General features: G+C 36.4%; 102 protein-coding genes, 1 tRNA gene and 6 pseudogenes (1 of these 109 running past the window's edge). 76 read left to right on the top strand and 33 right to left on the bottom strand.

From position 1 onward, the window contains the following. A protein-coding gene (locus tag ASG31_RS18065) for a hypothetical protein (RefSeq protein WP_056036186.1) crosses the window boundary here: on the top strand, nt 1-87 show its 3' portion. The gene continues 537 nt to the left of window position 1, outside the view; the window shows 87 of its 624 coding nt (coding positions 538-624); its start codon lies beyond the left edge, outside the window; its stop codon occupies nt 85-87. A gap of 28 nt (nt 88-115) precedes the next feature. Here the strand turns inward: ASG31_RS18065 and ASG31_RS18060 are convergent, their stop codons facing one another. Continuing rightward, complete coding sequence (locus ASG31_RS18060) at nt 116-1,285, bottom strand: MFS transporter (RefSeq protein WP_056036184.1); 1,170 nt, start codon at nt 1,283-1,285, stop codon at nt 116-118. 102 nt (nt 1,286-1,387) lie between these two features. After that, nucleotides 1,388-1,969 carry a TetR/AcrR family transcriptional regulator gene (locus ASG31_RS18055; protein WP_056036181.1) on the bottom strand — a complete coding sequence of 194 codons (582 nt, stop codon included), beginning with the start codon at nt 1,967-1,969 and terminating at the stop codon, nt 1,388-1,390. 215 nt (nt 1,970-2,184) lie between these two features. Here ASG31_RS18055 and ASG31_RS18050 point away from each other — a divergent pair, with 215 nt between their 5' ends. The 15 genes from ASG31_RS18050 to ASG31_RS17980 all read left to right on the top strand — a co-directional run bounded on the left by ASG31_RS18050 (nt 2,185) and on the right by ASG31_RS17980 (nt 14,878). Further along, a complete protein-coding gene (locus ASG31_RS18050; protein ID WP_056036178.1) occupies nt 2,185-2,490 on the top strand; it encodes a DUF4134 domain-containing protein in 306 nt (101 codons plus the stop codon). A gap of 10 nt (nt 2,491-2,500) precedes the next feature. Beyond that, complete coding sequence (locus ASG31_RS18045) at nt 2,501-2,833, top strand: DUF4133 domain-containing protein (protein WP_056036224.1); 333 nt, start codon at nt 2,501-2,503, stop codon at nt 2,831-2,833. Then, nucleotides 2,830-5,337, top strand: coding sequence for a TraG family conjugative transposon ATPase (locus ASG31_RS18040; RefSeq protein WP_056036175.1), 2,508 nt, complete (start codon nt 2,830-2,832; stop codon nt 5,335-5,337). The genes ASG31_RS18045 and ASG31_RS18040 overlap by 4 nt, the downstream gene beginning before the upstream one ends. Before the next feature lie 25 nt (nt 5,338-5,362). After that, nucleotides 5,363-5,995 (top strand): DUF4141 domain-containing protein, encoded by a 633-nt coding sequence (locus tag ASG31_RS18035; RefSeq protein WP_056036172.1) that lies wholly within the window; start codon nt 5,363-5,365, stop codon nt 5,993-5,995. A gap of 1 nt (nt 5,996) precedes the next feature. Beyond that, nucleotides 5,997-6,989, top strand: coding sequence for a conjugative transposon protein TraJ (gene traJ, locus ASG31_RS18030; protein WP_056036169.1), 993 nt, complete (start codon nt 5,997-5,999; stop codon nt 6,987-6,989). 12 nt (nt 6,990-7,001) lie between these two features. Next, nucleotides 7,002-7,625 carry a conjugative transposon protein TraK gene (traK, locus tag ASG31_RS18025; protein WP_056036166.1) on the top strand — a complete coding sequence of 208 codons (624 nt, stop codon included), beginning with the start codon at nt 7,002-7,004 and terminating at the stop codon, nt 7,623-7,625. 11 nt (nt 7,626-7,636) lie between these two features. Next, nucleotides 7,637-7,906 carry a hypothetical protein gene (locus tag ASG31_RS18020; protein ID WP_056036164.1) on the top strand — a complete coding sequence of 90 codons (270 nt, stop codon included), beginning with the start codon at nt 7,637-7,639 and terminating at the stop codon, nt 7,904-7,906. Between the two features lie 4 nt (nt 7,907-7,910). Continuing rightward, nucleotides 7,911-9,203, top strand: coding sequence for a conjugative transposon protein TraM (traM, locus tag ASG31_RS18015; RefSeq protein ID WP_056036162.1), 1,293 nt, complete (start codon nt 7,911-7,913; stop codon nt 9,201-9,203). Between the two features lie 19 nt (nt 9,204-9,222). Next, entirely contained in the window at nt 9,223-10,125 is a 903-nt protein-coding gene (traN, locus tag ASG31_RS18010) for a conjugative transposon protein TraN (RefSeq protein ID WP_056036159.1), read from the top strand. A 37-nt stretch (nt 10,126-10,162) separates the two neighbouring features. Further along, a complete protein-coding gene (locus ASG31_RS18005) occupies nt 10,163-10,684 on the top strand; it encodes a conjugal transfer protein TraO (RefSeq protein WP_231433804.1) in 522 nt (173 codons plus the stop codon). Between the two features lie 12 nt (nt 10,685-10,696). Further along, entirely contained in the window at nt 10,697-11,143 is a 447-nt protein-coding gene (locus ASG31_RS18000; protein WP_056036153.1) for a TraQ conjugal transfer family protein, read from the top strand. 146 nt (nt 11,144-11,289) lie between these two features. Continuing rightward, nucleotides 11,290-12,279: a DNA adenine methylase gene (locus ASG31_RS17995; protein ID WP_056036150.1), complete on the top strand. Its 990-nt coding sequence runs from the start codon at nt 11,290-11,292 to the stop codon at nt 12,277-12,279. Between the two features lie 237 nt (nt 12,280-12,516). Continuing rightward, nucleotides 12,517-13,380, top strand: coding sequence for an AraC family transcriptional regulator (locus tag ASG31_RS17990; protein ID WP_056036147.1), 864 nt, complete (start codon nt 12,517-12,519; stop codon nt 13,378-13,380). A 121-nt stretch (nt 13,381-13,501) separates the two neighbouring features. Next, nucleotides 13,502-14,362: a nuclear transport factor 2 family protein gene (locus ASG31_RS17985; RefSeq protein WP_082504634.1), complete on the top strand. Its 861-nt coding sequence runs from the start codon at nt 13,502-13,504 to the stop codon at nt 14,360-14,362. 132 nt (nt 14,363-14,494) lie between these two features. Next, the gene (locus ASG31_RS17980) at nt 14,495-14,878 is read left to right on the top strand and encodes a nuclear transport factor 2 family protein (RefSeq protein WP_056036145.1); all 384 of its coding nucleotides are present in this window, start codon (nt 14,495-14,497) and stop codon (nt 14,876-14,878) included. A gap of 129 nt (nt 14,879-15,007) precedes the next feature. On the opposite strand, the gene ASG31_RS18620 is transcribed toward ASG31_RS17980, so the two are convergent. The 3 genes from ASG31_RS18620 to ASG31_RS17965 form a co-directional block, all read right to left on the bottom strand. After that, on the bottom strand, nt 15,008-15,334 hold the full coding sequence (locus ASG31_RS18620) for a hypothetical protein (RefSeq protein ID WP_056036142.1): 327 nt from the start codon (nt 15,332-15,334) through the stop codon (nt 15,008-15,010). A 134-nt stretch (nt 15,335-15,468) separates the two neighbouring features. Further along, entirely contained in the window at nt 15,469-16,542 is a 1,074-nt protein-coding gene (locus ASG31_RS17970) for a DUF932 domain-containing protein (RefSeq protein WP_056036138.1), read from the bottom strand. A 42-nt stretch (nt 16,543-16,584) separates the two neighbouring features. Further along, nucleotides 16,585-16,989: a single-stranded DNA-binding protein gene (locus ASG31_RS17965; protein ID WP_056036220.1), complete on the bottom strand. Its 405-nt coding sequence runs from the start codon at nt 16,987-16,989 to the stop codon at nt 16,585-16,587. A gap of 378 nt (nt 16,990-17,367) precedes the next feature. Here ASG31_RS17965 and ASG31_RS17960 point away from each other — a divergent pair, with 378 nt between their 5' ends. Then, on the top strand, nt 17,368-19,521 hold the full coding sequence (locus tag ASG31_RS17960; RefSeq protein ID WP_056036135.1) for a P-loop NTPase fold protein: 2,154 nt from the start codon (nt 17,368-17,370) through the stop codon (nt 19,519-19,521). A 93-nt stretch (nt 19,522-19,614) separates the two neighbouring features. Here the strand turns inward: ASG31_RS17960 and ASG31_RS17955 are convergent, their stop codons facing one another. Beyond that, complete coding sequence (locus ASG31_RS17955) at nt 19,615-22,167, bottom strand: DEAD/DEAH box helicase (protein ID WP_056036132.1); 2,553 nt, start codon at nt 22,165-22,167, stop codon at nt 19,615-19,617. Next, nucleotides 22,164-23,057, bottom strand: a complete 894-nt coding sequence (locus ASG31_RS17950) for a DUF1837 domain-containing protein (RefSeq protein ID WP_056036129.1) — start codon at nt 23,055-23,057, stop codon at nt 22,164-22,166. Before ASG31_RS17950 ends, ASG31_RS17955 begins: the two co-directional genes overlap by 4 nt. A 530-nt stretch (nt 23,058-23,587) precedes the next feature. Here ASG31_RS17950 and ASG31_RS17945 point away from each other — a divergent pair. Together ASG31_RS17945 and ASG31_RS17940 are read left to right on the top strand one after the other, a co-directional pair. Continuing rightward, nucleotides 23,588-24,652 carry a YhcG family protein gene (locus ASG31_RS17945; RefSeq protein WP_056036126.1) on the top strand — a complete coding sequence of 355 codons (1,065 nt, stop codon included), beginning with the start codon at nt 23,588-23,590 and terminating at the stop codon, nt 24,650-24,652. A gap of 21 nt (nt 24,653-24,673) precedes the next feature. Further along, on the top strand, nt 24,674-28,405 hold the full coding sequence (locus tag ASG31_RS17940; protein ID WP_056036124.1) for a class I SAM-dependent DNA methyltransferase: 3,732 nt from the start codon (nt 24,674-24,676) through the stop codon (nt 28,403-28,405). Here ASG31_RS17940 and ASG31_RS17935 read toward each other — a convergent pair. After that, the gene (locus ASG31_RS17935) at nt 28,389-29,273 is read right to left on the bottom strand and encodes a TaqI-like C-terminal specificity domain-containing protein (RefSeq protein WP_082504629.1); all 885 of its coding nucleotides are present in this window, start codon (nt 29,271-29,273) and stop codon (nt 28,389-28,391) included. The genes ASG31_RS17940 and ASG31_RS17935 overlap by 17 nt on opposite strands. An 88-nt stretch (nt 29,274-29,361) precedes the next feature. Here ASG31_RS17935 and ASG31_RS17930 point away from each other — a divergent pair, with 88 nt between their 5' ends. The 3 genes from ASG31_RS17930 (at nt 29,362) to ASG31_RS18285 (ending at nt 32,277) form a co-directional block, all read left to right on the top strand. Beyond that, nucleotides 29,362-29,958: a master DNA invertase Mpi family serine-type recombinase gene (locus tag ASG31_RS17930; RefSeq protein WP_056036117.1), complete on the top strand. Its 597-nt coding sequence runs from the start codon at nt 29,362-29,364 to the stop codon at nt 29,956-29,958. Between the two features lie 567 nt (nt 29,959-30,525). Next, entirely contained in the window at nt 30,526-30,687 is a 162-nt protein-coding gene (locus ASG31_RS18435; RefSeq protein WP_117585868.1) for a DUF2624 family protein, read from the top strand. Nucleotides 30,688-30,705: 18 nt separating this feature from the next. Then, the gene (locus ASG31_RS18285) at nt 30,706-32,277 is read left to right on the top strand and encodes a recombinase family protein (protein ID WP_082504633.1); all 1,572 of its coding nucleotides are present in this window, start codon (nt 30,706-30,708) and stop codon (nt 32,275-32,277) included. Here ASG31_RS18285 and ASG31_RS17925 read toward each other — a convergent pair. Continuing rightward, nucleotides 32,231-32,310: transfer RNA gene (locus ASG31_RS17925), tRNA-Leu, on the bottom strand. The two genes, ASG31_RS18285 and ASG31_RS17925, sit on opposite strands and share 47 nt — an antisense overlap. Before the next feature lie 77 nt (nt 32,311-32,387). Next, entirely contained in the window at nt 32,388-33,149 is a 762-nt protein-coding gene (locus ASG31_RS17920; RefSeq protein WP_056036114.1) for an MBL fold metallo-hydrolase, read from the bottom strand. A gap of 54 nt (nt 33,150-33,203) precedes the next feature. On the opposite strand from ASG31_RS17920, the gene ASG31_RS17915 reads away from it, so the two are divergent. After that, the gene (locus ASG31_RS17915; RefSeq protein ID WP_056036112.1) at nt 33,204-34,631 is read left to right on the top strand and encodes a hypothetical protein; all 1,428 of its coding nucleotides are present in this window, start codon (nt 33,204-33,206) and stop codon (nt 34,629-34,631) included. Nucleotides 34,632-34,644: 13 nt separating this feature from the next. Further along, nucleotides 34,645-35,094 (top strand): GAF domain-containing protein, encoded by a 450-nt coding sequence (locus ASG31_RS17910; RefSeq protein ID WP_056036109.1) that lies wholly within the window; start codon nt 34,645-34,647, stop codon nt 35,092-35,094. 274 nt (nt 35,095-35,368) lie between these two features. Here ASG31_RS17910 and ASG31_RS17905 read toward each other — a convergent pair whose 3' ends face one another. From ASG31_RS17905 to ASG31_RS17885, 5 genes are all read right to left on the bottom strand, one after another. Further along, a complete protein-coding gene (locus ASG31_RS17905; protein ID WP_056036106.1) occupies nt 35,369-36,094 on the bottom strand; it encodes an ABC transporter substrate-binding protein in 726 nt (241 codons plus the stop codon). Nucleotides 36,095-36,148: 54 nt separating this feature from the next. Then, nucleotides 36,149-37,339: an acyltransferase family protein gene (locus ASG31_RS17900; protein WP_056036103.1), complete on the bottom strand. Its 1,191-nt coding sequence runs from the start codon at nt 37,337-37,339 to the stop codon at nt 36,149-36,151. 358 nt (nt 37,340-37,697) lie between these two features. Next, nucleotides 37,698-38,873, bottom strand: a complete 1,176-nt coding sequence (locus tag ASG31_RS17895; protein ID WP_056036101.1) for an acyltransferase family protein — start codon at nt 38,871-38,873, stop codon at nt 37,698-37,700. A gap of 85 nt (nt 38,874-38,958) precedes the next feature. Next, entirely contained in the window at nt 38,959-40,281 is a 1,323-nt protein-coding gene (gene mgtE / locus ASG31_RS17890; protein ID WP_056036098.1) for a magnesium transporter, read from the bottom strand. Nucleotides 40,282-40,365: 84 nt separating this feature from the next. Beyond that, nucleotides 40,366-40,911, bottom strand: a complete 546-nt coding sequence (locus ASG31_RS17885) for a hypothetical protein (protein ID WP_056036095.1) — start codon at nt 40,909-40,911, stop codon at nt 40,366-40,368. Between the two features lie 166 nt (nt 40,912-41,077). On the opposite strand from ASG31_RS17885, the gene rpsO reads away from it, so the two are divergent. The 3 genes from rpsO to ASG31_RS17870 all read left to right on the top strand — a co-directional run bounded on the left by rpsO (nt 41,078) and on the right by ASG31_RS17870 (nt 45,089). Continuing rightward, on the top strand, nt 41,078-41,347 hold the full coding sequence (rpsO, locus tag ASG31_RS17880) for a 30S ribosomal protein S15 (RefSeq protein ID WP_056036093.1): 270 nt from the start codon (nt 41,078-41,080) through the stop codon (nt 41,345-41,347). Between the two features lie 138 nt (nt 41,348-41,485). Beyond that, complete coding sequence (locus tag ASG31_RS17875; RefSeq protein WP_056036091.1) at nt 41,486-42,658, top strand: acyloxyacyl hydrolase; 1,173 nt, start codon at nt 41,486-41,488, stop codon at nt 42,656-42,658. Nucleotides 42,659-42,815: 157 nt separating this feature from the next. Next, the gene (locus ASG31_RS17870) at nt 42,816-45,089 is read left to right on the top strand and encodes a polyribonucleotide nucleotidyltransferase (protein WP_056036089.1); all 2,274 of its coding nucleotides are present in this window, start codon (nt 42,816-42,818) and stop codon (nt 45,087-45,089) included. Between the two features lie 108 nt (nt 45,090-45,197). Here the strand turns inward: ASG31_RS17870 and ASG31_RS17865 are convergent, their stop codons facing one another. Further along, nucleotides 45,198-45,605, bottom strand: a complete 408-nt coding sequence (locus ASG31_RS17865; protein ID WP_056036087.1) for a 5-fold beta-flower protein — start codon at nt 45,603-45,605, stop codon at nt 45,198-45,200. A 459-nt stretch (nt 45,606-46,064) separates the two neighbouring features. Here ASG31_RS17865 and ASG31_RS17860 point away from each other — a divergent pair, with 459 nt between their 5' ends. Then, on the top strand, nt 46,065-46,499 hold the full coding sequence (locus tag ASG31_RS17860) for a cold-shock protein (RefSeq protein WP_056036085.1): 435 nt from the start codon (nt 46,065-46,067) through the stop codon (nt 46,497-46,499). 211 nt (nt 46,500-46,710) lie between these two features. Here ASG31_RS17860 and ASG31_RS17855 read toward each other — a convergent pair whose 3' ends face one another. The 5 genes from ASG31_RS17855 to ASG31_RS17835 all read right to left on the bottom strand — a co-directional run bounded on the left by ASG31_RS17855 (nt 46,711) and on the right by ASG31_RS17835 (nt 51,242). After that, complete coding sequence (locus ASG31_RS17855) at nt 46,711-47,088, bottom strand: hypothetical protein (RefSeq protein ID WP_056036082.1); 378 nt, start codon at nt 47,086-47,088, stop codon at nt 46,711-46,713. An 89-nt stretch (nt 47,089-47,177) separates the two neighbouring features. Continuing rightward, nucleotides 47,178-48,326, bottom strand: a complete 1,149-nt coding sequence (locus tag ASG31_RS17850) for a DNA polymerase beta superfamily protein (protein ID WP_056036080.1) — start codon at nt 48,324-48,326, stop codon at nt 47,178-47,180. Between the two features lie 9 nt (nt 48,327-48,335). Next, entirely contained in the window at nt 48,336-48,974 is a 639-nt protein-coding gene (locus ASG31_RS17845) for a hypothetical protein (RefSeq protein WP_056036078.1), read from the bottom strand. 5 nt (nt 48,975-48,979) lie between these two features. Continuing rightward, nucleotides 48,980-49,729, bottom strand: coding sequence for a DNA polymerase beta superfamily protein (locus ASG31_RS17840; protein ID WP_056036075.1), 750 nt, complete (start codon nt 49,727-49,729; stop codon nt 48,980-48,982). A gap of 130 nt (nt 49,730-49,859) precedes the next feature. After that, entirely contained in the window at nt 49,860-51,242 is a 1,383-nt protein-coding gene (locus ASG31_RS17835) for an RtcB family protein (protein WP_056036072.1), read from the bottom strand. 577 nt (nt 51,243-51,819) lie between these two features. Between ASG31_RS17835 and ASG31_RS17830 the strand changes: the two genes are divergently transcribed. The 4 genes from ASG31_RS17830 (at nt 51,820) to ASG31_RS17815 (ending at nt 54,106) form a co-directional block, all read left to right on the top strand. Then, on the top strand, nt 51,820-52,152 hold the full coding sequence (locus ASG31_RS17830; RefSeq protein ID WP_056036070.1) for a HopJ type III effector protein: 333 nt from the start codon (nt 51,820-51,822) through the stop codon (nt 52,150-52,152). A gap of 1 nt (nt 52,153) precedes the next feature. Further along, the gene (locus ASG31_RS17825; protein ID WP_056036067.1) at nt 52,154-52,459 is read left to right on the top strand and encodes a hypothetical protein; all 306 of its coding nucleotides are present in this window, start codon (nt 52,154-52,156) and stop codon (nt 52,457-52,459) included. Between the two features lie 42 nt (nt 52,460-52,501). Continuing rightward, nucleotides 52,502-52,834 carry a hypothetical protein gene (locus tag ASG31_RS17820; RefSeq protein ID WP_056036063.1) on the top strand — a complete coding sequence of 111 codons (333 nt, stop codon included), beginning with the start codon at nt 52,502-52,504 and terminating at the stop codon, nt 52,832-52,834. A gap of 252 nt (nt 52,835-53,086) precedes the next feature. Then, a complete protein-coding gene (locus tag ASG31_RS17815; RefSeq protein WP_056036060.1) occupies nt 53,087-54,106 on the top strand; it encodes a helix-turn-helix transcriptional regulator in 1,020 nt (339 codons plus the stop codon). A gap of 3 nt (nt 54,107-54,109) precedes the next feature. Here ASG31_RS17815 and ASG31_RS17810 read toward each other — a convergent pair whose 3' ends face one another. From ASG31_RS17810 to ASG31_RS17800, 3 genes are all read right to left on the bottom strand, one after another. Beyond that, on the bottom strand, nt 54,110-55,252 hold the full coding sequence (locus tag ASG31_RS17810) for a DEAD/DEAH box helicase (protein WP_056036057.1): 1,143 nt from the start codon (nt 55,250-55,252) through the stop codon (nt 54,110-54,112). 297 nt (nt 55,253-55,549) lie between these two features. After that, entirely contained in the window at nt 55,550-56,740 is a 1,191-nt protein-coding gene (locus ASG31_RS17805) for a DUF1501 domain-containing protein (RefSeq protein WP_056036054.1), read from the bottom strand. Between the two features lie 85 nt (nt 56,741-56,825). Continuing rightward, entirely contained in the window at nt 56,826-58,202 is a 1,377-nt protein-coding gene (locus ASG31_RS17800; protein ID WP_056036051.1) for a DUF1800 family protein, read from the bottom strand. A 242-nt stretch (nt 58,203-58,444) separates the two neighbouring features. Here ASG31_RS17800 and ASG31_RS17795 point away from each other — a divergent pair, with 242 nt between their 5' ends. The 7 genes from ASG31_RS17795 to ASG31_RS17765 all read left to right on the top strand — a co-directional run bounded on the left by ASG31_RS17795 (nt 58,445) and on the right by ASG31_RS17765 (nt 65,461). After that, nucleotides 58,445-59,008: a hypothetical protein gene (locus tag ASG31_RS17795; RefSeq protein WP_056036048.1), complete on the top strand. Its 564-nt coding sequence runs from the start codon at nt 58,445-58,447 to the stop codon at nt 59,006-59,008. 113 nt (nt 59,009-59,121) lie between these two features. Continuing rightward, nucleotides 59,122-60,171, top strand: a complete 1,050-nt coding sequence (locus tag ASG31_RS17790) for a glucokinase (protein ID WP_056036045.1) — start codon at nt 59,122-59,124, stop codon at nt 60,169-60,171. A 143-nt stretch (nt 60,172-60,314) separates the two neighbouring features. Further along, nucleotides 60,315-60,881 (top strand): YceI family protein, encoded by a 567-nt coding sequence (locus ASG31_RS17785; RefSeq protein ID WP_056036042.1) that lies wholly within the window; start codon nt 60,315-60,317, stop codon nt 60,879-60,881. 79 nt (nt 60,882-60,960) lie between these two features. Continuing rightward, nucleotides 60,961-61,572 carry a YceI family protein gene (locus tag ASG31_RS17780; protein ID WP_056036039.1) on the top strand — a complete coding sequence of 204 codons (612 nt, stop codon included), beginning with the start codon at nt 60,961-60,963 and terminating at the stop codon, nt 61,570-61,572. 141 nt (nt 61,573-61,713) lie between these two features. Continuing rightward, entirely contained in the window at nt 61,714-62,355 is a 642-nt protein-coding gene (locus ASG31_RS17775; RefSeq protein ID WP_056036036.1) for an alpha/beta hydrolase, read from the top strand. A 94-nt stretch (nt 62,356-62,449) separates the two neighbouring features. After that, nucleotides 62,450-63,796, top strand: coding sequence for an ammonium transporter (locus tag ASG31_RS17770; RefSeq protein WP_056036033.1), 1,347 nt, complete (start codon nt 62,450-62,452; stop codon nt 63,794-63,796). A 246-nt stretch (nt 63,797-64,042) separates the two neighbouring features. Beyond that, nucleotides 64,043-65,461 carry an L-serine ammonia-lyase gene (locus ASG31_RS17765; protein WP_056036031.1) on the top strand — a complete coding sequence of 473 codons (1,419 nt, stop codon included), beginning with the start codon at nt 64,043-64,045 and terminating at the stop codon, nt 65,459-65,461. A 104-nt stretch (nt 65,462-65,565) separates the two neighbouring features. Here the strand turns inward: ASG31_RS17765 and ASG31_RS17760 are convergent, their stop codons facing one another. After that, nucleotides 65,566-66,411, bottom strand: coding sequence for a prephenate dehydrogenase (locus tag ASG31_RS17760; protein WP_056036027.1), 846 nt, complete (start codon nt 66,409-66,411; stop codon nt 65,566-65,568). Between the two features lie 357 nt (nt 66,412-66,768). Here ASG31_RS17760 and ASG31_RS17755 point away from each other — a divergent pair, with 357 nt between their 5' ends. The 11 genes from ASG31_RS17755 (at nt 66,769) to ASG31_RS17705 (ending at nt 78,891) form a co-directional block, all read left to right on the top strand. Then, nucleotides 66,769-67,329 carry a sugar transferase gene (locus ASG31_RS17755; protein ID WP_056036218.1) on the top strand — a complete coding sequence of 187 codons (561 nt, stop codon included), beginning with the start codon at nt 66,769-66,771 and terminating at the stop codon, nt 67,327-67,329. Then, nucleotides 67,326-68,576, top strand: a complete 1,251-nt coding sequence (locus tag ASG31_RS17750; protein WP_056036025.1) for an O-antigen translocase — start codon at nt 67,326-67,328, stop codon at nt 68,574-68,576. Before ASG31_RS17755 ends, ASG31_RS17750 begins: the two co-directional genes overlap by 4 nt. Nucleotides 68,577-68,805: 229 nt before the next feature. Then, a complete protein-coding gene (locus tag ASG31_RS17745; protein ID WP_056036023.1) occupies nt 68,806-71,181 on the top strand; it encodes a GumC family protein in 2,376 nt (791 codons plus the stop codon). Then, the gene (locus tag ASG31_RS17740) at nt 71,181-72,293 is read left to right on the top strand and encodes an EpsG family protein (RefSeq protein WP_056036020.1); all 1,113 of its coding nucleotides are present in this window, start codon (nt 71,181-71,183) and stop codon (nt 72,291-72,293) included. Before ASG31_RS17745 ends, ASG31_RS17740 begins: the two co-directional genes overlap by 1 nt. After that, nucleotides 72,293-73,117, top strand: coding sequence for a glycosyltransferase family 2 protein (locus tag ASG31_RS17735; RefSeq protein WP_056036018.1), 825 nt, complete (start codon nt 72,293-72,295; stop codon nt 73,115-73,117). Before ASG31_RS17740 ends, ASG31_RS17735 begins: the two co-directional genes overlap by 1 nt. Next, nucleotides 73,107-74,228, top strand: a complete 1,122-nt coding sequence (locus ASG31_RS17730; RefSeq protein WP_056036015.1) for a right-handed parallel beta-helix repeat-containing protein — start codon at nt 73,107-73,109, stop codon at nt 74,226-74,228. The genes ASG31_RS17735 and ASG31_RS17730 overlap by 11 nt, the downstream gene beginning before the upstream one ends. After that, a complete protein-coding gene (locus ASG31_RS17725) occupies nt 74,225-75,286 on the top strand; it encodes a glycosyltransferase (RefSeq protein ID WP_056036012.1) in 1,062 nt (353 codons plus the stop codon). The genes ASG31_RS17730 and ASG31_RS17725 overlap by 4 nt, the downstream gene beginning before the upstream one ends. Continuing rightward, nucleotides 75,283-76,227 (top strand): sugar transferase, encoded by a 945-nt coding sequence (locus ASG31_RS17720; protein ID WP_056036009.1) that lies wholly within the window; start codon nt 75,283-75,285, stop codon nt 76,225-76,227. Before ASG31_RS17725 ends, ASG31_RS17720 begins: the two co-directional genes overlap by 4 nt. Before the next feature lie 9 nt (nt 76,228-76,236). Beyond that, the gene (gene rfbC, locus ASG31_RS17715) at nt 76,237-76,782 is read left to right on the top strand and encodes a dTDP-4-dehydrorhamnose 3,5-epimerase (protein ID WP_056036005.1); all 546 of its coding nucleotides are present in this window, start codon (nt 76,237-76,239) and stop codon (nt 76,780-76,782) included. Nucleotides 76,783-76,888: 106 nt separating this feature from the next. Next, entirely contained in the window at nt 76,889-78,190 is a 1,302-nt protein-coding gene (rimO, locus tag ASG31_RS17710) for a 30S ribosomal protein S12 methylthiotransferase RimO (protein WP_056036001.1), read from the top strand. Between the two features lie 320 nt (nt 78,191-78,510). Then, nucleotides 78,511-78,891, top strand: a complete 381-nt coding sequence (locus ASG31_RS17705; RefSeq protein ID WP_056035998.1) for a septal ring lytic transglycosylase RlpA family protein — start codon at nt 78,511-78,513, stop codon at nt 78,889-78,891. A 79-nt stretch (nt 78,892-78,970) separates the two neighbouring features. Here ASG31_RS17705 and ASG31_RS17700 read toward each other — a convergent pair whose 3' ends face one another. The 3 genes from ASG31_RS17700 to ASG31_RS17690 all read right to left on the bottom strand — a co-directional run bounded on the left by ASG31_RS17700 (nt 78,971) and on the right by ASG31_RS17690 (nt 83,280). After that, nucleotides 78,971-79,735 carry an exodeoxyribonuclease III gene (locus ASG31_RS17700; RefSeq protein ID WP_056035994.1) on the bottom strand — a complete coding sequence of 255 codons (765 nt, stop codon included), beginning with the start codon at nt 79,733-79,735 and terminating at the stop codon, nt 78,971-78,973. A gap of 203 nt (nt 79,736-79,938) precedes the next feature. Further along, nucleotides 79,939-81,483 (bottom strand): bifunctional response regulator/alkaline phosphatase family protein, encoded by a 1,545-nt coding sequence (locus ASG31_RS17695; protein ID WP_056035991.1) that lies wholly within the window; start codon nt 81,481-81,483, stop codon nt 79,939-79,941. Between the two features lie 147 nt (nt 81,484-81,630). Next, complete coding sequence (locus ASG31_RS17690) at nt 81,631-83,280, bottom strand: S41 family peptidase (RefSeq protein WP_056035989.1); 1,650 nt, start codon at nt 83,278-83,280, stop codon at nt 81,631-81,633. A 122-nt stretch (nt 83,281-83,402) separates the two neighbouring features. Between ASG31_RS17690 and ASG31_RS17685 the strand changes: the two genes are divergently transcribed. The 9 genes from ASG31_RS17685 (at nt 83,403) to ASG31_RS17645 (ending at nt 91,799) form a co-directional block, all read left to right on the top strand. After that, entirely contained in the window at nt 83,403-84,620 is a 1,218-nt protein-coding gene (locus ASG31_RS17685; protein ID WP_056035986.1) for an HD domain-containing protein, read from the top strand. Nucleotides 84,621-84,704: 84 nt separating this feature from the next. Further along, nucleotides 84,705-85,736 (top strand): UDP-3-O-(3-hydroxymyristoyl)glucosamine N-acyltransferase, encoded by a 1,032-nt coding sequence (gene lpxD / locus ASG31_RS17680; RefSeq protein ID WP_056035983.1) that lies wholly within the window; start codon nt 84,705-84,707, stop codon nt 85,734-85,736. Then, nucleotides 85,729-87,126 (top strand): bifunctional UDP-3-O-[3-hydroxymyristoyl] N-acetylglucosamine deacetylase/3-hydroxyacyl-ACP dehydratase, encoded by a 1,398-nt coding sequence (locus tag ASG31_RS17675; protein ID WP_056035979.1) that lies wholly within the window; start codon nt 85,729-85,731, stop codon nt 87,124-87,126. Before lpxD ends, ASG31_RS17675 begins: the two co-directional genes overlap by 8 nt. Continuing rightward, nucleotides 87,127-87,915 (top strand): acyl-ACP--UDP-N-acetylglucosamine O-acyltransferase, encoded by a 789-nt coding sequence (lpxA, locus tag ASG31_RS17670; RefSeq protein ID WP_056035976.1) that lies wholly within the window; start codon nt 87,127-87,129, stop codon nt 87,913-87,915. Between the two features lie 16 nt (nt 87,916-87,931). Then, nucleotides 87,932-88,279, top strand: coding sequence for a hypothetical protein (locus tag ASG31_RS17665; RefSeq protein WP_056035973.1), 348 nt, complete (start codon nt 87,932-87,934; stop codon nt 88,277-88,279). A gap of 22 nt (nt 88,280-88,301) precedes the next feature. Next, on the top strand, nt 88,302-88,868 hold the full coding sequence (gene efp, locus ASG31_RS17660) for an elongation factor P (RefSeq protein ID WP_056035970.1): 567 nt from the start codon (nt 88,302-88,304) through the stop codon (nt 88,866-88,868). 316 nt (nt 88,869-89,184) lie between these two features. Further along, nucleotides 89,185-90,087 carry an LpxD N-terminal domain-containing protein gene (locus ASG31_RS17655; protein ID WP_056035968.1) on the top strand — a complete coding sequence of 301 codons (903 nt, stop codon included), beginning with the start codon at nt 89,185-89,187 and terminating at the stop codon, nt 90,085-90,087. Between the two features lie 91 nt (nt 90,088-90,178). Next, a complete protein-coding gene (sucD, locus tag ASG31_RS17650; protein ID WP_056035965.1) occupies nt 90,179-91,051 on the top strand; it encodes a succinate--CoA ligase subunit alpha in 873 nt (290 codons plus the stop codon). 103 nt (nt 91,052-91,154) lie between these two features. Then, entirely contained in the window at nt 91,155-91,799 is a 645-nt protein-coding gene (locus ASG31_RS17645) for a porin family protein (protein WP_056035963.1), read from the top strand. 107 nt (nt 91,800-91,906) lie between these two features. On the opposite strand, the pseudogene fic reads toward ASG31_RS17645, so the two are convergent. The 4 genes and pseudogenes from fic to ASG31_RS17625 form a co-directional block, all read right to left on the bottom strand. After that, nucleotides 91,907-92,431, bottom strand: a pseudogene (gene fic / locus ASG31_RS19215) (protein adenylyltransferase Fic). A gap of 28 nt (nt 92,432-92,459) precedes the next feature. After that, nucleotides 92,460-93,770 carry an ABC transporter permease gene (locus tag ASG31_RS17635; protein WP_056035959.1) on the bottom strand — a complete coding sequence of 437 codons (1,311 nt, stop codon included), beginning with the start codon at nt 93,768-93,770 and terminating at the stop codon, nt 92,460-92,462. 85 nt (nt 93,771-93,855) lie between these two features. Beyond that, on the bottom strand, nt 93,856-94,767 hold the full coding sequence (locus tag ASG31_RS17630) for an ABC transporter ATP-binding protein (protein ID WP_056035955.1): 912 nt from the start codon (nt 94,765-94,767) through the stop codon (nt 93,856-93,858). A gap of 102 nt (nt 94,768-94,869) precedes the next feature. After that, on the bottom strand, nt 94,870-95,220 hold the full coding sequence (locus ASG31_RS17625) for a T9SS type A sorting domain-containing protein (protein ID WP_056035954.1): 351 nt from the start codon (nt 95,218-95,220) through the stop codon (nt 94,870-94,872). Nucleotides 95,221-95,338: 118 nt separating this feature from the next. Here ASG31_RS17625 and hemB point away from each other — a divergent pair, with 118 nt between their 5' ends. Then, nucleotides 95,339-96,328: a porphobilinogen synthase gene (hemB, locus tag ASG31_RS17620; RefSeq protein WP_056035951.1), complete on the top strand. Its 990-nt coding sequence runs from the start codon at nt 95,339-95,341 to the stop codon at nt 96,326-96,328. Nucleotides 96,329-96,419: 91 nt separating this feature from the next. On the opposite strand, the gene ASG31_RS17615 is transcribed toward hemB, so the two are convergent. After that, the gene (locus ASG31_RS17615) at nt 96,420-97,148 is read right to left on the bottom strand and encodes a hypothetical protein (RefSeq protein WP_056035948.1); all 729 of its coding nucleotides are present in this window, start codon (nt 97,146-97,148) and stop codon (nt 96,420-96,422) included. 160 nt (nt 97,149-97,308) lie between these two features. Between ASG31_RS17615 and ASG31_RS17610 the strand changes: the two genes are divergently transcribed. The 16 genes and pseudogenes from ASG31_RS17610 (at nt 97,309) to ASG31_RS17530 (ending at nt 114,923) form a co-directional block, all read left to right on the top strand. Beyond that, nucleotides 97,309-99,801 carry an ATP-dependent Clp protease ATP-binding subunit gene (locus ASG31_RS17610; RefSeq protein WP_056035946.1) on the top strand — a complete coding sequence of 831 codons (2,493 nt, stop codon included), beginning with the start codon at nt 97,309-97,311 and terminating at the stop codon, nt 99,799-99,801. 23 nt (nt 99,802-99,824) lie between these two features. Continuing rightward, nucleotides 99,825-100,694 carry a lytic transglycosylase domain-containing protein gene (locus tag ASG31_RS17605; protein ID WP_056035943.1) on the top strand — a complete coding sequence of 290 codons (870 nt, stop codon included), beginning with the start codon at nt 99,825-99,827 and terminating at the stop codon, nt 100,692-100,694. 141 nt (nt 100,695-100,835) lie between these two features. Then, nucleotides 100,836-101,240 (top strand): type VI secretion system tube protein TssD, encoded by a 405-nt coding sequence (gene tssD / locus ASG31_RS17600; RefSeq protein ID WP_056035940.1) that lies wholly within the window; start codon nt 100,836-100,838, stop codon nt 101,238-101,240. Between the two features lie 365 nt (nt 101,241-101,605). Further along, complete coding sequence (gene tssD / locus ASG31_RS17595; protein ID WP_056035938.1) at nt 101,606-102,010, top strand: type VI secretion system tube protein TssD; 405 nt, start codon at nt 101,606-101,608, stop codon at nt 102,008-102,010. A 182-nt stretch (nt 102,011-102,192) separates the two neighbouring features. Continuing rightward, a pseudogene (locus tag ASG31_RS19210) lies at nt 102,193-104,091 on the top strand (phage baseplate assembly protein V); the annotation flags it as partial. A 121-nt stretch (nt 104,092-104,212) separates the two neighbouring features. Beyond that, nucleotides 104,213-104,433 (top strand): annotated as a pseudogene (locus tag ASG31_RS19205) (bacteriophage T4 gp5 trimerisation domain-containing protein); the annotation flags it as partial. A 237-nt stretch (nt 104,434-104,670) separates the two neighbouring features. Continuing rightward, nucleotides 104,671-107,313 (top strand): hypothetical protein, encoded by a 2,643-nt coding sequence (locus ASG31_RS17575; protein WP_056035928.1) that lies wholly within the window; start codon nt 104,671-104,673, stop codon nt 107,311-107,313. 10 nt (nt 107,314-107,323) lie between these two features. Continuing rightward, on the top strand, nt 107,324-107,896 hold the full coding sequence (locus ASG31_RS17570; RefSeq protein ID WP_131725581.1) for a hypothetical protein: 573 nt from the start codon (nt 107,324-107,326) through the stop codon (nt 107,894-107,896). A gap of 413 nt (nt 107,897-108,309) precedes the next feature. Beyond that, a pseudogene (locus ASG31_RS18995) lies at nt 108,310-108,726 on the top strand (phage baseplate assembly protein V); the annotation flags it as partial. Between the two features lie 40 nt (nt 108,727-108,766). Beyond that, nucleotides 108,767-109,162: pseudogene (locus tag ASG31_RS19200) on the top strand (bacteriophage T4 gp5 trimerisation domain-containing protein); the annotation flags it as partial. A gap of 266 nt (nt 109,163-109,428) precedes the next feature. Continuing rightward, nucleotides 109,429-111,867 (top strand): HET-C-related protein, encoded by a 2,439-nt coding sequence (locus tag ASG31_RS17550; RefSeq protein WP_056035913.1) that lies wholly within the window; start codon nt 109,429-109,431, stop codon nt 111,865-111,867. Beyond that, nucleotides 111,864-112,568, top strand: a complete 705-nt coding sequence (locus tag ASG31_RS17545) for a hypothetical protein (RefSeq protein ID WP_131725579.1) — start codon at nt 111,864-111,866, stop codon at nt 112,566-112,568. The genes ASG31_RS17550 and ASG31_RS17545 overlap by 4 nt, the downstream gene beginning before the upstream one ends. 181 nt (nt 112,569-112,749) lie before the next feature. Beyond that, nucleotides 112,750-113,199, top strand: coding sequence for a hypothetical protein (locus ASG31_RS17540; RefSeq protein ID WP_056035907.1), 450 nt, complete (start codon nt 112,750-112,752; stop codon nt 113,197-113,199). 375 nt (nt 113,200-113,574) lie between these two features. Continuing rightward, entirely contained in the window at nt 113,575-114,078 is a 504-nt protein-coding gene (locus ASG31_RS17535; RefSeq protein ID WP_056035904.1) for a hypothetical protein, read from the top strand. Nucleotides 114,079-114,243: 165 nt separating this feature from the next. After that, nucleotides 114,244-114,588 (top strand): annotated as a pseudogene (locus tag ASG31_RS18815) (hypothetical protein); the annotation flags it as partial. A 2-nt stretch (nt 114,589-114,590) separates the two neighbouring features. After that, nucleotides 114,591-114,923, top strand: a complete 333-nt coding sequence (locus ASG31_RS17530) for a hypothetical protein (RefSeq protein WP_056035901.1) — start codon at nt 114,591-114,593, stop codon at nt 114,921-114,923. Nucleotides 114,924-115,343: the final 420 nt, after the last annotated feature.

The raw sequence follows: 115,343 nt of genomic DNA, 5'->3' as shown, positions 1-115,343 counted from the left end.
AGCCAAAGTATTTCGAATGAAGATGAGGACATTTCTTCTAAGCGTAACGATGATGCAGAAGGTTTCGATATTGGGGAGTTTGTTTAGACAAATTCCCCTTTTTATAATTAAGAACCTATTTATCTTTTAGATGGTTTTTATCAAGATAAGCACGCCAGACTATGACCAAAATTGCCAGAGCACCAAATACAGTTCCTACCCATGGTGTTATTGATATACCATTTTGGAAAATAAAAAAACCACCTACGGATGTTCCTAGTGAAACGCCTAAGTTTCCAAATGAGGTCTGTAGGCTATTGGCGAATTCTTTGGCGTCCGGTGCAGCTGAGATCATATAGCCAACACCTATCAGAAAGCAGGGACCATACATAATTCCCCAAATACCGGTAACTATCGCAACATCCAAAAATGAGGTGCCTGTATAATGAAATGCAAAAGGTATCAAGAAAACACCAGCAATAAAAAATAGGGTCGTCCAAAACATATTCTTTCCCAATAATTTACCAGCCACATAATTGGAAACTACGCCCATGGCTCCGAACAGTAACAGCAAAAGGCTTATTTCTTTTTCACTCATATGCTTCACTGATCCGAGGTAATCAGCAAAATAACTATAGGAGCAGAACCATCCCGTTATCAAGAATAGGTTCAAAAGCGTACCTGAGATAAATCTAGGCCGAGTTAAAATGGATAACTGACTTCTAAAAGAAGCAGGTTTTTGGTTGGGCAAAGACGGAAGAAACTTAAGAATGATCAATATTGTCAGCAATATGATGAATCCTTGGAGCATATAGGTTACCTGCCAGGAATATATGCTGGCAAGAAAAGTTCCTAAAGGTATCAGCGTTACCTGTGCAAGAGCAATACCTCCTATAATGATAGCCGTCAGATGCATCTGATCTTTTTGTGAGGTTCCCTTTACAGCTGCGGCTATAGCCATCGAGAAGAATGCCGGATGTAGGAGCGTAGGCAGTATTCTAAGTATCATCAAGATCCAGAACGATGGACTGAAAATGGAAAAGAAATTTGAGATCAAGAATAATCCCATCGCCCAAAGCATGATTTTTTTCTTATCAAATCTAGAAGCAAACAATACCGTAAATGGTCCTGTAATAGCTATCAATAAAGCGAAGGCACTGAGGAGGTATCCGGCTGTGGCAATATTGATGCTGTAATATTCTGCGATCTGTGGTAAGATGCCGATCACACCAAATTCTGTGCTGATAATTCCAACAACACCTAAGCATCCAATGTATGCTATTCTTTTATTTAAGTTTGTTATCATAATAAACTGAACGGTTTAAAATAGGGTAAAAAAATATATGTTTAATTATTTAGACTTAGCTAAACTTAGTTAATCCATTAATAAAAATAGTTGTGAATTTCTCTATCGACTGATCAATTGAATCAAGAGGCCGATCATTGCATTAACTTGTGCTTTATTATTATAAAGTACAAAATTTTTGAGTAAGGTGGTCGATGAGCTTGCAAAAAATGATGCCGTAGTTTTTATATCCAATTCATCTTTGACCAGTTTTTGCTGTACTCCCCGGAGCAGTAATGTCAGATAAACGACTTCAATTTTCTTCTCGTTTTCAACCAGCATTTTATTGATTTCCTTATCAACCAAGGCAATTTCAAAGATCATTTTAACAGCCAGACACACTTTATTATCGTTCATGCTCTGTTGTACTGACAGGTTCAATATTTTGACTAGGTCTTCCAACGCATTATTACCGCTGTTATCAAGAAAAGCTTGGTATTCTGTCAGCTTGGATCTTTGATATTTGTCAAGGCATTTTAATAAAAGTTCTTTTTTGTCACCATAGGTAGGATAAATACTGCTGCGATTGATCTGCATATTGATTTCAAGATCACTCAATGAGGTCACGTGGTAGCCTTGTTCCCAAAAGAGATTCATTGCCACATCCAGCTTTACCTCGTATTCAAATTCTTTTTTTCTTGCCATTACTTTGCAAATATATAATTTTAAACTGTTCGGTTTATAATTTTTGAATTTTATTTATTTTAGACATTTTGTTTTCTACTTCTTAAATTCCTAAGATCTTTTAAAGCCAAATCAACTTTTTAAAAGACAGTTAAAAAACACCCCATTTTTCCACAACAAATTTGCTTCTGAGTCCTGCAAAGAGCAGGTCTGAGTAACATTTAAATTTTTGTAAAATGGAAAAAAAAAGAAAAAAACTGCTGTTTGCAATATTAGCAATAGTTTTTGCCCCCTGTGCTTTCGCCCAGGGCAATGGTACTGCAGGGATCAACGAGGCCACACAGATGGTGACCTCCTATTTTGAACCTGCAACCCAATTGATCTATGCCATCGGGGCAGTCGTCGGACTCATCGGAGGTGTCAAGGTTTACAACAAGTTCAGCAGTGGTGATCCCGACACCAGCAAGACCGCTGCCAGCTGGTTTGGTGCGTGTATTTTTCTGATCGTAGCGGCTACGATCCTTCGTTCATTCTTCCTTTAAAATGATGATGATGAATACTTATCATATCAACAAAGGCATCGGAAGAACCGTAGAGTTCAAAGGACTAAAAGCACAATACCTCTTCATTTTTGCAGGGGGATTATTGGGGATACTCGTGTTCGTGATGGTCATGTACATGGCTGGCGTCAATACCTATCTCTGCCTCACGATTGGCGGAGCCAGCAGTGCACTTTTGATCTGGCAGACCTTCTCACTGAACGGAAAGTACGGTGAACACGGTCTGATGAAATTAGGAGCTCAGAAGAAGCATCCCAAATACATCATCAGCCGCAAGTGCATATATCGCTATTTGAAAAGTAATGGTCAAAAATGTTCAGTATGAGAAATACCTCCAAAGCCGCAACGCTGGAGAGTAAATTTCCACTGCTTGCGATAGAAAACGATTGTATTATTTCAAAAGATGCGGATGTAACGGTTTGCTTTAAGGTCAGACTTCCAGAACTGTTTACGGTAGCATCTGCGGAATATGAAGCGATGCATTCGGCTTGGTTTAAAGCAATCAAGACCCTGCCAGATTTTACGGTTGTGCACAAACAAGATTGGTTTATCAAGGAGAACTACAATCCTGATCTTTCAAGAGAAGACCAGAGTTTTCTGTCAAAATCCTTTGAAAGGCATTTTAACGAAAGACCTTTTTTAAACCATTACTGTTATCTGTTCATTACGAAAACCAGTAAAGAACGAATGCGGATGCAGAGCAATTTTTCTTCGCTGTGCAAAGGCAAGCTGATCCCAAAGGAGATTAAGGATAAAGAAGTAATCAGTCGCTTTATGGAATCCGTCGATCAATTTGAAAGGATTATGAATGACAGCGGTTATATCCATCTGGAAAGAATGACCGAAGATGAGATCTCAGGAACCGCCGAACATTCAGGAATATTGGAACAGTACCTGACCTTGTCGAGAGAAACCAATCCATCATTGCAAGACATCAAACTCGGTTCAGAAGAAATGAGGATCGGCAATAATCGGATCAGTATGCACACCTTATCTGATACCGATGATTTGCCCGGAACGGTCTCATCACACAGCCGATACGAAAAACTGAGCACCGACCGAAGTGACTGCCTTTTGTCATTTGCTTCTCCCGTAGGACTTCTGTTAAGCTGCAATCACATTTACAATCAATACCTATTCATTGACAACAGCGATGAGAACCTGGGCAAATTCGAAAAGTCTGCGAGAAATATGCACTCGCTGGCAAGATACAGCAGAGCCAATCAGATCAACAAAGAATGGATAGAGAAATACCTCAATGAAGCTCATTCATATGGTCTGCAATCCATTCGTGCCCATTTCAATGTAATGTCATGGTCACATAATCCTTCAGAATTGAAACAGCTGAAGAATGATACCGGCAGTGCTTTAGCCTTGATGGAATGCAAACCCCGCCACAATACTACTGACACGGCAACCTTGTATTGGGCAGGGATCCCGGGCAATGCAGGTGACTTTCCGAGTGAAGAAAGCTTTTACACGTTCATTGAACCAGCCTTGTGTTTCTTCACAGAGGAGACCAATTATCAGGACTCTCCATCACCTTTCGGGATCAAGATGGCCGACCGTCTGACCGGAAAACCCATACATCTGGATATCTCAGATCTCCCGATGAAACAGGGGATCATCACCAATCGGAACAAATTTATTTTGGGACCATCAGGAAGCGGTAAATCATTCTTTACCAATCATATGGTGAGGCAGTATTACGAGCAGGGTGCTCACGTGTTGCTGGTCGATACCGGAAACTCCTATCAGGGATTGTGCGAGCTTATCAAGGGCAAGACGAAAGGAGAGGACGGCGTGTATTTTACGTATACCGAAGACAATCCGATCGCTTTCAATCCATTTTACACCGATGACGGCGTCTTTGATATTGAAAAAAGAGAAAGCATCAAAACCTTGATCCTCACACTATGGAAAAGGGATGATGAACCACCGACCCGTTCGGAAGAAGTGGCATTATCCAATGCAGTAAGTGGGTATATTGAACAGATTAAACGTCAAAATGCGTGTCCCTCATTCAACGGATTCTACGATTATGTCAAAGATGACTACCAGAAAGTTCTGGAACTGAAAAAAGTCAGGGAAAAGGACTTTGATATCGCCAATTTTCTCAATGTGCTGGAACCTTATTACAAAGGGGGAGAATATGATTACCTGCTGAATTCAGAAAAGCAGCTTGACCTGTTATCGAAACGTTTCATCGTGTTTGAAATCGATGCGATCAAAGACCACAAGATCCTGTTTCCTATTGTCACCATCATCATTATGGAGGTCTTCATTAACAAAATGCGAAGACTTAAGGGAATCAGAAAACTGATCCTCATCGAAGAAGCCTGGAAAGCGATTGCCAAAGAGGGTATGGCAGAATACATTAAGTATCTGTTCAAAACGGTAAGGAAATTCTTCGGAGAGGCCATTGTGGTGACCCAGGAAGTGGATGACATCATCCAGTCTCCGATTGTCAAGGAGAGTATCATCAATAATTCAGACTGCAAGATCCTTTTGGATCAGCGAAAGTATATGAACAAATTCGATGACATCCAGGCGATGCTTGGGCTCACGGACAAAGAAAAATCGCAGGTACTTTCCATTAATATGAACAACGATCCAAAAAGACTCTACAAAGAAGTCTGGATCGGATTGGGCGGAACGCACTCTGCGGTCTATGCCACAGAAGTTTCCACTGAAGAATATCTGGCTTATACTACTGAAGAAACAGAGAAAATGGAAGTGATGAATCTGGCCTCTGAACTTGACGGCAATGTGGAACATGCCATTAAGAGGATCTCTCTAAAAAGAATCAAATCGACCAAAGACAATTAATTCAATCATTTAAAATTTTAAAACAATGAAAAATCTAATTATTAAAACAGCAATGGTAGCCATTTTCGCTACCGCAACTTATGCAAAGGCACAATTTGTCGTAACCGATCCGGCTAACCTGGCATCTGGCATTTTGAACTCAGCCAATGAGATCGTGCAGACCTCATCAACCGTTTCCAACGTCGTCAAGAACTTCAACGAAGTGAAAAAAGTGTATGAACAGGGTAAGGAATATTACGACAAGCTGAAAGCCATCAACAATCTGGTCAAAGACGCCCGAAAGGTGCAGCAGACCGTACTGCTCGTCGGCGACGTGTCAGAGATCTATGTTACCAATTTCAGTAAGATGCTCAACGATCCCAATTTCAATGCGCAGGAACTGACGGCCATTGCGAACGGCTATTCAGCACTATTGACAGAAAGTACAGAACTGCTGAAAGAGCTGAAGGAGATTATCACCGCCAATGGGCTTTCTTTAAATGATAAAGAAAGGATGGATGTGATCGACCGGGTTTACAAAGAGGTTAAAGAATATCACAATCTGGTTAGATACTATACCAACAAGAATATTTCTGTCAGCTATTTGAGAGCAAAAAAACAGAACAACACTCAGCGGGTATTAGATCTTTACGGAACCTCAAACCAAAAATACTGGTAAGATGGAACCTACTAATCTACACGAAGTCCTTCGTTCAGTTTATGATGAGATGATGCCATTGTGTGCCGATATGGCTGCCGTGGCAAAAGGGGTTGCCGGCTTGGGCGCATTGTTCTATGTGGCTCTCAAGGTATGGCAGTCACTCAGCCGCGCTGAACCGATCGACCTATTTCCGATGCTGAGACCCTTTGCCATCGGTATTTGTATCATGTTCTTTTCAACATTGGTTCTGGGAAGTATCAATGGCGTGTTGAGTCCAATCGTTCAGGGAAGCCATTCCATGCTGGAGGATCAGGTTCTGGATCTGAACAAATTGCAGCAGAAAAAAGATCTTCTGGAACGGGAAGCTATGCTCAGGAATCCTGAGATGGCCTATCTGATCTCGGATGAGGAATTTGACAAGAAGCTTGACGAGCTCGGCTGGTCTCCATCGGACCTGGTGACGATGTCCGGAATGTACATCGAAAGGGAAATGTTCGATATTAAGAAACAGATCAGGGACGGTTTTCGAGAGTTCTTAGAAATCCTATTCCAGTCCGCAGCGTTGGTCATAGATACGATCCGGACCTTCTTTCTCATTGTACTTTCCATATTGGGACCCATTGCGTTTGCCATCTCCGTGTGGGATGGATTTCAGACCACGCTGACCCAATGGCTGACAAGATATATCAGTGTCTATCTGTGGTTGCCGGTTGCTGATATTTTCAGTTCAATCCTGGCCAAGATTCAAACACTCATCATTGAGAAAGATATTGAAATGCTGGCAGACCCCAATTTTATTCCTGATACTTCCAATACCGTGTACATCATCTATATGGTCATCGGTATTGTCGGATATTTTACGGTGCCAACGGTTACAGGATGGATCATTCAGGCAGGAGGAGCAGGAAACTTTATGCGTAATGTCAACCAGACCGCTACAAAATCAGGCAATATTGCAGGGGCTGCAGCAGGCTCGGCAACAGGGAATATCTCAGGCAGATTATTAAAATAAAAAAACGATCCAATGGAATTTAAAACTTTAAGAAATATAGAGAGCAGCTTCAAACAGATCCGATTATTCACATTTGTTTTTGCAGTGCTTTGTTTTGCAGTGGTAGGAATCGTTGTTTTCAAGTCCTATCAATTTGCCGAGGAACAGCGACAAAAGATCTATGTATTGGATAACGGCAAGTCGCTGATGGTGGCACTCTCACAGGATATGTCCATCAACAGACCTGTAGAAGCCAGAGAGCATGTAAGGCGATTTCATGAATTGTTCTTTACAGTGGCGCCGGATAAGAATGCGATTGAAAGCAATGTTAAAAGAGCTTTCAATCTGGCAGATCAGTCTGCATTCAACTATTACAAAGACCTGCAGGAAAAAGGTTATTACAACCGAATCATTTCCGGCAATATTCAGCAAAGGGTTGAGGTTGACAGTGTGGTGGCTGACTTCAACAATTATCCATATCAGGTTAAAACATTTGCCAGACAATTCATTATCCGATCTAGTAATCTGACGATACGTAGCCTGATCACCGACTGTTCACTGGTCAACTCAGTGCGGTCTGACAGCAATCCCCAGGGATTTACCATTGAAAAATTCAATGTCATTGAAAACAAAGATGTTGAAACTGTTGAACGTTAACAATAAGAACAATGAAAAAAATAAGAGAAACAATAGAACGTCATGTTTTAAAGGCCGATCAAAAATGGAAGGCGCTACCAGCGGCTCAGCAGAGGTTATTGACTAAGCTTTTTTTTGGATGTTATGCCGTGCTTACAGTTGTTGTGCTTTTCAGCATAGCGACTTCGACTGGAAATAAGAATAACACCATGTCGATCAGTCACATCACCACCATTTCAGACCGCGTTGATGTGGGAAATGCTGCAAATGATAGTCGCACGAATGCCCCGCTTAAAAGATAGACTTATGAAAGATTCAAATACAATTAAGATCACTGAAGGTGATTCACCGCAATTTGAGCAAGAACCAAAAAACTTTCAGAATTCACAGTGGGAGCGACTAAAGAAGCCGGTCATTTATTTTTTGATGGCAGCGGTTTGTGCAGGTTGTTTTTACCTCATTTTTAAGCCTAAGGAGAATAAAATCGTTGATGATTCCGGTTTTAATGCGGGTATCCCGCAGGCCAAGGATGATCAGCTGCAATCTGATAAACAGAAAGCCTATGAACAGCAGCTACTCGAGCAAAAAGATGAAGCGAAAAGGAATGCGATCACCACTTTATCGGATTACTGGTCTGACGAAAACAACCAGGGTAGTAATCCTGCTGGAAATTCTTTGACCGGCAGTTCGGACGGCCTTCCACCGTCTGATCAGAATGCTGTCAAGAGTTATCGTAATGCACAGCAAACATTGAGTTCCTTCTACAGTCGCGATGATCGTGAAGTAAATAACCTCAGAAATGAAATCTCCAGATTAAAGAATGAGGCTTCCCAGAACAATGCAGTCCCTGCTGGAATGGGCATCAACGACCAGCTGGAACTAATGGAGAAATCCTACCAGATGGCTGCCAAGTATCTTCCTGTTAATAATAAGGAGGAGGTATCAGTATCCGGAAAAGATGATGTGAAACCATCGACTCAAAAAGAAAAGCTTTTCACAGCAGCAAAACCAGTCCGTCAAAATGTTGTCTCATCCTTGTACAGGGAACCGTCAGACAGTGCATTTGTAACAGGTTTTAATCAACGTTTTTTTGGACCTGACCATGATCTTAAAGATGCAAGGCAAGTCGGTAATGCGATTAAAGGCACTGTGCAGGAAACAAAGACAATGACTTCTGAAAGTACTTTATCCATAAGACTTGTGGAAAATATGCGACTTGGCCGCAAGGAGATTCCCTCCGGAACCTTGCTTAAAGCTACAGGAAAGTTTCAGGGTGGGAGACTGCAGCTTATTATTTCATCCATCGAATATCAGGGCAGTATCTATCCCGTAGAAATCAATGTTTATGACAATGATGGTCAGCCAGGTTTGTATGTTCCATATTCACCGGAACAAAATGCCGTAACCGACATTGTGGGAAGTATGGGGCAAACCTCCGGCACCAACATCATGATGACCCAGTCAGCAGGACAACAGATCGCTGCAGACTTGAGCAGGGGGGTGGTTCAAGGCTTGTCGGGCTATTTCCAAAAACGAGTCCGACAGCCCAAAGTCACTGTAAAGTCTGGTCACCAGGTATTTCTGGTATCTAAAAAATAACAACAAAAATTAAAGAAAAATGAACAAAAATAAAAGTCATTATCTCTTGATAATTCTGTTTCTGCTCTTTGCGAGCAGATCGTCCGCTCAGGATTCTATCTTAAGTCATCTGCCATTGGAAGAGGCAAAATTAGAATCCTACAAAATGCAGGTCACGTACAACAAGACTTCCCATCTGCTGTTTCCTTCACCAATCCGCTACGTTGACCTCGGAAGTGATCTGTTGATCGCCAGTAAGGCTGATCCTATCGGAAATGTTCTTCGTGTCAAATCTGCCGTCAGGGATTTTGAAGAAGAAACGAATTTTTCGGTAATCACAGAGGATGGGAAGTTTTACAACTTTGATGTCTATTACAGTTCTTATCCGGACGTGCTCAGTTATGATTTGTTAAAGCAGCAAAGAAGCATGGAACAACAATATTCTACGGATGTTTTGTTTGAAGACCTCAAAGGAAGTTCGTCTTCCCTAACAGAACTGATCATGGAAAATTTGTATGAAAAAAGCCATAGAACGATCAAACACATTGCATCTAAAAGCTTTGGAATTCAGTTCTCAGTGAGGGCACTGCATGTCAATGACAACAAATACTATTTTACTTTACAGCTTAACAACAGCAGTAATGTAGCCTATGAAATCGAATGGGTCACTTTCAAAATTGTCGACAAGAAGATTTTAAAAAGAACCGTTGTGCAAGACAAACTGTTAGAGCCGATTAGGGTCAATATGCCGGTCACAACAGCTTTTCACCATTCCGACCTGATGGGAGTTTATTTATTGGATCAGTTTACCCTTTTGAAAGATCAGGTTTTAGAAATCGAAATTCTGGAAAAAAATGGTGGACGGCATCAGAAGGTAGCACTTGAAAATAAAGATCTCATCAATGCCAGATTGATCAGTGGTTTAACTATAAAATCGAGATAAGATGAAAAAGATATTTTTAATAATCATAGCACTACTTATGAATAGTAAGACTGGTGCTCAGCAAATGATCCCAAAGCAAAAAGGTTTAGAAGTGTCTTATTCCGTATTTCCGAAGTCTCCTGAGAAATACAATTATGCTTTAAGTGCAGGTCTAATTTCCTATGCTAAAAACGGTAATTATCTTTTCGGATTGGCGGAATACAACAGACAATATAGCGAATATACCCATTACGATATTCCGACTGATACGTTTTTGTTCAATGGAGGATATAGCCTTTATCTGTGGGGAGACCTGATGCGAAATGTCAATATCAATCTTGGTATAGGCGGGCTAGCAGGTTATGAACAGATCAATAAAGGAAATGAAATGATCGATGATGGCTCTAAAATTAATTCAACCGAGAATTTTATTTACGGTGCCAATGGTAAGCTGTCCTTGGAAAGCTACCTGACGGAACAACTGGTTTTTCTGGTCAATGGGCAATTACGTTATTTGCAGAATAGTGAGCTTGGACAGCTTCACGCTTTGTTTGGTTTTGGATTGCGATTTAATTTTTAAAAAGTGTAAAAAATGAAAAATGTCATCACCAAAAAATTATCAATATTGTTCCGGTATTCGCTGGTCATGTTTATCATCAGTTTGCTACTGAGTTCTTGTCAAGACAACGATCTGGAAATCCAGCAGGACTTTCCATTCGATGTTGAAATATTGCCTGTGCCTTCAGAGATCGCGGAAAATGAAACCGTAGAAATCCGGATATCACTTATTACTCTTTCAAATTTTAACGGCACAACATACAGTGTTCGTTACTTTCAGTTTGAAGGCTCCGGTCAACTTCGCTATTACAACGACGAGCCCTACCTGCCTAATGACGAATATCCATTAAAGCAAAAGCAATTCAGGCTTTACTACACCTCGCAAGCTTCAGAATCCCATCAGTTCAGTATTTGGATCAAAGATAGTTTTGGAAACGAACGAAGGATTGATTTTGAATTTGAATTTGACAATGCGTCATAAAAAATAACGTTGACTTACAGACGGCTTGGTGTAAAACCAAGCCGTTTTTTCATAACTAAAATCATAACGACATTCAGAGCAAAATCAGGTCAACAACGGACTGAATAAAGTTTCAGCCTCCTTACGCAGGAGATTGCAAATAAAAAATGAATTATCTGGGATCTAAAGTAAGACTATCCGAATTTATCTTCAATGTCATATCAAATTCTGTAGATCAAAAACTGTATGATTGCAGTTTCTTCGATCTGTTTGTAGGAAGCAGAGCAGTGGGAAATTTTTTTCATAATAAAGTTAAGAGTATTGGGTACAATGACCGTGAATATTACAGCTATATTCTCAATTCCGCATTTTACAGTGAAGTAAGCGAGGGTCAATACCAGTCGATGCTTGACGAACTCAATCAGTTAAAAGGGATGGAAGGATTTATATTTCAGGAATACTCGGAATCAGGAACGGCCCGGAGATTATATTTCTCGACAAACAATGGAAAGAAAATTGATGCGATGAGGCTGCATATTGAACAACTGTTTCAATGTTCTGAAATAAATGAAGACCTCTATATTTTGTTGATAGCGACACTTCTTGTCGCTGCAGATAAAATTGCCAATACTGCATCTGTGTATTGCGCTTACTTAAAAAAGTTGAAGAAAACAGCGACGTTTAATATTGCACTAAAACCCATTAAAAGGGCTGTGAGATTAATAGAGTATAAAGTCTACAAAGATGATAGCAATATGCTGATTAAAAATATCAAAGGAGACATATTATATCTGGATCCGCCGTACAATGGCAGAGAATACGGATTATACTATCATTTGCTCAATACCATTGCCATTTATGATACAAAATTTCAACCCAAAGGGAAGACCGGGATAAGATCCTATGAAACATCTAGATTCTGTCTGAAAAAAGAAGCGGATAAAGCGCTTCTCGAAATACTCACTAGTGCTGATTTTAAGCATATATTTCTAAGCTATAATAATGAGGGTTTCATTTCATCATCCCGAATAAAAGAGATGATGACGGGTTTGGGGCATTATCAATTCTCATCTATAAAATACCCAAAGTTTAAAAGTCATAGAGATGATAGAAAGTCGTATACCGAGGAATCTCTACATCATTTAATCAAATATTAAATGGATAACATTCAGCAACTTTTTTGAATGGGGAAGGTCTTGGCCCAGAAATTCAAATGGGTTGCTTCAATACTATGAAAAAATGTTTTCGCCCGCAGAAAGAAATTATTTTTTCGTCGTCAGTCAAAGAAAGATCAAGCTATGGTTATAGGAATATCTATGCCTTATTGATCCTTAGAGATATGCTTGAATATTTGTAGATTTACTAGACAAAAAAATAAACAGGAAAGAACCCGAATGTCAAACGATATAATCACCTATAAATTCAGAAATAATTTACCCCTCGAATTTGAGATCGTGGACGTAGCACAATTATATCAACAAAAGTACAATATGCTTGTCAATCCGCACCGTACAGGATTTTTCCATATTTTGTGGATTACAAAAGGTCAAACGACGCATACTGTTGATTTTAATACGGTTACTCTAAATGAAAATTCTCTTCTTTTTCTCAATAAGGACATTGTGCACTCATACAGTTCCGTACCATTCGAAGGGAAATCAATTCTTTTTACAGAGGATTTTTTTTGTAGGACTCTTTCAGATATTCAGCTGCTTAAAAATTCTCTGGTATTCAATAATACGTATGGTGTTTCATCCATTGAATTAGGATCAGAAAATAGATCTGCCTTCAAGAACCTTACTGCCTTAATAGAGCAGGAAATAAAAAAAGGAAAAGATGACTTCACGCCTGAAATATTAAAAAATCATTTGCATTCCATTATACTCATTGCAGAAAGGGAACTCACCAATAAGAATGCACATAAAATTATCAAAGGACCGGATTCTGACTATGTGATACTGCTGAGGGACTTATTGGAAGATAATTTTAAGCTACAAAAACAGGTGAAGTTTTATGCCTCAGGTTTAAGTGTTACTGAAAAAAGACTTAACGCTGCCACTTCAAAGGTGCTTGGAAAAACCGTCAAGCAGATTATTGATGATAGGATTATGCTGGAGGCAAAGCGTCTTTTAGGACATACGAATGACAGCATAAAAACAATTGGGTACATATTGGGATTTGACGAGCCCACCAATTTCATCAAATATTTTAAAAAGCATCACAATGCCACACCGGTAGAATTCAGAGAAAGTCTGTAATTCAGATTAATTGTTCCGGGAAATAATACGATGGCGTAAAAGTATCACTTAAAGTCCCATTTGCACCTTTTCCATTTTTAGGTTTCTTTGCAATTTTGTACCATAATTTAAATCAATGAAAATGTACAAAATAATATTGACTGCAGCGATGATCATCGGAGTTGGATCTACCAGCATTCTGGCTCAAAGTAAATCTAATAGTAAAACAAAAAATACTTTAAAAATGGATAATAAACAAAAAGTAGTAGACCTCTTGAAGTCTATTGAAACAGGGGCGTCTGAACCTGTAGCTTACATCAACCCAAACAAATATATTCAACACAACTTAGGAGCTGCTGACGGGCTTGCAGGCTTCGGTGCTTTGCTTCAGTCTCTACCTGCCAATTCGGCAAAAGTGAATACCGTTCGTGTATTTCAGGATGGCAATTTTGTTTTTGCACATACAGATTACAACTTTTTCGGACCAAAGATAGGCTTTGATATTTTCCGTTTTGAAGATGGAAAAATTGTGGAGCATTGGGACAATTTGCAGGAGACTGCAAAACCAAATCCGAGCGGACACACGATGACCGACGGAGCTACGGAAGTCAAAGACCTGAACAAAACGGAAGCGAACAAAGTTGTGGTTAAGAATTTTGTGGAAGATATTCTGGTTAATGGTAACATGGAAAAACTGGCAGGATATTTTGACGGAGACAACTATATTCAGCATAATCCGAATATTCCCGATCAGCTGTCAGGACTTGGCGCAACTTTGGGCGAACTGGCAAAGCAAGGGATATTTATGAAATATGACAAGATCCACAGAGTTTTGGGTGAAGGTAATTTCGTTCTGGTTGTGAGTGAAGGTCATTTCGGAAAAAGCCATAACTCTTTTTATGACCTTTTCCGTGTGGAAAACGGGAAGATTGCGGAGCATTGGGATGTCATAGAACCAATCGCACCGAAAGAAAGCTGGAAAAACAACAACGGTAAATTTTAAGTTTTTGAAATTTAATTAAATAAAAGGGGCTGAATGTAAATATTCAGCTCTTTTTTATTTATTTAAATCCTTTTGCAGTCGATAAAAATCAGAATAGTTTTAATAATTTTATAACACAGATAAAGCAATTTTATGGATATAGAAAACGATAACAAGAAAAACGTGATGGCATTTTATGACCTGATGTTCAACCAATGCAGACCGGAAGAAGCAATTTCAAATTATGCCGGAGACACTTACATACAGCACAATCCGCACGTCGGGGACGGCAAGGAAGCATTCATCGATTATTTCAACAGAATGGCGACAGAATATCCCGGAAAGAAAGTCATTATCAAAAAGGCCATTGCCGAGGATAATCTTGTAGTCCTTCATTGCCACCAGATTTGGCCTGGAGATCAAGACTATGCGGGAATGGATATTTTCCGTCTGGATGAAGAAGGTAAAATAGTAGAACACTGGGATGTCCTACAAGTAATCCCTATGACCTCTGCCAATGACAATACAATGTTCTAGATAATTATAAATGTTAAAAAAAACGATCAAGCAACCTAATTATTTTCTCTTGATCGTTTTTTAAGATTAAACAAATTTTAATAACAAAAAAGTATAGTAAAGTCTTATTGCGTGACGAGGCTGAAAGAATTAGTTTTCATTTGGACTATTTTTTAAAATTGATTTCTTAGAATTTCTGTCGTAATTAATCTTGTAACCATTGGAATGAACAATGGTTTCAAGCGAATTTCTTGCCTTCCTCAAATCTTCATCGTCAGGTCGGGTCATATTTAGGAGATGAAGATTTTCAAATTCTTTGATTATGTTTCCAATGATGCACAAAGCTTTGTATTCAGTTTTTTTTGTAAGGATGCTCATTTTGATGGTTTTTAAGTAATAATAATTTGCTGTACACATCAGTCCAATAGGCTTTTTGTTTTTTATCGAAGCCTGCGAAGATTTTATCTTTGTGTTCATAATTTTTAAGATTCTCAGCCTGTTGAATGGCTTTTTCCAAATCGGTCACCTCAATATTTTTTCCGTGTAAATCCTTGATTTTCAGAAAAGTTATTTTTAAAGATAACCGCCTATAGAGGCGGCTATCTGAGTGATTAATTCAGAGTGAAAATATTCTGTCCGTCTTTAGCAAATCCGGTACACAACACAAAAGCTTTTTGAGATTTCAGTTGTGCAGTTCCTCCTAAGACAATGGACTGAAGTTTTGCTTCGTTGTCCTTGTAATTTCGGACATTCTGAAAATAACCAGTAACCGCGTTGTATGCGCCAAACAAAGTTCCCTTCGTCGTTTCCATCTGTTGGGTGTCATTCATCATCGCATAGGCAAAGGCATCATCCACGGTGTTTTTAAATACGGTGGACAGATCGTCAACATTTCCTTTCTGCAAATGGTTTAGGGTTTCTTTATTGGGGCAAAGTGCCAACTGAATCAATTTTTTAATCTCGTCATCACCGACCGTGATCTTTGCCCAATGGTTAAAGGTGCTTTCCAATTCATTACTCAATTTATTCGCTAATCCCATCACTTTGTAGGCATCCTCCAAACGTTGTTTTGCCCCTGCGGTGTGTCTGATTCGCATAACATTACTCATGTTTTTTAGGGAAGCATTCAAGGTATTTTGACAGACAATGCGGACGGGGGTAAATGCGGCTGTAATACTTCCGCTTCCATCGTGGGAGGTGGTTAGGAAAATATATTTTTCCGTAATATCGTCACCATTTCCAACACGGATGTAATCGGGTAATTTAGCCGTGATAAAAATGCGTTCCCCATTTCCTAAAGCTCCTGCAGTCTCGTATAAGATTCCATCTCCACCGCCTACAATAGAATCAAAAAATGAAAAGGCTTCACGGTTTTGTACGATATGGTAATCTCTGCCGACCACGCCTAAAACGGAGTTGTTATCGGTACGGATATTGGCAAAGTAGTTTGGGACTTCCAATTCTGAATCGGTTATTTCTATTCCGTTGCTGTTTTCAATTATGCCTACACCTTTTATAAATAGGGGAGACTTTTCTACCTCGTAGTTAAGTCCCGCAAATTTGATGGCTTCCTCACTAGTCGGGTATTCCTGTACGATCTGCCCCAAGTTATGCCATGCTTTTTCCTTTACGCTGAAAAATGAATATTTTCCTGTTCTGTTATTGAAATTTAAATTATGTGCCATGATGTTGATATTTTGTTTGTTAGAGAATTTTGTTTGGTTGTTTTAAAATGGGAGGTCATCATCCTTGTCGCTGGAACTAGAATTAGAAATTTTCTTGTCAACTGTGTTATTCGACTCAGCAGACTTGTTTTCAGTTCGCTTATTACTGCTGTGAACCTTGATCTGTGAGGTGTGGAAATTCAAACCAGCGTGGGGTTCTCCGTCTTTTCCCAACCATGCAGAGGTGTATGCTCTTCCGCTTAATTCTACCAAAGTGCCTTTTGTTAAAAAGTCAGCAACTTTTGGAGAGATCCAGTATGCGCATTCGAAATACGTGGTCTGTTCGATTCGTTCGCCTTGTTTGTTGCGATAGTTGTCGTTTGTAGCAACTGAAAAATTAACTACCTGTTTTTCATTTGGCAAGTGGCGCACTTCCGCATCCCTTGTCAGTCTTCCGATAATGTTCATAATCGTTGGTTTTAAAGATTGTACATTTTGATCTGTTCTCAATCTCTTCTCCGACCTATCCCCTAAAAGCCTTTCAGGCTTCGCTGAATATTTTTCAAAAGAAAAACCGGAAAAAAGAAAGCAGATAATCTTAGCGGGCAAAGGGAAAAGCCAAAAGGAAACGGAATAATTGGAGGGTACCTTCAGGGAGGAAACCGTTTATGCCGTAGTCTTTTGGCTGGGTGAAGAAATGGATGACCGATATACCTTAGCTGCCTTTTTACCGGTTTATTTTGAGAATTTTTATTGAGCTTTACCACACATATTTAATATAAAATTTAAGTGGATAACTTTGGTGTATTTTATTAAATGTCTATTTTTATACTACAAGAAAAATAAATGATAAATACCGATCAGCCTATTAACAACCCTGCAAATGACAAACTTGGAAGGACAGCTTTTGCTACCGAAATTGCATCTGGATTAGTTAATTCCTTTAAAGATAATAACGAAAGTATAGTCATTGGACTAAGCGGAAACTGGGGATCTGGAAAATCCACATTAGTTAATTTTATAGTGGCTGAAATAGAAAAAATATCTAAGGACCAAGAGCAAGATATTATTGTTTTAAGATTTAATCCTTGGATGTTTACTGGGCAAAAGGAATTACAGAATATATTTCTAAAAGAATTGTTAACAAAATTTAAAACTAATCAAACGAAACTTAAAGATTTATCTGAAAAGCTTTCAGAATTTTTAGGACATCTGACTTGGCTTAAATACCTTCACGGAGGAACCAGTGAGGCTGTAAAAGATGTCAAGGATTTTCTGGACGGTGTAAATAAGGAAAAAGATATTACTGAACTAAAACAGGAAATTGACAAATTACTTATTGAATCAAAGGTAAAACTATACATCACTATAGATGATATTGATCGCCTGACTCCGAATGAAATTACAGATATTTTTCAACTCGTAAAACTAAATGGTAATTTTGCAAACACCATTTTTTTACTTGCATATGATCAAAGAGTAGTAACTCAAGCGCTCACTAAACAGTTCGGCGAAAATGGTAATAGGTACATTGATAAAATTGTGCAAGTAGATTATACCATACCTAATATTTCAAGAGATACAATTGCCCGAATATTAGTAGATACATTATTAAATTTATTCCCTGCTGGAGACTTAAAAAATCTTCTTGAAAAAGAAATAGAATCTATAAAAGAACAAAGTTTTGTGAAATATTTTACATCATTGAGAGATGTATATAGATTTACAAATAGTCTGAAATTAAGATTATCGTCTGTTTATACTGATCTTAACCTTTTTGACTTCTTAAGAATCGAAGCCTTAAGAATTTTTAATTTTGATGCGTACGAATACATTCTCAATTATAAAGAAGAGTTAATTGCAAAAAAAGATAATTCTAACAATACATTTGGTATTCAGCCTGCAGAAAAAGAAACCATAATAAATGCAACAATATTCGATGCTCTAACGAAAACAGTTTTATTAGAGCTTTTTGACATTCGTGATTTCGGGTTCCATCAAAATATGGACGAAGAGCAATTGATTAAAAGCAGACGTGCTGCTAATAAACATTTTTTTGATCGCTATTTTAATCTGCAGCTAGGAGATTTTGATATTCCGGAAAAAATCTTTGATCAATTCATAAATGATTCTTCGATCGAACAAAAAGAAATAATTATAGAGCAAATAAATGAGAAGAATAACTTGGTTAAATTTCTTCGTTGGGTAGAATTAAAATGTCATGAAGTTGAAATAGAAAAGATAAAAGCTATTTTTACCTCAGCTTTGAATGTTTGTGAAAGATCTGAATATTCGAGAAACAGCTATTTCGGCTTTGGATCTGACTTTAACTTTCTAATTAACTTTTGCCACAAGCTGCTGGAAAAAGTTAATGGCATTGAAGAAAAGCGAAATATTATTTTGGATAGGCTACGTTCGAAAAACGGTAGTTTCACTTTTGTAGATTATTATTTGACTGACACTGTATTGTTGGTGAAAATCAAAGGCGATGAAGGTAAATCAACATATAACTATCTTTGGAATACCCTACATACAGGGACTGAAGAAAATGATAAGGTTTTTTTCGATGAGATATTACAATTTCAGAAGGACTCAGTTTTATTTCTGTTTAAAGGATATATAGAGGATGATACGATTTTGAACGATGATCAGTTAACAATGATTTTACCTTTAATGGAAAAATATCATCCCGATGTATTTAATACCGAGTTTGCAAAGCTAATAGAAAATGATAAAAAATTACTACATTATATTTGGCTATCAGTAAGACGGGTATATAGGACTTCCGTGACGGGCACTTCTTTTCAACTGTCCGATTCTCAATTTCTGCCAGGACTTAATAAAGAACAGACAAAAGAACGGTTGGAAAATACGGATCTTAGTAGCTTGGAGGAAGACGAAAAAAAGGTTTTAGATTTATATATGAAAGCCTATACGGACGGCTTTCAAGAACAACTTTTTTATGACATTGATGATCTTACAAAAGTTATTGAGTATTAATGTGAAAGAACGTTCCAATTTTTTAAAAGCTGGAAATTTTTTGTAACATGCGAAAATCGATTATAATTTCTGAAGCTTTATTTTGGATATAGCCTAAAGAGATCTCTTGATTTCATCGTACTCTAAAGATGACCTTCTGAACTGATTTAAAAGTTGAGCTTTATCAACACCTATCAATTTGTTTTCTCTTAAAACTAAAGTCTTTCTATGATCTCTAAAAATCTTAATGGCAGTATTTCTTGTAAGACCTATGTTTTGAAGTGCTATTACTTGAGGGATTTGCGTACCATATTCCAATAAAGTAGCCCAATTCTCACCTGCTTTTTGCTCTCCCACAATATTGAACAAAATTTGATAGTAATGATTAAAATATTTTTCTAATAAAAATCTTAGAACATATTCAATATCATCAATGATCTTTTCTATAAGAAGATTAATATGCCTTCTGTTAGATTTTTTAAAAGTTTCAAATTCTCTAAAGTTAACTTCGATTTTTTGAGATGTGTCATGATTATAGTCAATTGCCTGGCTAATAATTTGGCTTAATGGAAAGCCTTTCACCCATTGGTTCATGAGAACTGCGTAATATTTGAGACTGTTTTTATTGGACAATTTCTTTTCAGTCTTATCCCAAGCATATAAATTATGGAAATTTTCGAGAACATTTAAGATACTTTCGTAATTAATATCATTTCCTGTTGGCAATATACTTTTTTTTGATTTTTGAACAGCCTTATAAATCTTCTCTTGAATGTCAAAATTTATGGTTTGATGGAATTTTAAAATTGATTTTGGAATATCGTAATTGATCACCCCCGCTCTTGCTAAATCAATAATCTTTTGCTTATTCTTTTCGATAAGCTTATCAATTATAGGACTTTTGTAGTTGGCATCAGTTTCTAACGTATCAACTTTGATGATGTTGGCTATATATTTTAATATTTCTTTTTCGGTTTCTGAGCCTGTCTTTATCTCTTCATTTTTTAGCGCCTTTTCTATCTTTTGAAGATTTCTATCAATTTTTGTAAGAATTGTCGGTTGTAGGGTAATTTCCTTTTTTTGAAGTAGATCTGTATTATCCCATTTGAAAGAATCATGTTGTACACAGAATATATTACCTTCAAGTTCCCTTGTCAATCTTCCTGCTCTACCTGAAAGATTCCAGAAATCAATTGGAGATAAAATCGTCCGAGATCCACTTCTATTGTCGATGATAAAGATATTCTGTGTTGGCATGTTGACGCCTTCCAGCAATGTGGAAGTGCAAAATACATATCTAATTTCTTCTTTTTGGTAGAGTTCTTCAATTAAATTGCGAATTAGTTGAGGCAACTTACCATGATGATAGGCAATTCCTTTTTCAATAAAATCGACTAAGAAATATTCAGGATGAATATAGTCCTTGATATTCTTAATGGCTTTTTCAATAAGAGAAGTTTGGTCAATTTTCTTTAGCGATTTAGACAATTCGGTAGCTTTTTCCAAAACGTTTTTTTTCGAATAGCAATAAACGAGATTATTCTTACCGGTTCCAATAAATTTTATAAACTTAATAAGATTATAGTCATTGTTTGGATTTAGGATGTTATCTAATTTAATAATAGAATTGTTTGTATGGGCCTCTACTTCTTGATTAATAAGGTTAACATAATAAATGTTTTGAGAAACTGGAGATTCATCAGTTCTAAAAGAATTTTTAAAATCTCTGTTAAATAGCTTTAAAAATATTTCAGGATTTGAAACATTAGGTGAAGAAAAATATAATTTTATATTACCATATTTTCTTTGAGCCTTTTCAATTGCAGAATATGTTGTAATACTTCTGGAGTCTTTCTCGTTCGCTAGTTTATGTGCTTCATCAACAAATACAAATCCTATGGAAGGATTTGTATCCTGTGATAGGTAACTTAATAATCTTTCCGGTGTTAAGATGAATATATAATTAAATTTTTCTTCTGTTAGAATATCTGTAACATTAGAATTTATAAAAATCTTGTATTTGTAAATTTCCAATAACTCATCGAGTTCCAATTTAAGATCAACGAAAAATTGATTGATCAGCGCACGTGTTGGGACAATGATTACAATATTTTCCGGCGGGGTATTTTTGATTACCTTTTTTATAAATGATTTTATAATGAAAGACTTACCCATTGATGTGGGACCGGAGAAGCTGAATTCTTGACTATTGGAGAGTTTGTTGAATAATTCAAATTGAGTGTCTGTAAAGATCATACCATTGCCATCAGGAGCCACTTGAATTAATTTTTTAGTTTCTGCTTCTATCTCTCGAAAAAGGGGAAGGGTTGCTAGATTATTGTTTTTACTTTCCAAGTAATTTATTGCGGGAAAATTCCCTAATTTACTAAAGATTGCTTTTGAAATTGTTCTATAGATCTCATTATCTTTGTAATCGTGATTAAGGGCTGATATAATTTGGTATGCTTTATTTCTTGAAATAGAATTGGTAGAATTTGATAAAATGTCGGCGAATCGCAAAAGATCTTTAAGTTCCTTATTAGTAAGAATTAATCTGGTTTGCTTTTTAAAGATATGCTCAGCTGTTATTTGTAAGGATTTATAAAACAGATTACAGAAATATTTATCTTGTAGAATGTCTTCTGTTAGTTTATCAATAAGTTTCATTCGACAATTTTTTCTATTATGTGTTTTCTCTTATTTTTCAGATCTGAAAAAGGTATGGCATAAACGTAAAATGTATATCCGGAATATCCACTTTTCCTAAGCTGGAAGTTTAAGGAGTTTTTGGCCTTAATAACATCTTGTTTTATCCGTTCCCTGATATTTTTTCTAAAATCACTATTGCTTAATTTGCTTTCATCAGCACTGATCTCTATATTAAAACCTAAAAAAATTCCAAAAGAATAGTCAAGATAAGTTTCATCCTCTTTTGCGCTAGGAATAATAATTTTTTTTAACAACTCATAACTATCCTCGTCGTAAGCCTCTTTCACAAGCTCGCTGTTGATTAGGTCAATTTCAAATTCCATTTTTGATGTTGACTTTAAAAGCTTGTCTATTGACCCAAAGGCTTCGTATATACCCCTGCCAATATCAGAATTTAATTTTGACTCGCCCAGAATGAGTTGGTATTCCGAGTCACTGACTTTTAGCAAATGAACACCATCGGCACCTTTAACGTAATCGTTTGAATTGGTCTTTAATTCTAATTTTGTTAAGATTTTCGGGGCGTTAAGATGAGATTCAAGAAGACAATAGAGTAAGATTTCCCCTAATTCACCTTCATTGTCAGCGTGATGCTTTAATTTTGACTTTGCTTTCTTGACTAAATCATTTAGTTTGTCATCCTTTTTTAATTGGTTGATCTGATTTCGTGAAAGTGCGAAATAGCAAAGTTTGTTACCTAATTCACTTATCAGTTCATCATAGGCAAAGGCATTATTTTTTACTTTTAGCGTAAAAAGATTGAGTGTATTGTTATTCTCAAGTGCTTCATTACAGAGATCATTGTAAAATAACTCCAAAAAATCTTCTTTGATATTTTTCTCAATCATTAAGTTGGTTATGTTTTTATTTTGTAACTAATTTAATAAATTAGTATGGATTTTAGTGAAATTAAGAAAATTAATTGTAAAAGTAGATAATTTTTTGTGCGCCATATTATGGTTTCCCGTAAAGAAAATTAAAAATTAGTTTTAATGGTGTGATCAATTAGTTTATACAATCGAATTTCTGATAGCAATTTTGAAAACCCAGAGAGGCAGCATTAAGAGCATTGAATTTTTGAGAGGAATTTCTGATTGATAAGCTTTTTACTTTGAGCTTGATCTTTAATATGCTGATAGTTTAAATTGAAGAATAACAATGTATTTCTAATTGATTTTGCGTTAACTTGCATGAGTTCAGTAGATCCAAATTGAATCTGAACATTATTAAAAGTGTATTTTTTCTACAGTTATCTTTTGTGATCCCACAACAGCAGATGGCTGCCAAATGAAGCCAGTCGCTTTGGTGTACGTCAAAATTATAATTCACACCATATCTTGGTGGATTGTAATAAAGAAATAATACTAAATTTGTAATTATGCATCCATTATCGTCCAATCTTTATAGCTCTGTTAAGCATTTAATTGAAAATGCCAAAAGTAAGATCGTCCGAAATATTAATATGACGATGATAATGACCTATTTTCAAATAGGTGAAATTATTGTTGAGGATGAACAAAGTGGTAGAGATAGAGCTGAATATTCAAAAGAGACGCTTAAAAATCTCAGTAAACAGCTGATAGAAGAATTCGGAAGAGGATACTCGGTCGACAATCTTCAGTGGATGAGGAAATTTTATTTAATGTTCCAAAAAAGAATTTCTCAGGAAGTAAACAATGCTTCCGGAAAATACGAAACACTGTCTCGTATTTCTGTGCAGGATCCAAATTACGAAACACCGTCTCGTACTTCTGTATTTACACTGTCGTGGTCCCATTATATTCAGCTGATGAAAATTGAAGATGAAAATGAGAGAAATTTTTACGAAATAGAGGCCACTCAAAACAATTGGAGCGTCAGAGAACTTACAAGACAATTTAATTCGGCACTATACGAAAGATTGGCACTAAGCAAGGATAAAGAAGGTGTTACGCAATTGGCACAAGAAGGTCAAATTGTAGAAAAGCCCACAGACATACTAAAAAGTCATTATGTTTTGGAATTCCTTGATCTAAAACACGATCACCGATACTCTGAAAGTGATCTGGAAACAGAGATCATCAATAAGCTGGAGCATTTTATGATGGAATTGGGGAAAGGATTCTTATTTGAGGGTAGGCAACGCAGGTTCACTTTCGAGGGGGACAGTTTTTTTGTAGACCTGGTCTTTTATAACCGGTTGCTAAAATGCTTTGTGCTGTTTGATCTGAAGATCGGTAAACTGACCCATCAGGATATCGGACAAATGCAAATGTATGTTAACTATTACGACAGGAAAGTGAAGCTGCAAGAAGAAAACCCGACGATCGGAATTATTCTCTGTAAGGAAGAAAATAAAACCGTGATTGAATTTACACTACCAGAAAACAACAATACCATTTTTGCTAAAGAGTATAAAGCTATTCTTCCCAGTAAAGAAGAACTAAAAAAACAAATTGGATAACCATCAATAAAAACTAAAACATTGTCATCAAAAATACTTACGCCTCATAAAGCTCTTAACAAATCCTTTTTAAAGCTAAAACCGAGCAGAAAGGACATCGAAATTTTCAAATATAACTTAACAACACTTTTTGAAAGGATTAATGTAAAAGAATCAGAAGAGTTCCAAAAAAATCTTATCATAGATTTTCTGAAAAAAAATGGTTTCGAAAGTGATTTTTATATCAACACTAAAGGTCGTAATGATCTAGTTATACATAATGATAAAACTGCCGCTAGTCCGGTAGGTGTGATCATCGAGACAAAAAGCATTAGTAACTCTTCGGAGATGATAAGTGCGAAAAAACTCAATGCCAAGGCTCTTCAGGAATTGTTATTATATTTTCTTAGAGAAAGAATAACCCATAAAAATTTGGAGTTAAAACATCTTATCGTCACCAATGTTTATGAATGGTTCATTTTTGATGCCTATCAATTCGAACAATTCTTCGCTAAGAACAAAAAGTTAGTTAAGCAATTTGAAGATTTTGAGACAAAAAGACTTTCAGGAATATCAACAGACGTATTTTATAAAGAAATTGCAAAGCCATTTTTAGATGAAGTAGTTGGACAGTTAGAATTCACCTATTTGAATTTAAAGGATTACGAATCTATCATAAAAAGCAATTCTCAAAAAGATGATAATAAGCTGATTGGAATTTTTAAAATCTTCAGTGCAGCCCACTTGCTAAAACTTCCATTTATCAATGACAGTAATACTTTAGATAAGAGTTTTTATAATGAGCTACTACATATCATTGGATTAACAGAGACGAAGGAAGGTGGTAAGCGATTGATTGAGCGAAATAAACCTGCACAAAGAAATTCAGGGTCATTGTTAGAAGATACCATCATTCAATTAGATTCTTTAGATAAGGTAAATAGGATTAGCAAACCTTTTTTATACGGTGATTCATATGAAGAAAGATTATTCAACATTGCGCTAGAACTCAATATAACTTGGATTAACAGAGTACTTTTTCTAAAACTGATGGAGGGGCAACTTGTCACTTATCATAAAGGAGATAGATCTTTTCTTTTTTTAAATTTTAAAAAAATTAGACAATATGATGACCTGAACACATTGTTTTTTCAGGTTTTAGCGAGAAAGAATGACGATAGAAATGATGATGTAAAGAAAGTATATGAAAAAGTACCTTATTTAAATAGTTCTCTTTTTGAGCCAACAGAATTAGAGCATTCTACTCTTATCATAAGTAACCTGAAGGACGAAAAGAAAATACCAATACTTTCTACAACAGTTCTGAAAGATGGAACAGGAAAAAAGAGAATAGGCGAATTAACAACGCTTGAATATCTATTTGAGTTTTTAGATTCTTATGATTTTGCGAGTGAAGGCACAGCAGATATTTTAGAAGAAAACAAAACATTGATCAATGCATCTGTCTTAGGGCTGATCTTTGAGAAGATCAATGGCTATAAAGACGGAAGTTTTTATACGCCGGGCTTTATAACTATGTACATGTGCAATGAGACGTTACGTAAGGCAGTTATTCAGAAATTTAATGAGATCAAAGATTGGAACTATGATTCAGTTGTTGACCTGCACAATAAAATAAGTAATATTCAGGAAGCAAATGAAATAGTAAATTCACTACGCGTGTGTGATCCTGCGGTTGGTTCTGGTCACTTTTTAGTATCAGCTCTCAACGAATTGATAGCAATCAAAAATGATCTGGGTATTTTAGTTGATAAATCCGGAAAGATGTTGAAGGGATATAATATTGAAGTACAGAATGATGAATTAATTATTACGGATGAAAATGGTGAACTCTTTGAGTATAATCCTAAAGTCAAAGAAAGTCAGCGGATTCAGGAAACAATGTTTCACGAAAAGCAGTCGATCATTGAAAACTGTTTGTTTGGTGTGGATATCAATCCAAATTCTGTTAAGATTTGCAGACTTCGTCTCTGGATCGAATTGTTAAAGAATGCATACTACAAATCTGAGAATGAATTAGAAACACTTCCTAATATTGATATTAATATTAAAAATGGGAATTCACTGATCAACCGTTTTGGATTGGAAAGTAGCTTGGCATCAGCTCTTAAAAAGTCCGGAATTTCGATTGAAAAATATAAAGAAGCTGTTGATCAGTACCGAAATGCAGAAAGCAAGTCTCAAAAATGGGAATTAGAACAACTTATTAATGACATAAAAACTGGATTCAGAACGGAAATCAGCAAGAATGGTAAAGAAATAAAATCTCTTAATTTATTGAGAGGTGAATATTATACAAAATATCAAAGTGAGCAACTTTTTGAAGCGAGCCTATCAAAGGCTCAACAGAAGGATAAAAAAGTGTTGGAAGGGAAAATAAAAAAGATTGAAGATTTTATTGAAGAGATCAAAAATAATAAGATCTATGAAAATGCTTTTGAATGGAGGTTTGAGTTTCCTGAAGTTTTGGATCACGAAGGTAATTTTATTGGTTTTGATGCTATCATTGGTAATCCACCATACATACAGTTACAGAAGATGGGAGCTGAAAGTGATGCGCTGCAGCAAATGGAGTATGAGACCTATGCTAAAACAGGAGATATTTACAGCCTATTTTATGAATTAGGATATGATATTCTCAAGCCAAAAGGCATATTGACATTTATTACTTCTAACAAATGGATGAGAGCTGCTTACGGGGAAAGCTTACGTAAATTTTTTGCAGAGAAAACAAATCCTGAAGTCCTAATAGATTTTTCAGGTAATCAGATTTTTGATACTGCAACAGTTGATACTAACATTCTGACTTTTACCAAGGATAAAAATAGACAACAAACGGAAGCTTGTGTTGTCAAAGAAAAGCTGTTAATTAATTTGAGCGATTATTTTAGACAGAATTCGTCAACCTCACCATTTTCAAGTGCCGGAAGTTGGGTTATACTTTCTCCTCTAGAACAAACAATAAAAGATAAAATTGAGAAGATTGGCACTGCATTAAAAGATTGGGATATAAAGATAAATTATGGAATCAAAACAGGTTTTAATGATGCATTTATAATAGATGGAGCTAAGCGCAGAGAGCTTATAGACAAGGATCCTAAAAGTGAAGAAATTATACGACCTATTTTACGTGGCAGAGACATAAAAAAGTATAGTTATGAAGACAGCGATTTATGGCTAATCAATACTCATAATGGAATTAAGGAAAAAGGCCTAAAGCCAGTAGACATAGATGATTATCCCGCTATTAAGAAACATCTCGATCTCTATTATATTCAGCTTGATAAAAGGACGGATAAAGGAAATACACCTTACAATTTGAGGAACTGTGCTTATATGGAGGATTTTTATAGACCAAAAATTGTATGGATTGAACTGACTAACAATCCTAACTTTTATCTTGACAACAATAATTATTTAATAAATAATACGATTTTCTTCATTAACGGCGAAAGATTAGAGTATCTCGTCTCATTTCTAAATTCAAATGTGTGCAAGTGGTATTTTACCAAACTTGCAGCAACTTCAGGAGTAGGAACAACAAGATGGATTAAAATCTATATTGAACAGTTGAGAGTTCCTATGAATTTGGATCCTTTAATTGAAAAATCTCTCACAAATCTTTCTAAAGAAATTCAAAGTCAAAAGTCCGAGAATATAAATACTGACCAATTAGAAATTGAAGTTAATCAGAAGATCTATAGTTTATTTGCACTCGATGCAGAAGAGATAGACTTTATTGAATCTCAATAAAGCCAATCTCATTTCTTTCGTCGACAGACAAGTCATATAAGTCAAAAATCATTTGGTCAATATTTAATTCCAATTCCCGATTGCCCACTCTTTTAGAACTTTGGATTTGACTAACTAACTTTTCAAATTGATAGTTTAGTTGATCGTCTACTTTTAAAACAGGTATTTTATCTAGAAATATTTTCCTTATTTCTCTTGTTCCTCCTTGTAGTTCAGGAAAATTATCAATAAAGCAATACTTAAAAAGTGATGAATTTAAAAATGCAGTTAAATATGAGAGATGCGTACCGGTGATCATAAAAGATTTATCATTTTGCATAAATCCCTTATCATCGAGATAGAACGGTAAAAATTTAGTCATATTTGGATACATTATTTTTTGTATAGAAAAATCCTCCCAATAACTTATGCTATCCTGTGTTTCAAACCACTTATTATTGGTCTTTTTTCTAGCTCCTTGATCACCTGTTTGTTTTAATCTATCATATCCAAAGCTCAGAAGATGCTCTTTTACAGCAGGGAAGGAATCAATATCTACATTCAAGCTTGGGAAGGTTGTAAGAATATATAAATCAGCGAAATCAAACGAATAACGTTTTATATCTCGTCCTCTTAATAACGGTCGTATRATTTCGACAGATTTTGGATCTTTTGCAATCAGTTCATCTTTCTTTTTTCGGTCAATAATAAAAGCTTCATTATATCCCGTTAAAATCCCTCTGTATATATTAATATCCCACTCTTTAAGTGGTGTTCCAACAGCCTCAATTTTTGCTTTTATACGTTGTTCAACTTCGCCCAAAATCACCCAAGAATGGCTACTTGAAAATATTGTTTTCACTGAAGTTTGTCTAAAATAATCGCTCATTTCCTTGCAATATTTATTGCATAGATTTATTTTATACAGATTAGGTTTAAAATAAACCAAAATTGAATAATAATTTAAACAAATAAAAATGATTTACGGTTACATTAGAGTAAGTACAGACAAGCAAACAGTAGAAAATCAACGATTTGAGATCAATCATTTTTGTGGTAAACAAGAAATAGTTGTTAACAAATGGATTGAAGAAACTATTTCGGGAGCAAAGAATGTTGATGATAGAAAATTAGGAAAACTTTTAAAAAAGATGAGGAAAGGGGATGTGCTTATTTGTTCAGAGCTCTCGAGATTAGGAAGGAATCTCTTAATGATTATGGGCATTCTAAATGAATGTATGAACCGTGATATTCAAGTGTGGACTATTAAGGATAATTATCGATTAGGTAGTGATATAAGCTCAAAAGTTCTTGCTTTTGCTTTTGGTTTATCAGCAGAAATAGAAAGAAATCTAATATCTCAACGAACTAAAGAAGCATTAGCTAGAAAGAGAGCAGAAGGTGTAATCTTAGGTCGTCCCGTGGGAAGCAAATCATCCAAAACAAAACTGTCTGGTCAGGAAAAGAAAATTCAGGAGTTAATTAATAAGCATGTATCATATTCCGCTATAGGTCGAATCTTGGGTGTACATCGATTGACTGTGTCAGCTTTTGTAAAGGATAGGATGAACTAAATTGTTTTATCGAAAGAGTTAAATTTACCATATCGGCAAAAATAGCAGAATTTCATTCATAAAGTTTTTATTCTTGCCGATATTTATAAATATGTCACAAAATCATACTGTCTGCAGAACGTAGTAATCACTCAATGATTAGAGATAAATCATAAAATTATCTAATTTCATTTCTACTTTATCTTTTGGAGCCAAAGTGAAGTTAGAAAAAATTATGGAATTTTTAGACACTACCTAAACTGATTTTTACATCTGATTGATTATTTATATATTAGCTAAATATTAGAATGACGAATTTCTACCGCAACAATTTTCTCTGTGTTGCTATTTAAAATTTTTATACGGAATCAATTAATGTAATACTTTACAGCAGATCTGTGTACATAGATTTCACTGATGAAACATATACACAGGTTATCTTCACGCAAGGGGATGAAGATCATAAATAAGAATTTACTTTTAATAGATTAATAATGAATCAGCACTTCTATGCCAACTGAAACACATGAGTGTCATAACTAATGATGATTAATTGTGCCGAATATTTTTATTTAAAAGATATCGGCTATGGAAAGGACACTTGAAATTAAAAATATTAGCATTGAAGAGGTTATCAAAATATTTAAAGAAGAGGAGGGAGTTGAATTAACAGTTCCGGAAGCGGAACAAATTGTAGAATTTCTAAAAATGCTATTAACAATTACTGTAAAGCGTTTTTTAGATGAATAATATTATAAGATTTTAGAGATGAAAAAAGCTGATTTATATATCCGTGTGTCAACCGATGAGCAGGCAGATAAAGGGTATTCGCAAAGAGATCAGGAAGAAAGACTGAGACGATACTGTGAAAATAATAGTATCGTAGTTGGAGGGGTTATTTATGAAGATTATTCAGCCAAAACCTTTAACAGGCCTGAATGGATCAAGCTGCTAGATACACTTAAGAAAAAGAGCTCCAGAACTAATTTATTGCTATTCACAAAATGGGATCGTTTTAGCAGAAACGCTGGCGATGCCTATCAAATGATCAATATCCTCAAAAAGCTAAATGTTGAACCGCAAGCCATTGAACAACCTTTGGATCTTTCTATTCCTGAGAACAAGATGATGCTGGCAATCTATCTTGCTGCACCGGAAGTTGAAAACGACAGACGTGCCTTGAATACCTACTATGGAATGCGTCGTGCCAGAAAAGAAGGCAGATTGATGGGAAGGGCGCCTTATGGATATGTCAATAAAATCTCGGAGAACGGGAAGAAGTATGTCACTCAAAAGGAACCGGAAGCTTCCAATATGAAATGGGCATTCAATGAAATGGCGAAAGGTGTTTATTCAGCCAGCCAGATTATGGATATGATGAACAAGCGGGAAGGGAAAACTGTAAAGGTCAGTTCTTTTCTTGCCGGCTTAAGGAATACTGCATATTGCGGAAAAATTTATGTAGAACAATACAATGACGAAGAGGCTCATTTTGTTCCAAGTATTCATGAACCTTTGATCAGTGAGGAATTATTCGAAAAGGTTCAAAATATAATGGATGGCAATGCAAACCTTGCAAGACCCAATGTAAAAGTATTGTCCGACGATAATCTTCCCCTGAGAGGATTTCTTATCTGTCCGGAATGTGGTCATTTAATAACCGGTAGTGCATCTACAGGACACTCTAAGAAATATTATTACTACCATTGTCAGTCACCATGCGGATATCGTTATAAAGCAGAAATTATTAACGATAAATTCTTGGAGTTACTACAAGCATTAGAGATGAAGGAGTCCATTAAAAAATATTTGAGAAAGGTCTTGAAACAAAATTTCGAGAAGTTTATCGATAATCCTCAACATCACAGAAAAAAGATATTACTGGAAATTGATGGACTGAACAACAGGTTAAAGTTGGCAAGAAACAAACTGTTGGAAGATGTCATTGATAATGAGGAATACTTGGAAATTAAGACTGATTGCAAGGACAAAATTGAAAAGTTAGAAAGCAACTTGACCAAAGTAAAAGATAAAAACAAAATAGATTTTCCGAAACTACTTGACCATGCATTATCGAACGTCGTAGATCTTGCTAAAGTCTTTAGTAGTGGGGATATCACATTAAAACGTCAAATAATTAGTTCGATATTCCCTGAAAAATTGGAATTTTTTGAAAATCATTATCGAACTATTCGACCCAACGTTTTGCTGGCTTATATCTATCAAATAAACAATGAGTTAGAAGCTAAAAAAAACCGGAAAAATAGTGAATTATCACCTCTTTCCGGTCTTGTACCCAGGACCGGGATCGAACCGGTACTCCTAAGAACTGGTGTTTGAGACCAGCGCGTCTACCAATTCCGCCACCTGGGCTGGTGTTACATTGCTGTAAATCGGTGTGCAAATATAGAAAGTTTTATTAAAACTCAAAAATTATTTTCAATAAAAATTTAGAAATTTATTTCCAAACCGTCGTACGCAAGATGAATGCCCTCCGGAAGTAATTCGTCCTCAACAGAATAGAGCCCAAAATGATGACTGATGTGGGTAAGGAACATCTTTTTCGGTTTAAATTTTTCCATAAGTCTGATGACGTCCGGCAGGATAAAATGGGCAGGATGTGGATCGTATTTTCGGATGCAGTTCACAATCAGAATGTCCAGGTTTCTGAGTTTTTCTTCATCTTCAATTGAGCTCGCATCGGTAATGTAGGCTAATTTTTTAAATTTAAAACCTAAAATCGGAAGTGTATGATGATTTACCGCTATTGGATCAATTTCTGCATCTCCAAAAGTGAATTTTTGATTGGTAATTGAATGCAGGTCAAAAGCCGGCGCTCCGGGATACCGCCTGTCTGCAAAAGCATAAGGAAATCTGTTTTTTACTTCCTGACCAACCCTTTCCAGACAATAAATCGGCATATTTTTTCCGGTTTTAAAGATCAGCGGGCGCATATCATCCAGCCCAATCACATGGTCATTGTGCTCGTGGGTAATCAATGTAATATCGATATGACCTTCATGATTTAAGAGCATCTGCTGCCGAAAATCTGGTCCGCAGTCAATGAGAATTTTCTTTCCTCCCTCAGAGGTGATCATCACAGAAGACCTGAATCTGGTATCTTTTGGGTTTGCAGAAGTGCATACTTCGCAAGTACATCCTATAACGGGAACGCCCTGCGAGGTTCCGGTGCCTAAAAATTTCAACTTCATTTTCTTTTGAGGTTGGTTTAATTTTGGTAAATTTACGAAAAATTATACGTCCTAATGTATCAGAAACTTACGCCCAAGCAAAAAGCACTAACAATTAATCTAGATCCTACTATTTACGGTACTTTCGCAGAAATTGGAGCAGGGCAGGAGACTGTTCGGCATTTTTTCAGAGCGGGAGGTGCTTCATCCACAATTGCTAAGGCGATGTCTGCGTACGACAAAGATTTCAGTGATGCCATTTACGGTAAAGAGGTTAAAAACAGATATGTAACCCAAAACCGTCTCCGCAAAATGCTCAGGTATGAGGTTGCTTTGATTGAGGAACGTATTTCCAGAGAAAATCATCCAAACAGAAAGTATTTTTCTTACGCCAACACGGTTACTACCATTAATTTTGATAAAACTTTAAAAGGTCACGGCTGGGTGGGAATCCGTTTTCAGAGTGAAGTGGATGCTCAGTATAATGAAATCGTTATCCACGTAAAATTTAAAGAAAATGACGCCACTTTACAGCAGGAAACGCTTGGTAATTTAGGGGTCAATTTAATTTATGGAGCTTATAAGTACTCTGATAATCCAAGAAATTTAATAGAATCTCTTTACGACGATATTGCAAAAGACAATCTTGAAATCGATATGATTGATTTCAGCGGACCTGTTTTCGATTACGTAGACAACCGTCTGATGTCCCTTCAGCTCGTGAAAAACGGAATGACCGACGCTGTAGTTTTCAATGCTGAGGGAAATAATATGCTGCCTGCAGATATTCTCTACAAGAAAAATATTTTTGCAGTGAGAGGAAGTTTCAGGCCGGTAACCAATGTAAATATTGATATGCTCGAAAACGGGATGAAAATGTTTATGAAAGATTCTAAATGTACCCAGGAAGATACCGAGGTTTTTATAGAAATTACCATCTCAAACCTGCGTGCAGACGGAGATATTGACGAGAGGGATTTCCTGGACAGAGTGGATGTTTTGGGTAAATTAGGGTACACGGTTATTATTTCAAACTTCTCAGAATATTACCGATTGATTGATTATTTCTCTGCATATACCACCGGAGATATTGGTGTGGTAATGGGCGTTAACAATATGTTAATGGTCTTCGACGAGAAGTACTATAAAAATCTTTCAGGGGGAATTCTTGAAGCATTCGGTAAATTCTTCAGAAACGGTATGAGAGTTTATCTTTACCCGTACAAAGATCCTGAAACACAGCAGCTTCTCGATTCTTCTACGTTGAAAGTAGGTGATAATCTGAAGGAACTTTATAAATATTTCAAAACCAACAACAGAATTGTAGATATTGAAAATTACAACCCGGAATTTCTGGAGATTTACTCGAGAGAAATTCTGAGAAAGATTACCTGCAATATCGAAGGATGGGAAAATCAAATTCCTGATGGTGTGGCAGATATGATCAAAGAAAGAAGTATGTTTGGCTACAAAAAAGAGCTTTCATTAAAACAGTTTTCATAAATATTTTATTAAAATGTCAGAAATAAAAAAGAGACTTTTATCCATTTTAGAAAGTCCGAAACATAACACCGAAGAGAAACTTGAGAAAGTCTGTCATCTTTTGGATCAGGAAATTTCTTATTTCAACTGGACTGGTTTTTACTTCAAAAACGGAGATAAAGACGAGTTGAAATTAGGTCCTTACGTAGGTGCGCCTACTGACCACACTATTATTCCTTATGGTAAAGGGATTTGCGGACAGGTTGCCGTTTCCAACGAAACATTCGTAGTTCCCGATGTGCACGAGGAAAGCAATTATTTGAGTTGTTCTATCGATACAAAGGCAGAAATCGTAGTTCCAATCTTCAAAGACGGACAAAACGTAGGACAGATTGATATTGATTCTCACACGGTAGATCCTTTCACAGACGCCGACAGAGAACTTCTGGAATGGCTTTGCAATGAAGTTTCAAAGATTTTGTGATTGGATCTCATTTCGATTTAAAATATAAACTCAGATTCGGTCTGAGTTTTTTTATTAACAGGAGCGGACTTTAGTCCGCTTTTAATTTTTGATGGATCATTGGGTTTTAGCCAAAATATGAATGCAGTTTTCTTAGATTGTTTTATTGAAAAACATTGTCGTTTAAAATCCCTGAAAGGGCAAAATCATTAACATGGGCTGCAGCCCCATGATTAAAAGCAATAATGATAAAAAGCCCTGAAGGGGCGACATAAAATTTAAATCTAATTTCAATTTAATTAAATTCTGAAATCAATTCTTTAAAATAATCCTCACACTTCGCAATGTGCGTTCCATACCATGAAAACGCCTCGCCGTCCACAATCATAATTTTCTTGTCAGGATAAAACTCTTTCAGCTCCAAAATATGTTTTTCTTTAAACGGAAAAGGCTCTGATGAAAGCATAATGACATCGGCTCCTGCTAAATCTTCAGTTTTAATTTCAGGATAACGCTTTTGATATTCAAATAAATTTTCAAATCCGATTTCTTTTAAAACTTTATCTATAAAAGTGTCTGAACCAATCGTCATATAAGGGTTTTTCCAGATCAGATAGGCTGCTTTTACAGATGTTTTTAACTTAGATTTTGCAAGAACGTCATAGATTTTCAGATTAAACTGTTGGGCTTTTTCTTGTTTATTAAAAAGGTTTCCGAGGGTCTTCAGCAGATAATAATTGTCTTCAATATTTTCAATATTTGTCACAATTACCTTAAAATCTTTCATCAGTTCCTCCACCTGATCTTTCACGTTTTCCTCCTTATTGGCTAATATTATATCGGGTTTCAGGCTTATTATTTTCTCCAGATTTAGATTTTTTGTACCACCAATGATTTCAACATTTTTCACTTTTTCTTTGGGATGAATGCAGAATTTTGTTCTTCCTACGATTTCGTTTTCTGTAAGACCTAAATCAAATAAAGCCTCAGTGATTGATGGAACAAGAGAAATTATACGCATACAACATATTTATAATATTATCCGAACGAAAGATTGAAACATTTGGTTAAAATACTACTTATCATTTAGAATTCTGCTTTTTTTTCCTGTAAATATTTCTCTCAGGCGGGTTGTTGGTACTTCATAATATTTGTAGATAAGAACAGATAATGTCAATGTAAGAGTCCAGTACAGCAGATAAATTGTGGGTAATATAATATTGTAATTTTTTGTAAAGTCGGTCCAGGGAATATTTTTTATAATAAGAATTCTTATTAATGATTCGTGAGTTAGGTACATTGAGTATGAAATCAGGCTAATGATTGTAATCAGATTTCCGATTTTATATTTTATTTTTCTAAAATTTGAAAGAAAAGGAAGCAATAATACTGTAGATATTGAAATGATGGTGTGAGCAAGCATATAATAATAAAATACTGCAAAACTTTCGGAATGATAACCTGTTACTTCAATTGCTTTTTCGATTATAATGATACCGATACCGGTAATAAATAATAGGAGTGGAATTGAATTCCATATTTTAGAATAATAGTAGCTTACATACGCACCTAAAACTCCGTATATGATATTATCTATTCTGTATATAACCTGCTGATGATAGAAATAAAGCTCTGAATTTTCCCCATAATCCATGTAAATTTGATATTTTAAAAATGTTACCAGAAATATGACAGAGAGTGAAATGGTGATTACAGAAATTTTCGGCGATAATTTTAGAACAGTTATTAAAGCAAAAATTAAAAGAGGAATAGTAAAATAAAACCATTCTTCAACACACAGACTCCAGGATTCCCGAAAATAGGGAGGAGCCTGATAGAATAGGTTTTGACAAAATATATAGTATTTACCAATATCCTCGAACGTGAAGGAAGGATCGCTAATTTTATAACCAATCGTGACAACTATTAGAATTAAAAAGTAAGCAGGCAAAGTTCTAAACCATCTTCGAATCCAAAAATCCAATAATAATGAGAAGGAAGCTTTGTTGTTTTCCAACTGCTTAATAAGAATCCCTCCAATTAGGAAACCACTCAGTACAAAAAAAATACTTACTCCATCAAATGTAATGTACTTTTGAAAATCTGCAATCTTCTGTGGAAGCAGGTTTGCACCGTGACCTATTACCACAGTTGTTATAGCAAAAAATCGAAGCAAATCCAGTCCGAAAATTCTGTCCTGGTTTAATTCATCAGAGAATAATGCGTATAATGATGCCGGCCTTAGTTTTTTTAAAAAAGATTTCATCTTATCTTTGTGTCTTTATTGATTTTCAGATTTCGAAAGTACAGAAATTCATTAAATGATTAAGTCAAATTGGTGATGCAAGTTATTAATTGTCTTTCAAATTCCCGAAATCTCATGACAGTTACTTTAAAATCTGTGATAAAATTTTCTACCTGGGTTTTCTTATTTCTCAGTTTTTTCCAAGGAAGAGAAATAGCATTTGAATTTTTTTTTATGGTTTCATTTTCGGCAAAACCTATATTACATTAAGGTTTGGTTATAATCATAAATGTGAAATTATACGCAAACTATACAATCGTACCGATAATTAGGATAGAGTGCAGAAGCATTTGGTTAAAATAACTTCTCATTATCAGCATTAGCTTTTTGTTCGGGTAAATTTCTCTCTCAACCGGGTAGTTGGTACTTCATAATATTTATATAGAAAAACCGATAATGTGAGGGTAAGAATCCAGTATAAAATATAAATTGTAGGAAGAATAATATTATAATTGGTGGTAAAATCTGTCCATGGAATTTCTTTTAAAATCATAATTTTAATGAGTGACATGTGCGTCAGATACATCGAATATGAAATTAGGCTTATAATGGTAATTAAATTTCCTGTTTTGTATCTGGTTTTTCTGTAGTTTGAAAGATATGGAAGCAAAAGAACTGTAGCCACAGAGGTGAGATTATAATCCAGTACGATGTGATAAAATGAAAACCAATCCGCATTATTTACGTACTGCGTAACCGCAAAATATTTCTGAATACCAAAAATTAACAGTCCCAAAACCAAAAGGCCTATTGGCGAGTAGTTCCATATCCGGGAATGATAAAAACTCAGATAAGCTGCAACCACTCCGTACATTATGCTGTCTATTCTTATAATTACCTGATTGTGATATAAATCAAAAGATGATGATTTTACAGGATCTAAATAGATTCTGTATTTTAAAAAAGCTATCAGAATGATTACAAAAACGGCAGTGGCCAAAACGGCATTTCTTGTTTTAAATTTAAAAAGTATAATTAAAGTAAAAATGACAGGTGGAACAGCAAAATAAAACCACTCTTCAACACTGAGGCTCCAGGATTCTCTAAAAAAAGCAGGAGGTGGATAATATAGGTTCTGACAGAAAAAATAATATTTTTTTACCTGGTGAAAAGTAAATTCAGGATCTGTGATGCAGTAGAAGACTGTCAGGATTACTAAAATTAGAAAATAGGTAGGTAAAGTTCTAAACCACCTTCTCATCCAAAAATGAAGTAAAAGAGAGAAATCCGCCTGGTTATTTTCCAGTTGTTTGATTAAAATTCCGCCAATCAAAAAACCACTTAATGCAAAAAAAATATTTACACCGTCAAAAGTAAAGTATTTATGAAAATCTGCAATCTTCACAGGCATTAAATATGCGCCATGCCCCAGTACCACAGTTGTAATCGCAAAAAAGCGAAGCAAATCCAGTCCAAAGATTCTGTCTTGGCTTAATTCGTCAGAGAATAACGAATATAATGATTTTGGTCTTAATTTTCCAAAAAACGATTTCATCTTTTCAAGTGTAGTTATTAGTTTTAAGATTCGAAAGTACAGATTTTTATTGTACAATCGAATTATTTTGGCAAAATGTCATTATTTAAAGCAGTTTCCCCGTTAAAAACATAGCCGCGATGGTAAAATAAATAATAAGTCCAGTAACGTCTACAAGTGTTGCAACGAAAGGAGCGGATGATGTCGCAGGGTCAAGATTGAATTTTTTGAGAATAAACGGTACCATAGAACCCGAAATAGTACCCCAAAGTACAATCATCGCCAGAGAAATGCCTGCGCTGATACCTATGAAAAACCAATAATCTCCGTAATCAAACCAACCGAGTTTGTGCCAGATCATAATTCTTAAAAACCCGATGACGCCGAGAAATGTTCCTAAAATTATACCGGTAAGAAGTTCTTTTTTCATTACAATCCACCAGTCTTTTATCGTGATTTCCTGTAACGCCATCGCGCGTATAATCAAAGTTGCTGCCTGCGAACCGGAATTTCCTCCACTGGAAATAATCAAAGGAATAAATAAGGCTAAAACAACTGCTTTTTCAATCTCATTTTCGTAATAACCCATCACAGAGGCTGTGATAAGCTGTAAAAAGAAAAGAACAATCAGCCAAAGTCCTCTTTTTTTAATCATTTCCCACCAGTGAGTCTGGATGTAAGGGTCGTCAAGTGCTTCCACACCCCCGAATTTTTGAATATCTTCGGTATTCTGAGATTCTATCTGATCTAAAATATCGTCAATCGTTACAATTCCAACCAAAACTCCGGCCTCAGTAACGATAGGAAGTGCTGCACGGTCATACTTTTCAAAATACTGCACCGCATCTTCTTTGGTGGTGGTAGTGGTGATGGCAACGAAATGATTATCAGTTATTTCTGAAATTAAAGTGTCTTCTTCGGCTAAAAGTAAACTTCCCAATGCAATATCATCGATTAGGCGGTTCCGTTCGTCTACCACGTAAAGATAATTCATCGTTTCCACCCTGCTTCCCACTTTTTTGATCTGCTGAAGACATCTTTTTATTGTCCATTCTTTTCGGATCTGGATGTAGTAAGGTGTCATCAGGCGGGCAATAGAATCAGAATCGTAGCCAAGAAGTTTCAGCGCAATTCTTCTTTCCTGGGGATTAAGAAGGTTAATAGAATATTTTATAAGCTCATCCGGAAAATCTTCGAAGAGAGAAGTTCTGTCATCGGGCGTCATCCCGTTGAGGATATCAGAAACCTCGGCGCTGGTGATGCTGCGGATGGTTTCTTCCTGAAAATCTGGGTCTAGATGCGAAAAAACATCAGCTTTGAATTCTTTCGGAACTTTCAAAAAAGCCAACAGTCTTTCGTCAGCTGGTAAATCGCTGAGAGTTTCGGCAATGTCGGCAGGATTAAAATTTTGTTCGTCAGAATAATTCAAAATGAAATATTTTTAGCACTGCAAAAATAAATCAAATTTTAAAGATAGGAGCAGAAATGCCTAAATTTAAGGTTTTATTAAACTTCAAATCTCCTTTTCTGTCGCAGATTTCAGTTTTTTCAGATTTTTGAGGATGGTTTTGAGCGCTCCGGCAGTTCCTATTTTAATAGAATTTTCGGCTGAGCCCAGCATACGCATATTTTTTCTGTAGGTATCGTAAGAAGATTCTGTGATGAGATTTCCGCTTTTATCAAACAGTTTCATGCTCACTACAACCTGATTTGAGAATACATATTTTCCTAAACCCACTTTGAAATATTTTACTTTAGAAACCGTCACAAAATCTGCGTCGTTGTTTGAGGCGTAATCCGAAATTGTCTGCGGATCTGCCGTATCAAAAGGCATCTGGGTTTCAGTTTTCATCATTTTGCTTTTTTTGTGGAGGCTGATGTGGTCTGATACAGCACTGAAAAATGCAAGATTGGTAGGGTCTTTTATTTCCTCAAGATCCGGTTCTACTTCAGGATTAAAATAAAGAATGTTTTGAGAATCCCTTTGCTTCTGCGCTGAAACTGTGTTGGTTTGCAGAGCAAAAATAATCAGCAGGATAAGAGCTAAATTTTTTTTCATGATACAGTTACAAAAATACTGTCTTTTAATGAGATAACAGATATATAAGTGATATTATATACAGAATTTTTAAGTTTAAATTTAAAATAAGATCAGGATGTACTCCTATTCAAAAAAATGTTGTACTTTTGCACCCGTTACATAATAATCATTAAACAATATTGGAATGTACTTAACAACAGAAAAAAAGTCAGAAATTTTCGCAAAGCACGGAAAATCTGCAACAGACACAGGAAGCGCTGAAGGACAGGTAGCTTTATTTACTTTCAGAATCAACCACTTATCTCAGCACTTGAAGGCAAATCGTCACGATTTCAATACTGAGAGATCTTTGGTGAAATTGGTAGGTAAAAGAAAAAGCTTACTTGATTATCTTAAGAAAAAAGATATCAACAGATACAGAGCGATCATCGCTGAATTAGGATTAAGAAAATAATCTTAGCGATAGTCTAAAAACATTAGCAACTTCGAAAGAGGTTGCTTTTTTTGTGGATTTAATTTTAAAACTAAGAATAATTTAGATTTTATTTAAATCCTAATCATTAAATTTGCCACTTTCTAAAATAACAAGCCCGTGCTCCACAGATTTTATATTCTCTCCATCCTGCTGTTTTCAAATGCTTTTGTGTTTTCACAGGAAAACGACAGCTTGAAGCCTCAAAAATGGGCATTTGCGGCAACAGGAGAATATGGCGGAATTATTCCCACCAACGAATCTCTGAATTTTTACAGACATAAAGCATTTTCAGGATACAACATTCAGTTTTTGAAACAGACCGACGGCAGCAGAGATTGGGAAAAACTTTTCAATTATCCTCAAATCGGTTTCGGTGTTTTTGCTTTAGATTTTCTGAAAGGAAAAGACATGGGAAGTCCTTATGGTTTTTATGGGATTTACAACGCTAAAATAAACCAGTGGAACAGACTTAAATGGATGTACGGAATTAATTTCGGGATTTCTTTCAATTCAAATTATTTTGATTTTGACAGGCAGTATTACAATATTTCTGTTGGCTCCAAAACAAATATGTACATCGGCCTGTCCACAGGACTGCATTATGAACTGGATGAGCATTTTGATGTAGGTTTAAATTTAAAATTTAATCATCTCTCCAACGGTGCTACAAAAATCCCCAATAAAGGTCTGAATATGGCTGCCGGACAGCTCAGTCTCACTTATTATCCTGAAAGAATCAAACCCATTGAAACCGACACTGTATACAAACCGGCCGAAAAAAACAATACTCTGGAATTCTCTGTTTTTGGCGGAAGAAAAGACTCCTTTTATCAGGGTGAAAACCGCTTCGATCTGAAGTACTATGAAGGTTACGAGTACAACGTCTTCGGTGCCGATGCTCTTTACATGCATCAGTATTCAGACAAATCTGCCTATGGTTTAGGAGTAGGAATCACCTACGATGGAGAATATAATCACACCTCTTATGTTCAGGACAGTACTTTGTATGAGAAAAAAAGATTTTCTAATGACAGGATGCTCTTGAGTATCATCCCAACCTACCGTTTGATGATCGGGAAACTATACGTAAACATCGGTGCAGGAGTGTATCCATTCAAGAAAACCAGACAGTATGACAAAGATATTTTATTTCAGAAAATAGGTCTTCAGTATCAGATTACAGACCGGCTGTTTGCGTCATTCGGAATCAACGCCTACAATTTTCATATTGCCAATTATCTGGAATGGAAGCTGGGCTATACTATTTCAAAAAAGAAAAACAGAAAGTGAGGCAATTATTTGAGATCTAAAAGTTTAAAACTTATAAATCGATTCTTAAATCTATAAAATAGGATATTATAACAAATAATACCTTAAATTTGCACCACATTTTAGACGAAATATAATAATTAAAGCACTCAATACGGAGTGCAACACAAAACAATTTATGAGTATACCTCAAGCAATTACAGAAACGATCATTCTTGCAGACGGCAGAGAGATCACTTTAGAAACAGGAAAACTGGCAAAACAGGCTGACGGTTCTGTTGTAGTAAAAATCGGTGGCACAATGCTTTTAGCAACTGTGGTAGCCAGCAAAGAAGCAAAAGATGGTGTAGATTTCTTACCATTGACAGTAGATTACAGAGAAAAATTCTACGCAGGTGGAAAAATTCCAGGAAACTTTTTCAGAAGAGAGGCCAGACCTTCAGATCAGGAAATCCTGACAATGCGTTTGGTAGACAGAGTTCTAAGACCATTATTCCCTGAAGATTTCCACGCGGAGGTACAGGTGATGATTTCATTGATTTCTTATGACGGACAGTCAATTCCGGATGATTTGGCAGGTCTTGCTGCTTCGGCAGCGATTGCAATTACAGATATTCCTTTCAACGGACCAATGTCTGAAGTAAGAGTAGTAAGAATCGATGGGAAACTGGCAATCAATCCTAATTATGAAGATCTTAAATTGGCTGACCTTGACATTATGGTGGGTGCAACCAAAGATTCTATCGTAATGGTGGAAGGTGAAATGAAGGAAATCACTGAAGCAGAAATGCTTGAAGCGATTACTTTTGCCCACGAAGAAATCAAAAAACAGGTTGAAGCTCAGGAAAGATTAGCTGAAAAAGTAGGCAAATCATTACCAAAAAGAGAATACAGCCACGAAAATCACGACGAAGCAATTCGTGAGAAAGTGTGGAAAGAAACTTATGATAAAGTATATGAAGTAGCAAAAACTCCTTCAGGAAAAGAAGAACGGGGAGAAAAATTCAGAGCGGTACGTGACGAATTTTTAGCTCAATATGTTGAAAACGTTGAAGAACTTGAGAGAGTTACTCCTTTCGTAAAAGTGTACTTCCACGATGTTGAAAAAGAGGCGATGCGTCAGATGATTATCAATGATAAAATCCGTCTTGACGGTCGTGATCCTGAAACAATCCGTCCAATCTGGTCTGAAATAGATTATTTACCGGGAGCTCACGGTTCTGCAATCTTTACAAGAGGTGAAACTCAGTCTTTAACAGCTGTAACTTTAGGCTCGGTAAAAGATGCAAACATGGTAGACAGCGTAATGGTAAACTATGACGAAAGATTTTTCCTTCATTATAATTTCCCGCCATTCTCAACGGGTGAAGCGCGTCCTTTAAGAGGAACTTCAAGAAGAGAAGTGGGTCACGGAAACTTAGCTCAGAGAGCTTTGGCAAATATGATCCCTGAAGAAAATCCTTATACAATCCGTATTGTTTCTGATATTTTAGAATCAAACGGTTCATCTTCTATGGCAACTGTTTGTGCAGGAACTTTAGCGTTGATGGATGCGGGTGTTCAAATCAAAAAGCCGGTTTCTGGTATTGCAATGGGATTGGTGACTGATGTGAAATCAGGAAAATACACTGTGCTTTCTGACATTTTGGGTGATGAAGATCACCTGGGAGATATGGACTTTAAAGTAACCGGAACTGCAGACGGAATCACGGCTTGCCAGATGGACATCAAAGTTCAGGGACTTTCTATGGAAATCATGGAGAAAGCTCTTTTACAGGCAAGAAACGGAAGATTGCATATTCTTGATAAATTAAATGAAACTATTTCTGCACCAAGAGAAGACGTGAAACCTCACGCTCCGAAAATGGTGATGATGGAAATCTCTAAAGATTTCATCGGTGCGGTAATCGGACCTGGTGGAAAAATCATTCAGCAGATGCAGAAAGATACTGATACAGTTATCGCAATTGAAGAAGTTGGCGAAATCGGTAGAATCGAAATTTCAGGTGTAAGCAGAGAGAAAATCAACGAGGCGATTGCAAAAATCAACGAGATTACTTTTGTACCTGTTGTAGGTGAAGTTTACCAGGGAAGAGTAGTGAAAGTAATGGATTTTGGAGCTTTTGTAGCGATTGCTAAAGGTACTGAAGGTCTTCTTCATATCTCTGAAATCGAATGGGCTCGTTTAGACAAAGTTCCTTACAACGAAGGCGATCAGGTTGAGGTGAAATTTATGGGTTATGACGACCGTAAGAAAATGAAACTTTCAAGAAAAGTTTTATTGCCAAGACCGGAAAGACCGGCTCAAAAACCAAGAGAAGAAGGACAGGGAAGACCAGAAGGAAACAGACAGGACAGACAAGACCGACCTGCAAGACCTGAAGGTAGAGTAAATCCTGAAGGAAGAGATCAACCGGGTGAGCACAAACCTTTGAACGAACCACAAGATTAATCATCTTATACATACAAAACCACCGAATTTCGGTGGTTTTTTTTATTTTATCTTAAGCACGGTTGCAAATCCGCGCTATCTTATGAAGTTTTTTCCAGAAAACGGATATTAATCAAAGTTAAAAAAGAAAAATGCAACTGCTGCCCATTCTTTGCTGATGCCTTTTGCATAGCCAATGGTAGCGCGGCTGCTGTTTTCTACAGTTCCGTCATCTTTGATGTAACCAAGGGTTGAATGGCTGCTGTTTTCCACCGTTCCGTCTTTTTTAACGTAGCCCACAGTCGAACGGTTTTTATTTTCTATCGTTCCGTCACTTTTAATGTAACCAATCGTGCTTCTGCTGCTGTTTTCAATGGTGCCGTCATTTTTAATGTAACCTAAGGTCGAACGGCTGCTGCTCTCGATTGTTCCGTCACTTTTGATGTAACCTGTGGTGGTGCGGCTGGATGATTCGATGGTCTGCGCGCTTATTGTGGTAAGGCTGAAAAGAAGTATTACAAAAATGATTTTTCCCATGGCTTATTTTAATTTAAAATTTTCAGTGTTGAAGATAATAAAATTATTTAAATGAATCTGAATTCAATTGACGGCAGGGAAACCGACTTTTATCAACAAAATTTCAGATGTAATTATAGATTTTTCAAATCTGAATGATAAGTTATTGAAAACTAAAAAGTTATTATGAAGCTGTTTTCCAATAATATTTGTTGTATATTTGCAGAGTGATTAACTGAATGTTTACAGCTTTTGCTAAAGAAAAGTTTTGGGCATTTATTTTTTTCTATCAGTTTCACATTTCAGATGCCGGTTTATTCCTCAAAAAAATATTGATACAGGCAATCTTTTATCACTACTGAAAACAACAGAATACCTTAATGATGCACTTCTGCAAAGTATCTGGCCGGAAACGTGGTAGAATCCGGAAAAAAATTCTATCTTTAACGTCATCAGTAACAAATAAATTTTAAAATATATATGGCAGATTCTTTTTCAAAAAAAGAAAACTTTAAGAAAAAACAGGCAAAATTAAAAGAGAAAGCGCTTCGTCGTGAAGACCGTAAAGACAACAACGACAAAGGCAAAAGTCTCGATGATATGATTATGTACGTTGACGAAAATGGTCAGCTTACTTCTGTACCACCTGAAAACAGAGAAAAAATCGAGATCAGTCTTGATGATATTCAGCTTGGGGCAGCACCAATCGAAGAGGAGGAACTTAGAAAGACCGGGATTATCACATTCTTCAGCGATAAAGGTTATGGTTTCATTACCGAAGACCGTTCTAAAGAGAATATCTTCTTCCACAGCAACAACGCTACAGAAATCCTTAAAAAAGGGAATAAAGTTTCTTACGAAAAAGAAAGATCACCAAAAGGATTTTCAGCGATTGATATTAAAATCGTGAAATAATCTTTTGATTACTCATACAGAAAGAGCTTCAGTTTTGAAGCTCTTTTTTTGTGGAGTTAAGGGATGCTATGGTTTTAATTATAGCTATTTTGCTGCGCAAGCCGCTTGTTTACTCTTTATCTCTGGCAATGGGTACGATCGTGAAGCTCGCACCAGCGGGTAGACATAATAATGTTAGTTTAAAATTTTAAAATATAAAACTTTTGTTAAATCAATTAGCATCAAATTTTTCAAAATACATTTTTAGATCAAGATAAATTTTCTCCGCTTCTTTGTCTCCTTCCTTCGCCAGTTTTTTGACATTCTCATAATAAGCGATTGATTGTCTGTTTAAACTTTCTCCTAAAATCAGGTTTATATCTTCAATATTTTGCAAAAGAGGTTTTAGTCTGGAAGTTATGGCAGCCAGTTGTTCAAAATCTTCGGGTGTTTTATCCGGCTTGTTTTTAAAATCCTCTAATAATTTAAAAACGATCTGCAGGTTTTGTTTTATCTTTTCAAAATCTTCAGGAGAAATCCCTCTTACTGCCTGAAGGTGTTTCTGGAATTGTTCTTCGAAATCTTTGGTAAACTTATTGTCGAAATTCATATCAGTGTTTTTTTATTTGAAAGTAAATTTAGAAATTTATTTTGAACACGAATTAAAATATCAATGGTAAGTTTTTCTCTTTGCTGTGTTTAATGAGAATATAACTTTTCTCTTATTTCCACTAAAATTTCAGTGGTTTTATCTCTATCAGGATATTCAGGGAGTTTTGAGATGGAATGGTAATGGTCGATTGATTTTATTAAATTTTCTGCTTTCGCTAAAACTTTTTCATACGACCAGTTTCCGGCTTTGATGTCTAACAGTTCGTCACGGTTATCGACTCTGATATTTAATGAACTGTTTTTAAAAATCTGCTCACAAGACTGCAAAAGACGAATCGTGTGCATCATATTTTTGCTGTCGTAGTTTTGTCCGTGATTTTGGTTGACGTTGTAGCGGTCTTCGTTTCTTTCCGAAACCCATTTCCAGTATTCTCTGTAATCTTTGCAGTAAGTGGAGTAGGCATCGATGTTGCAAAACAAGTAGGCAATACATTTTTCTCCCTTCGGAACTGATGATACGGAAACCTCATTGGCTTCTCCGTTCCGGATTATTCCTTTATAATTTAAATCTCCCGATTCATCATAAAAGAGTGCAAACATTCCTTTAGTGTTGTCGATGCTCACCAATCCACATTTTTCCTGCGAGAGACCACCCCGTCCTTTGGACACCAGTGCCTCATAAGTTTTATTATTTTTAAATGAGTCGGCGAATCTCGTTCCTCGATTTCCAGAGGAGGGGAATTCGCGCAACCATTTTTTTAACGGAACAGAACCGTTATTTTCTAAAATATAGCAGAAATCAAGAATCGATTTTCTTTCCTTTTCAATTGGGTTTAAAATTTTCTTATTGAGTCCTTTTGCTTTTTTAATCTGAGAAAGGGCGTAACCGGCAAATGTATCTTTGCATAATTTCGACAGGAAATCTTCAGGCTTAAACAAATCCATCAAAGGATTCTTAATTTGAATACAGTCTTCCGGACTTGCCAGAATTTCCAGAATATTGGGATTGTTTTTCTGCAGTAATTCTACAAATCTCCCGATTTCATAATACGAAATATCATTTGTCTCATTAGAAATCTGCGGGATATAGTTTAAATCAAAAAAATCTTGTTTTGGCAAATAGTAAACTCCTTTGATATCTGTATCTGAATTTTCCGTGGCGAGCCCGAACGAGCGGCTTCCGGAGATGGATTCGAGGAGGATGAGTTTTAGGGATTTTAAGGTTTCAATTAACATTCTATATTATTAAGCATCCTTAGCAATTTTTTCAATATAATCTTTGTATTGATCAAGGCAGTGCCATGTGTTTTCTTCTTCTAAATTACTGTAGTAAAAATTCAAGGCATTTTCTGAAAAGTTTTCATACCCAAAATCTGTTGTGATGCATCCACTGGAATCACCATTCAAAATTAAATAAATATTGCCTCCGCAATCTCCTGTTATATGGGATCCAATTGAGAAGCATAGATGTGCATCAGAGCCGAGTTCTTCAAAACAGATTTGTAAAAAATCTACTTCCTGAATATGCTTATTAAAAGCATTATTTTTAAAGTTAAATTCGAATCTACCGATTGAAAAAGCGTCTTCAATATTTTGATTTGTATTTTCGTCAATTCCATGTAGATTAATCCACCGTTCGACAACATACTCAACAAACTCTTCATTGTAAAAAAGAGTAATGTCTTTAAAGTTTGAATAGAGTAAAGTTTGCAATACATCATCATTTACATCAAAATAAGTATAGAAGTATTCGATTTCAGGCGCTATTTCCAACCCAAATTCCATTCTCATGTACGAAAACATCGATGCTGTTTTTGCATTGTAGTTTTTCGATGTGTGATGTTTTTCTTTATGCTTTATAAGTAAGTCCAGATACTTTTTCATTAAATCTAATATAACAATATTTCCCTAAAAACCCTCTCCATCTTATTTTTGTCCGTTTTCCCTGCACCCAAACTTTTCGCTCTTTCCTCATTATCCTTCACCATCTCCTCTAAAAACCCAAATAACTCCCAGTCATTTGCATGAAAATAAGATTCTCCTTTTGTGGCTTTTAAGGCAACCAGATTTTCTATTTTTGTTCTTGTAAAATCATCAACTAAGACGAGAAGTTCGCTGAACAAAACTGGCGGTATTGTTCCTTTTTCCAATATCCATTTTCCCGTGAGTGCAGTTCGCAGACAATAAAAATAAGATTTCAATTTTACTTCATCTGTCCGGCATGCTTCGAGGTATTTTTTGCTCATACTCAGATAATGGTAAGAAACCGCTATCGGAGAAAATGCTTCATCAGCCAAAGGTTTAAAAAGATCATAAAATTTTGCGTTTTTCACATAAACGATTGGAGAATAGAACCAACTCAGCAATGCGGCATTGGATTTCAAAAGAAGATGAAAAGTCTTCCTCAGATCCCATCCGGAACCGTCAAGATCGTCTTCTGTTATAAATTCTATAGTTTCATCTTTGTCCCATGGCGAAAGATACCAGTCTTTGTCGTGTCGATATATAAACCGTATGTCATAATCGCTGTCGGGAGACGCAAAACCCCAGGCGCGGCTTCCTGATTCTACTGCAAGCAATATTTCTATGTTTCTTTTTGCCTCTGTCTCTTTGAGTTTTTCTAATATTTTTGGTGTCATTGTATTAGTTATTTAAATTTTATAATTATCGTTCCGCAGGAATTACCGTACAAAAAATTAAATATTTGCATAGATTCCTGCGGAATGACAAACTTTTATGAAGATTTTTAAGATGTTTATCAAAAACATATTATTTCCTAAACTTCTTTTTCCTCTTCCACGGCGCATTCTTCTGCACATCACCCGCCATAATACATCCGTAGGGCATCACTTCATCCAGTACTTCGCACAGACCGTATTCTTCAATTTGGGCTCTGACGTTTTTGGCGCTTTTATAGGCGGTGGGCAACTCGGAGATATCGATGTCGTTGGTGAAGAAACGGATGTCTAAACCTGCGGTTTCTTCGGCGAAAACTTCTTCAATGGTTTTGTGGGCCAGTGATTTTTTATGCTGGGTTCTGCTGAAATTTCTTCCGGCGCCGTGGGGTGCAAAACCTAAGTTTCTCTCATTGGTTTTTCCCTGAACAATCAGAACGGGCTCTGCCATATTCAGCGGGATCAGTCTTGGTCCCGTGATGTCGGGCATGAATTTATCGTCCAGAGGCGTTGCTCCTTTTGCGTGGTAAAACAAATCTCCGTCTTTGAAAACAAAGTTGTGCTCGTTCCAGTATCTGTTTTGTTTTTCGGTATTCAGTTTCTCCAAAACAGTATTATGAATGGCTTCGTGGTTTTCTTTTGTCCATGCTCTGATCAGCTGCAAAGCTTCCCAGTAGGATTGTCCTTCCTCGGTTTCGTAGGGAATCCATGCGTTTTCTTTCAGGGTTTCAGGGGAGATTTCCATTCTGAAACGGTTGGCTACCTTCATTCCTTTATCGTACAGCGCGGCGCCCGGAGCTCTTGAACCGTGATGGGTGACCATCATTGTGTTTCCGGTGTTTTTTGATGTTCCTACAAAAAGAAAATGGTTTCCGTCTCCCTGTGTTCCCATGTGCGAACGGGCAATGCTGATGAGTTTTTCATCATTTAAGAAGAAATTTTCTCTAAAAGCATCCATCAGTTCCTGAGACATGGGCATCTGTTCGCCTCTCGGTCTTCCGCCGTATCCGAAATGGGTGATGGAATGGGCGGCATCCAAAACTTCTTTGGGATCGGACTTTCCAAAATCAGTCAGCATTACCGAACAGCAGATATCTGCAGAGTGAAATCCGGGATGAATGGCGTTTTTCGCTACGACCACTCCGCCAACGGGAATCTGACCTTCAGGACCTGTCGGGCAGGCATCGGGCATAATGGCTCCGCTGATTAGGGTTGGCGTTTTCATCAGAACTGTCATCGTGTTGATGACTTTTTCCACGTTGTCGATTTCGTTATCATGTTCCGGACGGATGTTGATGACAAAGTCTTTCGGCTCAGCATGCAGAGGAATCGGATCGGGTGATCTGAACTGTTCAAGGTATGTTTTCATCTCGTTTTCAGTGAGTTGGTTTTCATTAATATGTTGGATGGCTTCGTTGAACCATTTTGATGGTCTGAAACCTAATTCGATAAGGTGGTTTCCGTTGATTGTGTTCATAATTTATTGTTTAATTTTTTTTATTTGGGGCAGCTTGACCGCCTTCCACTCCCGCTTTTTTGCTCGTCGTACCTCCTCACAAAAAGAGCTGCGTTCAAGTCGGGCTGCGAGTGATTCGACTTTTAAATTTTGTAACCTTGATGAGACTCGAACTCACATTCCAAATTGGCATTGAGGCTGTAAATACGCTTCCCTACTAAAATTTCGGTGCATCTGTAAACTCTACCCATTAGTCCGCACAGGTCTAACCGGAATATCCTCAAACTCTGCGAATACGTCAATTTTTTCGCAGGCTTTTCCTTTTAAGCTACAAGGTCATTTTCATAATGCAAAGTAATTACGTAATTGCGCAATGTTTTTGCGTAGATGAAATTATTTTGATTATTTTTGAGAAAATTTTAAATAATTTTTCTTTACCCCAACCCTAAAGGGAGGAAAAATTGCTTAAAATTTAAAAGAAATCACTCCCTTTAAGGTCGGGGCAAATGATTTTGATTAAATTTTTCATAGTCAAATATTTACTTAAAAACCTTGTGCGGTTTTTAAGTCTTTTCAATTTCAATTTAAAATAAAAAATATGTTATTCGAACAATTAGAAAAATCGGCGGAGGAGATTCAGTTTAATGATGTGATTGCATTCATTGATGCGCATTATGATTTTACTCCGACAAAATTTACGAATGGAAATACCTTGAATGAAGCGGGTCAGAATAATGGCTCTTGCAAAGTCTTCAGTTTTGCGAAGCTGAATGATTTGACTAAGGAAGATACGCTAGCTCTTTTCGGTTCTTTTTACAGGGAAGATGTTTTGAAAAATCCTGAAGGGACGGATCATCAGAATATCAGAAATTTTATTGAGTATGGCTGGGATGGAGTTTCTTTCAAGGGAAATGCTTTGAAGAGAAAGTAGAATGAAAAGATATAAATGGACCTTTATTTTTAGTATTCTCACTCCCATATTACTTCTACTTGTATTTTTTTTAATGGGTGGTGGACATGGATATTATTCTCCTGCAATAGTTTTATTTCCTTTTGGAATGGCAGGAACGATTTTTCAGCAGTCTATTACTGTTCCATTTTTTATTTTAGGCATTTTACAATTTCCTTTTTATGGTTTACTATTGGATCGTTTTACAGGTCATATCACGAAATATTGTGTTTTTATAATTCACTTTTTGCTTGCCGCAGTTGTTCTTGTCACCACCAACTTTCAATAAATGTCAATCAACAAAAAAGATTTAATCCTTAAAACTTTATAAATGCAGTACAGAAAAGAGAAATTGGTTTGTAATGGGAATTTTAAACTTATTACAGATTTAAATGAATTCAGAATGTCTTTGTGGATCAATGGTTTCGGACTTGAAAATGCATTGACTGGTGAGGAAATTATTCCTGTTATTACGATTTTTAATCTTGATGATATTGAAGAGGTTGACGGAGAAGTTTTGAAGATAAAATTCAGAATTTATCCGGATGGCTCAAAATATTATGAAGTTGAAATACATCCATTTTTGAAAAGCTTTGTGTATGAAGGTAAAACATATTCTACGGATGTTTTTTTTAGGACGATTACGGGGGAAGAGTGGGAGTGATGGATGTAGGGAAATAATTTTGTGGAATGATTCGCGTGTAACCACCCGTCAAAAAATCAAAGATTTTTCGCCACCAGTGCCTCAATGTTTTTAATTTTTAAAATGATTCGGCGAATCTCGTTCCTCGATTTCCAGAGGAGGGGAATTTTCACGCTTGTGATTTTAATTTTAACTTCAGCCTTAATTCAAATCTATTTTCAAACCTGACCTCAGCCTTAGCCTTAACCTCAATCTCAACCTCAACCTCAATTTATGTCATCCAATAAAAACGCCCTTATCCGTTACAAAACTTTAGATAAATGTCTGAAGAATAAGTATAAAAAATATACTCTGGAAGATTTGATGGACGAATGTTCTGAAGCTTTGTTTGAGTTTGAAGGGAAAGAATCTTTTGTGAGTAAGCGGACGGTGCAACTGGATTTGCAGAATATGCGGAGTGAAAAATTTGGGTATGAGGCACCGATTGAGGTTTATGAAAGGAGATATTACAGGTACAGCGATCCTGATTACAGCATTCATCAGATTTCAGTGAATGAGAATGATTTGAAAACGATGAATAATGCGATACAGATTTTAAAGCAGTTCAAGGATTTTTCGATGTTTAAGGAAATGAATGGAGTGATTCAGAAACTGGAAGATTCTATTCATTCGACAAAACAGAAATCGATTATTCATTTAGATAAAAATGAAAATCTGAAAGGTCTGGAGCATATAGATATTCTGTACGAAAGTATTCTGAATAAAAAGGTTTTAAAAATCTGTTATAAAAGTTTTAAAGCCAGAGAATCTAATTACTACCTGGTTCATCCGCAGTTGCTTAAGGAATATAATAACCGTTGGTTTTTGGTGTGCTGGCACAAACAGAAACTGATGAATCTTGCGCTAGACAGGATGGAAGAGATTGTGGTTGAAGACGCAATTCAGTACCATGACATTGATCTTGATGCAGACCGTTATTTTTCTGAAATTATTGGAGCAACGGTTTCACCCAATCAGCGGGGTCAGAATGTTATTTTTATAGTGACTCCGGAGCACGCGCCTTACGTGAAAACCAAGCCTTTTCACCATTCTCAGGAAATTGTGAGTGAAGACGAAAACGGAACTACGTTTAAAATATGTGTGCAGCTCAATTTTGAACTTGAAAGAATGATCCTTGGAATGGGAGAGTTTCTTACGGTTTTGGCACCCCGAAAATTAAAACAGAGAATTTCCAAAATCATCGGTAAAGCTTATAGAAACTACCATTCTAGTCCGGATCAAAATGCAGAATAGCTTTTAGTATCCGTGAAGATCGGTGCCTTCGGTTCTTTGTAAAGTCACTTTTTTGCCCATCTTTTTCTGAATTACCCTGAAATGTTGCAGTTCATCATCGGTAAGAATGCTAATGGCAGTTCCTTTTTCGCCTGCTCGTCCGGTTCTGCCAATTCTGTGAATGTAATCTAAAGGAGATCGGGGAAGTTCGTAATTGATAACGCACGGCAAATCATCAATGTGAATTCCACGACCGATTAAGTCTGTAGCGACCAAAATCTGAGCTCCGTTGACTTTAAATTCTTCCAGATTATTCCGTCTTGCCCCCTGAGATTTCTGACTGTGAATGGCAACGGCTTTTATTTTATTTTTCTTTAGTTTTTCAACCAGATTATCGGCTGATCTTGTGGATGATACGAAAATCAGAGCTTTCTCAACCTTTTTTTCTTTAATCAAATAACGCAGGAAAGGTCCTTTGTTTTCAGGAGAAACGTGATAGGCGAGTTGCTCAATATTATCAATTTCAACTTCCTCTTTTTTAATTTCAATAATTGTAGGATTGATGGAAAGTCGCTCTTTCATTTCAGAAACTTTATCGTTTAAAGTTGCTGAGAACAGAGTGGTTTGTTTTGCCACAGGCATCATGCCAAAAAGTTTATTCATTTCCTCTCCAAAACCAAGCTGAAACATTTTGTCGGCTTCGTCGATGACCAAATGTTTTATGGCTGAAATGCTCAAAGCTTTATGATCAATCAAATCCAGCAAACGTCCCGGAGTGGCAATGAGAACTTCCACGCCAAACATTCCTTTCATCTGCGGGTTGATGGAAACCCCGCCGTAGACAGCCATTGTTCTGATTTCACGCTTTAAATTTTCTGTAAAAGCCCTGAAAACTTCATCAATCTGAATAGCAAGCTCACGGGTCGGAACCAATATCAAAACCTGAGTATTACGGTCTTTCTTAACATCTTCATTCTGTAATTTTTCCAGAATCGGCATTACAAAAGCAGCCGTTTTTCCTGAACCTGTCTGGGCAATTCCCATCAGGTCTTTTCCCTGCAAAATCACTGGTACAGCCTGCTCCTGAATTGGAAATGGTTTCAGATAACCCAGTTTTTTTACTGAACGGATGATGTTTTGTGACAATCCTAAAGATTCGAATGACATAAATTGATATTTGCAGCAAAGATAAGCTATTGCAGCGTCATAAATATTCTTATTGTGAAAACGTACCTCTTTTGCAGGCTATGGCTTAAAAATTGTAATTGAATTTTGAAAATAAATCATTATGAAATCCAGAATTTTGAAGGCTGCCCTTGCGTTAGTGGTGCCAATCGTGGTAGAGTTTATCATCAAGAAAGTCTCAGAGAAAATAGATCAGAGAAGTGCTTCAAAGCCAAAGGAGTCACTTCCTACGGGACATAGCTAAAATTTAAAAGACTGCAGCGCGCAGTCTTTTTTCATTCAAATAAAATCGTAAACACCATTTTTCCAGCCTAAAACTTTCGAGGAATCAGCCTGCAGCCAGTTTTTTAGGACGGTCGCGTACACTTTTCGGAAATCTTCTGTGTAAATTAAATCTCCTTCATTCAAATTCTCCAAATCGGGAAGCGGATTTAAAATTCCTTTCTTTTTTAAACCTCCGCTGATGAAAAACATCTGGTTTGCAGTTCCGTGGTCGGTGCCTTTGCTTGCATTTTGAGAAACTCTACGCCCGAATTCTGAAAAGGTCATCAGTAAAATATCCTGAAAAACGCCGTTGCTTTTCATGTCTGCAACGAAAGATTTTACAGCGTCATTAATTTCGCCAAACAGTTTTTCCTGTCTTTCATTTTGGTTCACGTGGGTGTCGAAACTTCCGATGGAAAGGTAATACACCTGAGTGTTAATGTCAGATTTTATTAATGAAGCCACTGTTTTAAAATCTTTGCCCAGCTTTGAGTTTGGATATTCCTGAGTTGTTTTTTTTGCCTTGCTTTTTTCAAAAATATAACCGGCATTATTGATCGTAGAGCCTAAAGTCTGATATAAGTAAGAAACCGTTTCATCTTCATGATGATGATGCTGTTCAAATAAAGATTTAAAATACTTTTCCTGGCTGGTCTGGTATAATTTTTTTGGATCTTTAAAAGCAAAAGCCTTGTTGTTGTCGCCTTTCAGCGCTAAACTCAACATATCATCCACTTCCAGAGCCTGCGTTGGATGTTCGCAGCTGTAACATTCTTCATCCAGAAATCTTCCCAGCCATCCGGTCTCCAGATATTCGTCACTCTTGCTTGCAGAATGCCAGATATCCATGCTTCGGAAATGAGATTTGCTGGGATCGGGATAACCTACGTTGTTTAAAACTGAAAGTTCACCGTTATCATGCAGTTCTTTGAAATACGAAAGGGCAGGGTTGATGCCGGTTTCGTCATTTAATGTCAAAGAATTTTTTATGGAAATGTTTTCTCTTTCTCTAAAATAAATATCATTTCTGGTGGGAATAATTGTATTTAAACCATCATTTCCTCCGTCAAACTGTAAAACAATCAATATTTTTTGGCTCGGATTCAGTGCTTCGTCAAGCGTCATCGCCTTAAGGAAATTAGGCATCATCAAAGAAGCGGTTGCCAATGAACTTATCTTGAGAAATTCTCTTCTTTTTATAATCATGATTTTTGATTTAGGTTAAGGCTGAGGTTAAGGTTGAGGTTTTTCACTTCCATCTTCCATCTTCCATCTTCTTTCTCTCATCCCCTCACATTAGTTGATATTCCGGGGTTGACATCAGGTTGATGATATTCATTTTTATGCTTTTGTCTGAAAAACTCTGTACCGAATTCATGCTGAAATTTTCAGAGCTTACGATCAAATATTCTTGGCAGTCTTTCTGTCTAAAAGCGGATTCTACTTTTTGCCAGTCTATTGTAATATTGGGATTCTTAAAAGATTTTTTTAGTGCTTCACGGGATTTCATACCCATATCAACATCGTCATCTTCTCGCGGAGAGACATCCAGAGGTCTTAAACCTGACCAAATCTGGGGAATCTGCAGTCTTAACATCAAAGTTGAACTGTCTATCCATGATTTTCCGTTTGGCCACCCCGCAACGTTAGGCGGCGCGAGAAGGGTCTGTCCTAAAAGTTTCTGATACACCACCAGATTTTCAGGATTCTGAATGGTCATTGGAAGTACTCTCATCATTCCCACCATCAGTTCTGTAGGTGATTTTATTCTGTTGCCGATATTTTTTTTATCGTAAAACCAATCGCTGCTGAAGATAGCAGTCATCAGTTTTTTTAAATCGTAATTAGACTCATAGAAATCTCCGGATAAACCAGAAATAATTGTATCGTCTGCTTTTTCGTTCACAAAAAACCTATATATTTTTGTGGTAATGAATTTTGCGGTGGCTTTTTGCTCCAGAATAATATTTAATAAACCGTCTCCCGTAAAATTTCCTGTTTTTCCGAGGAATGTTTTGGAACCGTCATCGTGCTGTTTTGTTCTTTCAATAAAATTTCCTTCTTTATCATAGCCCCAACCTGTAAAAGCACGTGCTGCTTCCCTGATGTCTTTTTCAGTGTAATTGCCAATTCCCATGGTGAAGAGTTCCAGCACTTCGCGGGCAAAATTTTCATTGGGATGATCTTTTTTGTTCTGCTGATTGTTCAGAAAATTAAGCATTGCAGGAGATTTACTTACTTCAGTCAGTAAATCTTTAAAATTTCCTAATGCATTTTTCCGGATTATATTGAGAAGGTGCTGATTAAATTTCGGATTATTGATTCTCGTTGCAAAATGCCCATGCCAGAAAAAAGTCATCTTTTCCTGCAGCTGGGATTTTGAATTTGCCATTTTGTCTAAAAAATTGAGATTCAGTTCCTGATTCTGCTGTTGATTTACTTTCTGAATTTCTTTCCGAATCTCTGCGGAAGCTTTTGAAGCAACATAATCCGGAGGTTCAATATCTTGCGTAGAGTAGCCGATAATCTGTGAATGATCTTGTGAAAACAAAGATTTCAAAAGTTCTTTACGTTTAATATTTTTAAGTTCGGAAATCTGGGAAAGTCCCACCCCGAAACCTGCACGCCACAGAAGATGTTTATTGTTTATTAAATTAATGTCGCCCATAGTGATTCATTTTTAATAACAGAAAATTAAAAACACAGTATCAGCAGTAACTTCTGTACCAAGCCACCGTTAGCAAAGGTTAAATTTTACATTATGTTTGATAGTGATCTGAGCTTTTAGTTAAATTTTAAATCATTGTAAACCACCGTTATTCCTCTGCTTCAGCATAAAAGCGGTATACCGCAGAATTATTTGGCACAGTTTTTACAGTTTCCCACCCGTAAAATTTAAAATTCATTATTATGAAAACGTTGAAACAAACACTGATCGCAGCAGCATTTTTAACTGCAGGGTTGGTATCTGCACAGGATAAGGCAATGAATAATATGATCAAGGTAGGAGCTACAGTAGGAGTGGCAGTGCCTCAGGATAATACTTCTATGGCTGTGGGCGTAGATGTGGCTTATCAGAATTTGATTACTCCTGGATTTGGATTAGGTATCGCAACAGGTTATACACACTATTTCGGAAAAGAAAATAACGGCTACAACAATAACGATGTGGGAGTGGTGCCGGTAGCAGCACTTTTCAGAGTATATCCTAAACAGACAGGTTTCTATTTCGGAGCAGATTTAGGTTACGGATTTTTGGTAGGTGATAAAAATATTGCGGGGAATGTATCTGCTGAAAGACCAGACGGAGGTTTTTACTTAAAACCGGAACTTGGATATCACAACAGAGACTGGAATTTCTTCCTTCAGTATCAGAAAGTATTTACCGGAAGCACTGGTGATCTTGCAGGTCAGGATTATAATGTTGGAAGTATCGGAGCAGGATTTTCATACAATATTCCTTTAGGGAAATAATTTACAGATCAATAACTGTTTAAAAGACAAGCCTTTTCTTATTTTTGAAAAGGTTTTCTTTTATCCCTTCTGAAATACCAAAACAATTATTATATTTACTAAAATTTGTGATTATGAACTTGAATCCTAAATTTCCGCTGTATTTGCCGGGAGTAAAAAATACCAGAAATGAGAATCTTTCAATTTTGGGAACCAATCTTCGTGAGGATGAAACGGTAGTTGCTTACTATGTTTCGGGACGTGATGGCCTTGATGTGAAAATTCAGAAAAAATATATTACTAAAGATTATCCTACGCTTAACTCAATTATAAGTGCATTTCTTGCTGAAAATTCTCTTACAGAGGTAGACAGATTCGGGATTTCTGTGCCGGGTCCTGTTCTCAACGGAAAAAGTAATCCAGACCGGCTGGGCTGGAATCTGGATTCTGAAGATTTTAAAAATGAGTTCGGATTCAAAGAGGTCTGCATGTTGAATGACCAGGAAGCTGCAGCTTACGGTATCGGTCTTCTTGAAGATTCTGAGCTTGAAGATATCCGTCTTGGCGGTCATCTTGAAAACGGAAATGTTGCCGTTATCGCTCCGGGAAATGGTTTGGGTGAAGCAGGTTACTTCTTTGACGGGAAATATTTAAGACCTTTCGCTACAGAAGGCGGTCACTCAGAATTTTCACCGCGTACAACTATTGAGGTGGAATTTTACCAGTTTTTAAATAATCTGTACGGAATTGTAAGCTGGGAAAATGTTTTATCTAAAGCAGGTTTATTCAATATCTACAGATTTTTGAGAGACGTAAAGAGACATCCGGAACCGGAAGGGCTTTCTGAAAGATTAAACGAAGGTGATTTTGTAGAAGAACTTTACAGGGCAGCAACCGAAGAAAATGTCATGATCTGCAAAATTGCAATCGATACTTTCCTTGAGTTCTTGGCGCGTGAAGCCAACAGTTTAACGTTAAAATTAAAAGCTACCGGAGGTTTGATTCTGGCGGGAGATATTCCGCAGATATTAAGCAGTTATATGGATAAGGATAAATTCTATGAGAAATTTAAAATCAGTGATAAAATGGAAGCCATGCTTCAGAATATCCCGATTTATCTCGTGAAATCCACAAGTACCAGCATCAATGGTGTTGCACTTTATACCGCTTATCATCAGGATTAAAAATACAGACTCTGGCATCAGGCCGGAGTTTTTTTATGACAACACTCATACACTGTTTCAGTAATATCTTACCTTATGATAAGAGAATATATGAAACCGCTTTTCTACATTTGCAGCGTTAAATAATTCATTTAAAATTAAACATGAAAAAAATATTTTTCGTTGCAGTATTGGCAAGTGGTCTTGCATTCGGACAGTCTAAAAAAGTGGTCTCTTCAGATGTGCACTGGTGGGGATATAAAGTTGTAAAATCTAAATCCAGCTCACATGACGGTACAGTTAAAGTGAAATCAGGAGATGTCGTAATGAAGGGAAACCAGGTTGTAGGTGGAAACTTCGTTTTGGATATGACTTCTATCAATGCTACAGATCTTGCAGGCGAAGGGCAGACTAAACTAAACGGTCACCTCAAAAACGGAGATTTCTTTGAAGTGGAAAAATTTCCTACGGCTTCTTTTAAAATTACGTCCGTAAAGAAAAATAATGACGCAACATATAACGCTCTGGTTGGCGGAAATCTTACGGTGAAAGGAAAAACAAACGCCATCAGTTTTCCTGCAAAAATTACCAATACAAAGGGTGTAGTAACTCTTGAGTCAAATAAATTTTCTTTCGACAGACAGAAATTTGATATCGCATATCAGTCGGGAATGAAAGATTCTGTGATCAATGACGAAATTGATATGACAGTAAAAATTAGTGCGAAGTAATTTAATCTAAAAAAATATTGAGAAAAGTGCAGAAGTTCTGCACTTTTTTTTATTTTTGTTGAATTGTAAATAAAAAAGAATGAAAAGATTATTATTGTTTGCTATGATGTGTGCGGGCATGTCGTTTGTTTTTGCTCAGAAAAAAGGAGATAAAATTTCTAAGGTTGTAACATCTGAGATCTTATGGTGGGGAAGCAAAGTAGTGAAAACTGTACCAACCACTCATTACGGAAGCTTAAAACTGAAAAGCGGAAAGTTTAATTTTGATAAAACAGTTTTGGTAGACGGTGAGTTTGTGATAGACATGAGAAGTCTTGTGGTAGCAGATCTTTCTGGCGCTGATCAGGTGAAACTGACTAATGAGCTGAAAGGGACCAACTTTTTTGAAGTGAAAAAATTCCCTACTGCGAAATTTCATTTGAAAAAAATTATTCCTCTTGCCAATGCAGAGTTCAATTCTACTATCGTGGGCGATATTACCATCAAAGGAATCAGAAAGACTATCTCTTTCCCTGCCAATGCGCATGTTACTCAGTTTACGGTAGAGATTGAATCTTCAAAATTTGCTTTAAACAGAAAAGATTTTAAAATCTTCTATCAGACGTCTTTAAAGGATTACTTCATCAGAGACGAAATGGAAATCCAGTTTAAAGTTTCAACGGTTAAGGTTGATAATGAAAGACCAAGATAAAAGGTTAAATTTCTTATAAATTAAAAAGGACTGCTTTCACATGAGCGGTCCTTTTTTTATTTTAGCTGAACAAACTGAGTCCGTTGGAATTAAAACTATTATTCTGACCACTCTATAAATTTTACCAAAGATAAATTTCACATGAAAATCTACGTCATCAGCGGTCTCGGTGCAGATTATAAAGTTCTGGAACGCCTTGTTTTTCCGGAACAGCATCAAGTAATTGCAATAGACTGGATTGTGCCTGTACGTGATGAAAAATTTGCCAACTATGTAAAAAGAATGGCCGAAAAAGTAGATGATTCTGAGCCATTTTATCTTTTGGGATATTCTTTTGGCGGAATTATGGTGCAGGAAATCAACCGGCTTAAACCTGCGGTAAAAACGGTGATTCTGGGAAGTATAAAATCTGATAAAGAAAAGTCCAGACTTATAAAAATAGGGCAATACACCAGAATTCCTCAGTTTCTTCCTGTAGGTCTTTTCAATATTAAAACCCTGGAAACATACGCAGTCTTCAGAAAGTTTTTTGATCCTAAAAATCCTAAAATTAATCAATATTTCAGATTTACAGATCCGTATTATCTTAAATGGTCCGTTCAGCGCATTGCAGAATGGAAATTTGAGCAGAAAGACAATGTAATTCAGATAATGGGTGACCGTGATATTGTTTTTCCCTTTAAAAATTCCAAACCTGATTATATCATCAAAGGAGGAACCCATCTCTTTCCTGCAACAAAGCATAAAGAAGTTTCTCAATTATTAAAAAAAATATTTATTTAGATTTAAAATCGGTTTTTTTAAGGGGTATTACTGAAAATAATTTATATTTTAATTAAATTATCTCTATTTTTGTAGGGGTTAAATTAAAATTTATATGAAAGTTGGCTTAAAATGGATTATTTCCTTTACAATTATTACACTTGTTTCCATCGGTGGACTTTTCTGGCGCCCAGATTTTACTGCTCCCAATACCGGAGATTTTTTAAGTGAATCTGCTGTCGTCGGTTCCGATGTTGCATGGATTCTCGCTGCCGCAGGTCTGGTTCTGTTAATGACACCAGGTCTTTCATTTTTCTACGGCGGGATGGTTGGTAAAAAAAATGTGATCTCCACAATGTTACAGAGTTTTATTTCTCTGGGAGTCATCTCAATTTTGTGGATTGTTGTTGGCTTTTCGCTGTCATTTGGCGAATCCATCGGTTTTGAGATCAATGGTGAGCATTACGGAATTATAGGAAATCCCTTTACCTATATGTTTTTCAATAATGTAAGTCTTTATCCTCATAAAGATATGGCTTCCACGATCCCGTTTGTTCTTTTTGCGCTTTTTCAAATGAAATTTGCAGTGATTACTCCTGCCTTGATTACCGGCTCATTTGCAGAAAGGGTTCGTTTTATTTCCTATCTGCTTTTTATGATTCTCTTCAGTCTTCTCATTTACACTCCGCTGTGTCACATGGTTTGGCATCCGGACGGACTTTTAAATAAATTTTTCGGAGTAAAAGATTTTGCAGGCGGAACGGTTGTTCACATGAGCGCTGGTTTTGCAGCATTGGCCGGAGCTTTGGTTTTGGGCAACCGTAAAAATCCTCATCATGAACCCTCCAATATTCCTTATGTTATTTTAGGAACAGGAATGCTTTGGTTCGGATGGTTTGGTTTTAATGCCGGGTCGGCTCTGTCAGCCAATGCAACAGCAGCAGTCGCATTCGGGACTACAACGATTGCTTCTGCATCAGCGATGATGACGTATATCTTTTTTGACCGGTTAAACTGCCGTCCGGTATCTGCTTTGGGAGCTTGTATTGGTGCGGTTGTAGGTTTAGTGGCCATCACGCCGGGTTGCGGATTTGTATCCATTCAGGAAAGTATTTTTATAGGTTTTATTTCTGCTATTGTTTCAAATTTAATGGTCAACTGGAAAGCTTTAAAGAAAATTGATGATACACTCGATGTTTTTGCCTGCCACGGCGTCGGCGGAATTATGGGAATGATTCTCACTGCCATTTTTGCTCATGGCGAAAATGCCAGTCTTCTGCACGGTGGAATCGGGGTTTTTGCCCACCACATGATTGCTCTGCTTCTGGTTTCGGTCTTCACATTTTTCGGTTCGCTGTTACTTTACAAACTTACGGATATAATCATTTCGCTTCGGGTAAAAGAAGATTCAGAAGAAATGGGTCTCGATCTTTCCCAGCACGGCGAAAGTTTAAAATGGTAATTTAATTAAACATAGTATAATAATTTGGGCAGCTATTTCCGCCCTCCGTTCCCGCTTTTTTGTTCGTCGTGCCTCCTCTCAAAAAGAGCTCCACTCAGGTCGGGCTGCGAAAATTCTTGGATAATTCAACGGAAGTTTTTAAGTAAGACATTTACTACTATTCGGATTGTTTTTTAATCATTTTTAAGGTCGATTTTTTAATATTTTTCAATGTATATTTGCTTTTCATGAAATTGAAAAAATTGTATGGAGTCAATATCTGTATTTGAAATAATTAAAGTCGGGATCGGGCCTTCCAGCTCACACACAATGGGGCCTTGGAATGCTGCATCGGCATTTATTAGAATACTCAACCGTGAAAGATCGGTAGCCGAAGTAAAAGAGGTTTTTCTTGAATTTTTCGGATCATTAGCCAAAACAGGAATCGGTCACGGAACGGACATTGCCGGAATGCTGGGTTTAAACGGCGAAGATTTTAAAACCATCGATACAACGAAAATTGATGATATCGTCAATCATATTAAAGAATCTCAGATCATCAACCTGGGTGGTGAAAAAGAAATCCCCTTCATTTACGGGCATCATTTGGTTTTAAATATTTCAAAATCAATTGATTATCATCCGAATGGAATGATCTTCAGGGCAGTTTTTGAAGACGGAACCGAGCTGATGCAGGATTTTTATTCTGTAGGCGGAGGTTTCATCATGAGTCAGGAGAAAAATTCTATTGAGAAGCAGTGTGTAAGAACTTTATATCCGTGTCACAAGTCTTCGGATATTGTAAAGTACTGCGAACATTTAGGTTTAAAGAAAATTTCAGATTTAATTTTAATCAACGAAGAAAGCTGGAGAAGTCAGGAAGAAACCCGTTCAGAGGCTTTAAATATCTGGAAAAACATTAAAGAATGTATTTACAAAGGTGTCAACAAGGAGGGAATTCTTCCGGGAGGCCTCAACGTAACCCGCCGTGCAGCCGGAATCAACCGAAAACTTTTGGGCGATAAAGTCTACAGAAATATCGATGAGTGGTTTCAGCAGGTCGTTGACGCAGAGGAAAATTTCACTAATATCAATAAATGGATTTCCTGCTTTGCACTCGCTGTGAACGAGGAAAATGCAAGTTTTGGAAGAATTATCACTGCACCTACAAATGGAGCAAGTGGCGTGATTCCGGCAGTTTTAATGTACGCACAAGCCTTCACGGAAGCTAAAACTGAAGATGATATCGCAAGATTTATTTTGGTGGCTGGTGAAATCGGAACATTATTTAAAAAGAACGCAACCATTTCAGCAGCAATGGGCGGTTGTCAGGCAGAAGTAGGGGTCTCCTCGGCAATGGCAGCAGCTGGTTTAACTGAGATTTTAGGCGGAAGTGTCGGTCAGGTTTTGATGGCAGCAGAAATTGCTATGGAACATCATTTAGGTTTAACCTGCGATCCGATCAAAGGTTTGGTTCAGATTCCGTGTATTGAAAGAAATACGATGGGCGCTATAAAAGCCATCACTGCGGCGAATATTGCTTTGGAAAGTGATCCTGCAAAAGCCAAGGTAAGTTTAGATCAGGTGATTCAGACAATGTGGGAAACTGCGTTGTCGATGAATGACAGGTTTAAAGAAACTTCCGAAGGTGGTTTGGCAATCGCGGTGAATGTTCCTGAGTGCTAAACATTAAAACCTTCAAGGTTTCAGAAACCTTGAAGGTTTGGAGTGTATTTTCAGATTGTGACTGATTAAATTTTGAGTCTTTTTAGAACCATAGCTGCTCAAGATTACTTATCCAAAATCCCTCTGATTTTATTGGCATTTACAATCAATTCTTCCAGAAATTCAAAATTGTCTTTCTCCAAAGCAGATTTGAATTTTCTGAGCTGAGAAATGTGCTCATTCAAAGCATCCAAAACGTTTTCTTTGTTTTGTTTAAAAATCGGAACCCACATTTCGGGATGAGATTTTGCCAGACGAACCGTGCTCGAAAATCCGGAACTCGCCAGCTGGAAAATCGTTTCTTCTTCTTTTTCCTTTTCTAAAACCGTGTTGGCTAAAGCATAAGAGGTGATGTGTGAAATATGAGAAATGTAAGCGGTATGAACGTCATGATCTTCAGCAGACATGTGAATAATGTGCATATCCAGATTTTTGACGACGGTTTCTATCAGTTCCAAAGCATCTTTTGCAGATTTTTCACCGTCGCAGATGACACCGGCTTTACCTGCAAAACTTTCGGCGACTGCAGATTTCGGACCGTTATTTTCTGTTCCCCACATCGGGTGAAATGCCACAAATCTCTCTCTATTAGGATGATTTTCTACTGATTTTACAATTCCTGATTTGGTAGAACCTACATCCATTACCGTCTGATGATCTGAAATTAAATCCAGAACTTTAGGCAAAAGTTTCACTGCTGAATCTACAGGAACGGCAATGATGATGAGATCAGCTGATGCAATTCCGGTTCTGAAATCTGCTTTTTCGTTGATGATGTTTAATTTTAAAGCATCTTCAAGATTATCTATATTATTGTCGATTCCGCAGATGAAACCGGTAATGTTTTTCTGTTTTAATTTTAAAGCAATCGATCCTCCAATCAATCCTACGCCTATAATGCTGATTTTCATTATTCTTAAATTTATTTAAAACGAAAAACCCCGTCTTTCCGGACGGGGTTCTTACTTATTTTGAAGCACAAAATCCTTATCCGAAAAACTTTTCAGATGGATAATAATAGTTTTGTGCAGCTACTTTCATACAGCTAAAGTATTGAAATTTTTTTAAGTGAGCAAAACCTGATTGCTAAAAACTTATATCACAGTCATTGCGAGCAAAGCGAAGCAATCTGTTGAAAATAGCGAAATGGTCTAAACACATTGCTTTCCCGAAGGCTCGGGACAGGCAGTTCGTCGCAATGACAGAATTTGTTATCTTTGCCCGATAAGAACATCTTTGTGAAAAAATATCCGGTCTGGAAGTCGGTGATGGATTACGGAATCTCTTTCGTGGCCACAGTAGTTTTTCTTCCGCTTTTTTTCGTACTTTTTATTCTGGCGTCTGCAGATACCGGTTTTCCGGGGATTTTCACTCAGGAAAGGGTAGGGAGATTCGGAAAAATGTTTACGGTTTTTAAATTTAAAACTTATCATTCTGCCACTCATCAGAAATCTTCTTTCGGAAAATGGATGCGGAAAACCAAGCTTGATGAACTTCCACAACTGTTTAATATCTTAAAAGGCGAAATGTCTTTCATTGGACCAAGACCAGATATCAAAGGATATTACGATGAATTGGAAGGCGATGACCGCGAAGTTTTAAATCTCAAACCCGGACTCATCAGTGAAGCAGGATTCAAATACAGACACGAAGACAAAATTCTTTCCCAGCAGAAGAATCCGTTAAAATACAATGATGAGGTTCTTTTTCCCGATAAAGTGAAAATGAATCTGGAATATTACAGAAATCTTTCTTTTAAAAATGATCTGAAGCTTATCCTAAAAGTTTTAGGAATTGTTTTAAATTTAAAATCCGAAAAATACTTATGAAACTTCTGAGTACAACGGTTTTTTCGGGCATCACGGCATTTGTAAAAATTTCTGCAGGATTTGTTGCAACGAAAGTGATTTCTTCTTTTTCGGGACCTGCGGGAGTGGCTTTGGTTGGGTCTCTTACGAACTTTATGGCTGTTGTACTGAGCCTTGCAAACGGATCTGTTACTTCAGGAATTGTAAAATATACGGCAGAGTTTAAAAACGACAGAAGGAAATCAACAATTTTATATGATACCTCGGTTTTTGTATCGTTGTTTTGTTCTGCACTGGTTTTTTTAGGGCTTATAATTTTTGCTGAGCACTGGAGTAGAAGTATTTTCCACAGCACAGAATATGTTTCGGTGATTTACCTTTTGGGAGGTGGAATTGTTTTTTATTCTTTAAATACGATACTTTTGGCCTTCCTGAACGGGCTGGGCTATATTAAAAAATATACCGTCATCAACGGAATCAGCAGTGTGATTACTTTACTTCTTACGGTATTATTGATTTACTTTTACAATATTTCAGGAGCTTTGTATGCTTTGGTAATTTCTCAGTTTGCAGTGTTTTTTGTGGCCGTTCTCCTCGTTTGGAAAAGAATTTTCAGAAACATCAGCACTTCTGTCTTTAAACCTGATTTTAAAACGATAAAAAATCTCAGTCATTTCACAGTGATGGCAGTGGTGAGCTCTTCTGCAATGCCGTTGGCTCAGATCATCATCAGAAATTTTATCACCAAAGAAATTGATCTCAACAGCGCGGGAATTTGGCAGGGACTGATCAGGATTTCAGACGGATATCTTCTGATGATTAATATAACCTTAGGGACTTATTTTCTGCCAAAATTATCTTCTTTAAATAGTAAAAATGAAGTTAGAATAGAAATTTTGGATGGATTGAAATTTCTGACTCCGTTATTTTTGGCCATGTGTACAGGAATTTATTTTACAAGATTCTATATCATAGAAATTCTTTACACAAAAGATTTCTCAGCTATGGAAAGCCTTTTCTTCTGGCAACTGGCAGGTGATTTTTTCAAAGTGCTTTCTTTGGTGTTTTCTTATCTGATGATTTCTAAGGTGATGACGAAAGTTTACATCATTACAGAAGTCGTATTCGCTTCATCTTACGTGATTTTAAGTTTAATACTCATTCGTAAAATTGGATTGGAGGGTAGTTCTATTGCATTTTTTATCACCTATTTTCTAAGTTTTCTCATGATGATTTTAATATTTAGAAAAACTGTTTTCAGCAGATAAATATTTCAGTAAGATGCCTATTTTAAATTTAGTTTGACAGTTCAAAGTTTCATATTCGTAATCTGAATAGACAAAAATAAAATCTTTACGCTGTTCTTTTGCGGATATTTTATTAAAGTATTGATAATAAACGTGTTTTTTGCAATAATTCATTATTTGATGAGCCATCTGTTTTTATATTCCTCCCAAAATCTTTATATTCGTTGACCGAAAATAAAAGGGGAAAAATTTGAAGACTGAATTTAATAAAGAAGACTCTCTACAGGAAATTATAAAACCTTATAAAAGAAAATGGTATTGGTTTGCCATCAGTATCTTGCTGATGATTTTGCTCGCTTTGTTTTATATAAAAACTACAGCTCCTGTATATGAAGTTGTTACCAAAATTTTAATTAAAGATGCAAAAAAATCTGGTAATCCGGCAGACGCAATTCCCGGAATGGAAGGTTTGGCTGGTCTTACAGGTTTCAACTCAAATACGGTAGAAAATGAAATGGAAGTTTTGGCTTCCAAAAAACTTCTCAGTCAACTGGTAGACGAATTGCCTTTGCACTGTCCTATTTATGTAGAAGGAGATTTTCACAATGTAGAACTATACAAAGCAGAATCACCAATAAAAATTCAGGTGATTAATGAAAAACCTTTCGGTGAACTTCCAAAGAAGAGAATTGATATCAGCATCAAAGGAAATGAAATCACGCTGAATTCAGAGGAATTTTCATCTCCTTTAAAAACACAGTTTAATAAAACGGTAAGTCTTCCTTTCGCCAATATTATGTTTCTGAAAAATGAGACATTCAATCCCATTTTAGTAAAAAAACTCAATGTCAATCAATTATTTTTTACTTATACAGATAAAATCAGTTTGATAGATGAACTGCAGGAGCTGGTAAAAGTAAAACTGAGTAATAAAGACGCAACGGTAATCGACCTTTCTGTAAATCATAATAATATCGCAAAAGCCAAAGATCTTCTTAATACTTTGGTTGTACAGTACAATCTGGAAGCGATAGATGAAAAAAATACAGAATCTGAAAAAACCAAGCAATTTATTGATGACCGCGTGAATCTTATTTCAAGAGAACTGGGTGATGTAGAAAAGCAAAAACAGGATTTTAAAACAGCCAATGACCTTGTAGACATTCCCGCACAGGCGGGTCTCGAACTTCAAACCAATGCCGAAGCAGAAAAAAGAAAGCTGGAACTTTATACACAGCTGGAAATCAATAACATGTATTCTGGTTACATCAATAAAAAAGGCTTCAGTGAAATTCTGCCAACTAATGAACTCAGTGGTGAGGGAGAAGGTGAGGCATCTGGCAACATCGCTTCTTACAACAGACTGGTGACCGAAAGAAACAGACTTCTGGAAAATTCGACCTCAGAACATCCGATGGTGAAAACGCTGAACGACGAAATCCGTAAGCAGAGAACCGCCATCAAAGAGAGTCTTGACAAAAACAGATCCAGCATTCAGTCGATGATCAACAGTATTTCATCTTTGGAAGGCAAATCGAATACAGGAATGAGGAAAGTACCTGCTCAGGAGCGTATTTTCAGAAATATAGAAAGACAACAGCAGATTAAAGAAGAACTTTACCTTGTTTTGCTGAAAAAGCGGGAAGAAACGGCAATTATGCTTGCAATGTCTTCTAATAAAGCAAGAGTTTTAGACGTAGCCTACAAAAAGAAGAAACCTGTTGCACCCAAAAAAATGATTTCGTTGGGTGCGGCTTTATTTTTAGGTTTCGGTATTCCGTTTTTAATTATTTTTCTGAGACTTTTCTTTAATACAAAGATTTCTGATAAGAAAAGTGTTGAAAAATACACATCACTTCCTGTGGTTGCAGAAATTCCGCATCTTAAATCTCAGAAGAATAATCTTATTCAGCAGAATGATGTTTCTGCTTTGGCTGAGTCTTTCAGAATTTTAGCTACCAATATCAATCTTCAGTTGCCTTTAGACCAGAAAAATCATGTGTTATTAATTACTTCAAGTGTAAAAGGGGAAGGAAAAACTTTGGTTTCCATGAATTTGGCTTTAAGTTTAGCTAAAAAAGAAAGAAAAGTTTTACTGATTGGTTCAGATATCAGAAATCCGCAGCTGCAGAGGTACAGACCGGAAATGAAATCGGCTAAAGGTCTTACAGAGTTTCTTTACGGAACTGTCTCTGATCTTCGGGAGATTATTCATCCAAGCCAGATGAATGAACACTGTGATTTTATTTATTCCGGGATTATTCCGCCAAACCCTGTTGAACTTTTAGACAACGGCCGTTATAAAGTTTTGCTTGAAAAAGCAAAAGAATTGTACGATTATATTATTATTGATTCTGCCCCATTGATGCCGGTTACAGATACTTATGTTATTGCAAAACTTGCAGATATGACACTGTACATCATGCGTTCAGAAAAAACCGAAAAAAGCTATATCGAATATGCTGACCATACCGCCGCAGGGAAGAAACTCAACAAAGTAAATATAGTCCTGAATGATGTAAAAGCCCAGAATTTCGGATATGGAAATCAGAAAGGTTACGGATATAATCAGGATGTGGATGAAGGTTTTTTCGGAAAAATAAAATCTTGGTTCAGACAATCGTAATGATTTTATCATTAAATCTGATGGAGGAATTTAAACTGAAATTTTACGTCATTTACCTGATTTTTGCTGTTGTGGCGATTATTTTCTCCATGTATGTTGATATCAAAAAAAAGCATTACAATTCAATTTCTGCTGCTTTGGCACTTGCTCTTTTTTCAGCAACTGCATTCCTTTTCGGTCTCCGGGATCTGGATGTGGGTGCAGATACAGATATTGTAAGGGTTCAGTTTGAGTTTCACGACAGGATAGATTTCGGTTTTCAGTTTATGTTTGATTTTCTGATTGCGCTCGTCAGCCAGTTTACAGACAATTACCATATCTTTCTGCTGGTACTCAGTCTTTTGTTTAACGGGTTGATTTTTTCTTCGGTTCTGATTTTTTCCAGGAGAATAGATCTCAATATTTTTCTGGTTTCTTTCAGCTTTGTGAGCTTTTATTTTTTTGAGCAATTGGGTATCAACATTGTAAGGCAAGGGGTTTCGCTGGCATTTTTCCTTTTGGCAGTAAGTCTCTATTTCAAGAATCCTTCTCATTATAAACTGTGGATTATTTCAATGGTTTTTGCCGTAGGATTTCATATTACCACTGTAATGGTTCTGTTGATTTTTGGTCTTGTCATTCTTTTAAAAAAGCTCAAAACCGTATATTTTTATGCCTTATATTTTCTTGTATTAATAATTTCTGCGGTTGGCGGAAGCATTTTATCATTCGGTTCTTTATTAAGTTATTTTTTTTTGGTAGACAGCCAGCGGGCAGATTTCTATATCAATAACGAAAACGGTCTGGGATACGAAGTGGGTTTTAAAACCCAGTTCGCGATTTTTAACACGTTATTTTTAGGTATTTTTACCTTTATAAATTCCAGAATCCTTAAATATGAGGATGAAAGTTATGAGATTCTCCTGAAATATTATATGGTGATGAGCGCCGTGTTTTTTCTGATGTTTCAGATTCCGTTTTCAGACCGGTGGGGAATGATGTCCTGGATAACCATTCCGTTTTTACTGGCGCCACTTTTCAGTATCAACAGAACGGCCAGATACAGTATGGGGACACTCGGGTTTCTATTTGTTATATTTGTTACTTTTTCAATGTATTACAGTTCAAAATAATGGCAAAGGTAACCGTTGCAATCCCCGTTTATAATGCAGAAAAATATCTTGAGCAAGCCATTGTTTCTGTGCTTTCCCAGACCTTCCAGGATTTCGAATTGTGGATTGTAGACGATGGATCTAAGGATTCTTCAATAAAAATTGCTGAAAAATATACCGCCGATCCAAGAGTTAAAATTTTTGCAGACGGCCAGAACCTTGGTTTGGCAACACGTCTCAACAGAATTGCTCAGGACGTCACCACAGAATATCTTGCCAGAATGGATAATGATGATATCATGCATCCTAAAAGACTTGAAAAACAAATTAATGTATTTGCAGCACATCCGGAGATTGATGTTCTCAGTACCAATCTGTATTCCATAGATGAAGATGACTGCGTAGTAGGAAAGAGATTCGACAAATCAGACGGTTTTTTAGGTGAAAATTTTCCTGTCATGCATCCTACAGTTATGGCAAAAACATCGTGGTTCAGGGCTTATCCTTACGATAAAAATGCAGTGAGAGTAGATGATTCTGATCTCTGGATGCGTACCAGCGGTCACTGTGTCTTCAGAACCATGGGCGAGCCGCTGCTGTTTTACAGAGAAATAGGAGACAAATATTATGTAAAGTATTTTCAGGGATTTCCGGGCATATTTTATCTGCTGAAAAAGAATTATACTTCTGCTGAATATCTCAAATTCTGCTTTCGCTATATCGCCATTAGCTTTGTATTTCTCATCTCTTACCTTTTCGGAAAAGAACACATCTTAATTTCCAACAGAAACAAGGTGAAAATCGAAAAACAACATTTCACCAAATTTATAGGCGATGATGAATAAACGTGCTCAAAAACTCATTTTCTTTACAGGATTAATCCTGTTTAGTCTACCAATAAATGCTCAGGTTTTTGCTGTAAAAAATGTTCCTGCTTCGCTGGTAGGTAAATATTTAAAAAAATCAGATCCAAATATCAGCAATACTAAAAACCTTTTTCCTGCTGATAAGAAATTCAGAAATTTAAAAGATCATACAGCTTTTATTCAGAAAATTATTGATGCCAACAGAGTAATTGTACTTCCTGATTTTAAAATTTTGATCAATTCTAAAGGTTTAAAAATAGGATCAGATAAAAAAATTATTTTCAGAAATAATTCTGTTATACAGTCGGTGGGATTTGCAGATGGAAGATTTTCTGATGTATTGAAAATTTATAATGCTCAAAATGTAGAGATTATAAACGCAGTAATCACAGGAAACAGATATTCTAAAACTAAAACTCAGACAGGGCAATGGTCTGCCGGAATATGTGTTCTTAATTCAAAAAATGTAAAGATTATCAACAGCAAGATTTCAGATACATTTGGTGACGGGATTTTTATAGGTTCGGAAGATGGTGGTTTTTCTGAAAATGTAGTTGTAGAAAGTGGTTGGATTAACAAGGCAAGGCGAAACGGGATTTCTGTAACTTCAGCAAAAAATGTTGTCTTGAAAAATATTCTCATTTCAAATACATACGGGCACGATCCACAGTGTGGAGTCGATATTGAACCGAGCTGGGAAAAAGATGTACTCAATAATATCTCATTGAAAAATATTTATACCTTCCACAATCAGGTTTCCGGTATTGCCATTAATCTGAATGAATTTAACAGACAGCAGGCCTCAGATTACAAAACTGTTGATATCCTGATAGAAAACCATACAGATGAAGGTTCAAAGCACGGTTTACTTACCTCACTCAATACCGACGGTCTACCTCATGACGCTCACGGCACGATCAGAATTAAGAATGCAAAATGGCAGGAAAATCAGACGCCGTACTGGTTTACAACGAATAAACACAGTATTCACATAGAATTTTCTGGAATTTTAATTGAAGATTCAAAACAGAAAAACGATTTTGAAAACAAGATAAAAAGTCTGCAAAATGTCAAATTAATTTCTGAATGAAGATCCTCCACGTCATCACTTTAGCCGAACTGGGCGGTGCACAGTCAGTAGTCATCAACCTCGCCGAGAGATCTGTGCAGGATGGCGATGAGGTTTTTGTAGCGTCTTCCGAAAATGGCGAAATGTGGGACGTGCTTAATGAGAAAGTTTATCAAATTAAAATTAAAAGTTTAAAACATTCCTTAGGTTTAGCCGATTTCATTGTTTTAAAGGAACTTTATTCGATTTACAAAAAGTTTATACCAGATGTAATTCATCTTCATTCATCGAAAATCGGGATTTTAGGACGGCTCATTTTTCCTGCTTCAAAAATTATTTATACCATTCACGGTTTCGATTCTGTGAGACTTCGGTACCGAAAGTTTCTTCCTCTGGAAAAGTTACTGAAGTCGAGATGTAGAGCCATTGTTGGCGTGAGCAGATATGATGTGGAAAACCTCAAAAAAGAGGGTATTACAGAAAATGTACAGGTTATTCAGAACGGAATCAAAGATTTTGCTCAGCAAGATTTCAATTCTGAAGAAGATTTGTTTTCAGATTTGAGGCAAAATGAAAATACAAAAATTGTCTTAAGTATTTCAAGACTTGCACCACCCAAAAGGTTTGATGTTTTTTGCAGTTTGGCTAAGAATATGGCAGGCCAGAATATACTTTTTGTGTGGATTGGAAATAAGACAGAGGAAAAAAATATTCCCGGGAATGTAATTCTTTTAGGTGAGAAAAAAGATGCTTTCAGATATTATAGAAATGCAGATATTGCGGTGTTGTTTTCTAATTATGAGGGACTTCCGATGTCTCTCATCGAGGCTTTGTGCCTTTCAAAACCTGTGATTGCCTCAGACGTAGGCGGAATTTCTGAACTGATTGATGGCAATGGTGCACTTGTAGACAATAATGATTTGCACAAAATGCAAAAAACCATTACTTTTATGCTGAATAATCAAAATATTTATAACAAATTTGCAGTTCAGTCAAGAAAGTTATATGAAGACCGTTTCCATCTGGAGGTAATGTATAATAAATATAGAGAATTGTATTCTGTTATAGCAAAAAAATGAAAGTTTCTAAGTTAACCAACTTTCCTAAAAGATATCTTATTGTAAACGTCAGCGATATTTCTTACAAAATCTTGAAAGAAACAGACTTTCTGAAGGATAATAAGGTGATTTTTTTTGATACTGAAACAGAAACGAGAAGCATTTCAGATTACATCGTTAAACTAAAAATAAAAAATGTGATTATTGATACCACCAACGTTAATCATATCTCCGAAAAGGTGACCAATGAAATCATTGAATCCAGAATAAAAGGAGTGAAAATATACGATGCACAAAATTTTTATGAAGTAGTAAGCAAAAGAATTCCTTTAGTTAAATTCTCTACAAACGAATATCTCGCAGATAATGTATTCACCATAGGTTTGGATGAAGAAGATATCTTTTTCAAACGTGTTTTTGATATCATTGTAAGTCTCCTTTTACTTCCTGTAACGCTTCCACTTATCGCCTTTGGTGCCCTGCTTATATTTTCAACTTCACCGGGAAATGTATTCTTTTCACAGGTTCGGGTAGGTAAAAATTCTGTTCCGTTTAAGATTTTTAAACTGAGAACAATGACCAAAGTTCATGACGGTACATTCACTACCAAAAATGATCACCGTCTTCTGAAAGTGGGAAAATTCCTCAGAAAAACAAAAATCGACGAGCTTCCGCAGCTTTTTAATGTGCTCAACGGTTCTATGAGCCTCATAGGGCCAAGACCTGAAAGAACAAAATTTGTAGCAGAATCTATAAAAAACAATGCCTATTTTGATTTGAGACACCTCATAAAACCTGGAATAAGCGGATGGGCACAAGTACATCTGCCAAAAGCCACCCCACGGGAAAATCTTAAAAAACTGGAGTATGATCTCTACTACATAAAAAATTATAATCTGAAACTTGATTTTTTAATCTTTTTTAAAACAATAAAGGTTGTATTCAGTTTAAACAGCCACTAAATTTGCGCAATGAAAATAAAAGAAACTCCACTTAAGGATTGCTACATTATCGAACCAACAGTATTTGAAGATGACCGCGGTTATTTTTTTGAAAAATACAACGAAACAAAATTCGAAGAACTTACCGGGATGAACGGCCATTTTGTGCAGGACAATATTTCAAAATCTTGTTATGGTGTTTTGCGGGGTCTGCACCTGCAGAAAGGGGAGTATGCACAGGCAAAGTTAGTTTCGTGTCTTGAAGGTAAAGTTTGGGATGTGGCAGTAGATTTAAGAGAAGACTCTCCAACGTTTGGAAAATGGTTTGGGATTGAACTTACAGCGGAAAATAAACTGCAGTTGTACGTTCCGAGAGGTTTTGGGCACGGTTTTTCTGTTCTGAGCGAAACAGCAGTTTTCTCATACAAATGTGATAATTTTTACAATAAAGAATCTGAAGGAGCCGTAAAATTTGATGATCCCGAATTGAATATCGACTGGAAAATTTCTCCCGCTGAAGCTGTACTTTCTGATAAAGATAAAACTGCACCGTTATTTGGCGAAAAAAATTATTAGATTTATTTTGTAATAAAATACTCAAAACCATCTTTTTAAGGTGGTTTTCTTTTTATGGCTCATGCTTTTTATAATTTTGTATCTTTGCACCCTGAAAAATAGAAAGATGCGTACAAAATCAACAGGCAAGAAAAAAATCAATGTAGTCACTCTCGGGTGTTCCAAGAATGTATATGATTCTGAGGTGCTGATGAGCCAGCTGAAAGCAAACGGAAAAGAAGTGGTGCACGAAGACCGTGGAGACATTGTGGTAATCAACACCTGTGGTTTTATTGATAATGCCAAAGAAGAATCTATCAACACGATTTTAGAATATGTGGAGGCTAAAAACCGTGGCGAAGTAGAAAAAGTTTTCGTTACAGGTTGTCTTTCAGAAAGATATAAACCGGATTTAATAAAAGAAATTCCTGATGTTGACCAGTATTTCGGTACCAGAGATCTTCCGATTTTGTTGAAGCATCTTGGTGCAGATTACAAGCACGAGTTGGTAGGTGAAAGATTAACTACGACGCCAAAACATTACGCTTACCTAAAAATTTCAGAAGGTTGCGACAGACCTTGTTCGTTTTGTGCAATTCCTTTGATGAGAGGCGGTCACGTTTCCACACCGATTGAAAAACTGGTTCTTGAAGCTGCAAAACTGGCTAAAAAAGGAACAAAAGAAATCATTCTTATCGCACAGGATCTGACTTATTACGGCTTAGATATTTATAAAAAGAGAGCTCTCGGCGAACTTTTAAAAGAGCTCGTAAAAGTAGAGGGAATCGAGTGGATCAGACTTCATTACGCCTTCCCAAGCGGTTTCCCGGAAGATGTTTTGGATATCATCAGAGAAGAACCTAAAGTTTGTAATTACATTGATATTCCGCTACAGCACATCAATTCAGACTTGCTTAAGTCTATGAAAAGAGGAACTACACACGAAAAAACAAATGCACTTTTAGATAAATTCAGAGAGAAAGTTCCGGATATGGCCATCAGAACTACTCTTATTGTAGGGTATCCCGGCGAAACCGAAGAGCGTTTCCAGGAATTGAAATCCTGGGTTCGTGAGCAGAAATTTGACCGTTTGGGATGTTTCACTTATTCTCACGAAGAAAATACAGGAGCTTATGTTTTGGAAGATGATGTTCCGCAGGAAGTAAAAGAGGCAAGGGTAGAGGAAATTATGGAAGTTCAGTCCCAGATCTCGTGGGAGAAAAATCAGGAAAAAATTGGGATGACTTTCAAATGTGTTTTTGACCGAAAAGAAGGAAATTATTTCATCGGAAGAACAGAATATGACTCTCCGGATGTTGATAACACCGTTTTGGTTTCCGCAGAAAACACCTACATTTCAATCGGAGATTTTGCCAATGTTAAAATTACTTCCGCTGAAGAATTTGATCTTTATGGAGAATTAATTTAAAATTTAATTCGATGATTAATATAAAACCAATGCTATTTCAGTATTGGTTTTTTAATGTTCAAAAATGCTTAAAACATTGATTAATAATGGTTTTTTACATATTATCCGACCATCTTGTTTGAAATTTAGTTAATTAAATTAACTTTTTAAGGCGATTTTTAACATAATTTAACAATCGTGCTCTCAGTCAAAACTGAACGTGATTTTAGGTTGAATTTAACTTTTTATTTTATTTTCATTAACAGTCGTTAACAAAAAAAATAGGTCACTACGATTTCGCACTTTACTTTTGCCGAGTCATTAACCCAAAAAATTTCAAAATGATGAAAAGATTTATTCTTGTAATCATAATGATGATTTCTGCTCTCGGTGTTTATTCTTTTTCAGAAAATACCGGTGATGCCAAGAAAACAAGTTATGCATCGTATTACCACGATAAATTTAACGGTAAAAAAACAGCAAGCGGAGAAGTGTTCGATAACAAAAAGCTTACCGCAGCAAACAGAACGCTTCCTTTCGGGACGATGGTAAAAGTTACCAACCTGAACAACGGAGAAGAAGTAATTGTAAAGATTAACGACAGAGGTCCTTTTCATTCTTCAAGAGCATTAGATATGTCTAAAGCAGCGTTTGACGAAATCGGAGATCTTGCAAGCGGCAAAATCCCAATTGAATATGAAGTTGTAGAAGTCGAAGAATAGACTGATATAAAATGGTAGAAGCCAACTGACTGCAGTTGGCTTTTTTTATGTCTTTATTTTAAATTTTAAATCTTGAATTTTAAACCTTAAATTCAAGAAGTGCCGGGCAATGATCTGAGTGCACAGCTTCCTTCAAAATTACCGCTCTGGAAAGTTTGTCTTTCATTGGGAGAGATGCAAAATTATAATCCAGACGCCAGCCTTTGTTGTTGGCTCTTGCGTTTTGACGGTAGCTCCACCAGGTGTAATTATTGGGTTCACCATTAAATTGTCTGAAGGTATCAATCAGTTCGCATTCATTGATGAAATCGGTCATCCATTCTCTTTCCATCGGCAGAAAGCCTGAGGTGTTCTTTAAACCCACGGGATTGTGAATGTCAATGGCGTGATGGCAGATATTAAAATCGCCGGAAATAATCAGATTGGGAATTTTTTTGCGTAGTTCTTTGATGTAGCTTAAGAAATCGTGGCAGAACTGCATTTTAAATTCAAGCCTTTCGATATTGGAAGCCGAGGGAACGTAAACAGAAATCACAGAAAAACCGTCAAAATCAGCACGAATAACTCGTCCTTCGTTATCATAACTTTCAATTCCGCAACCGTATTCAATATGTTTCGGCTGTATCTTAGACGCGATTCCTACGCCGCTGTAGCCTTTTCTCTGGGCAGAATGCCAGTAACTTTTGTAGCCGATTTTTTCAAGACTTTCAATATCAATCTGATCATTTCCGGCTTTACTTTCCTGAATGCAGACGATATCAGGATCTGCGGTTTTCAGCCAGCCTAAAAAATCTTTTGTAAATGCGGCTCTGATGCCGTTAACGTTGTATGTAATTAATCTCAAAATTATAATTTTGCCAAAAATACAAAAGGAAAACGGTTTTATGTTTTAACATTCCACAAAAAAAACCGGGCAGAAAATCTCTATTAATTTCCGCCCGGAGTTTATATTTAAAAATATTATTTGTCCGAATTTTCGATCTTCACAAAAATCTTCCAAATCAGCGTTAGCTTAAAAGCCAAACGCAATCAGCCAAAAGCAAGCTGCTACTTCGGCTCAAGAATACTGATTGGAATTATACATTCCTCCAGAGAAATTCCGCCGTGCTGATACGTTTCCTTATAATAATTTACAAAATGATTGTAGTTTTTAGGGTACGCCAAAAAGATATTGTTTTTGGCGAAAATATATTTCGAGCTTAGATTTCCCTTGGGTAAAAACAGTTTTTCGGGATTGCTCACCGCCCAAACGTCTTTGTCTTCATACGTTAAACTTTTTCCGGTTTTGTATCTGATGTTGGTTGAAGTTTCTCTGTCTCCCACCACACGACTTGGTTTTTTTACATAAACCGTTCCGTGATCGGTCGTGATTACTAATTTGAATCCGCTTTCGGCAGCCAGTTTAATAATTTTGATCAGCGATGAATTTTCAAACCAGTTCAGCGTAAGAGATCTGAAAGTTTTATCATCTCTGATTAACTGATTAACAATATGATTATCGGTTTTTGCGTGAGAGAGAATATCAATAAAATTATAAACAATTACCAGAAGATCATTGTTTTTATGCTGATTAAAATCTTCATAAATTTTTTTCTCAAAATCTGCATTCAGAATTTTCAGATATTTCATTGATTTAGAATTCAAACCAATTCTTTTCATCTGATCTTCCAGAAAATCTCTTTCAAATTCGTTTTTATTTCCGTCTTCATTATCATTAAACCATTTGTCTGGAAAACGCTTTTCAATTTCTGAAGGCATTAAACCTGCAAAAAATGAATTTCTTGCATACTGAGTCGCCGTTGGTAAAATACTGTAATAGTAATCTTCAGAAACTTTATTGTAAAACTTGGTGAAAAGAGGTTCTATCACTTTCCATTGGTCATATCGCAAATTGTCAACCATCAGAAGAAGAACTTTATCTTTTTCAACTTCCGGTTTTATTTTTTCTTTGAATAAAGTGTGGCTCATTAAAGGCTTCTCGCTATCCTGCAACCAATCTTCATAATTGTGTTCTATAAATTTCGCAAACTGAATATTGGCTTCTTCTTTCTGAGACTGAAGCAGATCTGCAAATTCATTGTCGGCAACCTTGTCAAATTTAATCTCCCAGTTCAGGATTTTCTTGTAATATTCTGCCCAATCCTGGTACGTTCGCAGATAAGAAAGTTCCATAGAAAGATTTCGGAATTCCTGCTGATACTGCAAAATCGTTTTTTGCTCCACGAGATTATCCTCCTGAAGGTTTTTCTTTAAAGAAAGCAAAATCTGATTGGGATTTACAGGTTTTAAAATATAATCGGCAATCTGCGATCCGATGGCTTCTTCCATGATGTGCTCTTCCTCACTTTTGGTTACCATCACAATTTTAAGGCTGCTGTCTTTCTCCTTGATCATCGGAATGGCTTCAAGACCGGAAATTCCCGGCATATTTTCGTCAATTAAAGTTAAAGCAAACTTCTCCGAATCCATAAGTTCCAGAGCCTCATTTACGTTGTTAACTGGCGTTACATGATATCCTTTTTTTTCTAAAAATACGATATGAGGTTTTAAAAGATCAATCTCATCATCGATCCATAATATTTTATCAGACATATATAAAGTTCTATATTTATTTGAGAGTTCAAAGTTTTTGAACTGTGGTATCAGTTCCAAAAGTACGCCAAAAGATAGTTAAGATTTGAATAAAGTTATCACAAAAATTTAATAAAATATCTAAATCGGAAAACATTTATTTTAAGGTTATTTTCCTGTCTCAATAAATTCCAATGCCCGCTCCAGAACTTCATCTTTATCATTTTTAATACCTTCAATGGTTGGTTTTGAAATAATGTCCGGAAGAATTCCTATTCTCTGAGTTTCTGTTCCGTCCGGATAAAAAGTTCCCAGGCAGGAAAACCGTGTGGGATTCCCCAGAATTTGAAATTCGTTTACATTTCCGTCAGCTCCTGAAGTTTGAGATCCTATAATCGTAGTGTTATCTAACGCATTTAAAATCATTGAGGTATATTCTGCATGACTTTGCGTGATTTCGTTCACCAAAACAACAATTTTTCCTTTATAAGATGAATTGTTGCTACGCCCGTACTTCTGAGTCAGCATATAATTATATTTTCCCGGATAACTAAAGTTGGCAGAGGTAAATGATACTGCATCTAATCTTTCAGGAAATAAATAGAGTGACAGTTTGTGAATTGTACCTTTAGGATAATTTCGGATGTCAAAAATAATGGCTTTGCTGTCCTTAATTTCTGCAAACATTTTGTCAACATTTTCTTTTTGAAGAATTCCCATATCCACATAAGCAACCTGATTGGAAAGCATTTTCCATCCCTCAATATTTTTCTTTTGGGAGAAACGGATATCGTTGAAGGGATATGTTCTTTCATTTAACTCCATTATTTTATCATCTCTCAGAATCTGTACAGTCAAATTGTCGTCATTGCTTCTGGTAGGAATTTTAGAGTAAACAAAATTCCGCTCTTTTACGGATGTGTTGGATGCAGGTAAATATTTCTTCGTATTCTCAAATATCTGTGAGATTTTAAGACTGTTAATTTTCAGTATAATATCGTTTTTTCTGAGCTGTGTTTTAGAACCAAAGTCGCCGGCTATTTCAGTGATAATCAACTGCCCGTCAATAAATTTATAATGTACAGGCAACATTTTCATTCCGAAAAACGAGTTCGTTTCCTTGCTTGAAAAATAAGAATGGCTGTCATCTGTTTTCGTAACGAGTTCCAGTACAGCGAGATGCAGTTCTCTGGTGTTTTTTACAGACGAAAATTTAGGAATCATTTCCGTTAAAACATTACTCCATTTCTGGTCGGTCTGATATTTATATGGAAAAAAATATTCAACAAAATTCCAGTATCTGAAAAGTTCAAGCAGCGAGTTTTCTCCCGAGATAAATTCGGAATTTGAAGTTTTCTCGTTCCTGTAATTTGCCACAGAACTTCTGTCAACTGTAATATAATGATTGTCTCCCAGGTTTCTGTTTTCCTCTATGAAATTTAGTTTTTCGATCACTTTTGGGTCAAAAACTCCTGCGTCATCTGTCCAGCTTAAATCAAAGTTTTTCAGGAAATATTTTTCACTTTTTTTAGTAGTGCATTTTTTACAGAAGTCCACTTTTCCCAAACTGTCGATCCAGCTTGAAAGCATATCGTTATATTTTGCTTTGCTGTTGATCTTTTCTGCTTCAATTATTTTTTCAACTAACTGTTTATCCCAGTTAAAATTGCCTTTTGCTACATTTGGGTGATAATATTTCAAAAAACCCCAGACTTTAGCCAAAGTTTCTAATTTTTGAGTTTCTGAGAGTTTTTCCTGAGCAAAATTCTTCTGAGTTCCTGCGAAAATAAATACGAAAAGAAGTAAAAATCTTTTCATAATAAATAATAGTTTTTAATTCCTCAAAAGTAGATTTACATTTTCAAAAGTTTTTCCCAATTAAAATTAAAAATGTGTTAAACTAAATTTATCTAATTTTGTAGTATTATTCAGCATTACCAATGAGCATCAACAAACTGAAGATCATCAACGACCCCGTTCACGGATTTATAAAAATTCCTCATGAAATACTTTTTGATGTCATCGAGCATCCGTATTTTCAGCGTTTAAGAAGAATCGGGCAGACCGGACTTTTAAATCTGATCTTTCCGGGAGCAACGCATACAAGATTTCACCACGCTTTGGGCGCCATGCATCTGATGTTTACTGCGATCGAAACTTTAAAACAGAAAGGAATAAAAATTTCTGTTGAGGAAGAAAAAGCAGCGATGCTGGCGATTTTAATGCACGATATCGGTCACGGTCCGTTTTCACATGCCTTAGAAAATATGCTGATGGACGACTGGCATCACGAGAATCTCTCTCTATTATTAATGAACAGATTAAATGAGGAGTTTAAAGGTGAACTTACGCTTGCTCTGGAAATGTTTCAGGGGAAATATCACAGGAAATTTTTTAATCAGCTGATTTCCTCTCAGTTGGATGTTGATAGGCTTGATTATCTAAACCGCGACAGCTTTTTTACCGGAGTATCTGAAGGAAATATCAATACCGAAAGAATTGTTTCTATGATGAACGTCTGCGATGAGGGTGAGCTGGTAATCGATGCAAAAGGAATTTATTCTATTGAAAACTTTCTTACTGCAAGAATGTTTATGTATTGGCAGGTTTATTATCACAAAACTTCGGCACTAGCAGAATTTCTTCTGGTGAAAGTTCTGGAACGCGCGAAATATCTGATTTCCCAGGGAATGAAACTTCCGGCAACAGAAAATCTCAGCTATTTTTTGTACAGAGGTAAAAGTGAAGCAACAGATGAGGATGTTTTCCGGTTTACACAGCTGGATGATAATGACGTCATTCAGGCGATGAAACTTTGGCAGAATTCTGAAGATTTTGTTCTGAGCTATTACTGCAGATGCATTATACAGAGAAATTTACCTAAAACTATTATATCGTCACAACCGTTTGGTGAGAGTTTCATTGAAGATAAAATAAAATCAACAAACACTTTTTTCAGAATTGATAATGGTGAAACACTTGTTCATGAGATTAAACGTAAACTTTTACCTTATGACATTGAGAAGCAGCCTATTTATCTTCTTCAGAAAGACGGTCTGAAAATACGGCTGGATCAATCGCAGGATCAATTGTTGTCAGGTCTTCTGAATACCAAAACAACCCGTTATATTCTTACCTTTCCGCGCGAAATTTCGTAGAAATTTTCATAAATATTATTAAAATTTAATATCTGAAATCCAAATTTTGTTTGTGAATTACAGAAATTCTTATCTTTGCAGAATATGGAATTTACAGCTTCGCAAATTGCAAGTTTTATTGACGGAAAAATCATCGGTGACGAAAACGCAGTGATCACTGGTGTTTCACCTATAGAAAGCGGAGAGCCAGGGCACTTATCTTTTATTGCTCAGGAGCGTTTTGCTCACCATTTAGATAGTTCAAAATGCTCGGTGCTTATTGTTACCGAGACACTTATCACTAAAGATCAATACACTCCCACACTTATTGCAGTGAAAGATGCCTATCTTTCTTTTCAGGTTTTAATGAACCTATATCAGGAGATGCAGGGTAGAAAAGAAGGCGTTGAAGATGGTTCTTCAATCCACGAAACCGCTGTGATAGGAGATAAAGTATACATCGGAGCATTTTCTTATGTTTCTGAAAAGGCAAAAATTGGTGAAGGTTCACAGATTTATCCTCAGGTTTACATCGGTAAGGGCGTAAAAATCGGCAAAAACTGTAAGATTGACAGTGGAGCGAGAATTTACGATTACTGCATCATCGGTGATAACTGTGTGATCCATTCCAATACCGTAATTGGTGGGGACGGATTTGGTTTTCAGCCAACACCTCAGGGTTTTCAGAAAATTCCTCAGTTAGGAAATGTGATTATTGAAGATAATGTGGAAATAGGATCCAACTGCAGTATTGACAGAGCAACGATTGGCTCTACAACGATTGGCAGGGGAACTAAAATTGACAATTTAATCCAGATTGCGCACAATGTGAAAATCGGTGCCAACAACGTTATCGCCTCACAGACAGGGATTGCAGGATCTACCACCATCGGCGACTGGAATCAGATTGGCGGACAGGTGGGCATTGTAGGACATATTAAAATTGGCAGTCAGGTGAAAATTCAGGCACAGAGCGGTGTGAGTGCGAGTGTGAATGATAAAGAAACCATTTACGGATCGCCTGCTATAGCCTATAATGACTATCTCAGAAGCTACGTACATTTCAGGAAACTTCCTGAAATGGCAAAAAGAATAAATAATCTTGAGAATATCTCAAAAGATCATACGAATGAGTGATATGCAAAAAACGCTTCAGGAGGAGGTTACTCTTTCTGGAATTGGCCTTCATACCGGTAGAGAAGTAAAACTTACCATTAAACCGGCAAAAGAAAACACTGGTTTTGTATTTGTACGCACAGATCTTGAGGGGCATCCCCAGGTAGAAGCTGATGTAAACTACGTAACTGCCACCGAAAGAGGTACAACCCTTGAGAAACTCGGAGTAAAAATCAATACCTGCGAGCATCTTCTGGCTGCTCTGGTAGGTTGTGATGTAGACAATGCCTACCTCGAGATGGATGCTTCTGAACCTCCTATCCTGGATGGTTCTTCAAAGTTCTTCGTAGAAGCGATTGAAAGTGTAGGTGTGGTAGATCAGACCGTTGCCAGAGAATATCTTGTAATCAAGGAGGTACTTACCTACAGCGACCCAAATACAGGTTCAGAAATTACCATTATACCATCTGATACGTACGAGATTACAACAATGGTAGATTTTGGGACTAAAGTTTTAGGAACTCAGAATGCTACACTTAAAAATATTTCAGAATTTAAAGAAGAAATTTCGTCAGCAAGAACATTCAGCTTCCTGCATGAATTAGAAATGCTTCTGGATCACGGTCTGATTAAAGGTGGTGATATTTCAAACGCTATCGTTTACGTAGACAAAGATTTGACTGCTGAAACTACAGAAAAACTGAAAAAAGCTTTTGGTAAAGATCATGTAGCCATAAGACCTAACGGAATTCTGGATAACTTAACGTTAAACTATCCAAACGAAGCTGCAAGACACAAACTGCTCGACGTGATTGGTGATTTGGCTTTGACAGGAGTTAAAATTAAAGGGAAAGTAATTGCTAACAAACCTGGACATTTCGTCAACACGCAGTTTGCAAAAAAACTGAACCGCCAGTGGAAACTTCAGAAAAAGAAAAACGTACCGGAATTTGATTTGAACAAACCACCGGTTTTCGATATCAACGGAATTATGAGATTAATGCCTCACCGTTATCCGTTTTTGTTGATCGATAAAGTTCTTGAGCTTTCAGACAAACACGTGGTAGGTTTAAAAAATGTCACTTTTAACGAGCCGTTTTTCGTAGGACACTTCCCTAAAGAGCCGGTAATGCCGGGCGTTTTACAGGTGGAAGCTTTAGCTCAGACGGGGGGAATCCTTGTTTTGGCAAGTGTTCCGGATCCTGAAAATTATTCTACTTATTTCATCAAAATAGATAAAGTAAAATTCAAAAGAAAAGTAATTCCTGGGGATACTCTGGTTTTCAAAATTGAATTGATTACGCCAATCAGAAGAGGGATTGTGCACATGCAGGGTTACGGTTATGTGGGCGATCAGGTAGCGGTAGAAGCAGAATTAATGGCTCAGGTAGCTAAAAATAAAGTTGACTAAATGATTCACCAACTCGCTGCCGTTGACAAACGTGCAAAAATCAGCAAAAATGTTACCATCGAACCATTTACTACCATTGCAGGAGATGTCGAAATTGGTGAAGGAACCTGGATTGGTTCCAACGTAACCATAATGGATGGTGCAAGAATAGGCAAAAACTGCAGGATTTTTCCGGGAACGGTGATCTCAGCAATTCCTCAGGATTTGAAATTTGATGGTGAAGATACCCAAACAATAATAGGTGACGAAACCACAATCAGAGAATGTGTGACGGTAAACCGGGGTACAAAAGCTTTAGGTTTTACAAAAATAGGAACCAACTGCCTGATTATGGCGACTTCACACATTGCGCACGACTGTGTAATCGGTGATCACGTAATCATCGTAAACGGCTGCGGAATTGCAGGGCATGTTGAGATTGGTGATTATACTGTAATGGGTGGGCTTTCAGCGGTGCATCAGTTTGGTAAAATCGGTAAACACGTGATGATTTCCGGTGGAACTTTGGTAAGAAAAGATATTCCGCCTTACGTAAAAGTGGCACGTGAGCCAATGTCTTATGCAGGAATCAATTCTGTAGGTTTAAGAAGAAGAGGTTTTACCAACGATAAAATTTTTGAAATTCAGAAAATTTACAGAGCGATTTTCCAGATGAAAATGAATGTTTCTCAGGCAGTTTCGCATATCGAAAAAGAAATGCTTCCTACGGCAGAAAGAGATGAGATTCTTCAGTTTATTCAGAATTCACCAAGAGGTATCGTGAAAGGGTACGGAACCGGGAAAGAATAAAATAAAACTTAAAGCGATGAAAATTTCAATATTGATCTTAACAGCTCTTTCAACATTGGCTTTCGGACAGGAAAAAAGAAATTCAGACTTGAAAACAAAAGATTCGGTTGCAGTAAGCAATGTAAATTCTATTCTGTTCAATTCCAAAAAGTCTTTACCAAGTTTAAAAGCAGATCTTCACAATTCACCCGAAATGAAGAAGAATGTAAACCAGCTCAATGCAAACACTATTAATTTCAATACAGTGATGAATGGTCAGTACATTGATCAGATGACTTCGGGAACGATGACCAGACCGAGAGTGGATGCTATCCACAGGGCAGGAAGAACGGTTTTAAGCGTTCCGGTTTACAAAACAAAATAATAAAAATAATATAAAAATAATAATGGCAACAAGTAACGATATCAGAAAAGGTCTTTGCATCGAATTCAGTAATGATATTTTCAAAATTATTGAATTTCTTCACGTAAAACCGGGTAAAGGTCCTGCTTTCGTAAGAACAAAAATGAAATCTGTAACCAACGGAAAAGTTTTGGATAACACTTTCTCTGCAGGTCACAAAATTGATGAAGTAAAAGTAATCACAAGAAAATTCCAGTATCTTTATGATGATGAGAATGGTTTCCACTTTATGAATAACGATGATTTCTCTCAGTTGTATTTAAATAAAGAAATGATTGAAAACTCAAACCTGATGAAAGCAGGTGAAGAAGTAACCATCATTTTAAAAGAAGCTGACGAAACTCCGCTTTCTGCAGAATTGCCACAATCTGTTTACCTTGAGGTAGTAGAAGCAGATCCGGGTGTAAAAGGAAACACAGCAACCAACGCTTTGAAAAATGCAATCGTAGAAACAGGAGCAAGAGTAATGGTTCCTTTATTCATCGAGGCTGGCGACAAAATCAAAGTAAGCACAGAAGACGGTTCTTATTTAGAAAGAGTAAAAGAGTAATTCTATACAATATCAGAAGCTGAAAGCATTATAACTTTCAGCTTTTGTTTTTTACTATTGGCTGGCCTTCAAAAAATTTCTTTTATTTGGGCAGCAATTTCCGCCTTCCACTCCCGCTTTTTTGTGCCCTGGCTTTTCCCACCGCTTACAAAAAGAGCTCCGTTCAAGTCGGGCTGCAAAGTAGGCAGTATAAATATCTTTTCAAAATTGAATTATTAAGCAGTAAGACACTAAAAATATCCACTGCATAAAAATCAATCATCGATCATCAATCATCAATCATTACTTATTACTCATCACCCATTACTAATAAATTATGACCTTTCATCAGCCACAAAAATTAAAAACGATTGCTGACATTATCGGCGCAAAATTCGTGGGTTCCGAAGATTTTCAGGTTTTTGGCACCAACGAAATTCACAGAGTAAAATCAGGTGAAATTGTTTTTGTTAACCATCCAAAATATTACGACAAAGCTTTAAATTCTGCCGCTACCATTATTTTAATTGATAAAGAAGTAGAATGTCCTGAAGGCAAAGCACTTCTCATTTCTGAAGACCCTTTCGGGGATTTTAATAAAATCAATACGCATTTTACAAGAATCTACAACTTCACCGAAACACTTCACGATGTTGAAATAGGAGAGGGCACAAAAATTCATCCTTCAGCAGTTCTTGGCAACAACATTACCATCGGAAAAAACACTTTGATTTTCCCAAATGTTGTTATCGGTGACAGAACCGTGATTGGTGATAATGTTGTCATTCAATCCAACACAGTTTTGGGTGGCGACGCATTTTATTACAGAAAAATCAACGGAAATTTCGACCGTTTAATCTCAGTAGGAAATGTTGTAATTGAAAACAATGTAGAGATAGGAAATGCTTGCACCATCGACAGAGGTGTTACAGATTCCACAATTATCGGGGAGGGTTCAGTTTTAGACAATCAAATCCAGATTGGTCATGATACCGTGATTGGAAAAAGATGTCTGATTGCTTCTCAGGTCGGTATTGCAGGCTGTTGCATCATCGGTGATGACGTCACTCTGTGGGGACAGGTTGGCATCGCATCCGGAAATAATATCGAAAGTGGCACTGTACTTTTAGGGAAAACAGGAGTCAACCGCGACCTCAAAAAAGGCACTTATATCGGCATGTTCGCAGAAGATTATAAAACTTACCTCAAAAAAGAGGTGAAAATGAGAAATCTTGAATAAACAAATGACTTGGTTTTATCTTAAATCAAAGAAAAATAAGTAAATTTGTGAGCATTAATAAATTAAGAAAATAAATTTAAAAAACAATAAAATGTCAATTTTAGTAAACAAAGATTCTAAAGTAATTGTACAGGGTTTTACAGGAAACGAAGGTACTTTCCACGCAGGCCAAATGATTGAATACGGAACCAACGTTGTAGGTGGTGTTACTCCGGGAAAAGGAGGAAGCGAGCACTTAGGGAAGCCGGTTTTCAACACAGTGGCTGATGCTGTTTCAACAGCGGGAGCAAACGTAAGTATCATTTTTGTACCGCCTGCATTTGCTGCAGATGCGATCATGGAAGCTGCTGAAGCGGGTATCAAAGTAATCGTTTGTATTACGGAAGGTATTCCTGTGGCTGATATGGTGAAAGTAAAATCTTATATCGCTGATAAAGACTGCAGATTGATAGGGCCAAACTGTCCTGGTATCATCACTTCTGATGAGGCTAAAATTGGTATTATGCCAGGTTTCGTTTTCAAAGCAGGTAAAGTGGGAATCGTTTCAAAATCAGGAACTCTTACTTACGAAGCTGCTGATCAGGTTGTAAAAGCCGGTTACGGAATTTCTACAGCTATCGGAATCGGTGGTGACCCAATTATCGGGACTACTACAAGAGAAGCTTTGGAATTGTTCATCAACGATCCTGAAACTGAAGCGGTTGTAATGATCGGAGAAATCGGTGGAGGTCTTGAGGCTGAAGCTGCAAGATGGTATAAAGCAAGTGGTTCTACTAAGCCGGTGGTAGGTTTCATCGCAGGTCAGACTGCTCCTAAAGGAAGAACGATGGGTCACGCAGGTGCAATCGTTGGTGGTGATGAAGATACAGCTCAGGCTAAAATGGAAATCATGAGAGAAAACGGAATTAACGTTGTAGACTCTCCTGCAGAAATCGGTGTTACCATCGCAAAAGTTTTAGGATAAAAACAAATTTGATATGAAATCGCCATTAATAATACATTGCATGCAAACACAATATAGACTTGGCGATAACATGTGTCCTTTAAAAACAATTTAAAAACTACATATGAAAAAAATATTATTGGCATCAGCTTTAGCCTTTTCCCTTATGGCTTCCGCACAGATCGATTTAAGAAACACAAGATTCGGTCTTACAGCGGGGGTAAACAATTCCAGAGTAAAAAATGCGCACAATCCTTCGGGTTCCAGAGTGGCTTTTCAGGGTGGTGTTTTGGCATTGATTCCGATGGGAAGTTCCAATCAGTTTTTCCTTCAGCCGGAAGTTGTTTACTATGGCGCAGGTGAATCTGGAAAAGATAAGGATGCAAAAGGGATGCAGGGCTACAACGCAATGTATGCAAACAATTACATCAGCGTTCCGGTCTCTTTTAAAGGATATTTTTCTGAAGCTGAATCTGAGTTTTTCGGACAAATTGGCCCGAGATTCAACTTTTTGATCGATCAGAAAGTTACCAATGAATCAAGAGAAATCTACCGTACAGACAGATTCGGAAAAGCAAAATCTTTTAATTTTGCCATTGGTGCGGGTATTGGTTACAGCTACAAAAGACAGTTAGAATTGACTTTAAAATATGATTTTGGATTGTCTAATACCTATCCAACCTTAGATGAGAGTAAAATTGATGCTAACTCTGCAAAGAAGAAATCTGAGCAGGTTTTAAGTCTTAGCTTAAGCTATATCTTCAATTAATATTTTTTGAATTAAAATAAAAACGCCCGGTTTCTGTTGGAAGCCGGGCGTTTTGTTTGTAGGTGATTACGGATGAAATCTATTCATCATCTTCTTTTCTGTAGCCCTCAGTAGTAAGAATGTTCTATTCCCTTAAAGTAAACTTCTCTGCTGTCAATCTCATCAGTTAAGTTTTCGGAAAGTAATGTTCTCAACTCCAGATCATTGATAGGCTTCGTTCCATCGCCTATAGATACAGGGTTTTATCTACAATTGCCAGTTGACTATTTTTCCTAAATTCTTCTTTAAAATTAAATCAAGCCAGATGCGCATCGTCCTTCCATTGCCTTCAATAAAGGGATGAGCAATATTCATTTCAAGATATTTTTTGATATGATTTCTTCAAAAGAGTGTTCAGGCATCAATTTTATTTTAGCCAAAATTTCATTCAGATATAAAGCTGTTGCAACCCTGAATCCACATTTCGAAATATGATGTGCGCGAATCTCTCACGCGAAATCATATAATTTATCAAAAAGATAGTGGTGAAGCTGCAGCAATCCTGTCGTAGAGCCAACTTCAACAGACAGAATGTATCCGCTTTCAAACAGGCGATATCCATGATTCAGACATAATTTATCAATGTTTTTCATCTTATTCAAATGAATTTTCCCTTTCAAACTACTCTTTAATCCACTTCCAGATCTCCTTCAGACTCGCCTTATTTCCGTACATTAAAATTCCGACTCTGTAAATTTTTCCTGCAACAAAAATCATAAAAATGGTCGTCGCCAAAAGCAGAAAAATTGAAAGTGCAATCTGCCACGCCGGAACCCCAAACGGAATTCTCGCAATCATAGCCACCGGAGAAGTAAACGGAATAATCGACAGCCAGAAACCAAGCGGCCCGTCAGGATTATTCATCACAGAAAAGCTTCCGTACATTCCCAACATCAGCGGAAGGATGGCAAAAATGGTGAATTGCTGCGTTTCTGTTTCATTGTCTACCGCCGAACCTACAGCTGCGTAAATCGAGCTGTAAAACATATATCCCAAAAGGAAAAACACAATGAAAACGAAAATAATTAATGGGAAATTCAGCTCCAGAAGACTGTGGGAAATCTGAGTTCCCATTTCAACAATGTCAAACTTTGAAGCCATCTCTTCATCAGCCCCGGGAATATTTTTTTGAATGGACGAAAAGCCTGTGTTTAAAACCAATGCGCCAATAACTGACATCGTAATCCATACAAGAAATTGGGTAAGAGCAACAAGTGTTACACCTAAAATTTTTCCCATCATCAGCTCAAATGGCTTCACAGACGAAATGATAATTTCCACCACACGGTTGTTTTTCTCTTCCAAAACGCTTCGCATTACACGAACGCCGTAAATGATGATAAACATAAACGTAACGTACATCAAAAGCATACTGAGAACGCTTTTCACACCGAAAGCCATGTCAGAATCTTCTTTATCATCGTTCGTCAGATTGATGGTGGTAAGCGAAAATCTTTTATCCAAATCTTCCAGTTGGGAATTCTGAATACCGAGTTTTTTTATCTTTTCTTTTTTGAGAATTTCATTGATGTCTGAAGCAATCATTTTTTTGGTGTCAAAACCAATTTTTGTGTTGAGCAAAAGCTGTGTGTTTTTTTCAAAACCTGCATAATCAGAACTGTTGAGCTGAGGTAAAATCAAAATTCCGTCAGTCGCCTCACTTTTCTTCAGAGACTTAATTTTCTTTTCCGGATTTGCGTCTGTGATAAAATTGTAATTGATTTTATCGTCTGATTTCAATGCATTTTTAAACAGTCCGCTGTTGTCTACCACTTCAATTTTCGTGTGGGATTCATTAGCTTTAAACATCAGTCCGATGACTGCTCCAAAAGCCAAAAGCAGGATTGGAGCCAAAAGAGTAAGTACAACAAAAGATTTTTTCTTCACCTGCGTTAGAAATTCTCTTTTGGTTATTAAGATGATATTGTTCATAGATTTTTATTAAAAGGTTGGGTGCTGGAAGTTTGATGCTTAATGTCTAATCTTTGATTGTTTATGAATCATCATTTATAAATTATCACCCATTATTCGAGACTGCACTGATGAATACCTCATTCATACTTGGAATTTTCTCCTCGAAAGTCCTGATGTTTCCTGTTTTCAAAACTTCGGTGATGAGTTCGTTTTGCGAAATATTATTTTTAATATCAAACGTCGTAAGGCTGTGTTCACTTTTCAGATTTAAAACCTCAAATTTTTCTTTAAATAAATTGAAATTCTCCTGTTTCACTTCAGAAAGTTTTACGGCAAAAATATTCTTCTTGAATTTTTCCCGAACTTCAAAAACTCTTCCGTCGATTATTTTTTTTGAATTATTGATCAAAGCCACATAATCGCACATTTCTTCCACGCTTTCCATTCTGTGGGTGGAAAGAATAATGGTTGTCCCATTGTTCTTTAAATCTATTATTTGATCTTTAATTAAATTGGCATTCACTGGGTCAAAACCGGAAAATGGTTCATCCAGAATCAAAAGATTGGGTCTGTGCAAAACCGTCACCACAAATTGAATTTTTTGAGCCATTCCTTTGGAAAGTTCCGTCAGTTTTTTCTTCCACCACTGGTCGATGTGAAGTTTTTCAAACCATTTCTTAGCTTCAGAAAGCGCGTCATTTTTAGACATTCCCTTCAATTCCCCGAAATAAAGAATCTGATCGCCGATGCTCATGTTTTTGTATAAACCACGTTCTTCAGGCATATAGCCGATGTTTCTGATGTGTGAAGGATTGAGTTTTTCCCCATCAATATGAATGTCACCCGAATCTGCTTTGGTGATCTGATTGATGATGCGAATAAAAGATGTTTTTCCTGCACCGTTGGGACCGAGAAGTCCGTAAATGCTGCCTTTGGGAACCGAGATACTGAAATCGTCCAGTGCGATTTTTTTTCCCGAATCGTAGGTCTTTATAATATGCTCAGCTTTTAACATGAGAAATTTTTAGAAATAAATTAGAAGCCGAAAGTTACGGAATAATTAACTCAGAATAAAGGGCAAAAAAAAATCCTGATGATTATCAGGATTGAGTAGATTTTATTGTTTAACGATTTGCGTTACTTTCTGAGTGTTGTCGCTCAGTATGTAACGAATCATGTATTTTCCGGGTCTGATATTTCCGATATTGATTTCGCCCTTGTTGGCGTTAATATTATAGCTTGCCACCTGAGTTCCCATAATCGAGTAAAAGGTAACGTTTTTGATTTTTAAGTTGGCATCCTTTGCCTTTACCATCAAAAAGTCTTTTGCCGGATTTGGATATGCCGTCAAAATTCCGTCGTCAGATTTCTGTGATACGGAGGAAGGCTCTCTCAATTGTGCTTTCATTTGATTTGAAAACCCTAAAAAGCTGCCTGTAAATAGTATAATTAGTAAAATTTTTCTCATTAAACGCATTTTTGCATATAAACTCTAACAAAAGTATTAAATTACTTTCTACTGTGCAACATCTTTTTGCATCAGAAGTATTAAATTTGTATCAATATTTCAAAAAGTATTCCAAATAATGATATATTCAAGAAACAGAAGGCTCAGATCTACTGAGGCCGTGCGCAGTCTGGTAAGGGAAAGCCACCTTTCGGTAAATGATTTTGTAATGCCGGTTTTTGTGATGGAGGGAGAGAATAAAGAAGAAGCGATTGCTTCAATGCCTGGGATTTTCAGACGCAGCATTGATCTTACGGTGAAGGAATGTAAAGAACTTTTTTCACTCGGAGTAAAAGCAGTGAATCTTTATATGAAAGTTTCCGATCATCTCAAAGACAACACCGGAAAAGAAGCATGGAACAGAGACGGATTGATGCAGCAAACCATAAAGGAAATAAAAGATGCTGTTCCGCAAATGATTGTAATGCCTGATGTAGCTTTAGATCCTTATTCTATCTACGGTCACGACGGGATTATTGAGAATGGGAAAATAATCAATGATGCCACCAACGATGCTCTTGCAAGAATGTCAGTTTCACATGCTGAAGCCGGTGCAGATATTGTTGCGCCGAGTGACATGATGGATGGCAGAGTGTTGACCATCAGGGAAGCATTGGAGGAAAGTGGCTTTCATGATGTCGGGATTTTAAGCTATGCCGCAAAATATGCGAGTTCATTCTACGGACCTTTCAGAAGTGCTCTGGACAGTGCTCCGAAGGAGATGGGCGAAATTCCGAAGGATAAAAAAACTTATCAGATGGATTTTCATAATTCAAGGGAAGCTTTGAATGAAGTCTTCAAGGATGTGGATGAAGGAGCAGATATTATCATGATTAAACCGGGGCTTCCATATCTGGATATTGTTGCCAAAGTACGTGAGGCAATCGACCTTCCCATCGCAGTCTACAACGTAAGCGGTGAATATGCTATGGTAAAAGCCGCTGCCCAGAACGGCTGGCTGGATAATGATAAAACCATCATCGAAAGCCTCACCTGCTTTAAAAGAGCGGGCGCAGATATGATTTTCACCTATTTTGCAAAAGAAGCAGCAATGCTTTTGAATAAATAATTTAAAATACTCTCGCAGATTTTGATGATCAGCAGATTTTAAATTTTTTATCCGCTTAATCAGTAAAATCTGCGAGAATTTTAGAAAATATTTAAAGGATATCAAAATCTTTCCCTCTCACAAATTTTGCAGCAAAAGGAGACTGATTTCCGGTATATTTTAAGACAAAGTTCTTTTTGGTTTCAGTATCTACATTGGTCTGAACTTCCACATTCTGAGTGCTGAAACTTACGTCTAAGTTCACTCCGCTATCTTTTTCCAGATTTATTTCAACACTTTCAGCATAGAAAAGTGCGGTACTAAGAAAATTAAACTTTACATTTTTTCTGTAAGCTTTCGATTCATCTTGTGTAAACTGAGAGTATTTTCTTAAAATCTCAATTCCGGGAACATCAATGTTGGTGATGCGGGATTTGGTTACGTTGCTCACTTTGATTGTAAAATCTTTTGCGTTTTTCAGATCGCCTTTCACATCAATATTAAATAAAGATGGCAGCGAAAGTCCAAAATCCAGCATACTGTCTTTATTAAACTGAAAATCGGGAATCATTGCGGAGAATTTCTTTACCTCTTTTAAATGGTTTTTAACCCTTTCCAATTCTTCGCCGGCAAATAAATATCCGATCAGATTATTGTTGGTAGTACGCCAGTTTCTTCCGTTTCTCTCATAAATTTCACAGAGCATCGTGTCTTCAGAAGAATGGGGAAGTAGATCAATGTCCTGCCATTTAAAAACCTCCTTTGCATACGGAAGCCTGTTGATTATTGAAGTTCCCAGATCAAGGGCGAGAAGTTCGGTAAGCTGTTGATTGTTTTGCATAAAAATTAGTTTTTTGGTTACAGTAAAAATAGATAAATTTTCAGCAACGAGGGATTATTAATTAAATGAAATATTTAAAATTAAATTTCATGCATTGGCGAAAAAAACTTATTTTAGTTCAACCAAATTTTAACGTCACAAATATTAATTTCGAAAATAAATGGGAGTACTTGTTACCAACGAGACTGTAAAACAATTGTTTCATATTGCGCAGTCTATCGCCAGAGAAAATTATAACGCAACTTACGACGGTCCTCATATTCTGCAGGCTTTAATGCACAAAGATATTGGTCTGAATGAATTTTTAAAAAACATTGATAAAGATCCCGGATATTTTTACGAATGGGCAGATGTGCGTCTTGAAGAATATCCCAAAACTTCTCATTTGCCTTCTGAAGTAAAGGAGGGAGATTCTGTAGATCGGTTACTGGACGAGGCAGACGATATCAGACTTAAATTAGGTCTTGATGAAATTTCACCCATCTGCATTCTCACGGCAATCGTAAAGCCGGAAGTTTCATTTTCGCTTCAGCAATTAAAATCGCTTCCGTTGAGGGAGCATGAAATATTTAATTTATACCGAAAAGATACTCCTTACGAAACTATCGATAACGGCGATTTTTCTTCTTTATTAAATGGCAGCAGTCATTCGGATAATTCGTTTCCATCCATTAAAAATTATTGTGTAGACCGGACAGCACAGGCCCGAAACGGCGAAATTGAAAACATCATCGGCCGTGATAAGGAACTCAGAATGTTGGTCGAAATTCTTTGTAGAAGAACTAAACCTAACGTCATTATCATCGGTGAGCCCGGCGTTGGAAAAACCGCGTTGGTAGAAGGTTTCGCAACGGAAATAATCAAAGGAAATGTTCCGGAAATGCTTAAAAATGCTACACTTTTGGAGCTGGACACCGGCGCTTTGCTCGCAGGAACTTCTTATAAAGGCGAAATTGAAGACCGTCTGAAAAAAGTAATCAATGAATGCAAGAAAATTGAAAAAGCAGTTTTATTTATTGATGAAATCCACGCGCTTCTCGATCCGAAAGGAAGCATCGGAAATATCGGAAATATTCTGAAACCTGAATTGGCACGAGGCGAAATCACCGTCATCGGAGCAACCACTCAGGAGGAATACAGAAAAATTATAGAGCCCGAACAGGCTTTCAACAGAAGGTTTGAAGTTTTAACCGTTTTGGAACCTGATGAAAAAACCTGTGTTAAAATGATTGATGTTCTTCTGGACGGTTACAAAAAACACCACGGAATTGAAGTTGATAAAACTGCTCTTCCGGAATGTGTACGTTTGGCAAAACGCTATTCTAAAGGTAAAAAACTGCCTGATGCCGCAATTGATCTTTTAGACAGAACGATGGCTGCCATCAAAATGCTTGACGAGCTTTCAGAAAAAGAACTGGAAAGCTGGAAAACAATCTACGATCAGATTTTAACGGAAGAATATATTGACGAAAAAGATAAAGCCGACGAATTAATCTGGAATTATAATTTATTGAGAGATAAAATAAGTCCGATTTTGTGGGGTTCATTGAGTGAGCAGCCGCAGATTGACAATTCTATGGCTGTAGAGGAAATTCAAAAGATTATTGAGCAGACGTTTGCCGAACTTCTTGAGCATGCCGCCGTGAAAAGAGAAAAAGTAGGCCGTCTGGAACTGGCTGCGGTTATGGCTGCAAAAACCAGCATTCCGATTGGCAAAATTCAGGCTCAGGAAAAGGAGAAACTTCTGAATATGGAAGGTCTTCTGATGAACAGAGTCGTTGGTCAGGATCATGCGCTGAAAATCCTTTCAGATGCCATCGTGGAAAACCGAAGCGGATTAAACAAACCGGGTCAGCCCATCGGTTCATTCTTCCTTTTGGGTCCTACCGGAACAGGAAAAACGGAGCTCGCAAAATCGATGGCAGAACTTCTTTTTAATGACGAAAAAGCGATGGTTCGTTTTGATATGTCTGAATTTAAAGAAGAACATTCTGCGGCACTTTTATACGGTGCGCCTCCGGGTTACGTTGGTTACGAAGAAGGTGGAATGTTGGTCAATAAAATCAGACAGCAGCCTTATACTGTTGTTTTATTTGATGAAATTGAAAAAGCGCATCACTCTGTTTTTGATGTTTTCCTGCAAATTATGGATGAAGGAAAAGTACATGACAAACTTGGGAAGGAGGGCGATTTCAGCAACGCTTTAATCTTATTTACATCAAATATTGGTAGTGAAGAAATTGTAAAACAGTTTGAAGAAGGCAAAATTCCTGAATCAAAATCTCTGATGCAGATCATGTCGAATTCAGGACGTTTCAGACCGGAATTTTTGGCAAGAATTACAGAAATTATTCCTTTTGCACCGATTACAGAATCGATGGCTGAAAGAATTTTCAATATTCAGCTAAAATCACTTCACAATTCTTTATTAAGATTGGGGATGAGTCTGAAAATTTCTGATGAAGCTGTGAAAGGTTTGGCTTTAGGTGGTTTCAGCAGTAAATATGGGGCAAGACAGATTTCCGGAGTAATCCGCTCTCAACTCGCAAGACCCATTTCAAAAATGATCGTAAGAGAAGAGGTAAAAGCCGGACATACCCTCAATGTAGACTGGAATTCTAAAGACGAAAAAATAGTCTGGACAGTTAATTAAATAATTTTGAAAATGCACATCCGATGAAAACGGGATTTAAAATTTTGTTGACTGTAATTTTTACTGCAGGCATTTCGCAATCGGGTTTTTCACAGTTTTTAAATGCTTCGGATACTTCCGAAAGCAGTGTGAGAAAATATCAGAATATCATCAGTTCCAATAAAGAGATTGTTGAATTCATCGAATATTCAATGGTGGAAAAAGGGTTGCCGAGACATTTGCGAAATTTAGCTTTGATTGAATCCAATTTCAACAGAAACATCACTTCAAGTGCCGGCGCAGTGGGCGTTTGGCAGTTTATGAGTGCACACGCTAATCAGTACGGTCTCACAGAAGCACAGCGGAATGATTTATACCGAAGTACAAAAACAGCAGCGATTTCGCTTTCAGATCTTTACCGAAAATATAACAATTGGGTAACGGTTGTCGCTGCGTACAATTGTGGCGAGGGAAACATTGCCAAAGCCATGAGAAATGCAGGTTCTACTCAGTATCATGTGTTTTCAAAATATCTGCCGACTGAAACCGTTAATCATGTTAAAAAATATCTTAACGCCTGTTTTGCTACCGGAGAACTGAATGCTGTACTCACCGATTACAATAATTCGAGAATGAAAAAAGTATTTCTGGATGGCAGCGGAAGCGGAAAAACTTTTTCATCACTTACAGAAACAGAAATCAATGCAGGATTTAATCTGAAAATTGTTGCGGAAGAACTGAACATAGAATATTCTCAACTTATCAGTTGGAATCCTGAGCTGGAAAAACAGCTGCAGGAGGAAGGTGAAGGTTTTCTGAATCTGCCCACTGATCTGATGCCTGATTTTCTTTTAAAAAAGAACAGGATTTTAGGTAGATCTGTGAGAGAGTCTTCCAAAAAAAGTGTAAAATAATCGTAGTTTTATGACATCAAATCGTAGTTCTACTACACTTTTTAAAATTTCATTTAAAATATTTGAAAATCCTGATAAGGCGTTTTACCTTTGGAATACGAAAAATAAAAATCACAAGTTTCATTTAAAAAAATTTACGCTATGGCACTTAATTCAAGAGGAATCTTAAAATTCAACGGAGGAGAAGGACAGAAATTACTAAAGCTGAACTACAGCGTTTCGAGATCAACGGATGTTTCCGGTAGAGTAGCTTCAGACCCATCCAATGCAATCATCAGATTAACAGTGGAAGCAACGGAAAAATCTGACATTCTGGAGTCTTTACTCAACGGAAAATACAAGCCAACCACTGGGGAAATTACTTTCAACAAATCTCACGAAGAAGGAACATTAATTACTTTAAACTGGGAAAACGGTTTTGTTATTCAGCATGAAGTGGATTTTGATGCAACAGATGAAAATTCGATGTACATCAGCTTTGTCGTGAGTGCAGAGAAAATTAACTACGGCAATTCTGCTTACGAAGGTCTTTGGCCAACAAGCTAGAAAACCCATCTTTTCAGTATTAATGTATACAAAAGCAGGGCTGTCAATTTATTTTGACAGTCTTTTTTTTATGTTAAATCATTTTCAATTAATCCCAATCTTCACAAAACTGAAAGATACCTTTTTCTTTACCATAGTATACATTTTTCAATCCCGCATCCCGCATCCCTAACCTCGAACCTCGCATCTGGAATTTTAAATTTTAAATCTTGAATCGCCAGTCGTAGAACTACTACACAAAATCGTAGAACTACTACAAAATCTGAGATAATCGATTTTCAGGATTAATTTTTAAAAATGTGGTTCTATCTTTGGAATACCAAAAACAACAAATCACAAAGTATTAATTTTAAAAAAATTACGTTATGGCACTTAATTCAAGAGGAATCTTAAAATTCAACGGAGGCGAAGGACAAAAATTATTAAAGCTGAATTACAGCGTTTCGAGATCAACGGACGTTTCGGGTAGAGTAGCATCAGATCCTTCCAACGCTTTAATCAGAGTGACTGTAGAAGCTACAGAAAAATCAGACATTCTGGAGTCTTTACTCAACGGAAAATACAAGCCAACCACTGGGGAAATTACTTTCAACAAATCTCATGAAGAAGGAACATTAATCACTTTAAACTGGGAAAACGGATATGTAATTCAGCACGAAGTAGATTTTGACGGTACAGACGAGAACTCAATGTACATCAGTTTCGTTATCAGTGCAGAGCAGATCAATTATGGTAATTCTGCCTACGAAGGTCTTTGGCCGTCTGCATAAAATATAAATCATCAGAGTTTTATAGTTATTAAGGGAACGGAGACTGCCATTTTTATAGGCAGTCTTTTTTGTCTTAGGATTGATAATTATGTTAAATTTTTTTAAAACTTAAAATTGTTGCTGCATAATTTTTTAAAGTTGCCGATAAATAATTACCTTTATTATCACACAATCACAATATTATGACTACAAATCCGGAAAACAGAAACGGGAGCGGTTTCCGTCCGTCCCAAAACGCCGAAAATATATCTGCCCATCAGCATACCGGTATCAACCGTCTTGTAAAACTTTCTCTGGTTATTGATGGTAAAGTGATCCGATATTACAAGCATTTCAGTCTTAAACAAAGTGCCAACCGCCATCATGAATTTAAAATTACCCTTGCTCATGATGCTTTAGGAGGAAGACAGACCCACACTTTGGAAGATGCCCATGAGTTTTTAGGAAAAAGATTAACCGCTGTAATTTCTTATAAAGATGTACAAAACAGCCCTGAAAGAACATTTGTTGGCGTAATTACAGGAGTTTCTTTCAGTCAGGAACAGATGAGCCTTGGAAATATTGTATTGAAAGGTTTCAGTCCGACAATTTTACTGGATGGTGCGCCTCATATTCAGAGTTTTGGAGGCGGAAAGTCTGCAAGCATAGGTATTATCGCTGATGAGGTCATTCAACAAGGTTTAGACAAAAGTAAATTTGATGTGAGAATCGATACCAACGATTACTCGCAGATTGTCTACAGCAGCCAGTATAACGAAACTCATTATAATTATTTGGCTCGAATGGCTGAAGCTTATGGTGAACAGTTTTATTATGACGGTGAAGTGTTGCATTTTGGGAAACTCCCTGCACAGAACTCCCCTGTAAAACTGATTTATGGAAGCAGTGCTCAGGATGTAGAAGTTGAATTAAAAGCTTTGCATACAAAACCACAGTACTACGGCTACAACAGCAGTAAGAATGAAAAATTGACTTCTGGTGCAACGCCGGTGCAGCACGTTGGTGATTTGGCAAAAACGGCCTATCAGCACAATGATTCTATATTCAAAACACCAGCATTACAGGTAGCTCCAATCAAAGCCACCACGAATCTGGATGTGGAATATTCACAGAGAAGTACGTCGGGAAGTGACGCTGTAAATGTATTTTCAGTTTCAGCAAAAACTACTGTTCCTTTTCTTCATCCGGGCTGCATCGCAGATATTCAGATGAGAAAAATTGACAGCAACGAAAGTTCTTATTTTACCAAAATAATGATCACTGAAACAACGCATGAGATTGACACGATTGGTCACTACAGCGGAAGTTTTCAGGGCATTGCAGCCGATACAGGATTTTTACCAAAACCCGATTTCACAGTTCCTGTTGCCTATTATAAACTTCCCTGTTTAAATCTGGGTCGCAGTAACGCATGAGATTGACACGATTGGTCACTACAGCGGAAGTTTTCAGGGCATTGCAGCCGATACAGGATTTTTACCAAAACCCGATTTCACAGTTCCTGTTGCCCAGCCCCAGATTGCCACAGTGATTTCAAACACCGATCCTGAAGGGCAGGGTCGAGTGCAGGTGAGATTTGACTGGCAGATGAATGACACCACCAATTTCATAAGAATGATGAGTCCCGATGCCGGCGGAACAGATCAGGTAACTCAAAACAGAGGTTACGTGGCTATTTGATTTTCTTACCAATGATTTACCTCGCAATGCTATATACGGGAGGAGAGGTAATTTTTCAGGCTGAGATTTGACTGGCAGATGAATGACACCACCAATTTCATAAGAATGATGAGTCCCGATGCCGGCGGAACAGATCAGGTAACTCAAAACAGAGGTTACGTGGCTATWCCCGAAGTCGGTGATCAGGTGATGGTCAATTTCGTRCACAACCATCCAGACCGACCTTTCGTAATGGGAGGAATGTTCCAYGGRGGYACWGCTTTAGGCGGTTTTGCTGATAACAGAGTGAAATCTATTATGACGAGAAGCGGGCATAAAGTGGTCTTTACGGAAGATGAAAGTATTATTATTACAGATAAAAGCGGTAATGAAATTCATCTGGATACAACGGGAAGCAATATNAGAAGCGGGCATAAAGTGGTCTTTACGGAAGATGAAAGTATTATTATTACAGATAAAAGCGGTAATGAAATTCATCTGGATACAACGGGAAGCAATATCAATATTACGGCACCTGAGACGATGACTTTGAACTGTAAGAATATGTTTATTAATGTTGCCGAAAATATGACAACCACTGTAGGTAGAGACCAGTCTGACACCATTGGCATGAACAGAAGCCAGAGTATTGGAATGAATGCCACGCAAAGTGTGGGTGCGATGAAAATGACTTCTGTGTTGGGAGATACGAGTATGTTTATTACGGGAAAACTGACGGAGATGATTGAGGGTGATGTGCATAGNAAAGTGTGGGTGCGATGAAAATGACTTCTGTGTTGGGAGATACGAGTATGTTTATTACGGGAAAACTGACGGAGATGATTGAGGGTGATGTGCATAGTGAGACAAAGATGGAGAGGAATGAGGTTAGTGATGGGAAGATTGTGACCCAAAGTGCGGGAACGAATGAGCAGCATTCTGATAAGATTGTAAAAAATAATAGCTCTGAAAAGAGTAATAATTTCTAAACAGTTATCTCCATGAGCAGAACAAGAATTGTAAAGGGAAATATTACGAAAGTTGTAGGCGGAAATTATAAAAGATATTCTAATGATAATATTGAAAATATCGGTTCTAAAGTAATACAAGTTGGTAACGAAAGTGGAGTGAGTTATGGGATAAATGAAGATCGACCTAAACCCCCTATTCTCAATTTTACAGTACCAATTTTAAGCGGTGATGTTATTTTTTGCAATGGCTATTTAAGCAGTCCTAAGAAAAATCCAGGCTCATATTTAAATGTAATTATGGATAAAGTTCCCGATGATCCCGCTCAAAATCCATTTCGAGGTGCAAATATGAATGAAAAGCGGATTACAGATAATATTGATTTCTATACTAATGGTGAGCTAGAGATGGATAATAGGCAAGGAGGAGGTACTTTGTATAGTGATCCTAATTATGAGTCAACTGAAAATTATCGTTGGATTTTCGCAGCAAAAGAAAAGTTTGAAGGATATTGGGAGGGGTATGATAATGTCACAAAAAAAAGATATTCTCAGATTTTCAAAGAGTATTTTCATGCTCAGGGAAATGCTCATTTCATTAATGGTTCACATGGTTTACAGTCATCAGGTGCACATAGGGTAGAACATGGTATCGCACAAGGTTATGCTTGGGCTAAAAGAAAATGGAATATCAAAGAAAAGTCAGTTATAGAAAATCAGAAAGAGCAAAACCCAGGAATTGCTAGTTATTCTCCAGATTACAAGCCGATCACTGTTGTAGGGCACAGTCAAGGTGCTGCTATTGCTGCAGGAACAGCACTCGGAATTATTTATTATGCTTATGAAATGGGTTGGGAAGAGATTCCAATCAACATCATGTTTTTAGGCACTCATCAGCCTCAGGGACTTTATGGAGAAGATTACACGCAATTCAAAAATTATTATTTTGAAGATTTTATTAAAGAATGGGTTTTAGAATGGATAGGTGATATTTTTACCAAAGAAAAATTATATCAAAATCAAGGTATTTATGAGAAGATGAACGAACTCTTGGGAGATAATTCTTGGGGAGGACTTATTGATAGGGCGGTACAATTTACTTTTCCCAATGATAGGGCCTTGTTTGTTACGAGAATGGGAGATATTCCTAATGTGAAAAATGCTTGTAACGAAAAAGATAATCTACAGTTTGCAAGTTGGATGTACGTGAAGAAAGATGCTCCGGAAGGATTCTTCGAAGAAGAAGGCTATCATTTCCCAAAAAGACTCTTGGATAAAGCCTTTAACCCAAATGGAAGCATCAATGAAAGTGCTCCAACATTTAGACAATGCGTAAAAACATACTGGAAAACATATTATCAGTATAAAACCTATCGCGATTCTACAGTTGCTAATCCTTCTAAAAAATATGAACCGGCAAAATATAAAATCCCTATAATCAGCCAGGTTTTGCCGGATTGGTTTCACACGATTTTAGATCAAGCTATTTCAAAAGCAGAAGGGGTAAAAAAATCTCTTTACATGAAAAGTGAATTGTACCGTCTTAAGCTCAATGCATTAATCGCTTTTGAAAAAGTTCATAATATGGAATTGCAGGCACATTTTGCCCCTGTCGGTTTGATGTTTAACCAAGGTGTACTTTCAGATTGGGATCAGTATCAAAATCAAACGATTTGGGATAGAGTAAAAGAAACCGGAAAAGATTTGTTTTACAGATTAGATTACTCTTCTGGCGCAAGCTTAGATCAAAAGAGACAAGAAGAAAAAGCTTTTGTAGAGGGTAAAGGTAAATCTCTATTGGTAAAAACCAGCATTGCCAATACTGCGGGGATTAAAAAATGGATAAATCAAGCCAAAGAAGAACTGAAAGTTGAAAACCATTGGTATACCAGTATTGTAGATTGGGCAAGAGGTGACAAAGAATATAACGGCTCCGGCTGGGCACACGGTGCAAGACAAAGTCTGGCAAAATCTATTGGTTTTACAGATGGAAACATAGATAATCTTTTTGAAGCAGGAATTTATTCTATGCTACAAAGTGGAGAGGTAATTATAACAAATGATAGTAAACTTGCTCAAAAATTAACTAAAGATTCAGCTTTAGTAGAAAGAGAAAATTTTATTGCTTCTCAAATATTACAAGATTCCAGATATTTAAAAGAAGATTTTAAGTACGTGTATGATGGAAAAAAAGGATTGCAGTTTGGAGGAAAAAGAGCAAACGGAGATATGTTAGATCAATTTAAAAATCCATTTAGTGCTAAATATAGAGATACATGGAAAGTAGCGGCTAATGAACTTACTTGGCTAATCAGAAGTGCTAGTGTTTCATCAAGAGCAGAAGTATTTAAAAATGGAAATGTGAAAATTTTTCATTCATTTGAAGATACATTTGATTTGCGAGCCTCTGAAAACGGTTCAAGAAGTATAGAATATGACGTTGTAAACATTATTACAGGTTTTCTTTATCATGACATTGCTGGAGGGAATGACTTGATGAAAGTAATTGCAAACTGGAGTAATAAATACACAAGGGAAGAAATCGAATGGAAAGCTAATTTTGATAAAAAAATTAAAAAAATGTTGGATAATATGCAACAAAAACAAGATTCTTTGAGGCAGGAATATAATAGAATGGATTTATATAACAGAACCGCATTTCCATTTGGAAATTAAAAAAAATAGTATGAAAAAAATATTTTTATTAACATTATGTACAGTAATTTTAATAAGTTGTCAAAAAACAAAAAAAATGAAAGACAAGCTATTCCCTGAAAGACCCTATGAAGAAGCAAATATTGATAAATTTTATTGGTCAGACAGTGGCTGGGATTATACAATGGTTCCTTTAATCAAACCTTTTCAATTAATTAAGCTGCAAGGAAGTAAAGACTGGGAGTTATCGACAGGGTTTAATAGATTTGGAGAGATAGGCGTTTATAATATCAATAGTTTTAATGTTAATAAATATTATATTTATGGACATAAGGCATCCGAAATAAATGAATCTGACTCTAATTATAATATAGTAGAATATTGGTATATAATTGATCTTAGAAAAGGAGTCAAAATTGAAGATTCTGCTTTGGTTAAATTAGACAAAGAATCGGATTTTCAAGCAAAACTCAAAGAACTTAATCTTCCAGAAACTTTTCTAAATCCTGATGAAGTGTATGAACAATATAAACAAAACCCTGTTTTACTTTGGTTTCCGGAGGATATTAAAAAGCAATTAGAAGAAATAAATAAACAGAAATAATTGTGTTATGATAGAAGTTATTATATTGTTCGCTATTTTAGGATTTATTTTTTTATTCGTTTTGTATGCAACTTTATGCTTTTGTTCAAGAAGAAAAAAAGGAAAGGGAGTAGAAGTTGGCAAGATTGTACAAGACGAGAATAATGTTTTGCATGTGTAATTAATTTTTAATAAAGATTTTAAAGACAATATTACAGTAAAGGTAAAATACATCGAGGGTGAAGAACTAGGAAGAGCCATAAATTATATCGAAGAAAAAGAAGAACAGGCAGAATATAAATCGTTTATTTTTAATCAGATTAGAGACGTTCAAGCACAATCCAAAATATTTATTGAATAACAGAAACATTGGATTTTACTTTTAAAAGTGAACAGTTTCTTAATAACTCAAACAAGATTCAATTTCTCCTAAACGTTTGCTGAGTACCGATGCAGCCGGAATGGACCAAGTTACGCAAAACAGAGGTTACGTGGCTATACCCGAAGTCGGTGATCAGGTGATGGTCAATTTCGTACACAACCATCCAGACCGACCTTTCGTAATGGGAGGAATGTTCCAAATGATGAGTCCCGATGCCGGCGGAACAGATCAGGTAACTCAAAACAGAGGTTACGTGGCTATWCCCGAAGTCGGTGATCAGGTGATGGTCAATTTCGTACACAACCATCCAGACCGACCTTTCGTAATGGGAGGAATGTTCCAYGGRGGYACAGCTTTAGGCGGTTTTGCTGATAACAGAGTGAAATCCATTATGACCAGAAGCGGGCATAAAGTGGTCTTTACGGAAGATGAAAGTATTATTATTACAGATAAAAGCGGTAATGAAATTNGCTTTAGGCGGTTTTGCTGATAACAGAGTGAAATCCATTATGACCAGAAGCGGGCATAAAGTGGTCTTTACGGAAGATGAAAGTATTATTATTACAGATAAAAGCGGTAATGAAATTCATCTGGATACGACTGGAAGCAATATCAATATTACGGCACCTGAGACAATGACTTTGAACTGTAAGAATATGTTTATTAATGTTGCCGAAAACATGACAACCACGGTAGGTAGAGACCAGTCTGACACCATTGGCATGAACAGAAGCCAGAGTATTGGAATGAATGCCATGCAAAGTGTGGGTGCGATGAAAATGACTTCTGTGTTGGGAGATACGAGTATGTTTATTACGGGAAAACTGACGGAGATGATTGAGGGTGATGTGCATAGTGAGACAAAGAAGAACATGTTTGGTGGAAGTTTCCAAAGGTTCAGAAGCNAAGCCAGAGTATTGGAATGAATGCCATGCAAAGTGTGGGTGCGATGAAAATGACTTCTGTGTTGGGAGATACGAGTATGTTTATTACGGGAAAACTGACGGAGATGATTGAGGGGGATGTGCATAGTGAGACAAAGATGGAGAGGAATGAGGTTAGTGATGGGAAGATTGTAACCCAAAGTACGGGAACGAATGAGCAGCATTCTGATAAAATTGTAAAAAATAATAGCTCTGAAAAGAGTAATAATTTCTAAACAGTTATCCCCATGAGCAGAACGAGAATTGTAAAGGGAAATATTACAAAAGTTATTGGTGGAGATTACAAACGGTATTCAAAAGATGATATCGAGAATATTGGAAGTAATGTAATCCAGATCGGCAAAGAAGGAGGTGTGAGTTATGGAGAACCGGAGAAATATGTTCCTCCACCCCTAAGCATTGTTGAAAGTAAATACAAGTTAGTAAGTACCTATGCTCATGATCAATTATCTTCGTTAGCTAAAGAATTAGATGAGATACCTTTTATGTGTTTTATGATTGGTGTTTTTGGTGAAGAAATTGAAGCTTCAGCTTTAAGTAAATTATATAGAGGTTTAAGCGATAAATCTATAACATCTCCCGAAATTATAGTTACACACTTACCTGTAAACGGGAGAAAAGCTAACTACAGCAATCACCAAAAAAAAATATTGGTGTGGGAGCACACCGTGGATTTGGCTGTAAATGATAATGATGCTCGTGCAGAACTTATGGCGATGTTGGTGGAAGAATACGGACATCATATCGATAACCTTTTAAGAACCGAATTAGCAAACAAAGGAAAAAAAGATACTGATTACATTGATGAAGGTGCAAAATTCGCTTATGCTTTATTCAATTTTGATATTATTAATGAAAGCTTTCTCAATTATGCGAGGGCAGAAACACCAAAATATACTGGAGATTTAATTATTGATTTTTCTACCATACACACTCAAATTAAAAAGTACGTAAACGAAGAAAAACAATACGATGCAAACCCCGACGAAGACGAAGATGGCTTTGGGGCAGGTTTTGAAGCAGGAATGCATGGCGGTATTGAAAGGGAGGCTTTAGGAGAACTTGTTAAAAATAAAGAGCTTAATGATACAGAAGTTAAACAAATATATTATGGCAATTGGCTACGAGATTATTCGCAGGTGGTACTGGAGAGTACTGTACGTTTGGAAAAACAGGATATCGATAAAATAAAACAGACCAATACCAAACATCTGAATGATTTGCTCAAAAGCAATCCTTACAAACTATCGCATGATGCGTGGATAAAGATTCTGGAAATTTTGGCAACTAAAGAATTTATGTTTGGGGAAGAGAATAAATTTGTACATGATTATAGAACGCATCTGGAAGATTTTAGGAAAATCTATGGCAATCTTACGAAAGATATTTTAGGAATTTATCGTCCCGAAGAACACATAGATAATCCAAAACAATTAGAAGATTTTAGTAGCTTAAGTATTTCTTTTCAATATGAATATGCTAAAGGGCAAAAAACCACTTTGAATTTATATAAAGGGGAATTGGCAAAATCTTTAGAGATCAATCCTACATTTAATATGAAAAGGTTTATCATAGATAATGATATACCAGATAGACCTTCTTCAGATACTTATATGAGTCAGCAGTTGCAGTTGGCAGTACAATATGGTAAAAACAAAGATGGTTTCCGTCATTTGGGAGCTGCTTTTCATGTGTTAGAAGATTATTTCTCCCATTCAAATTTTGTAGAACTTTCACTTATAAAGGTTGGGCAACAGCTTCTTCATCAGGATAAAAATAGCGCTTTAGGAAAAGATCTTCAGCTTGTTTATCCTTGGGTAGAAGGAATGCAGGGGAAAGATTATAAAACAATCCCAATAGTGACTGGCAAATTTTTGAAAGATGATACTGCAGCAAGTGTTTTGCCTAAGGTAGGAGATAAAATGTTCCCTGTAGGAATACAAAAATATGAACAAAGAAAATCGGGAGACCGAACCTTTGAAGACGCATTCATACTTACTACTTTAGAAGATCTTTCTACAGGGCAGCAATCCGATGGTTTAGAAACAGATCCTGTCTACATGGGAATGAAAACCTCCGAATGGCTTTCTATGTATAATACTTATTTATATTTAATCGATCAAAAATCAGCAGCAATAGGATGGATGGGTAAAATAGGAACGGTGTTAGACAAAGGAATGAGTTACATGGGAGATAGTTTGAAAACTTTCACAAATATTGGTTTCAATTTATTCTTAAGCTCTGTAGATGAAGATACAAAAGAAGAGCAAACGCACAATAGTAACAAAAATTACGGCAATAATCCTACCCATACTCAAATTGCCAAAGATGCCACCAACCACCCTCTTAATCCTATTGCATCACAATTGGCTAAAATCGCAGTAAAAGATGTAGCAGAACGCGTCTTGAAAATATGGAAAACAGGAAATGACCCTACAGGAGAGGCTTTAGTTAAATATGTTACAAATAAATATACCATACACCCAATGTATAATAATGCGACTTGGGCAGATGTAGTGGTAAAAGGCTGGGCATCCTCTAATTATAAAAATACAGACATTATTAAGAGAATCCAAAGTGCCACTATATATGATCACGCCCACAAAGTAACCCAAAGGGTAATAAGCAACGAGAAAATCCAAGAAATTTTAAAATATTTTCAATGATGAAACAAATTATTATATTATTTTTTCTAATGAGTTTATTATTACAATGTCAAACCAAAAACGAACCTATGCCAACAACCGATTTTTATATAAGTGAACAAAAAATAACTTACAAAAACCAAGATTTACCTTTTGGAAAACCTGTGGAAGATTGGGTGAAGATTTTTGGTAAGTATAGCAGAAGACCTTTTAAAAGTATATATGTATGGGATAAATTAGGGATTCATATTTCAGAATCAGATGAAAGTGAAGATATTGATGAACTCCATATTTTCTTTATGAATCTGGATAGTCCCTTAGCTGAAGAAGGGGTATTGGATTTTGCTGAAGGATATTACATGAACACTGATAAAAATCCCAAAAACTATGAATATCCTTATACCATCTATACAAAACCTATTAATGTTGAAGGTGCTGAAGTAAAACAAGGGATGAAAATATCGGAAATAAATAAAGAAAGAGAATCAAAAGATTTAGAACCCATCAGTTATATAGATGCCAATATGAACGGCAAAGTTGAACAGGGGCCAGAAGAAGAAGCCAACGGTTATTTCAGTAATTATGGTGCAAAAAATAATCCCCAACAACAAAGAGAAGAAGAAAAAAAGAATTTTTATCATATTATGTTTCGCCAAACTTCTGGGGAAGTAGAATATATTAGAATTGTACAAGATAAGGGGCAGGAATATTTTAAGTATTAATCGGTAAAGAATCTTAAACTATTTTAATGAAACGCTTCATCCTACTTTTCCTATTAATGATTGTGTTGCTCCAATGTCAAACCAAAAAAGAACCTATGCCAACAACCGATTTTTATATAAGTGACAAAAAATAACTTACAAAAACCAAGATTTACCTTTTGGTAAACCTGTAGAAGAATGGGTGAAGATTTTTGGAAAATATGATAGAGTATTTCAAACGAGCGTTTATGTATGGGATCAATTAGGAATTTCTGTGCAAGTTGCATGGGGAGATAGACCTTCATTTAATAAAGAAACAGATGAAGAAATTGCTAAAGAAGCACTATCCACACCAATTGGAGAGCTTCATCTTTTCTTTATGAATTTGGAAAGTCCCTTGGCGGAAGAAGGGGTATTAGATTATGCTGAAGGATTTTATATGAAAACAGACAAAGATCCGAAAAACTACGTATACCCTTTTACCATTTATAAAAAACCAATTAATGTTGAAGGTGCTGAAGTAAAAATTGGGATGAAAATATCGGATATCAACGAAGAGAGAGAATCAAGAGATTTAGAACCCATCAGTTATGTCGATGCCGATAGGAATTCGAAACACGAGGGTGGTGCTCTTACAACCGACTCTAATTGATACTTTAGCAATTATGGAAATGGTTCACAAACTCCACAAGAAAAATTAAAAACAGCTTTTTATCATATTATGTTTCGCCAAACTTCCGGAGAGGTGGAATATATTAGAATTGTACAAGATAAAGGGCAAGAGTATTTTCAGTATTAATGAGTGAAATTTTAAACTATTTTAATGAAACGCTTCATCCTACTTTTCCTATTTATGATTGTGTTGCTGCAATATCAAACCAAAAAAGAACCTATGACAGCAACCGATTTTTATATTAGTGAACAAAAAATAACCTATAAGGTCAGGATTTACCTTTTGGAGAACCTGTGGAAGAATGGGTGAAGATTTTGGTAAGTATAGTAGAAGACCTTTTAAAAGTATATATGTATGGATAAATTAGGGATTCATATTTCACAATCAGATGACAGTGAGGATATTGATGAACTCCATATTTTTTTTATGAATTTAGAAAGTCCTTTAGCAGAAGAAGGAGTCTTGGATTTTGCTGAAGGATATTACATGAACACTGATAAAAATCCCAAAAACTATGAATATCCTTTTACCATCTATACAAAACCGCTTAATATAGAAGGAGCCGAAGTAAAAAAAGGGATGAAAATATCGGAAATTAATAAAGAAAGAGAATCAAAAGATTTAGAACCCATCAGTTATATAGATGCCAATATGAACGGCAAAGTTGAACAGGGGCCAGAAGAAGAAACCAATGGTTATTTCAGTAATTATGGAGCAAAAAATAATCCCCAACAACAAAGAGAAGAAGAAAAAAAGAATTTTCATCATATTATGTTTCGCCAAACTTCTGGGACCTTCTTGACCTTCTCCCAAAAAATAGGATCAATTAAACGTAGAGATTTTTCGAGAAATAATTAATTTTAAACAAAGAAAAATCTAATGAAAAAGAGCAGAATTACAGAGAGTCAGATCATTTTTGCATTGAAGCAGTCTGTTATAATGTAGGGTACATAAAATACTCTAATGGCTGGAATTACGAAAGTGAAAATAATGAAGATATAGAATTTAAAGAAACTTCTGCANGAAGCAGTCTGTTATAATGTAGGGTACATAAAATACTCTAATGGCTGGAATTACGAAAGTGAAAATAATGAAGATATAGAATTTAAAGAAACTTCTGCACACGAAGTTGGTCATGAGATACTCAAATCTTATGGAGGAACAGTGTATTCATACGGACATAAAGGAAGCGTAAATGTGGTAACCCAAGACAATAGTAATAGTTCAACAAATTATCCCGGCACTGGTGAAATAGATATAATGCCTTACTACAATAATTATATACCAATTTCAGAAAGGAAAAGAATGTCAGCAGCCGAAAAAGATGTTCTTAGTTTAATATGGTTAACTAAATTAAAAATAAGATAATTATGAGTGGAAACTTCTTGAATATTTTTTTAATATTTTTTTTAAATTCTTGCAATTCCGTACCAAAATTTTACGAAGGATTAATTTTCAGTAGAGAGAAAAAACCTTTAGCCAATATCAAGGTCTGTGAAATAAATACAAATAAATGTACTTACACTGATAACAAAGGTTACTTTAAACTTGAAAAAGAAAAAAGTTCTATAAATGATTTAATAGTCTATTCTGGTAACAAACCGGTAGATACTATCAAAACCTTTTGGAATCAGCATGGTGAGAAAATGAATTATTCTTTTGTTGAGGGAAAAAAAGATACTCTGTTCATCAATGTCCAGTAGGCATTTCATAATAATATCTGTTTGGAAAACTAAAAAATAGTATTAGAAATTTCAGCTTTTCGTTTTAATAAGAAAGCCTACATTCACAATAATAATATTTTTGTTAGGTCTTCTCTGAAAGTAACTGTAATTAAAGCAACCAATCTTGGTGTTGAATATTCACAAAAAAGCACCTCATGAAGTGAGGCGGTGAATGTCCTTGTAGTTTCAGSRAAAACTACTGYTCCTTTTCTTCATCCGGGCTGCATCGCAGATATTCAGATGASAAAAATTGACAGCAACGAAAGTTYTTATTTTACCAAAATAATGATCACTGAAACRACGCATGAGATTGACACGATTGGTCACTACAGCGGAAGTTTTCAGGGCATTGCAGCCGATACAGGATTTTTACCAAAACCCGATTTCACAGTTCCTGTT

The organism is Chryseobacterium sp. Leaf404, assembly GCF_001424145.1.
Lineage (GTDB): Bacteria > Bacteroidota > Bacteroidia > Flavobacteriales > Weeksellaceae > Chryseobacterium.
The sequence above is the reverse complement of the archived record's forward strand: the minus strand, read 5'-3'. Positions and strand labels throughout refer to the sequence as shown.

Excerpts from the sequence above, each read along its gene's own strand:
- ASG31_RS18060 (WP_056036184.1), bottom strand. The coding sequence starts at position 1,285 with ATGATAACAAACTTAAATAAAAGAATAGCATACATTGGATGCTTAGGT.
- ASG31_RS18055 (WP_056036181.1), bottom strand. The coding sequence starts at position 1,969 with ATGGCAAGAAAAAAAGAATTTGAATACGAGGTAAAGCTGGATGTGGCA.
- ASG31_RS18050 (WP_056036178.1), top strand. The coding sequence starts at position 2,185 with ATGGAAAAAAAAAGAAAAAAACTGCTGTTTGCAATATTAGCAATAGTT.
- ASG31_RS18045 (WP_056036224.1), top strand. The coding sequence starts at position 2,501 with ATGAATACTTATCATATCAACAAAGGCATCGGAAGAACCGTAGAGTTC.
- ASG31_RS18040 (WP_056036175.1), top strand. The coding sequence starts at position 2,830 with ATGAGAAATACCTCCAAAGCCGCAACGCTGGAGAGTAAATTTCCACTG.
- ASG31_RS18035 (WP_056036172.1), top strand. The coding sequence starts at position 5,363 with ATGAAAAATCTAATTATTAAAACAGCAATGGTAGCCATTTTCGCTACC.
- traJ (WP_056036169.1), top strand. The coding sequence starts at position 5,997 with ATGGAACCTACTAATCTACACGAAGTCCTTCGTTCAGTTTATGATGAG.
- traK (WP_056036166.1), top strand. The coding sequence starts at position 7,002 with ATGGAATTTAAAACTTTAAGAAATATAGAGAGCAGCTTCAAACAGATC.
- ASG31_RS18020 (WP_056036164.1), top strand. The coding sequence starts at position 7,637 with ATGAAAAAAATAAGAGAAACAATAGAACGTCATGTTTTAAAGGCCGAT.
- traM (WP_056036162.1), top strand. The coding sequence starts at position 7,911 with ATGAAAGATTCAAATACAATTAAGATCACTGAAGGTGATTCACCGCAA.
- traN (WP_056036159.1), top strand. The coding sequence starts at position 9,223 with ATGAACAAAAATAAAAGTCATTATCTCTTGATAATTCTGTTTCTGCTC.
- ASG31_RS18005 (WP_231433804.1), top strand. The coding sequence starts at position 10,163 with ATGAATAGTAAGACTGGTGCTCAGCAAATGATCCCAAAGCAAAAAGGT.
- ASG31_RS18000 (WP_056036153.1), top strand. The coding sequence starts at position 10,697 with ATGAAAAATGTCATCACCAAAAAATTATCAATATTGTTCCGGTATTCG.
- ASG31_RS17995 (WP_056036150.1), top strand. The coding sequence starts at position 11,290 with ATGAATTATCTGGGATCTAAAGTAAGACTATCCGAATTTATCTTCAAT.
- ASG31_RS17990 (WP_056036147.1), top strand. The coding sequence starts at position 12,517 with ATGTCAAACGATATAATCACCTATAAATTCAGAAATAATTTACCCCTC.
- ASG31_RS17985 (WP_082504634.1), top strand. The coding sequence starts at position 13,502 with ATGTACAAAATAATATTGACTGCAGCGATGATCATCGGAGTTGGATCT.
- ASG31_RS17980 (WP_056036145.1), top strand. The coding sequence starts at position 14,495 with ATGGATATAGAAAACGATAACAAGAAAAACGTGATGGCATTTTATGAC.
- ASG31_RS18620 (WP_056036142.1), bottom strand. The coding sequence starts at position 15,334 with ATGAACACAAAGATAAAATCTTCGCAGGCTTCGATAAAAAACAAAAAG.
- ASG31_RS17970 (WP_056036138.1), bottom strand. The coding sequence starts at position 16,542 with ATGGCACATAATTTAAATTTCAATAACAGAACAGGAAAATATTCATTT.
- ASG31_RS17965 (WP_056036220.1), bottom strand. The coding sequence starts at position 16,989 with ATGAACATTATCGGAAGACTGACAAGGGATGCGGAAGTGCGCCACTTG.
- ASG31_RS17960 (WP_056036135.1), top strand. The coding sequence starts at position 17,368 with ATGATAAATACCGATCAGCCTATTAACAACCCTGCAAATGACAAACTT.
- ASG31_RS17955 (WP_056036132.1), bottom strand. The coding sequence starts at position 22,167 with ATGAAACTTATTGATAAACTAACAGAAGACATTCTACAAGATAAATAT.
- ASG31_RS17950 (WP_056036129.1), bottom strand. The coding sequence starts at position 23,057 with ATGATTGAGAAAAATATCAAAGAAGATTTTTTGGAGTTATTTTACAAT.
- ASG31_RS17945 (WP_056036126.1), top strand. The coding sequence starts at position 23,588 with ATGCATCCATTATCGTCCAATCTTTATAGCTCTGTTAAGCATTTAATT.
- ASG31_RS17930 (WP_056036117.1), top strand. The coding sequence starts at position 29,362 with ATGATTTACGGTTACATTAGAGTAAGTACAGACAAGCAAACAGTAGAA.
- ASG31_RS18435 (WP_117585868.1), top strand. The coding sequence starts at position 30,526 with ATGGAAAGGACACTTGAAATTAAAAATATTAGCATTGAAGAGGTTATC.
- ASG31_RS18285 (WP_082504633.1), top strand. The coding sequence starts at position 30,706 with ATGAAAAAAGCTGATTTATATATCCGTGTGTCAACCGATGAGCAGGCA.
- ASG31_RS17920 (WP_056036114.1), bottom strand. The coding sequence starts at position 33,149 with ATGAAGTTGAAATTTTTAGGCACCGGAACCTCGCAGGGCGTTCCCGTT.
- ASG31_RS17915 (WP_056036112.1), top strand. The coding sequence starts at position 33,204 with ATGTATCAGAAACTTACGCCCAAGCAAAAAGCACTAACAATTAATCTA.
- ASG31_RS17910 (WP_056036109.1), top strand. The coding sequence starts at position 34,645 with ATGTCAGAAATAAAAAAGAGACTTTTATCCATTTTAGAAAGTCCGAAA.
- ASG31_RS17905 (WP_056036106.1), bottom strand. The coding sequence starts at position 36,094 with ATGCGTATAATTTCTCTTGTTCCATCAATCACTGAGGCTTTATTTGAT.
- ASG31_RS17900 (WP_056036103.1), bottom strand. The coding sequence starts at position 37,339 with ATGAAATCTTTTTTAAAAAAACTAAGGCCGGCATCATTATACGCATTA.
- ASG31_RS17895 (WP_056036101.1), bottom strand. The coding sequence starts at position 38,873 with ATGAAATCGTTTTTTGGAAAATTAAGACCAAAATCATTATATTCGTTA.
- ASG31_RS17885 (WP_056036095.1), bottom strand. The coding sequence starts at position 40,911 with ATGAAAAAAAATTTAGCTCTTATCCTGCTGATTATTTTTGCTCTGCAA.
- rpsO (WP_056036093.1), top strand. The coding sequence starts at position 41,078 with ATGTACTTAACAACAGAAAAAAAGTCAGAAATTTTCGCAAAGCACGGA.
- ASG31_RS17870 (WP_056036089.1), top strand. The coding sequence starts at position 42,816 with ATGAGTATACCTCAAGCAATTACAGAAACGATCATTCTTGCAGACGGC.
- ASG31_RS17865 (WP_056036087.1), bottom strand. The coding sequence starts at position 45,605 with ATGGGAAAAATCATTTTTGTAATACTTCTTTTCAGCCTTACCACAATA.
- ASG31_RS17860 (WP_056036085.1), top strand. The coding sequence starts at position 46,065 with ATGGCAGATTCTTTTTCAAAAAAAGAAAACTTTAAGAAAAAACAGGCA.
- ASG31_RS17855 (WP_056036082.1), bottom strand. The coding sequence starts at position 47,088 with ATGAATTTCGACAATAAGTTTACCAAAGATTTCGAAGAACAATTCCAG.
- ASG31_RS17850 (WP_056036080.1), bottom strand. The coding sequence starts at position 48,326 with ATGTTAATTGAAACCTTAAAATCCCTAAAACTCATCCTCCTCGAATCC.
- ASG31_RS17845 (WP_056036078.1), bottom strand. The coding sequence starts at position 48,974 with ATGAAAAAGTATCTGGACTTACTTATAAAGCATAAAGAAAAACATCAC.
- ASG31_RS17840 (WP_056036075.1), bottom strand. The coding sequence starts at position 49,729 with ATGACACCAAAAATATTAGAAAAACTCAAAGAGACAGAGGCAAAAAGA.
- ASG31_RS17835 (WP_056036072.1), bottom strand. The coding sequence starts at position 51,242 with ATGAACACAATCAACGGAAACCACCTTATCGAATTAGGTTTCAGACCA.
- ASG31_RS17830 (WP_056036070.1), top strand. The coding sequence starts at position 51,820 with ATGTTATTCGAACAATTAGAAAAATCGGCGGAGGAGATTCAGTTTAAT.
- ASG31_RS17825 (WP_056036067.1), top strand. The coding sequence starts at position 52,154 with ATGAAAAGATATAAATGGACCTTTATTTTTAGTATTCTCACTCCCATA.
- ASG31_RS17820 (WP_056036063.1), top strand. The coding sequence starts at position 52,502 with ATGCAGTACAGAAAAGAGAAATTGGTTTGTAATGGGAATTTTAAACTT.
- ASG31_RS17815 (WP_056036060.1), top strand. The coding sequence starts at position 53,087 with ATGTCATCCAATAAAAACGCCCTTATCCGTTACAAAACTTTAGATAAA.
- ASG31_RS17810 (WP_056036057.1), bottom strand. The coding sequence starts at position 55,252 with ATGTCATTCGAATCTTTAGGATTGTCACAAAACATCATCCGTTCAGTA.
- ASG31_RS17805 (WP_056036054.1), bottom strand. The coding sequence starts at position 56,740 with ATGATTATAAAAAGAAGAGAATTTCTCAAGATAAGTTCATTGGCAACC.
- ASG31_RS17800 (WP_056036051.1), bottom strand. The coding sequence starts at position 58,202 with ATGGGCGACATTAATTTAATAAACAATAAACATCTTCTGTGGCGTGCA.
- ASG31_RS17795 (WP_056036048.1), top strand. The coding sequence starts at position 58,445 with ATGAAAACGTTGAAACAAACACTGATCGCAGCAGCATTTTTAACTGCA.
- ASG31_RS17790 (WP_056036045.1), top strand. The coding sequence starts at position 59,122 with ATGAACTTGAATCCTAAATTTCCGCTGTATTTGCCGGGAGTAAAAAAT.
- ASG31_RS17785 (WP_056036042.1), top strand. The coding sequence starts at position 60,315 with ATGAAAAAAATATTTTTCGTTGCAGTATTGGCAAGTGGTCTTGCATTC.
- ASG31_RS17780 (WP_056036039.1), top strand. The coding sequence starts at position 60,961 with ATGAAAAGATTATTATTGTTTGCTATGATGTGTGCGGGCATGTCGTTT.
- ASG31_RS17775 (WP_056036036.1), top strand. The coding sequence starts at position 61,714 with ATGAAAATCTACGTCATCAGCGGTCTCGGTGCAGATTATAAAGTTCTG.
- ASG31_RS17770 (WP_056036033.1), top strand. The coding sequence starts at position 62,450 with ATGAAAGTTGGCTTAAAATGGATTATTTCCTTTACAATTATTACACTT.
- ASG31_RS17765 (WP_056036031.1), top strand. The coding sequence starts at position 64,043 with ATGGAGTCAATATCTGTATTTGAAATAATTAAAGTCGGGATCGGGCCT.
- ASG31_RS17760 (WP_056036027.1), bottom strand. The coding sequence starts at position 66,411 with ATGAAAATCAGCATTATAGGCGTAGGATTGATTGGAGGATCGATTGCT.
- ASG31_RS17755 (WP_056036218.1), top strand. The coding sequence starts at position 66,769 with ATGGATTACGGAATCTCTTTCGTGGCCACAGTAGTTTTTCTTCCGCTT.
- ASG31_RS17750 (WP_056036025.1), top strand. The coding sequence starts at position 67,326 with ATGAAACTTCTGAGTACAACGGTTTTTTCGGGCATCACGGCATTTGTA.
- ASG31_RS17740 (WP_056036020.1), top strand. The coding sequence starts at position 71,181 with ATGATTTTATCATTAAATCTGATGGAGGAATTTAAACTGAAATTTTAC.
- ASG31_RS17735 (WP_056036018.1), top strand. The coding sequence starts at position 72,293 with ATGGCAAAGGTAACCGTTGCAATCCCCGTTTATAATGCAGAAAAATAT.
- ASG31_RS17730 (WP_056036015.1), top strand. The coding sequence starts at position 73,107 with ATGATGAATAAACGTGCTCAAAAACTCATTTTCTTTACAGGATTAATC.
- ASG31_RS17725 (WP_056036012.1), top strand. The coding sequence starts at position 74,225 with ATGAAGATCCTCCACGTCATCACTTTAGCCGAACTGGGCGGTGCACAG.
- ASG31_RS17720 (WP_056036009.1), top strand. The coding sequence starts at position 75,283 with ATGAAAGTTTCTAAGTTAACCAACTTTCCTAAAAGATATCTTATTGTA.
- rfbC (WP_056036005.1), top strand. The coding sequence starts at position 76,237 with ATGAAAATAAAAGAAACTCCACTTAAGGATTGCTACATTATCGAACCA.
- rimO (WP_056036001.1), top strand. The coding sequence starts at position 76,889 with ATGCGTACAAAATCAACAGGCAAGAAAAAAATCAATGTAGTCACTCTC.
- ASG31_RS17705 (WP_056035998.1), top strand. The coding sequence starts at position 78,511 with ATGATGAAAAGATTTATTCTTGTAATCATAATGATGATTTCTGCTCTC.
- ASG31_RS17695 (WP_056035991.1), bottom strand. The coding sequence starts at position 81,483 with ATGTCTGATAAAATATTATGGATCGATGATGAGATTGATCTTTTAAAA.
- ASG31_RS17690 (WP_056035989.1), bottom strand. The coding sequence starts at position 83,280 with ATGAAAAGATTTTTACTTCTTTTCGTATTTATTTTCGCAGGAACTCAG.
- ASG31_RS17685 (WP_056035986.1), top strand. The coding sequence starts at position 83,403 with ATGAGCATCAACAAACTGAAGATCATCAACGACCCCGTTCACGGATTT.
- lpxD (WP_056035983.1), top strand. The coding sequence starts at position 84,705 with ATGGAATTTACAGCTTCGCAAATTGCAAGTTTTATTGACGGAAAAATC.
- ASG31_RS17675 (WP_056035979.1), top strand. The coding sequence starts at position 85,729 with ATGAGTGATATGCAAAAAACGCTTCAGGAGGAGGTTACTCTTTCTGGA.
- lpxA (WP_056035976.1), top strand. The coding sequence starts at position 87,127 with ATGATTCACCAACTCGCTGCCGTTGACAAACGTGCAAAAATCAGCAAA.
- ASG31_RS17665 (WP_056035973.1), top strand. The coding sequence starts at position 87,932 with ATGAAAATTTCAATATTGATCTTAACAGCTCTTTCAACATTGGCTTTC.
- efp (WP_056035970.1), top strand. The coding sequence starts at position 88,302 with ATGGCAACAAGTAACGATATCAGAAAAGGTCTTTGCATCGAATTCAGT.
- ASG31_RS17655 (WP_056035968.1), top strand. The coding sequence starts at position 89,185 with ATGACCTTTCATCAGCCACAAAAATTAAAAACGATTGCTGACATTATC.
- sucD (WP_056035965.1), top strand. The coding sequence starts at position 90,179 with ATGTCAATTTTAGTAAACAAAGATTCTAAAGTAATTGTACAGGGTTTT.
- ASG31_RS17645 (WP_056035963.1), top strand. The coding sequence starts at position 91,155 with ATGAAAAAAATATTATTGGCATCAGCTTTAGCCTTTTCCCTTATGGCT.
- ASG31_RS17635 (WP_056035959.1), bottom strand. The coding sequence starts at position 93,770 with ATGAACAATATCATCTTAATAACCAAAAGAGAATTTCTAACGCAGGTG.
- ASG31_RS17630 (WP_056035955.1), bottom strand. The coding sequence starts at position 94,767 with ATGTTAAAAGCTGAGCATATTATAAAGACCTACGATTCGGGAAAAAAA.
- ASG31_RS17625 (WP_056035954.1), bottom strand. The coding sequence starts at position 95,220 with ATGAGAAAAATTTTACTAATTATACTATTTACAGGCAGCTTTTTAGGG.
- hemB (WP_056035951.1), top strand. The coding sequence starts at position 95,339 with ATGATATATTCAAGAAACAGAAGGCTCAGATCTACTGAGGCCGTGCGC.
- ASG31_RS17615 (WP_056035948.1), bottom strand. The coding sequence starts at position 97,148 with ATGCAAAACAATCAACAGCTTACCGAACTTCTCGCCCTTGATCTGGGA.
- ASG31_RS17610 (WP_056035946.1), top strand. The coding sequence starts at position 97,309 with ATGGGAGTACTTGTTACCAACGAGACTGTAAAACAATTGTTTCATATT.
- ASG31_RS17605 (WP_056035943.1), top strand. The coding sequence starts at position 99,825 with ATGAAAACGGGATTTAAAATTTTGTTGACTGTAATTTTTACTGCAGGC.
- tssD (WP_056035940.1), top strand. The coding sequence starts at position 100,836 with ATGGCACTTAATTCAAGAGGAATCTTAAAATTCAACGGAGGAGAAGGA.
- tssD (WP_056035938.1), top strand. The coding sequence starts at position 101,606 with ATGGCACTTAATTCAAGAGGAATCTTAAAATTCAACGGAGGCGAAGGA.
- ASG31_RS17575 (WP_056035928.1), top strand. The coding sequence starts at position 104,671 with ATGAGCAGAACAAGAATTGTAAAGGGAAATATTACGAAAGTTGTAGGC.
- ASG31_RS17570 (WP_131725581.1), top strand. The coding sequence starts at position 107,324 with ATGAAAAAAATATTTTTATTAACATTATGTACAGTAATTTTAATAAGT.
- ASG31_RS17550 (WP_056035913.1), top strand. The coding sequence starts at position 109,429 with ATGAGCAGAACGAGAATTGTAAAGGGAAATATTACAAAAGTTATTGGT.
- ASG31_RS17545 (WP_131725579.1), top strand. The coding sequence starts at position 111,864 with ATGATGAAACAAATTATTATATTATTTTTTCTAATGAGTTTATTATTA.
- ASG31_RS17535 (WP_056035904.1), top strand. The coding sequence starts at position 113,575 with ATGGATAAATTAGGGATTCATATTTCACAATCAGATGACAGTGAGGAT.
- ASG31_RS17530 (WP_056035901.1), top strand. The coding sequence starts at position 114,591 with ATGAGTGGAAACTTCTTGAATATTTTTTTAATATTTTTTTTAAATTCT.